105 protein-coding genes (2 of these 105 running past the window's edge) are annotated in these 113538 nt (G+C 68.8%); 52 read left to right on the forward strand and 53 right to left on the reverse strand.

All coding sequences use genetic code 11. The features are described 5' to 3' along the window. The 4 genes from ACWEOE_RS01310 to ACWEOE_RS01325 form a co-directional block, all read right to left on the reverse strand. On the reverse strand, positions 1 to 460 hold the start of the coding sequence (locus ACWEOE_RS01310) for a hypothetical protein (protein WP_452002228.1). Its footprint begins 521 nt before the window's first position; only the first 460 of its 981 coding nucleotides appear in the window; its start codon is at positions 458 to 460; its stop codon lies beyond the left edge, outside the window. Between the two features lie 777 nt (positions 461 to 1237). After that, complete coding sequence (locus ACWEOE_RS01315) at positions 1238 to 2065, reverse strand: hypothetical protein (RefSeq protein ID WP_452002231.1); 828 nt, start codon at positions 2063 to 2065, stop codon at positions 1238 to 1240. Between the two features lie 643 nt (positions 2066 to 2708). Continuing rightward, entirely contained in the window at positions 2709 to 3077 is a 369-nt protein-coding gene (locus ACWEOE_RS01320) for a hypothetical protein (RefSeq protein ID WP_452002234.1), read from the reverse strand. 386 nt (positions 3078 to 3463) lie between these two features. Next, entirely contained in the window at positions 3464 to 3706 is a 243-nt protein-coding gene (locus tag ACWEOE_RS01325) for a hypothetical protein (RefSeq protein ID WP_452002237.1), read from the reverse strand. Here ACWEOE_RS01325 and ACWEOE_RS01330 point away from each other — a divergent pair. Continuing rightward, the gene (locus ACWEOE_RS01330) at positions 3705 to 3977 is read left to right on the forward strand and encodes a hypothetical protein (RefSeq protein ID WP_452002240.1); all 273 of its coding nucleotides are present in this window, start codon (positions 3705 to 3707) and stop codon (positions 3975 to 3977) included. The genes ACWEOE_RS01325 and ACWEOE_RS01330 overlap by 2 nt on opposite strands. A 187-nt stretch (positions 3978 to 4164) precedes the next feature. Here the strand turns inward: ACWEOE_RS01330 and ACWEOE_RS01335 are convergent, their stop codons facing one another. The 3 genes from ACWEOE_RS01335 to ACWEOE_RS01345 all read right to left on the reverse strand — a co-directional run bounded on the left by ACWEOE_RS01335 (position 4165) and on the right by ACWEOE_RS01345 (position 6454). Then, entirely contained in the window at positions 4165 to 5358 is a 1194-nt protein-coding gene (locus tag ACWEOE_RS01335; RefSeq protein ID WP_452002243.1) for an RNA polymerase sigma factor, read from the reverse strand. Continuing rightward, positions 5355 to 5705: a YciI family protein gene (locus ACWEOE_RS01340; RefSeq protein WP_452002246.1), complete on the reverse strand. Its 351-nt coding sequence runs from the start codon at positions 5703 to 5705 to the stop codon at positions 5355 to 5357. Before ACWEOE_RS01340 ends, ACWEOE_RS01335 begins: the two co-directional genes overlap by 4 nt. Before the next feature lie 98 nt (positions 5706 to 5803). Next, on the reverse strand, positions 5804 to 6454 hold the full coding sequence (locus ACWEOE_RS01345; RefSeq protein ID WP_452002249.1) for a hypothetical protein: 651 nt from the start codon (positions 6452 to 6454) through the stop codon (positions 5804 to 5806). Positions 6455 to 6568: 114 nt separating this feature from the next. Here ACWEOE_RS01345 and ACWEOE_RS01350 point away from each other — a divergent pair, with 114 nt between their 5' ends. Both ACWEOE_RS01350 and ACWEOE_RS01355 read left to right on the forward strand, forming a co-directional pair. Then, complete coding sequence (locus ACWEOE_RS01350) at positions 6569 to 6946, forward strand: nitroreductase family deazaflavin-dependent oxidoreductase (protein WP_452002252.1); 378 nt, start codon at positions 6569 to 6571, stop codon at positions 6944 to 6946. Positions 6947 to 6950: 4 nt separating this feature from the next. Next, positions 6951 to 7481: a GNAT family N-acetyltransferase gene (locus ACWEOE_RS01355; protein WP_452002254.1), complete on the forward strand. Its 531-nt coding sequence runs from the start codon at positions 6951 to 6953 to the stop codon at positions 7479 to 7481. A gap of 785 nt (positions 7482 to 8266) precedes the next feature. On the opposite strand, the gene ACWEOE_RS01360 is transcribed toward ACWEOE_RS01355, so the two are convergent. Both ACWEOE_RS01360 and ACWEOE_RS01365 read right to left on the reverse strand, forming a co-directional pair. Then, positions 8267 to 8590, reverse strand: a complete 324-nt coding sequence (locus ACWEOE_RS01360) for an MmcQ/YjbR family DNA-binding protein (protein ID WP_452002257.1) — start codon at positions 8588 to 8590, stop codon at positions 8267 to 8269. Positions 8591 to 8685: 95 nt separating this feature from the next. Continuing rightward, entirely contained in the window at positions 8686 to 10377 is a 1692-nt protein-coding gene (locus ACWEOE_RS01365; RefSeq protein ID WP_452002259.1) for a bifunctional metallophosphatase/5'-nucleotidase, read from the reverse strand. A 214-nt stretch (positions 10378 to 10591) separates the two neighbouring features. Here ACWEOE_RS01365 and ACWEOE_RS01370 point away from each other — a divergent pair, with 214 nt between their 5' ends. Further along, a complete protein-coding gene (locus ACWEOE_RS01370) occupies positions 10592 to 10723 on the forward strand; it encodes a hypothetical protein (RefSeq protein WP_452002260.1) in 132 nt (43 codons plus the stop codon). A 91-nt stretch (positions 10724 to 10814) separates the two neighbouring features. Continuing rightward, complete coding sequence (locus ACWEOE_RS01375) at positions 10815 to 11456, forward strand: VanZ family protein (RefSeq protein WP_452002262.1); 642 nt, start codon at positions 10815 to 10817, stop codon at positions 11454 to 11456. Here ACWEOE_RS01375 and ACWEOE_RS01380 read toward each other — a convergent pair. Further along, positions 11397 to 11573, reverse strand: coding sequence for a hypothetical protein (locus ACWEOE_RS01380; protein ID WP_452002264.1), 177 nt, complete (start codon positions 11571 to 11573; stop codon positions 11397 to 11399). The two genes, ACWEOE_RS01375 and ACWEOE_RS01380, sit on opposite strands and share 60 nt — an antisense overlap. A gap of 45 nt (positions 11574 to 11618) precedes the next feature. Next, positions 11619 to 12278 carry a class I SAM-dependent methyltransferase gene (locus tag ACWEOE_RS01385; protein ID WP_452002267.1) on the reverse strand — a complete coding sequence of 220 codons (660 nt, stop codon included), beginning with the start codon at positions 12276 to 12278 and terminating at the stop codon, positions 11619 to 11621. Between the two features lie 354 nt (positions 12279 to 12632). Here ACWEOE_RS01385 and mug point away from each other — a divergent pair, with 354 nt between their 5' ends. From mug to ACWEOE_RS01405, 4 genes are all read left to right on the forward strand, one after another. Then, on the forward strand, positions 12633 to 13211 hold the full coding sequence (gene mug / locus ACWEOE_RS01390) for a G/U mismatch-specific DNA glycosylase (protein WP_452002270.1): 579 nt from the start codon (positions 12633 to 12635) through the stop codon (positions 13209 to 13211). Positions 13212 to 13476: 265 nt separating this feature from the next. Further along, complete coding sequence (locus tag ACWEOE_RS01395) at positions 13477 to 14292, forward strand: response regulator transcription factor (RefSeq protein WP_452002273.1); 816 nt, start codon at positions 13477 to 13479, stop codon at positions 14290 to 14292. A gap of 159 nt (positions 14293 to 14451) precedes the next feature. Then, positions 14452 to 16296 carry an acyl-CoA dehydrogenase gene (locus ACWEOE_RS01400; protein WP_452002275.1) on the forward strand — a complete coding sequence of 615 codons (1845 nt, stop codon included), beginning with the start codon at positions 14452 to 14454 and terminating at the stop codon, positions 16294 to 16296. A gap of 214 nt (positions 16297 to 16510) precedes the next feature. Then, entirely contained in the window at positions 16511 to 16786 is a 276-nt protein-coding gene (locus ACWEOE_RS01405; protein ID WP_452003309.1) for a GlsB/YeaQ/YmgE family stress response membrane protein, read from the forward strand. A gap of 61 nt (positions 16787 to 16847) precedes the next feature. Here ACWEOE_RS01405 and ACWEOE_RS01410 read toward each other — a convergent pair whose 3' ends face one another. From ACWEOE_RS01410 to ACWEOE_RS01420, 3 genes are read right to left on the reverse strand one after another with little or no spacing between them, the layout of a single operon-like run. Next, the gene (locus ACWEOE_RS01410; protein WP_452002277.1) at positions 16848 to 18680 is read right to left on the reverse strand and encodes a VanW family protein; all 1833 of its coding nucleotides are present in this window, start codon (positions 18678 to 18680) and stop codon (positions 16848 to 16850) included. 23 nt (positions 18681 to 18703) lie between these two features. Further along, positions 18704 to 18997, reverse strand: coding sequence for a GroES family chaperonin (locus ACWEOE_RS01415; RefSeq protein WP_452003312.1), 294 nt, complete (start codon positions 18995 to 18997; stop codon positions 18704 to 18706). 39 nt (positions 18998 to 19036) lie between these two features. After that, the gene (locus tag ACWEOE_RS01420) at positions 19037 to 20866 is read right to left on the reverse strand and encodes an NHL domain-containing thioredoxin family protein (RefSeq protein ID WP_452003315.1); all 1830 of its coding nucleotides are present in this window, start codon (positions 20864 to 20866) and stop codon (positions 19037 to 19039) included. A gap of 173 nt (positions 20867 to 21039) precedes the next feature. On the opposite strand from ACWEOE_RS01420, the gene ACWEOE_RS01425 reads away from it, so the two are divergent. Next, complete coding sequence (locus tag ACWEOE_RS01425; protein WP_452002280.1) at positions 21040 to 21606, forward strand: hypothetical protein; 567 nt, start codon at positions 21040 to 21042, stop codon at positions 21604 to 21606. Positions 21607 to 22054: 448 nt separating this feature from the next. Here the strand turns inward: ACWEOE_RS01425 and ACWEOE_RS01430 are convergent, their stop codons facing one another. Then, on the reverse strand, positions 22055 to 24355 hold the full coding sequence (locus tag ACWEOE_RS01430; RefSeq protein WP_452002283.1) for an oxidoreductase: 2301 nt from the start codon (positions 24353 to 24355) through the stop codon (positions 22055 to 22057). 271 nt (positions 24356 to 24626) lie between these two features. Here ACWEOE_RS01430 and ACWEOE_RS01435 point away from each other — a divergent pair, with 271 nt between their 5' ends. The 4 genes from ACWEOE_RS01435 to ACWEOE_RS01450 all read left to right on the forward strand — a co-directional run bounded on the left by ACWEOE_RS01435 (position 24627) and on the right by ACWEOE_RS01450 (position 27884). After that, positions 24627 to 25139 (forward strand): hypothetical protein, encoded by a 513-nt coding sequence (locus ACWEOE_RS01435; RefSeq protein WP_452002286.1) that lies wholly within the window; start codon positions 24627 to 24629, stop codon positions 25137 to 25139. Between the two features lie 14 nt (positions 25140 to 25153). Continuing rightward, entirely contained in the window at positions 25154 to 25741 is a 588-nt protein-coding gene (locus ACWEOE_RS01440; RefSeq protein ID WP_452002289.1) for a DUF3558 domain-containing protein, read from the forward strand. Position 25742: 1 nt separating this feature from the next. After that, a complete protein-coding gene (locus ACWEOE_RS01445; RefSeq protein WP_452002291.1) occupies positions 25743 to 26999 on the forward strand; it encodes a hypothetical protein in 1257 nt (418 codons plus the stop codon). A 138-nt stretch (positions 27000 to 27137) separates the two neighbouring features. Beyond that, on the forward strand, positions 27138 to 27884 hold the full coding sequence (locus tag ACWEOE_RS01450; protein WP_452002294.1) for an ESX secretion-associated protein EspG: 747 nt from the start codon (positions 27138 to 27140) through the stop codon (positions 27882 to 27884). A 702-nt stretch (positions 27885 to 28586) separates the two neighbouring features. Here the strand turns inward: ACWEOE_RS01450 and ACWEOE_RS01455 are convergent. From ACWEOE_RS01455 to ACWEOE_RS01470, 4 genes are all read right to left on the reverse strand, one after another. Beyond that, positions 28587 to 29360: an amino acid ABC transporter ATP-binding protein gene (locus ACWEOE_RS01455; protein ID WP_452002297.1), complete on the reverse strand. Its 774-nt coding sequence runs from the start codon at positions 29358 to 29360 to the stop codon at positions 28587 to 28589. Then, positions 29357 to 30310, reverse strand: coding sequence for an amino acid ABC transporter permease (locus ACWEOE_RS01460; protein WP_452002299.1), 954 nt, complete (start codon positions 30308 to 30310; stop codon positions 29357 to 29359). The genes ACWEOE_RS01455 and ACWEOE_RS01460 overlap by 4 nt, the downstream gene beginning before the upstream one ends. A 24-nt stretch (positions 30311 to 30334) precedes the next feature. Next, on the reverse strand, positions 30335 to 31261 hold the full coding sequence (locus ACWEOE_RS01465; protein ID WP_452002301.1) for an ABC transporter substrate-binding protein: 927 nt from the start codon (positions 31259 to 31261) through the stop codon (positions 30335 to 30337). A 297-nt stretch (positions 31262 to 31558) separates the two neighbouring features. Continuing rightward, positions 31559 to 32980 carry a M20/M25/M40 family metallo-hydrolase gene (locus ACWEOE_RS01470; protein ID WP_452003318.1) on the reverse strand — a complete coding sequence of 474 codons (1422 nt, stop codon included), beginning with the start codon at positions 32978 to 32980 and terminating at the stop codon, positions 31559 to 31561. Positions 32981 to 33340: 360 nt separating this feature from the next. Between ACWEOE_RS01470 and pdhA the strand changes: the two genes are divergently transcribed. From pdhA to ACWEOE_RS01510, 8 genes are all read left to right on the forward strand, one after another. Next, positions 33341 to 34546 (forward strand): pyruvate dehydrogenase (acetyl-transferring) E1 component subunit alpha, encoded by a 1206-nt coding sequence (gene pdhA, locus ACWEOE_RS01475; protein ID WP_452002304.1) that lies wholly within the window; start codon positions 33341 to 33343, stop codon positions 34544 to 34546. Then, complete coding sequence (locus ACWEOE_RS01480) at positions 34546 to 35538, forward strand: alpha-ketoacid dehydrogenase subunit beta (RefSeq protein ID WP_452002307.1); 993 nt, start codon at positions 34546 to 34548, stop codon at positions 35536 to 35538. The genes pdhA and ACWEOE_RS01480 overlap by 1 nt, the downstream gene beginning before the upstream one ends. Positions 35539 to 35547: 9 nt before the next feature. Further along, on the forward strand, positions 35548 to 36870 hold the full coding sequence (locus ACWEOE_RS01485; RefSeq protein WP_452002310.1) for a dihydrolipoamide acetyltransferase family protein: 1323 nt from the start codon (positions 35548 to 35550) through the stop codon (positions 36868 to 36870). A gap of 150 nt (positions 36871 to 37020) precedes the next feature. Further along, positions 37021 to 37587, forward strand: a complete 567-nt coding sequence (locus tag ACWEOE_RS01490; protein WP_452003321.1) for a TetR/AcrR family transcriptional regulator — start codon at positions 37021 to 37023, stop codon at positions 37585 to 37587. 26 nt (positions 37588 to 37613) lie between these two features. After that, positions 37614 to 39554, forward strand: coding sequence for an ABC transporter ATP-binding protein (locus ACWEOE_RS01495; RefSeq protein WP_452003324.1), 1941 nt, complete (start codon positions 37614 to 37616; stop codon positions 39552 to 39554). Between the two features lie 35 nt (positions 39555 to 39589). Continuing rightward, positions 39590 to 40768, forward strand: coding sequence for a hypothetical protein (locus ACWEOE_RS01500; RefSeq protein ID WP_452002313.1), 1179 nt, complete (start codon positions 39590 to 39592; stop codon positions 40766 to 40768). 86 nt (positions 40769 to 40854) lie between these two features. After that, entirely contained in the window at positions 40855 to 41280 is a 426-nt protein-coding gene (locus tag ACWEOE_RS01505; protein ID WP_452002316.1) for a DNA topology modulation protein FlaR, read from the forward strand. 58 nt (positions 41281 to 41338) lie between these two features. After that, complete coding sequence (locus tag ACWEOE_RS01510; RefSeq protein ID WP_452002319.1) at positions 41339 to 41803, forward strand: FxsA family protein; 465 nt, start codon at positions 41339 to 41341, stop codon at positions 41801 to 41803. Positions 41804 to 41895: 92 nt separating this feature from the next. Here ACWEOE_RS01510 and ACWEOE_RS01515 read toward each other — a convergent pair whose 3' ends face one another. Beyond that, the gene (locus ACWEOE_RS01515) at positions 41896 to 42318 is read right to left on the reverse strand and encodes a very short patch repair endonuclease (RefSeq protein WP_452002322.1); all 423 of its coding nucleotides are present in this window, start codon (positions 42316 to 42318) and stop codon (positions 41896 to 41898) included. 112 nt (positions 42319 to 42430) lie between these two features. Here ACWEOE_RS01515 and ACWEOE_RS01520 point away from each other — a divergent pair, with 112 nt between their 5' ends. Further along, entirely contained in the window at positions 42431 to 43858 is a 1428-nt protein-coding gene (locus ACWEOE_RS01520) for a DNA cytosine methyltransferase (RefSeq protein WP_452002325.1), read from the forward strand. A 1-nt stretch (position 43859) separates the two neighbouring features. Here ACWEOE_RS01520 and ACWEOE_RS01525 read toward each other — a convergent pair whose 3' ends face one another. From ACWEOE_RS01525 to ACWEOE_RS01535, 3 genes are all read right to left on the reverse strand, one after another. Next, positions 43860 to 45674 (reverse strand): DEAD/DEAH box helicase, encoded by a 1815-nt coding sequence (locus ACWEOE_RS01525; RefSeq protein WP_452002328.1) that lies wholly within the window; start codon positions 45672 to 45674, stop codon positions 43860 to 43862. Further along, entirely contained in the window at positions 45671 to 47077 is a 1407-nt protein-coding gene (locus ACWEOE_RS01530; protein ID WP_452002331.1) for a transcriptional regulator, read from the reverse strand. Before ACWEOE_RS01530 ends, ACWEOE_RS01525 begins: the two co-directional genes overlap by 4 nt. A 66-nt stretch (positions 47078 to 47143) precedes the next feature. Then, complete coding sequence (locus ACWEOE_RS01535) at positions 47144 to 47788, reverse strand: hypothetical protein (RefSeq protein ID WP_452002333.1); 645 nt, start codon at positions 47786 to 47788, stop codon at positions 47144 to 47146. 1041 nt (positions 47789 to 48829) lie between these two features. Here ACWEOE_RS01535 and ACWEOE_RS01540 point away from each other — a divergent pair. After that, complete coding sequence (locus tag ACWEOE_RS01540) at positions 48830 to 49249, forward strand: hypothetical protein (RefSeq protein ID WP_452002336.1); 420 nt, start codon at positions 48830 to 48832, stop codon at positions 49247 to 49249. A gap of 691 nt (positions 49250 to 49940) precedes the next feature. Here ACWEOE_RS01540 and ACWEOE_RS01545 read toward each other — a convergent pair. Together ACWEOE_RS01545 and ACWEOE_RS01550 are read right to left on the reverse strand one after the other, a co-directional pair. Continuing rightward, positions 49941 to 50537 (reverse strand): SCP2 sterol-binding domain-containing protein, encoded by a 597-nt coding sequence (locus tag ACWEOE_RS01545; protein WP_452002339.1) that lies wholly within the window; start codon positions 50535 to 50537, stop codon positions 49941 to 49943. Between the two features lie 19 nt (positions 50538 to 50556). Continuing rightward, positions 50557 to 51168, reverse strand: a complete 612-nt coding sequence (locus tag ACWEOE_RS01550) for an SCP2 sterol-binding domain-containing protein (protein ID WP_452002342.1) — start codon at positions 51166 to 51168, stop codon at positions 50557 to 50559. Positions 51169 to 51285: 117 nt separating this feature from the next. On the opposite strand from ACWEOE_RS01550, the gene ACWEOE_RS01555 reads away from it, so the two are divergent. After that, entirely contained in the window at positions 51286 to 51945 is a 660-nt protein-coding gene (locus tag ACWEOE_RS01555; RefSeq protein WP_452002344.1) for a TetR/AcrR family transcriptional regulator, read from the forward strand. On the opposite strand, the gene ACWEOE_RS01560 is transcribed toward ACWEOE_RS01555, so the two are convergent. Further along, a complete protein-coding gene (locus ACWEOE_RS01560; protein WP_452002347.1) occupies positions 51934 to 52770 on the reverse strand; it encodes a MaoC family dehydratase in 837 nt (278 codons plus the stop codon). The two genes, ACWEOE_RS01555 and ACWEOE_RS01560, sit on opposite strands and share 12 nt — an antisense overlap. Before the next feature lie 2 nt (positions 52771 to 52772). Continuing rightward, positions 52773 to 54107 carry a 3-oxoacyl-ACP reductase gene (locus ACWEOE_RS01565; protein ID WP_452002350.1) on the reverse strand — a complete coding sequence of 445 codons (1335 nt, stop codon included), beginning with the start codon at positions 54105 to 54107 and terminating at the stop codon, positions 52773 to 52775. Between the two features lie 95 nt (positions 54108 to 54202). On the opposite strand from ACWEOE_RS01565, the gene ACWEOE_RS01570 reads away from it, so the two are divergent. Next, positions 54203 to 55492 (forward strand): acetyl-CoA C-acetyltransferase, encoded by a 1290-nt coding sequence (locus ACWEOE_RS01570; protein ID WP_452002353.1) that lies wholly within the window; start codon positions 54203 to 54205, stop codon positions 55490 to 55492. 42 nt (positions 55493 to 55534) lie between these two features. Here ACWEOE_RS01570 and ACWEOE_RS01575 read toward each other — a convergent pair whose 3' ends face one another. Further along, positions 55535 to 56038 (reverse strand): DoxX family protein, encoded by a 504-nt coding sequence (locus ACWEOE_RS01575; RefSeq protein ID WP_452002356.1) that lies wholly within the window; start codon positions 56036 to 56038, stop codon positions 55535 to 55537. A gap of 178 nt (positions 56039 to 56216) precedes the next feature. On the opposite strand from ACWEOE_RS01575, the gene ACWEOE_RS01580 reads away from it, so the two are divergent. The 5 genes from ACWEOE_RS01580 to ACWEOE_RS01600 all read left to right on the forward strand — a co-directional run bounded on the left by ACWEOE_RS01580 (position 56217) and on the right by ACWEOE_RS01600 (position 60706). Continuing rightward, on the forward strand, positions 56217 to 56960 hold the full coding sequence (locus ACWEOE_RS01580; protein ID WP_452002359.1) for a MerR family transcriptional regulator: 744 nt from the start codon (positions 56217 to 56219) through the stop codon (positions 56958 to 56960). A 370-nt stretch (positions 56961 to 57330) separates the two neighbouring features. Further along, positions 57331 to 58521 (forward strand): AAA family ATPase, encoded by a 1191-nt coding sequence (locus ACWEOE_RS01585; protein WP_452002362.1) that lies wholly within the window; start codon positions 57331 to 57333, stop codon positions 58519 to 58521. Between the two features lie 554 nt (positions 58522 to 59075). Further along, a complete protein-coding gene (locus ACWEOE_RS01590; protein WP_162836041.1) occupies positions 59076 to 59225 on the forward strand; it encodes a hypothetical protein in 150 nt (49 codons plus the stop codon). A gap of 245 nt (positions 59226 to 59470) precedes the next feature. Continuing rightward, positions 59471 to 60418: a bifunctional helix-turn-helix transcriptional regulator/GNAT family N-acetyltransferase gene (locus ACWEOE_RS01595; protein WP_452002364.1), complete on the forward strand. Its 948-nt coding sequence runs from the start codon at positions 59471 to 59473 to the stop codon at positions 60416 to 60418. Beyond that, positions 60419 to 60706 (forward strand): hypothetical protein, encoded by a 288-nt coding sequence (locus ACWEOE_RS01600; RefSeq protein WP_452002367.1) that lies wholly within the window; start codon positions 60419 to 60421, stop codon positions 60704 to 60706. Here ACWEOE_RS01600 and ACWEOE_RS01605 read toward each other — a convergent pair. Beyond that, complete coding sequence (locus ACWEOE_RS01605) at positions 60694 to 61263, reverse strand: peroxidase-related enzyme (RefSeq protein ID WP_452002370.1); 570 nt, start codon at positions 61261 to 61263, stop codon at positions 60694 to 60696. The two genes, ACWEOE_RS01600 and ACWEOE_RS01605, sit on opposite strands and share 13 nt — an antisense overlap. Positions 61264 to 61332: 69 nt before the next feature. Here ACWEOE_RS01605 and ACWEOE_RS01610 point away from each other — a divergent pair, with 69 nt between their 5' ends. Continuing rightward, positions 61333 to 61986 carry a hypothetical protein gene (locus tag ACWEOE_RS01610; protein ID WP_452002373.1) on the forward strand — a complete coding sequence of 218 codons (654 nt, stop codon included), beginning with the start codon at positions 61333 to 61335 and terminating at the stop codon, positions 61984 to 61986. Positions 61987 to 61990: 4 nt separating this feature from the next. On the opposite strand, the gene mctP is transcribed toward ACWEOE_RS01610, so the two are convergent. Both mctP and ACWEOE_RS01620 read right to left on the reverse strand, forming a co-directional pair. Beyond that, a complete protein-coding gene (gene mctP / locus ACWEOE_RS01615; RefSeq protein WP_452002375.1) occupies positions 61991 to 63652 on the reverse strand; it encodes a monocarboxylate uptake permease MctP in 1662 nt (553 codons plus the stop codon). Beyond that, entirely contained in the window at positions 63649 to 63927 is a 279-nt protein-coding gene (locus ACWEOE_RS01620; RefSeq protein WP_452002377.1) for a DUF3311 domain-containing protein, read from the reverse strand. The genes mctP and ACWEOE_RS01620 overlap by 4 nt, the downstream gene beginning before the upstream one ends. 282 nt (positions 63928 to 64209) lie before the next feature. On the opposite strand from ACWEOE_RS01620, the gene ACWEOE_RS01625 reads away from it, so the two are divergent. Then, entirely contained in the window at positions 64210 to 64476 is a 267-nt protein-coding gene (locus tag ACWEOE_RS01625; protein WP_452002380.1) for a helix-turn-helix domain-containing protein, read from the forward strand. Between the two features lie 3 nt (positions 64477 to 64479). Here the strand turns inward: ACWEOE_RS01625 and ACWEOE_RS01630 are convergent, their stop codons facing one another. From ACWEOE_RS01630 to ACWEOE_RS01670, 9 genes are all read right to left on the reverse strand, one after another. After that, positions 64480 to 65055 carry an EndoU domain-containing protein gene (locus ACWEOE_RS01630; protein WP_452002383.1) on the reverse strand — a complete coding sequence of 192 codons (576 nt, stop codon included), beginning with the start codon at positions 65053 to 65055 and terminating at the stop codon, positions 64480 to 64482. 145 nt (positions 65056 to 65200) lie between these two features. Continuing rightward, a complete protein-coding gene (locus tag ACWEOE_RS01635) occupies positions 65201 to 66475 on the reverse strand; it encodes a DUF6297 family protein (RefSeq protein WP_452002386.1) in 1275 nt (424 codons plus the stop codon). A gap of 157 nt (positions 66476 to 66632) precedes the next feature. Further along, a complete protein-coding gene (locus ACWEOE_RS01640) occupies positions 66633 to 67238 on the reverse strand; it encodes an ABC transporter ATP-binding protein (protein WP_452003327.1) in 606 nt (201 codons plus the stop codon). A gap of 135 nt (positions 67239 to 67373) precedes the next feature. Beyond that, positions 67374 to 69194 (reverse strand): phosphoenolpyruvate carboxykinase (GTP), encoded by a 1821-nt coding sequence (locus ACWEOE_RS01645; RefSeq protein WP_452002389.1) that lies wholly within the window; start codon positions 69192 to 69194, stop codon positions 67374 to 67376. 355 nt (positions 69195 to 69549) lie between these two features. Then, positions 69550 to 70245: a hypothetical protein gene (locus ACWEOE_RS01650; protein ID WP_452002392.1), complete on the reverse strand. Its 696-nt coding sequence runs from the start codon at positions 70243 to 70245 to the stop codon at positions 69550 to 69552. Positions 70246 to 70344: 99 nt separating this feature from the next. Next, complete coding sequence (locus ACWEOE_RS01655; RefSeq protein ID WP_452002395.1) at positions 70345 to 72171, reverse strand: dynamin family protein; 1827 nt, start codon at positions 72169 to 72171, stop codon at positions 70345 to 70347. Further along, entirely contained in the window at positions 72168 to 72647 is a 480-nt protein-coding gene (locus tag ACWEOE_RS01660; protein WP_452002398.1) for a nucleotide exchange factor GrpE, read from the reverse strand. Before ACWEOE_RS01660 ends, ACWEOE_RS01655 begins: the two co-directional genes overlap by 4 nt. 97 nt (positions 72648 to 72744) lie before the next feature. Next, a complete protein-coding gene (locus tag ACWEOE_RS01665) occupies positions 72745 to 73368 on the reverse strand; it encodes a hypothetical protein (RefSeq protein ID WP_452002401.1) in 624 nt (207 codons plus the stop codon). 32 nt (positions 73369 to 73400) lie between these two features. After that, positions 73401 to 74984 carry a dynamin family protein gene (locus ACWEOE_RS01670; RefSeq protein WP_452002404.1) on the reverse strand — a complete coding sequence of 528 codons (1584 nt, stop codon included), beginning with the start codon at positions 74982 to 74984 and terminating at the stop codon, positions 73401 to 73403. A gap of 100 nt (positions 74985 to 75084) precedes the next feature. Between ACWEOE_RS01670 and ACWEOE_RS01675 the strand changes: the two genes are divergently transcribed. From ACWEOE_RS01675 to trmB, 6 genes are all read left to right on the forward strand, one after another. Next, the gene (locus ACWEOE_RS01675; RefSeq protein WP_452003330.1) at positions 75085 to 76299 is read left to right on the forward strand and encodes a sensor histidine kinase; all 1215 of its coding nucleotides are present in this window, start codon (positions 75085 to 75087) and stop codon (positions 76297 to 76299) included. Further along, complete coding sequence (locus ACWEOE_RS01680; protein WP_452002407.1) at positions 76296 to 76952, forward strand: response regulator; 657 nt, start codon at positions 76296 to 76298, stop codon at positions 76950 to 76952. The genes ACWEOE_RS01675 and ACWEOE_RS01680 overlap by 4 nt, the downstream gene beginning before the upstream one ends. 198 nt (positions 76953 to 77150) lie before the next feature. After that, positions 77151 to 78092, forward strand: a complete 942-nt coding sequence (locus tag ACWEOE_RS01685; RefSeq protein ID WP_452002410.1) for an ABC transporter ATP-binding protein — start codon at positions 77151 to 77153, stop codon at positions 78090 to 78092. Positions 78093 to 78122: 30 nt separating this feature from the next. Then, on the forward strand, positions 78123 to 78872 hold the full coding sequence (locus tag ACWEOE_RS01690) for an ABC transporter permease (RefSeq protein WP_452002413.1): 750 nt from the start codon (positions 78123 to 78125) through the stop codon (positions 78870 to 78872). A gap of 521 nt (positions 78873 to 79393) precedes the next feature. Further along, a complete protein-coding gene (locus tag ACWEOE_RS01695; protein ID WP_452002416.1) occupies positions 79394 to 79888 on the forward strand; it encodes a hypothetical protein in 495 nt (164 codons plus the stop codon). 20 nt (positions 79889 to 79908) lie between these two features. After that, complete coding sequence (gene trmB / locus ACWEOE_RS01700; RefSeq protein WP_452002418.1) at positions 79909 to 80616, forward strand: tRNA (guanosine(46)-N7)-methyltransferase TrmB; 708 nt, start codon at positions 79909 to 79911, stop codon at positions 80614 to 80616. Between the two features lie 125 nt (positions 80617 to 80741). On the opposite strand, the gene ACWEOE_RS01705 is transcribed toward trmB, so the two are convergent. Both ACWEOE_RS01705 and ACWEOE_RS01710 read right to left on the reverse strand, forming a co-directional pair. Continuing rightward, positions 80742 to 83006, reverse strand: a complete 2265-nt coding sequence (locus tag ACWEOE_RS01705; protein ID WP_452002421.1) for an FtsX-like permease family protein — start codon at positions 83004 to 83006, stop codon at positions 80742 to 80744. Then, complete coding sequence (locus ACWEOE_RS01710) at positions 83003 to 83713, reverse strand: ABC transporter ATP-binding protein (RefSeq protein WP_452002424.1); 711 nt, start codon at positions 83711 to 83713, stop codon at positions 83003 to 83005. Before ACWEOE_RS01710 ends, ACWEOE_RS01705 begins: the two co-directional genes overlap by 4 nt. 184 nt (positions 83714 to 83897) lie before the next feature. On the opposite strand from ACWEOE_RS01710, the gene ACWEOE_RS01715 reads away from it, so the two are divergent. Then, complete coding sequence (locus ACWEOE_RS01715) at positions 83898 to 85697, forward strand: sensor histidine kinase (RefSeq protein ID WP_452002426.1); 1800 nt, start codon at positions 83898 to 83900, stop codon at positions 85695 to 85697. Then, a complete protein-coding gene (locus ACWEOE_RS01720; RefSeq protein ID WP_452002428.1) occupies positions 85694 to 86347 on the forward strand; it encodes a response regulator in 654 nt (217 codons plus the stop codon). Before ACWEOE_RS01715 ends, ACWEOE_RS01720 begins: the two co-directional genes overlap by 4 nt. 57 nt (positions 86348 to 86404) lie before the next feature. Here the strand turns inward: ACWEOE_RS01720 and ACWEOE_RS01725 are convergent, their stop codons facing one another. Then, positions 86405 to 87427 carry a CHRD domain-containing protein gene (locus ACWEOE_RS01725; RefSeq protein WP_452002430.1) on the reverse strand — a complete coding sequence of 341 codons (1023 nt, stop codon included), beginning with the start codon at positions 87425 to 87427 and terminating at the stop codon, positions 86405 to 86407. A gap of 140 nt (positions 87428 to 87567) precedes the next feature. Between ACWEOE_RS01725 and ACWEOE_RS01730 the strand changes: the two genes are divergently transcribed. Further along, positions 87568 to 88041, forward strand: a complete 474-nt coding sequence (locus ACWEOE_RS01730) for a COG4315 family predicted lipoprotein (protein WP_452002432.1) — start codon at positions 87568 to 87570, stop codon at positions 88039 to 88041. A 34-nt stretch (positions 88042 to 88075) separates the two neighbouring features. After that, a complete protein-coding gene (locus tag ACWEOE_RS01735; RefSeq protein ID WP_452002435.1) occupies positions 88076 to 89383 on the forward strand; it encodes an amidohydrolase family protein in 1308 nt (435 codons plus the stop codon). Between the two features lie 114 nt (positions 89384 to 89497). Here ACWEOE_RS01735 and ACWEOE_RS01740 read toward each other — a convergent pair whose 3' ends face one another. From ACWEOE_RS01740 to ACWEOE_RS01765, 6 genes are all read right to left on the reverse strand, one after another. Next, the gene (locus ACWEOE_RS01740) at positions 89498 to 90175 is read right to left on the reverse strand and encodes an SDR family oxidoreductase (protein WP_452002438.1); all 678 of its coding nucleotides are present in this window, start codon (positions 90173 to 90175) and stop codon (positions 89498 to 89500) included. 17 nt (positions 90176 to 90192) lie between these two features. After that, complete coding sequence (locus tag ACWEOE_RS01745) at positions 90193 to 91863, reverse strand: hypothetical protein (RefSeq protein WP_452002441.1); 1671 nt, start codon at positions 91861 to 91863, stop codon at positions 90193 to 90195. 86 nt (positions 91864 to 91949) lie between these two features. Then, positions 91950 to 93419, reverse strand: coding sequence for a DUF7850 domain-containing protein (locus ACWEOE_RS01750; protein WP_452002444.1), 1470 nt, complete (start codon positions 93417 to 93419; stop codon positions 91950 to 91952). A gap of 55 nt (positions 93420 to 93474) precedes the next feature. Continuing rightward, on the reverse strand, positions 93475 to 95559 hold the full coding sequence (locus tag ACWEOE_RS01755) for a PhoX family protein (RefSeq protein ID WP_452002447.1): 2085 nt from the start codon (positions 95557 to 95559) through the stop codon (positions 93475 to 93477). A 92-nt stretch (positions 95560 to 95651) separates the two neighbouring features. After that, positions 95652 to 96872: an MFS transporter gene (locus ACWEOE_RS01760; RefSeq protein WP_452002449.1), complete on the reverse strand. Its 1221-nt coding sequence runs from the start codon at positions 96870 to 96872 to the stop codon at positions 95652 to 95654. Further along, a complete protein-coding gene (locus ACWEOE_RS01765) occupies positions 96862 to 97338 on the reverse strand; it encodes a MarR family winged helix-turn-helix transcriptional regulator (protein WP_452002452.1) in 477 nt (158 codons plus the stop codon). Before ACWEOE_RS01765 ends, ACWEOE_RS01760 begins: the two co-directional genes overlap by 11 nt. A gap of 66 nt (positions 97339 to 97404) precedes the next feature. Here ACWEOE_RS01765 and ACWEOE_RS01770 point away from each other — a divergent pair, with 66 nt between their 5' ends. Further along, positions 97405 to 98046 carry an HAD family hydrolase gene (locus tag ACWEOE_RS01770; protein WP_452002455.1) on the forward strand — a complete coding sequence of 214 codons (642 nt, stop codon included), beginning with the start codon at positions 97405 to 97407 and terminating at the stop codon, positions 98044 to 98046. A 69-nt stretch (positions 98047 to 98115) separates the two neighbouring features. On the opposite strand, the gene ACWEOE_RS01775 is transcribed toward ACWEOE_RS01770, so the two are convergent. Together ACWEOE_RS01775 and ACWEOE_RS01780 are read right to left on the reverse strand one after the other, a co-directional pair. Then, a complete protein-coding gene (locus ACWEOE_RS01775; RefSeq protein ID WP_452002462.1) occupies positions 98116 to 99204 on the reverse strand; it encodes an inositol-3-phosphate synthase in 1089 nt (362 codons plus the stop codon). Positions 99205 to 99287: 83 nt separating this feature from the next. After that, positions 99288 to 99833 (reverse strand): PadR family transcriptional regulator, encoded by a 546-nt coding sequence (locus ACWEOE_RS01780; RefSeq protein WP_366587689.1) that lies wholly within the window; start codon positions 99831 to 99833, stop codon positions 99288 to 99290. Between the two features lie 265 nt (positions 99834 to 100098). Between ACWEOE_RS01780 and ACWEOE_RS01785 the strand changes: the two genes are divergently transcribed. The 3 genes from ACWEOE_RS01785 (at position 100099) to ACWEOE_RS01795 (ending at position 106542) form a co-directional block, all read left to right on the forward strand. Continuing rightward, positions 100099 to 100500 carry a DUF5318 domain-containing protein gene (locus ACWEOE_RS01785; RefSeq protein WP_285971410.1) on the forward strand — a complete coding sequence of 134 codons (402 nt, stop codon included), beginning with the start codon at positions 100099 to 100101 and terminating at the stop codon, positions 100498 to 100500. A 496-nt stretch (positions 100501 to 100996) separates the two neighbouring features. After that, positions 100997 to 103633 (forward strand): transglycosylase domain-containing protein, encoded by a 2637-nt coding sequence (locus ACWEOE_RS01790; protein WP_452002466.1) that lies wholly within the window; start codon positions 100997 to 100999, stop codon positions 103631 to 103633. A 554-nt stretch (positions 103634 to 104187) separates the two neighbouring features. Continuing rightward, entirely contained in the window at positions 104188 to 106542 is a 2355-nt protein-coding gene (locus ACWEOE_RS01795) for a transglycosylase domain-containing protein (RefSeq protein WP_452003332.1), read from the forward strand. 131 nt (positions 106543 to 106673) lie between these two features. On the opposite strand, the gene ACWEOE_RS01800 is transcribed toward ACWEOE_RS01795, so the two are convergent. Continuing rightward, positions 106674 to 107738: a Gfo/Idh/MocA family oxidoreductase gene (locus tag ACWEOE_RS01800; protein ID WP_452002469.1), complete on the reverse strand. Its 1065-nt coding sequence runs from the start codon at positions 107736 to 107738 to the stop codon at positions 106674 to 106676. A 57-nt stretch (positions 107739 to 107795) separates the two neighbouring features. On the opposite strand from ACWEOE_RS01800, the gene ACWEOE_RS01805 reads away from it, so the two are divergent. Next, positions 107796 to 108863 (forward strand): ROK family transcriptional regulator, encoded by a 1068-nt coding sequence (locus ACWEOE_RS01805; RefSeq protein ID WP_452002474.1) that lies wholly within the window; start codon positions 107796 to 107798, stop codon positions 108861 to 108863. Between the two features lie 36 nt (positions 108864 to 108899). Beyond that, on the forward strand, positions 108900 to 110492 hold the full coding sequence (locus tag ACWEOE_RS01810) for a glycosyltransferase family 87 protein (protein WP_452002477.1): 1593 nt from the start codon (positions 108900 to 108902) through the stop codon (positions 110490 to 110492). On the opposite strand, the gene ACWEOE_RS01815 is transcribed toward ACWEOE_RS01810, so the two are convergent. Continuing rightward, the gene (locus tag ACWEOE_RS01815; protein ID WP_452002480.1) at positions 110489 to 111262 is read right to left on the reverse strand and encodes a deoxyribonuclease IV; all 774 of its coding nucleotides are present in this window, start codon (positions 111260 to 111262) and stop codon (positions 110489 to 110491) included. The genes ACWEOE_RS01810 and ACWEOE_RS01815 overlap by 4 nt on opposite strands. A 112-nt stretch (positions 111263 to 111374) precedes the next feature. On the opposite strand from ACWEOE_RS01815, the gene ACWEOE_RS01820 reads away from it, so the two are divergent. The 3 genes from ACWEOE_RS01820 to ACWEOE_RS01830 all read left to right on the forward strand — a co-directional run. Next, complete coding sequence (locus ACWEOE_RS01820) at positions 111375 to 112220, forward strand: hypothetical protein (RefSeq protein ID WP_452002482.1); 846 nt, start codon at positions 111375 to 111377, stop codon at positions 112218 to 112220. Between the two features lie 128 nt (positions 112221 to 112348). After that, positions 112349 to 113278, forward strand: coding sequence for a hypothetical protein (locus tag ACWEOE_RS01825; RefSeq protein WP_452002485.1), 930 nt, complete (start codon positions 112349 to 112351; stop codon positions 113276 to 113278). Positions 113279 to 113362: 84 nt separating this feature from the next. After that, positions 113363 to 113538: the beginning of a hypothetical protein gene (locus tag ACWEOE_RS01830; RefSeq protein WP_452002488.1), read on the forward strand. Its footprint extends 727 nt past the window's final position; only the first 176 of its 903 coding nucleotides appear in the window; it begins with the start codon at positions 113363 to 113365; its stop codon lies off the right edge, out of view.

The following is a 113538-nucleotide window of genomic DNA, read 5'->3' on the forward strand; positions in this document are numbered from 1 at the left end:
GGTCGTTTGCCTGAGCAAAACCCTTGGCCATAGCTTTAATGGACCGAGTCACGGCTTCATCAGAAGGGGAAAGTGCTTGCACGGAAGCGAAGGGGCCATTAGCATGAGTGGCCTCCAGCAGAACTCGACCGTCGTACGCCCGCCTCATGGGAGTCGAGTTTCGACGCCTACCACGGTCTTCAACTATTTCGAATACCTTTCGATACTCCCTTCGAATACTACTTCTAAGTAGTTTCTCCGTTTCCCTGTCAATTTCGATTGTAGCCATAAACTCTTCCGATGTTAAAGCGGAAGATCCCACAAATAAAGCAGACTCACTCTTCCGTAAAATATCAGAAATTCCTGCAATATGGTCGTCGTGCGCATGGGTCCCAACCACCATCTTCACGGCGGTTGCCATGTTAACGCCTATTTGCTCGAAGTATTCGATAACGGGATTCTTGTGGTTCGATTGGTCCACGCATGAGTCGACTACTATCCATTGCTCATGACCTAGGTGGACGGCGACGGACTCGCCTTTTCCGGGCCCAAATATCGATACTTCAATGACGTCTTCATCTGGTGGGCTAGTCGACATACTTGTTGAATTCACGCGACCGTCTCGCAGCTCGCTGTTTGATTCGATTCAGTTCATCTTCAGTCCACCGACCCACTCGCTTTAGTCGCAGAGCTGAAGTTCGCGTAGGTGGCCCGCCGGCTTCAGTGATGGTACGAACAGTCACATAGAACATGTCCCCAGGCTGCAATTCCTTGGGGTCGATCTCAGTCGCGAGCTGCGAGACATCGAAATCTGCATGGACGACTGGTCCAGAATGTTCTAATGGTGCAAGTTCCGCCTCGAATACCTCGCCATCAATACGGAGGACGCGACCCTCCCATTTCTGCATTCCCGTAACATTGAAATGAGTGACAGGTTCTGAGCTGGTGTCACGTGCATGAACAAGAAAATTCCGCAAGGTACGGATTCGTTCTGCTGCGGGTTCTTCTACGGTTCCGCTGTGGCTCGAATTTTCGGTTAGGACTCCACTGGGGCCGGAAGGCAAGATCCGCTGCAGTGCTTTGCGGACCGCAATGCGGCTAACTCGAACCTGGCGCGTCGCGTCCTGGGCGAGCTCATTCTTGCGCTCAAGCAGCCAGGTGTCTTCTTCTTGCTTAGCCGGGGAGTTTGAGCTAGGTGAAGTGCCGACACTTCTCAGCAACGCTGAGCTGATTGACTTAGTCGGTACCAAGGCTCCCATTACACTTCACCCATCTTCTTGGAGATCTTACTAAGCACATTCCTTGCTCGGGTCATTGCTTGACCCCACTCGGAACCGAGAATATCGATAGCTAGATCTCGCTTGGATAATGAAGGTTCAAGTGGCTGTTGGACTATTTTTTGCAACTGGGCCCGACTCTTCGGCGTATCACTGCTTCTGTTAAGACTGAAATGATCGTTGTGGGCGAAGAATACGCCATTTTCGATCAAATTGGAGGTCTCAACTGTAACCTGAATTTGTCCGGCATGTGAGTCTTGGCGCGCGCCAATCATTGTAATGCTTCTCATGCCAGACAACTCAAGAAATCCGTTCCAAAATTCCTTTGGGGTCAACGAATCGCCGAACGCGTGCCAGTGCTCGAAATCGCTAGCTACGAAATGAATATTTGTGTTGATGCCCAGTGCGGCGACAGGAGTTACGGTAAGAGTGCTCAGAATCCCCACGACCAGATCGCGCAAGCGCTCAGACTCGCCGGGGTCCGTGGTTGATGCTTGAATTCCATCGGCGGTGACCTGAAGGTTTAGCCATCCGGCCCGGAATGACGCTAGCTCCGAAGCGATAACTTGAACTTCAGCGGCGTCGAACTCCCCAGGCCCGATCAGCTGCTGCATGAGAAGCCAGCTCGGAGAAAACAGAGCAGGGCTGAATATGCCCTTCACGACGATGGTGGTGTCCTCGGCAGCCACTTTGGGAACAGCCACCTGAGATGCCTCCGTTCGCTGGCTGTGTGCAGAGCGTCGCCGCGGCGCTGGTGCCGTGATGACGTCAGTCATTGCCATCTTGCCACATTGCACGAACTTGGTCATCCCACTGTTTGCACTGGTCAGCGCGCTGATCGCCGTATGGATGCCCTCAGACTCTGCTGCCGAACTTGGCTCTAGGGGATCAAGTGGGCGCCGCCGTCGGCGGCGCGCCGGTGCGGTATGTAGCCCCTCACGTGGGCGACCGCACCCGCTCCGGCACGGCGGGCTGCCGCTCCGCTTCGCCCACCGGCCGGGCGGCGCGGTCGCCAGTGGGGCGCGTGCGTAGCGCCGCTCACCGACGGCGCGCATGCGCCACAGAGTCAGGGCCGGAGGAGCCTCCCCATCGAGAGCCATGCCGTCACGGTCGCTCTCAGAGCCGCGAGCGTTACGCACGGAGGTCGCCAGTCTCCACCCCGAAGCCGGATCGTGACAACGGCCGGCGACACCGCGTCAAGGCGGGAAAGCGTGCCTTGACCCGGCACCACCGGCCGCGTGCGGGCTTCGTATCGGGGTGAAGGGAGGGGAGTGGGTAGGCGGCGGCGTGCCATTGCCGTGCCATTCAGGCCGGTCAACCACGGTCAACGGCGGCCGACCGCAGGTAGCCCGGTCCCCAGGTCAGAGCCACTATCGGCCATGATCACCCTGGTTCCCAAGCTGAATACGCGGGTTCGATTCCCGTCATCCGCTCCAAGAATTGTTGTACTCCTCAGGGCCATTTCAGCCCAGGCAGTTGTGCGGACACCACTTCCGCCAAGTCACGCAACTTGTTGTCCTCCTGGGACTCATTCAGCGTGCGAAGCACCGACAGCATTAGCGCCCATTGCCGGGGTTCCAGCATCATGGTGACGATCTCGTCCCGTGGCGGCCATCCCAGCGAGTCCTTGCGACTGTCGTCGAACGATCTCGTCCAGGCCCAGCCCGCCTCGCGGATGCTTTGGGCCGCCTGCACGTCCCTGGCCCATGCGCCGTCGTCGATGCGGGCGTAGACCTCGGTTTCGAGGGCCCAATTGATGAGGAGCCATTGGCCCACCGTGACACGGACCGGCCCGATTCTTCGCTGCCCAATGGTTCGCATGCCGCGATCTTGGTGGGAGGTTCAGCGGCGAGTCAACGGCATGCACAGTCACCGATTCGATTTACCGTGATCACCGTCGGCCAGTCGATCAAGCGCCGACCGCAGAAACGCGTCGCGGCGGGAAGTGAGCGTGGCAGCGGTGAGGTCGGAGCGGCCCTGGTCATGGATGGCGGGGAGCCAAGGCGCCAGCTGCGGAGGTGTGCTGAGCGCCGCGACCACGTCCTAGTACGGCAGGTCCGATGCGCGGCGACCGGTGCGATGCGCCCAGCCCGAGAGAACAACAGCCGCCGCGGGGGTGCCGAACATGAGTGCGGCGTCCAGGCGAAGGGAGGCGAGGTCGAGGCTCGGGTGACCGGCGCCGGCGCAGTCCCAGTCGAGGACGGCGGTCAGGGTGGTTCCGGGACGTGGGCCGCGGTGGCCAGCCGGAGGGCAGTGGCCTCGGTGGCCAGGGCGGAGCCGGTACGGAGCACCGCCGAGGAGCCGTCGGTGAACTGCAGCAGCCACGGGGCGCCGCCTTCGCGGAGGCCGCGGTGGCGGGACACGCGCTTTCCGACAGTTGCTTCCGACCACGTGATCGCGTCGTCGAAGGCCATGTCGCAGCAGCCGGACTCCAGGGACAATGGCCCCATGCGGCTCAGCGACCTGATCACCGAGCTCCTCGAGATCCTGCGCAGCGGCGAGCAGGACGTCACCTGGAGCAGCTACGCCTCCGTCGACGACGCAATCACAGAGCTCGAGGACCTGCGGCACAGGATCAGCGAGCCGGAAGCCCGGCAACGGCTCAGGTTCCTGTGCCTGCCCACCGGCGCCCTCGAGGAGATCGCGATTTCCAGTGGCTGGGCGAAGGAATGGCTCAGGCTCGTCAACGAGGAGTACCGCTCCGAAATCTATCCACAATAGACGTTCCGGTAGGGCACATGCCCAGAAGCCGGTGGATTCCTCCTGCGAGACGTCGTGCAGGACGACCGCTCTTCCGCATGCGCGACCTGGGGCTGGAAAGCTGGGCGCCCTGGGCGCGGGCGTGCACACCGGGCCGCAGGGCGTGGCCCCATCGAACGCGCCGCGCCGCGAACGTGTCAAGGCCGCCCTATTCACCCAGGCGGCGACGCAACCGGGAGGCGTGGCCGGCGGTCAAGCCCGTCGCTTCGGCCTGGGCCAGGGCCGCGGCGGCCGCGGGGCGGTTTCCCAGGCGGTGCAACAGTTCCGCGCGCGTCGCGTGCCACCAGGGGTAGTCACCGAGCCCGTCGAGAGAATCCACGAGCGGCAGTGCGGCCGCGGCGCCGTCACGTTCGGCGATGGCCGCGGCGCGGTTCAGTGACACCACCGGGCTCGGGCGGACGGTGAACAGCACGTCGTACCAGGAGATCACGACGTCCCAGTCGGTGGCCGCGTACGTCGGCGCCAGCACGTGGCACGCGGCGATCGCGGCCTGGACAACGTAGGCGTTCGGGGCCGCGGGCGTCCGCCGCAACGCGCGGCCCACGAGCACAACGCCTTCCTGGATCAGCACCGCGTCCCACAGCGAACGGTCCTGGTCCGCCAGCAACACGGGCAAACCGTCGTCGGCAACGCGCGTGCACCGGCGCGCGTCGTGCAGCAACAGCAACGCCAGCAGCCCCAGCACGGTCGGCTCGTCCGGCATCAGCGATGCGAGCAGCCGCGCCAGCCGCACGGCCTCGTCGACAAGCGGGGCGCGGAAGCCCGCGTACCCCTCGTTGAAGATCAGGTACACCGTCGCCGCGACGGCGTCCAGGCGGGCGGGCAGCTCGTCGGCCGCCGGCACGCGGTAGGGGATCCCGGCCGTCGCGATCTTCTGCTTCGCGCGCGTGAGGCGCTTCGCCGCCGTCGCCTCGGGCAGGCGCAGGCCGCGCGCGACCTCGGCGGTCGACAAACCGCCGAGGGTCCGCAGCGACAAAGCGACCTGCGCGTCGACCGAAAGGCACGGGTGGCAGCAGGTGAACACGAGCCGCAGCAGGTCGTCGCGGATTACCGACGGGGGTGGATCGTCGTCGGGGAGCGGCATCGCGTCCGCCTCCTTCCCGACGCGTTTGGCCTCGCGGCGCACCACGTCGACGGCGCGCCGCCGCGCCGTCACCAGCAGCCAGGCCCGCGGGTTGTCCGGGACGCCGTCGCGCGGCCACGTTTCGAGCGCTCGCACGACGGCGTCCTGCACCGCGTCCTCGGCCAGGTCCACGCTGCCGGTGACGCGCACGAGCGTGGCGAGCACCCGGGTCCCCTCGTCCCGGATGAGCCGCGCCAGCGTGTCACCGGCGAGCGTCACCGGGTGAACTCGACGACCGGCCGCACCTCGACGGCGCCGTCCCACGCCCCCGGGATCTGCGCGGCGACCTTCACCGCTTCGTCGAGGTCGGCGCACTCGATGAGGTAGAAGCCGGTGAGGGCTTCCTTCGTCTCGGCGTACGGGCCGTCGCTGGTCACGATGTCGCCGCCCTTGCCGCCGGTCACGCGGACGGTGGTGGCGGTCGCCGTCGGGTAGAGGGCCCTGCCACCGCGGATGACGGCCGCGGCGGCCGCGCCGAACTCGTTGTAGTCCTTGATCATCGCAGCGGCTTCGGGCTGCGTCGGGTCCACGTCGGCGGAGTAGATGATCGCGGCATAGGTGGGCATAACTGCTCCTGAAAGTGTCCGGACCGGCGCCGTTCGCCGGCTAACACTCTAAGGACGAACGGCCCCCACCGCGCCAGGACAATCGCCGCGGAAAAACTTCAGCCTTCGACGAGCTCCCACTCGGACCCCGGCTCCGCGCGGTCGAAAACCTGGCCGGGCGCGGCCTGCAGCACGGTCACGACGTCCGGGTACAGGCTCACCACGTGCTCCAGCTCCAGGCCCTCGACCTCGAAGTCCTCGGCCTCGGGCACCTCGAAGCCCACGAAGAGCCACGTGCCGTCACCCTCGCGCACCACCTGGCGCACCGCGCGCACGGGAGCATCGGCCCCGGTCACGATCTCGGTGAGGCCGGTCGAGAGCTGCACTTCATCGAGCGGTGAGCCCGGGTGCGGCCACGCGGCGATGCGCGCTTCGCGGATCTCGCGGTCCTCGGCCTCGTCGTCGGAGTCGGCGACGGAGCTCAGCAGCCAGGCCGAGCGCTCCGGATCCCAGTCGGCCGCCATACCGGTCGGCAGCGACGCCAGGGCCGTGAGCTGCGGGATCAGCTCCACGGCCTCGCCCAGCGACAACGCCCCGAACTGCTCGCGGTTGACGTCCATGTCCTCGTCGAACTCGGCGCCGTCGCTGATGAACCAGTCGTCGTCATCGTCGAGGACCACGAACGCGAGCTGCGAGGGATCCTCCAGCAACGCCCGCGCGAAAATCACCGGCGACTCCGGGTCCTGCCGCAGCGGCCACTCGTTCGACATGCTCTTCTCCCCGCGTCGTGCCGGCGTCCGCGACCATCCCACCAGACGTCCGAGACGGGCTCGCACCGGGCTGAAAACGCGCTAATTCCACGGCCGTTGGATTATCCTGGACGGATGGTGCTGCCCGAACGTCTCGCCCACTTCAACCGCGTGGTGACGAACCGCGTCACGGGACCGTTCGCCGGACGGCTGCCGGGGTTCGGGATCCTCGTGCACCACGGCCGCCGCTCCGGCAAGGAGTTCCGCACCCCGCTGAACGTGTTCCGCACGTCCGAGGGTTTTGTCATCGCGCTCACCTACGGCCCGGACACCGACTGGCTCAAGAACGTGCTCGCCGCGGGCCACGCCGAGCTGATCACGCGCGGCCGAAAATGGCGGGTGAGTGATCCACGGCTGGTGCATGATGGGTCCCGCCGGGCGATGCCGCCGGGGGTGCGCCAGTTCCTCGGACTCGTCGGCGTGGAGGACTTCCTGCTGGTCAAACGGGGGTGAACCGTTGCTCACGGGCAAGCTGGTGCGACTGCGGGCGCTGGAGACCACGGACGCTGAGTCGCTGTACCGCTGGATCCACGACGACGAGGTGGGGCAGTGGATGGACGCCTCGTACCCGCGTTCGCTGGACCAGGTGCGCAAGCGCTGCGAGGAACGCCCGGTCAACACGCACTCCCACGTGGTGCTCGGCATCGAATCCGTGGCCTCGGGCGCGCTGATCGGCGTGACCGACCTGCGCGACGCCACGCCGGAGACCGGGCGCGCCGAGCTGGACATCTACATCGGCGAGAAGGACCACTGGAACGGCGGCTACGGCACCGAAGCGTTGCGGCTGATGTGCCGCTACGGGTTCGACATGATGCGGCTGCACCTGATCGCCCTGTGGGTGGTCGCCGAGAACGAACGCGCACGGCACGTGTACCGGAAGGTCGGGTTCCGTGAGGACGGGCGGCACCGTGAGTGTTTCCGGGGTGGGGACGGGAAGTACTACGACATGTACTTGATGAGCTTGCTGGAAGGCGAGCTCATCGACTGACGGCCGGGTTGGCAACGGGGCGGGGTCGAGTTCACCTGTCGAACGGCGGGTCGGGACGGCGCCGCGCCGGTGGTGGTCGCTCGCGGTTGCTCAGCTTGCCTGAGTGAATCGCGATCGGGAGACACGGTTCGAGCGGTCCGGGCGCGTCTCTGGGGGCTGGTCTTCACGCACACTCGCGAGCTGCGCAACAACCAGCAATCCGACGCCGGCGATCTCCGCACGCGACCCGCGACCTGACCACGGCGGCCCGGCCCACGACCTCGAAGCCGGCCAGGTATGTGGGCGCCAGTTCGGTGCCGCAGAAGCTTGCCCACCCTTGCCTAGCGTGACGATCCCACCGGACTGGCGTGATCTTTCCGCCGCGCCGGGAGAGACACACAGCCCCGGCCCTCCCAAGGGGGCGTCTCCGTCCCAGTCTAATCGGCCCCCACCGACAGATTCGGGAAAAGGACGCCGGAGTGGTCCAGTTGTCCACAACTGCGGAAAGCCTGTGGACAAGCTCGAAAATCACCCGGATGCGGTGAGAAAGTCGTTTCCCGACTGCACGCAGGAGTCGGGCGGCGGCGCGCCGTGGGAAGTCGCTCACCTGGATGCCGCTGGAGAGTCCGCGACTGGCCGTATGCCCAAAGTCAAGACGGCGCCCACCACGCATACCGCGAGACAGTCCGCGACCGGCTGCATGCCCCGAGTAACCCGGCGACCCGCCGTGAGCAAGCCGGCGACCGGAGGCACGCCGCGGGAATTGGGAGCCGGCGGCAAACGCGAGAGAACAGCGGCAACCGGAATCAGAGCAAGAGCCGACGCGGAGCCTTCCGTCGCCACGACTCAAACAGGAGTTCCTTCAGCTGCACCGGATCCACGCTCGCGAGGTCGACCAGGATCGAGCCGTGGCCGTCGTAGTGGGGCGTCGTGAAGTAGGCCGGGTCGTCCGAGGCGAGGAGGGCCTCCTTTTCCTCGAGACCGCAGAAGAGGACCACGCCACCCTCGGCTTCGGTGCGGTGGCGGGCGAAGCCCTTGCCCGCGACCTTCAGCGCGGGCGTGCGGTACCAGGTGGATTCTTCGGTTTCCGGTAGCTCGGCGGCGAGCGCGACCACATCGTCCCAGTTCATGACGACCATGGTGCGCCGCCGGGACAGAAAGTGCTTGGAAAAACGAGAGCCCCGCCCCTCGGGACGACGAAGGGGCGGGGCTTCCGAAAATGCCGCTACGGCACCATCGTGATCCGGTCCGCCGGCGGCGGGGCGATGCCCGGGTGCGCGCCGAGGTACGCGATCAGCGCGTCGAGGTCCACGGGGCCGCCCGCGAGGTCGGTGCCCTTCGTGAACTCGGTGAAGCCGTCGCCGCCCGCGGCGAGGAAGTTGTTCACCGAGACGCGGAACGTCGCGGCCGGCTCGACCGGCGTGCCGTTCACCGTGATGTTCGAGACGCGCGAGCCGATCGGCGCCGACGCCGAGTACGTGTAGTGCAGGCTGCTCGAGATCTGCAGGATCTTGGTGCCGCCCGGCTGGCCCCACTGCTGTTCCAGCACGTTCTTCAGGTTCGCGCCGGTGAGCGTGATCGTCTGCATGATGTTCGCGAACGGCTGCACGGTGAACGCCTCGCCGTAGGTCACCACGCCGTCGCCTTCACCGTTGGGCGAGGAAGCGTAGGTGAGGTCCGCGCGGATGCCGCCGGGGTTGGTGATGGCGACGACCGCGTTGTTGGACTTGGTGCCTTCGAGCTGGGCATCGGCGATCACATCGCCCAGCTTCGACTCGCCCGAGGGCGCGCCGGCCGCGGTCAGGTCGCCGGTGATGGTGCCGACCTGCTTGTTGGCGATCGGGCCCGACTTGGTCTTGGCCTCGTCCACGAGCTTGGCCACGGCCGGGTCCGGCGTCACGTCGCGGGTCACGATCTCGTTGTGCGCCTTGGTCTGCGAGCGAACGACGTCCCTCGTGCGCTTGTCGATCTCAAGGTCCACGACGGAGAGCAGCTTCCCGAACGACGCACCCTGGATCACCGGACGCGGGTTGCCCGCGGGGTCGTTGATCACGCAGTTGTACTGCTGGTGGCTGTGGCCGGTGAAGATCGCGTCGACCTTCGGGCTCACGTTCTTGGCGATCACGTCGGCGTCGCCGCCCGGCGCGACCTTGCAGTCGTTGGGACCGGAGCCCGGCAGCGTTTCGTCGCCCTGGTGCAGCAGCACGACCTGGGCCTTGATGCCGAGCAGGTCGAGCAGGTTCGCGGTGCGGTTGATGGCCTGGGTCTCGTCGCCGAACTTGAGGCCCTTGATCGCGTCGGGCGTGACGACCGACGGCAGGTCCTTCAGCGTCGCGCCGATGATGCCGATCGGCACCCCGCCGGAGAACTGCACCGAGAACGGCAGCAGCGCGGGCAGGCCGTTGGTGAAGTACACATTGGACCCGAGGATCGGGAAGTTCGCGCCCTTGTACGTGGGACGGAACTGGCAGCCGTCGGTCTTGTTGCAGCCGCCGAACTGCATGCGCAGCAGCTCCTGGTAACCCTCGTCGAGCTCGTGGTTGCCGACCACGGAGGCCTTCACGCCCAGCTCGTTGAGGAAATCGATGGTCGGCTCGTCGTGGAACAGCGCCGAGATCACCGGCGACGCGCCCACGTTGTCGCCCGCGGACAGCACCATCGAGTTGGACACCTGCGACTCGAGCTGCTTCACGTGCGTCGCCACGTACGCCGCGCCGCCCGCGTCCACACTGGTCCCGTCGGCCATGAACACCTTGCCGCCCGACCCCGACGGCGGCTCGAGGTTGCCGTGCAGGTCGTTCAGCGTGATGATCCGGACGTCCGTGGTGGTCTGAGCCGCCGACGCCGGCACGCTCGTAGCGGCCACAGTGGCCAGTGCGGCCGCGGCGGTGACCGCGAGCCGGGTGAAGAGCCTCATGTTTCCTCCGTTTTCGGCGCCCGTCGTCCCCTGGACGGGCACACGGCGGTGCAGTCTGCCCAACGGGAAGGGTCCTCACCAGAGGAAAAAGGATGGTGATGGGCAAATGTCACCCGGCGTTTCCGCCCTGGTGTCCGGTTCGGGCAACGGCACTGCCCGCCGTAACGCTCAGCCCCCGTGCCACGATCAACCGGCCGAACCCCGGGGAGCCGCCATGGAACTGCAGATCGTCCTGACCGTGATCGTGGTCGTCGCGCTGCTGGTGGGTGGCACGGTTTTCGCGGCGTGGCGCTCGGAGCGGGCCGAGGACAAGCAGCGCGACGACGAGCCTGACCGATCGGCTTAAGCGGGCCTCGGCCAGATGGCCGACCCGGCCACGATCCGTCCGGCTCTTCGACCGAAGTGGCGCGACCCCCAAGATCCATAACGTTCTCGGCATGACGAACGCACAGGTCACGGCCCTGCAGTACGGACTCATCGGATTCGTCGCGGTGTGGGGCACGCTGCTCATCCCGCAGCTCGTGGTTCAGCTCGCGCGCCACGGTCGCCCACGGCTGCGCGGCCTGGTGACCTCGGCGATGCTCGTCTTCTACGCCTGCATGACGCTCGCGGTCGTGTTCCTGCCGCTGCCGAGCGCGAACGGGCGGCGGCTCGAGCAGACGGTGCAGCTGCGTCCGTTCCAGTGGATCTCCGACATCCACACCGAGCTCGTGAAGCACGGTCTCTCGGCTTCCCACTGGTTCAGCACGCAGACGTTCCAGCAGGTCGCGCTCAACGTGCTGCTGTTCGTCCCGCTGGGCATCTTCGCGCGGATCCTGTGGCGCCGCGGCCTCGTCGGCGCGCTGGCGGTGGGTGCGACGGCCTCACTGGCCATCGAGATCACGCAGCTCACCGCGAACTTCGGGACGGCGCCGTTCGTCTACCGCATCTTCGACGTCGACGACCTCATGACCAACACCTTCGGCGCCGGGCTCGGGTGGCTCTTCGGCGCGCTGCTGCTGGCCCTGCGCGGAATCCCTTCAGCGGTCCACGCTCAGCCGGCCGGGCGCGAGCGGATCGACTTCGCCCAGGCTCGCTAGCCGCGCCTTGCGCCGCTGCGCCGCCCGCCGGGCGGCGCGCCGGTCTTCCAGGACCACGATCAGCGAGGCGGCCGCGAGAATGAGCGCCACCAGTGCGAGCACAACCCAAAGCTGCACGCGGGCTCCTCCCTACGACGTTGTGCGAGAGATCACACAGGGTACCTAGATCGGTGCCTGATCCGCTACCCCGCGTGCGGAGAACCAATCCCGGTCATCGGTCACCCAGCGGTCGAACTCGAGATCGGCCGAGGTCAACGCGTCGGCCAGCTCCGCGAGATCGAGGCGGCGGCAGGTGAATTCTTGGTGCCAGTGGTGGTTCGGAGCCGTGTATCGGACGGTGGCGGCCAGCAGAGGGCCGTCGCGCACGACGTCGTGCAGCGAGACGGCGATGTCACCCAGCCGACCACCGGGCCCGGCCGCCACGTGGTCGAACCACTCCGGCGGATGCCATTCGACGAGCAGCCGACCGCTCGGCGCGAGGTGTCGCCGGGCCGCGGCGAGCAGGTTGTGACGCTCCGTTTCGTCAGCCGTGTTGACCAGGTGGCTGCCGAGCAGGACCACGCCGAACTCGCGGCCCAGGCGCAGATCGCCGATGCGGGCGCACACGGTTTCGGCACCGCGGACGTGCTCGAGCATGTCGAGGGACTCGTCGACCGCGACCACGGCGTGTCCGAGCTCGGTCAGCGGATGCGTCACGCGGCCGCAGCCGCTGCCCAGCTCCAGGATCGACGCGCCGGCGGGCACGGCGCCGTGGATGATTTCGGGCTCGCCGACGGCGGGGAGCTGCAGGTAGAGGTCGATGGGGCAACCGTCCGGGGTCATGTCCGACAGCGTGCCCGAAGCTGGGCCGATGAGGTTGGGGCTACTCCCAGAGTTGGCTGGCCACCTGGAGTTATCCACGCTCAGCTCCGCTGAGGCTGAGTTGTCCACAGATTTTCCAATCGCCGTTTTCGGACCGCTGACCTCGGTAAACTGGAACAGGGCAGCCCCCCAGAGGAGGGCGGGGGTCGGTCCCGCACCCGCAGGGAACCTCCCGCGCCGACGCGGGTCCGTCCCGCGCCGGCGAGCACGCGCCGTGCGCGATTTTCCGCCCACCCGCGGCGGGCAGCCGCAGATCGAAGCCAGCCGGGCAACCGCCACGGGGTCAGGGCCACCAGCGTGCCCGAGACTGAGCCCATGCCCATCCGACCCACCAAGGACCAGCTCGCCGCGGCGAAGGACAAAACGATTCCCGATGTGCTCGCCCCCGGGCTGGACGTGCTGTTCTGCGGCATCAACCCCGGCCTCTACTCCGGCGCGCTCGGCCTGCACTTCGCGCGCCCCGGGAACCGCTTCTGGCCCGCCCTGCACGCCGGTGGCTTCACGCCGCGGCTGCTGGACCCGAGTGAGCAGCACGAGCTGCTCGACCTGCGCCTCGGCATCACCAACGTCGTGGCCAGGACCACCGCGCGCGCCGACGAGCTCACCGACGGCGAGCTGCGCGAAGGCGGCAAAACGCTCGTCGAAAAGGTCCTGCACAACAAACCGAAGTGGCTGGCTGTGCTCGGGATCACCGCGTACCGCACGGCGTTCGGCGAAAAGCGCGCCCAAGTCGGCCCCCAGGAGCGCCGGATCGGTGGCACCGGGGTCTGGGTCCTGCCCAACCCGAGCGGCCTCAACGCCCACTGGACACCCATCGGACTGGCCGGTGAGTTCGCCGCGCTGCGTGCACGCGTTGTCACGGAGCGGCCAACTTTTGGGCGACACCCTCAGTAGCAAACGGAGGATTGCCCGTCGCCGTACAGGGCCGAAAAGGCGCTGATCAAGGGCTTTTCTCTACGGAGAGTTTGCTGCAACCGGCCGATACGGCCATGAGGGGGAAACCGCGTCACAAGTGCCTTCAAGAGGAGTCGAATCAACGACAAGGTGTCATTCCTGTCCGGTCCCAGCAGGGGGGACCGGGTGGTGCCGCGACGGCACGCCGGGGGGCGTGCGCGGACGTCCGGCGACCCGGGAGCGACCTGGAAGACGGAGGCCCGAGATGCGCGGCATCGAGCCCCACCGAGAGCCCCACCACCGAGAGCTCCACCGAACGCCGGCGGTGCCCGGACAACCGGCCGCGAACCGCAGCCTCGGCGTGGCTGTGGTCGACCCGATCCCGATCTTCCGGGAGGGCCTCGCGTCGATGGTCCACCGGACGCCGGGGCTGCACTGGGCGGGCCAGGCGGCCAGCCACCACGCCGCGATGCAGCTGTGCGAGCAGGTGCGTCCCGATGTGGTGATCCTCGATTCGGCGCTCGACCCCCACTGCCACCTCACGAAGCTGCTCAACTCCGGCGACCCCGCCGTGGTGCTCGTGACGCTGGTGCGCGACGTCAACCGCACCCAGCAGTACCTGGCCACGGCCATCGCGGCCGGCGCGCACGCGATCGTGCCCCGGTCGGTGGACCCGCGGCGGCTGGCCGAGGCCGTGCGGCGCGCGCACAGCGACCGTCGCTACATCGACCCGGCGCTGGCCGCGCTCACTGCCCGGCCCAAGCGCCAGCCGTCCCCTCGCGCCGCGCCGGCCGAGGAGCACCTGACGCAGCCGAAGGGCGCGATGCCGCTGTCGCGCCGCGAGTACCAGGTGCTGCAGCTCGTCGCCGAGGGCCTGGAGAACTCGGCGATCGCGAAGCTGCTGTTCCTCTCCGTCGAAACCGTGCGCACCCACGTGAAGAGCATCCTGCGCAAGCTGTCCGCGCGCGATCGCACACACGCCGTGACCATTGCGTTCCGCAGCGGCATCCTCGTGACCCAGTCCGATGACGCCCACGCCGCCGTGCCCGTCGACCGAGCCGTGGCGCGCGGCACGCATTGAAGCCGGCTTCCTGGTCGATGTCGGTTTTCAGGCTGAATCCGCACCCCTGGAAGAGCGGATTCACTTGCTCCAGTTACTCGTAGGTAATATCCTGAAGTTACCGGCGAGTAAGGGAACATGTGCCCGGCCGGAAAGCCGAACACGACACGGAGTGACGACATGGGCCACTACAAGAGCAACGTCCGAGACCTGGAGTTCAACCTCTTCGAGGTACTCGGCGTGCAGGACCGCCTTGGCAAGGGCGTGCTGGCCGAGTCGGACGAGGAGACCGCGCGCGGCGTGCTCTCGGAGCTGAACAAGCTCGCCACCGGCCCGCTCGCCGAGTCCTACGCCGACGCGGACCGCAACCCGCCGGTGTACGACCCCAAGACCTTCAGCGTGAAGATCCCCGAGTCGTTCAAGAAGAGCTACAAGCAGCTCCTGGACGGCGAGTGGTGGCGCCTCGGCCTCACCAACGACCTGGGCGGCTTCGGCCTGCCCCCCACGGTTCAGTGGGCCGCCTCGGAACTCATCCTGGGCGCCAACGCGCCGCTGTTCATGTACATGGCCGGCCCGAACTTCGCCATGATCGTGAACAACAACGGCACCGAAGAGCAGAAGCGCTGGGCGCAGCTCATGATCGACCGCCAGTGGGGCGCCACGATGGTGCTGACCGAGCCCGACGCGGGCTCCGACGTCGGCGCCGGCCGCACCAAGGCCGTGAAGCAGGAGGACGGCTCCTGGCACCTCGACGGCGTGAAGCGGTTCATCACGTCCGCCGAGCACGACATGAGCGAAAACATCATGCACCTCGTGCTGGCGCGCCCGGAGGGCCCCGGCATCGAGACCAAGCCCGGTACCAAGGGCCTCTCGCTGTTCCTCGTACCGAAGTTCCACTTCGACTCGCAGACCGGTGAGCTGGGCGAGCGCAACGGCGCCTTCGTGACCAACGTCGAGCACAAGATGGGCATCAAGGCCTCCACCACGTGCGAGCTGACGTTCGGCCAGCACGGCACCCCGGCCAAGGGCTGGCTGCTCGGCGAGGTGCACGACGGCATCGCGCAGATGTTCCAGGTCATCGAGTACGCCCGGATGATGGTGGGCACCAAGGCCATCGCCACGCTCTCCACCGGTTACCTCAACGCGCGCGACTACGCCAAGGAGCGCGTGCAGGGTGCCGATCTGCCGAACATGCTCAACAAGGCCGCGCCGCGCGTCACCATCACGCACCACCCGGACGTGCGCCGGTCGCTGATGCTGCAGAAGGCGTACGCGGAGGGCCTGCGAGCCGTCTACCTGTACACGGCTTCGTTCCAGGATCAGCTGTGGACGCAGGACGGTGACGAGGCTTCGCTGAAGCTCGCGCACGGCATCAACGACCTGCTGCTGCCGATCGTGAAGGGCGTCGGCTCCGAGCGCGCCACCGAGCAGCTCGTGCAGTCGCTGCAGACGCTCGGCGGTTCCGGCTTCCTGCAGGACTACCCCATCGAGCAGTACATCCGCGACGCGAAGATCGACTCGCTCTACGAGGGCACCACGGCCATCCAGTCGCTCGACTTCTTCTTCCGGAAGATCGTGCGCGACAAGGGCAAGTCGCTCGCGTTCCTCGCCGGGGAGATCACCAAGTTCATCGAGTCCGAAGCCGGCAACGGCCGTCTCAAGAACGAGCGCGGGCTGCTCAAGCAGGCGCTCGAGGACAGCCAGGGCATGCTCGGCGCGATGATCGGCTACCTCACGGCGTCGCAGGAAGACCCGCAGAGCATCAACAAGGTCGGCCAGCACACCGTCCGCCTGCTGATGTCGATGGGCGACCTGCTCGTGGGCTGGCAGCTGCTCAAGCAGGCCGAGGTCGCCCTCACCAAGCTCGACGCGGGCGCGGCGGCCAAGGACGTGGCCTTCTACGAGGGCAAGGTGGCCGTGGCGTCGTTCTTCGCGAAGTCGGTGCTGCCCGAGCTGTCCTCGCGCCGCACGATCGTCGAAGGCGCTGACAACGCGCTGATGGAGCTGGACGAAGCGGCCTTCTGAGCCTCCTCGTTTTCCCCTGCGGGCGCCCCCGGCCGATCTCGGTCCGGGGGCGTCCGTGTTTCTTTCGGGTGACTTCACCTGCTGCGAATGGCCGTGACCGGGCATTCGGGGGGTGTAATCAACACAGCCGCAGGTTTCGGTCGCCCGCCGCAGGGGCACTCCGGGACCAAGTCCGCGGCAGGACCGCGGACCCCATCAGGCATGAGGAGTGACGATGACTATTGCAGGCATCATCAGTGCCGTCGTGATCGGTTTGGTCCTCGGCCTGCTGGGCCGACTGGTCGCGCCCGGCAAGCAATCGATCCCGCTCTGGCTCACCATTATCGTGGGCATCGTCGCGGCCTTCATCGGCACGTGGATCGCCCGCGGTATCGGTTACGCCGACACCGACGGCATCGACTGGCTCGAAATCATCACGCAGGTCGTGCTCGCCGCGATCGGTGTGACACTGGTCGCGAACCTGTACGGCCGGCGACGGGTGAACAGGTAGCCATTCACTTTCCACGGCCCGGTCCCGGTTCCGCGGGACCGGGCCGTTCCATGTGGACTCCTCAGCAGATCACGATCGGCTGCGGCGCGTAGGTGGTGTTGCGGGTTTCCTCGCGGATCTCGTTGCCCGTGGCGAGGTCGTGGAACACGCGGGTGTCGGAAACGGTGAAGCCCGGAGCGCCGACGGACGACAGGCACGCGCCGTCGGGACCGGGTCCGAACTGGACGGTCGGTGGCACCTCGTTCGACGTGCCACCGGTGCGGCCTTCGATGGTGTAGTGCTTCGTGCCCCAGATCCGCACGGTCACGGAATCCCCGCTCACGCTGGCCTGGATCGCGAAGCCCGTGTCGTCGTTGTCGGCGATCTTCAGCTCCACTGGGTTTCCGGCGTTGTCGACGGCTTCTGCGTCGCGGCCCGCCGGGTAGCGGTCGAGGAAGTGCCCGTGCGCGAGGTGGCCACCGTCGCCGAGCCCGGCGAGGTAGGCGGCGTTGTACAAAGTGGACGCCAGCTGCGAAACTCCGCCGCCCACAACGGAAGGACCGGTGCCGTCTTCGTTGGCGGGAGCGCTGACGTACCCGTCGGCGGCGGTCCGCGCGCCCGAGCGGGCGCCGAGGCTGAACGTTTCGCCAGGCTTCACGATCGCCCCCGAGATGCGCTGGGCGAGCACGCTGATGTTGGTGGCCGCGGGGCCGGAGAAGCCGCTCGTGGTGAACTCGCCGATCACTTCCTTGATGCCCAGCGCGTTGGCGGCATCGGTGGACAGGCTCGGTTTCGTGGCGTCGTAGGCCACCGGCAGGTCGCGCCCGGCCGTCTTGGCGAGCACGGCGGTGAGCGGCTTGAAAGTGTTGGCCCAGTTGATCTTCCGCGCGTCTTCGGACGGCTCGACCGTCGGCGAGCCCGAGGTGAACACGATCTCCGCGTTGCGTCCGTCGGTCTCGGTCGACGCGAGATCGGCCTGCACGGCCTGCTGCAGCTTGCCCTGGTCGATGCGCAGCTCCAGCGTGCCGCCGTCGCGCGGCGCGAACTGGAACGACGACGCGATGGCTGCCGGCTTCAGCTCGACGTCCTTGCCCTGGCCGTGCAGCACCACCGGCGCGGCGACGGCCGGGGTCACGACCTGCTCCAGCAGCGCGTGCACGCCGTCACGTGTTGCTTTCGGCGGCGTGATGGCCATTCTCAGCGTGACGCCACCGGGCGCGAGCCACTCGGCGGCCACGGTCTGCGCGGCCGCGCGCACGTCGGTGAGCTCCTGGCCCTGCCGCGGGTCGACGGGATACGGCGTGACCGCACCGTCGGCGCCGGGCTGGAACCCGATGCTGCCCTCCACCAGCGGGTGGTTGAGCTTGCTCGCCGCGAGCCCGCTGAGCGCCTGCGCCACCTGCTCCTGGTCCGAGCGCGTGACCACGCCGACGTCGCGCGTGGTGAAGAACGACAGGAACCGCGTGACCGGGCTCCACGGCTGGTGCCCGGCCTGCGCGAGCGTGCCCGGCCAGTCGAGGCCGAGGCCGGATTCGGCTGGCGGCATCGACGTCGTGACGTCACCCGCGTGCAGGGTCACCGGCTGCGTGAGCCGGGGTTGCAGCTCGGCGCGCAGCTTGGCCTCGGCGTCGGCGCGCGAGAGGCCACCGACGTCCACGCCGGCCACGGCCACTCCGCGCGGCACGTCGCCGGCGCTGGTGATGAGGTCGATGGCGTACAGCAGCACGAAAAGCCCGAGCAGGCAGCCGACGACCATGAACGTGCGCGCGAGTCCCTTGCGCCGGCGCCGCTGCGGCGTTTCCGGCAGCGGCGGCCCGTCGACGACGGCGAAGATCTCCGTCGCGAGGTCGTCTTCCTCGGGTTCGGGCAACAGGTCGTCGATGAAGAGGTCCTGCGGTGTGTCGTCTTCGCGCACGACTGCCCTCCCGTGGCCGGGAGCTACAGGTAGAGCCCCGTGCCGTGATCGGTCCGCTCGGTGGCCACGGCGTGCACGTCCCGTTCGCGCAGCACGAAGTGGCCCTCACCCTGGATCTCGACCTCGAGCTGGTCCTCCGGGTTGAAGAGCACGCGATCGCCCTGCTTGACGTTGCGCACGCTGTTGCCGACGCCCAGTACATCACCCCAGGCGAGCCTGCGGGCGACCTGAGCTGTCGCGGGGATCACGATTCCGCCGCTGCTGCGGCGTTCGCCCTCCTCCGGCGACAGGCGCACGAGCACGCGGTCCTGCAGCATCTGGATCTGGAGCTTGGGCTTGTCAGGCACGCCCCCATGCTACTGACGGGGTGCCGCCGGGTTCGGTTCACCCGCCATGACCAGGCTGAGCGCTCGCTCACCACCGGCTTCGAAGCGCACCGGCACGCCCCAGTCCTGCCGCGTGATGCGGCACGCGGGGTGCTCGCCGCCCTCGTCGCAGCTGGCGGCCTGGGCGACGACCTGCAACACGCCTTCCGTTACGCCGTCGGCGAACCGGATGCGGCGGGTGAGGTCGGTGCCGATGCCGGCGCCGTCGGCGAGCAGCGCCGGCGGCGACGCGCTGACCTCCAGCCGCGTGGACGGGCCGTAGCGGTCGTCGAGCTTCTCTCCCGGCGGCGGCGTGAAAACCACGGCGAACTCGACGTCGCCGGGTGCGAGCACCGTCGGCGGCCGGCGCACGGCGTTCTTGCTGCCCGCGACCGTGCGTGCTTCACCGCTTCCGCCGACCGGCGCGAGCCGGTTGCCGGCCGACTCGACGACCAGCAGCTCACCGTCGTGCAACAGCAGGCCCTGCGGCTCGGCCAGCCCGGTGGCGAGGGTGCTCACCTCGCGCGTGAACGGGTCGTAGCGGCGGACGGCGCCGTTGTAGGTGTCGGCGATCGCGATGCGGTCGCCGGGCAGCACGGCCAGGCCGAGCGGGTGCTGGAGCAGCGCTTCGTCCGCGTGGCCGTCGGCGTGGCCGAAGGAGAACAGGTCCGTGCCGACGGCGGTGTGCACGGTGAACGTCTCGCCCTCGGGCTCGATCCAGCGCAGCGCCGAGGTTTCGGCGTCGGCGAGCCACAGCTTGTCGCCATCGGGCGCGAGGCCGGACGTCTGCGCGAAGAACGCTTCACGCACGTCGCCGTCCTTCAGGCCTTCGACGGTGGTGCCCGCGAAGCGGCGGATGTCGCCGGAGATCGGGTCGAAGACGCTGAGCGTGTGGTTGCCCGCCATGGCGACCACGAGACCACCGGCGGGCGCCCACCACGCGACGTCCCACGGGCTCGTGAGGTCGATGTCGAGGGCCTTGCCGGTGTCGGTGCCGTTGCGCCACTGGTTGCCGGTGCCGGCGACCGTGGTGACCTCGCCGGTGTTGAGGTCGAGACCACGCAGGCGGTGACCCGCGGTGTCGGCGACGACGGCGTGGTAGCCGGCGCGCTCGGCCACGTCGTTGGGCAGCAGCGCGATGCCGGCGGGTTCGATGAAGGTGGCGATGTCGAACGGGCCGTCCTGCGCGCCGCGCTCGCCGCTGCCGAAGCGGCGGATCACGGTCTCGCCGTCGGACGCGAACTCGACCACGGAGTGGTGCCCGGTGTCCGCGACGAGGATGCGGCCTTCCGCCGTGGCGACGGCCTTGCTCGGAAAGCGCAGCTCCGTCTGCTGCTCTTCGACCGGCACGTACGGGTTGCCGCCGCGGCGCAGCGTGCCCTTCGCGGCGTGCTTCGTCACGAGGTCCGCGACGACGCGTCGCAGCGCTTCGCCGTGCCCCTCACCCGCGGCGACGTGGACGACGTAACCCTCGGGGTCGACGATCACCAGCGTGGGCCACGCGCGCACGGCGTACTGCGACCACAGCTCCATCTTCGGGTCGTTGACCACGGGGTGGTGCACCTCGTAGCGCCGCACGGCCGCTTCGATCGACGCGCGCTCGCCCTCGTGCAGGAACTTCGGCGAGTGCACCCCGACGGTCACGAGGACGTCGCCGAATTCCTCCTCGAGCGGGCGCAGCTCGTCGAGCACGTGCAGGCAGTTGACGCAGCCGCTGGTCCAGAAGTCGAGCAGCACGATCCGCCCGCGCAACTCGGCGAGGGACAGCCGCCGACCGCCGGTGTTGAGCCAGAGGTCGCCGGTCAGTTCGGGTGCGCGCACTCGCGCCTGTGCGGAACTCACGCGACGAGTGAACTACACGTGGCCGCGACGTGTTCCGTCAACCACGGTCTGGGAGAAGAAGCTCACCCCGCCGAGGGAGGCTTGTTGTCCGCCTGTCAAGGCGGCGGAAAAGGACGCGCGAGGCCGTGTGGGCGGTACGTACGCTTCTGCGTATGTCACACGTCCAGCAAGTCCTCACCGTGGAGGAGGCCCGCACGCTGCAGGAAAGCCTCGGCGAGCCCCTGCGCCCGGGCTTGTCGGAAGCCGAGCTCACCGACGTCGAAGCCCAGTTCGGGTTCCGGTTCTCCCTGGACCACCGGACGTTCCTCACCGCCGGCGTCCCGGTGGGCGACCGGTGGCCCGATTGGCTGCACGGCAACCCCGACCACCTGCGCAAACGCCTCGACTGGCCCGCCGACGGGCTGCTGTACGACGTCGAGCACAGCGACTTCTGGCACCCGTCGTGGGGCGAGCGACCCAGGGTGCTGTCCAACGCGCTGGCCTGCGCGCAGCGATGTCTCGCCACCGTGCCCCAGCTCGTGCCGGTGTGCGGGCACCGCTACCTGCCGGCGATCGCGGGTGCGTCGGGGTTTCCGGTGTTTTCCGTCTACCAGTCCGACGTGGTGGTTTACGGCTGGGACCTGCGCGATTACCTGCGGCACGAGTTCCGTGGCGCGCCGATGGCCGAGAAGCCTGCCGATGCACGTGAGGTGGCGTTCTGGTCGGGGCTGACCGAGTGAGCCTGCGGTTGTCCACAGCCGCTCGCCAGTTGTGGACAACTCGTGGTTGAACGGCCGCTTTTCGGGTTGTCGTCAGCTCTCGCCGGTAAAATGGACCTTGGGGGAGCCCCCTGAGGGAGGGTGGGCGGCCCCCGCGCACCGCGATTGCCGTCTCGTGGGTGATCGCGGTTAACAGGTGCACTCCGGCACCGCCGGTGCGGGTCAAGGGACCGCGCAGGGTTTTGCCGTCCACCGCGATCGCCCTGGGGCTTGGTCCTCTTGATCGAGGCTGGTCCGGCGTCGTGTTCGCACAGCCAGGTGGCCTCGTCGAGGAGGCCGCCGTCGATCCGGTCGGCGACCCGGTGTTCATCCGGTGGCACGTAAACGTGGGTCGTAGCGTGCGCCGAGCACCGCCAGGACCTGCTGCGGGCGTCGGCAGCAGGCAGGCGATCCCCGCGTAGCACGCAGCTCAACTGTCCCGGCGAACCATCCGTCCGAACCCGGCCGCCACCGTCGTCGCGAGCAGCCAGCCGGACACCGTGAAGCCGGCGGCCACCCAGTTGTCGGCGCCGTGCATGTACCAGCGCGACTTGTTGCCGAAGTCGACGATGGGCACCAGCAGGTCGGCCGTGTAGATCACCGGGTTCCACTGCAGGCCCGTGTCCTGCTGGTTGACCAGACACCGCGGCCCACTTACGGCGTAGCGGCCGGGGTTGCGCACACAGTCGTCGCTGCCGAGGCCGAACCACAGGCTGCCGAGGACCAGCAGCGTCAACAGCCAGCCGAGCGCGCGAACGGGCCGGTAGCCGTAGCCGACCATCGAACGTTGCAAGAAGCTCCACAGCCGAACGCCGGGACCGAAGATCTTGAACCCCTTGGCGAGCGCGTCGTAGCGGAATTGCTGCTTGCGCAGGCCCACGGTGGAGGCGTGTTCTTCGTTGCCGGCCGCGCGCAGGGTCGCGGCGAGCTGGTCGTACGGGCCGGGGCGGTAGCCGCGCATGGCCTTGCTCAGCAACGCGATGCGGTGGTCGAGACCGCGGTCGTCGTCGAGGGGGATGCCGCGTTTCAGGGCGTCGTAACGGAAGTCGTCGAGCTCGATGCCGTCCTCGGCGGCCCAGAACTCCTCCGTGTCGCCGAGCGTGCCGCAGTGCGCCCGCCGCAGCACGACGCGGCCGGCGGGCGGGGTGTGGAAGCCGAAGAGGAACTCGTCGGCCGTCACGTCGCTCGCGTCGAGCGCGACCCCGTGCGGGGGCAGGGAGCCGAGCTCCGCGCCGCCGAGTTCGAGGCGCCGCGCGATCTGCGCGCCGTCGAGGTTCACCCCGCCCTCGGCGACGAACGCGCGGTCCTTGTTCGACGTCAGCACCAGGTCCCGGCCGATGCGCGCGGTGCGCACGTCCAGCGAGAAGCTCGACGACGTGCGTTGTCCCGGCTCGGTGAGCTTGCTGCCGTAGAGGTTCACGCTGCCGCCGACCTCCACGCCCTGCAGGCGCACCGTGCCCTGCAGCGTCGCGTCGGTGAGCTGGAAGTTTCCCGCGACCTTGGCCCGGCGCGCGGAGAAGACGTCGCGGCCGGGGTGCAGGAACATCGAGTTCCAGGCGAGGAAGTTGCCGCCGACCTGCACGTCGGCCATGCGCAGCTGCCCCACGGGCACCCGCAGGCTGGTGGCCTCGACGTCGCCGCCGATGGTCGAGCCGTCGAGGTGCAGCGCGCGGTCGTAGTACGGGGTGGCGCGGCCGCGGGCCATCTTGATCTCGGCGCCCGCGAGCCGCAGGGAGCCACCGATGCGCGCGTTGACCATGCGCAGCGTGCCGAACGCCTGCAGCCCGTCGGACAGCTCCAGGTTCCCGTCCACCTTGAGGCGATCGGCGACGAGCGCCGGCCGCGGGTCGAGGTACGGGTCGTTGGACTTCCACGCGTCCACAGCCACGGGCCCGCGCTGGTCCACGTTCAGCCGCGCTTCCCGCAGCACGATGTCACTGTCCACAGTGGCGCTCGGGAAGTACATGATCCCCTTGGCGGAGAACCGCTTTCGTTCGGCCGCCGGACCGTAGTTGTCCACTTCGCACAGCAGGCTGCCGCCGATGTGGATGCCGTTGCCGTTGAACGCGAAGCCCTCGGGGTTGTCGAACGTGGCGCCGGAGAAGTTCACGTTGCCGCCCGTGCGCATGCCCGGCACGCGCACTTCGCCGCGCGCCTCCAGGCGGTACGCGAGCAGCGCGCCGTGGATCTCCAGCCGGTCGGCCTGGATCGCCTTGCCGTGGGGGTGCTTGATCGTGGTGCGCGTGAGCACGACCGACCCCTCGATCACCGCGTCGGTGAGGTTGACGGCGGCGTTGGGCATGCCGCGCTCGCGATCATCGCCGCGCATGATCGTCGTCTCGGGAATCTCGTCGGCCTCCGGCCCGACCTCCACCACGCTCCGGATCAACCGCACATCGTTGCGGCTGCGGAGGTTGCGCGCCTTCAGCCCGGGCAACCAGCACTTCCGGAAGACGAGCCCCAGCACGTTCGCCTCCCGCACATCCGGCGGAAACTCGAACCGGCAGCGCTCGAAGCGGAACAGGTACCCGAGCTCGGCGGCCCGCAGGTCCAGCGTCCCGGTGATGTACGCGTCCTCGACCTGCACGATCGGTGCGTTGGTCGCCTGCCTGCGCCACCTGAGGATTCCGCCGGTGCCGGGCCTCAGCAGGTCCGCGGCTTTCACCTCGTAGCGCTTGTCGGGCACCCCCGCGAACGGATCCAACGGCGGCAACGTCGTGTCGGTCGGCACGGGTCCCCTCGCTCGCTGGTGGTGAGTACCAGCGAATCGGAAGGGAGGGGGAATGGCAAGCGTCCCAATGGAGTAGCGGCGCTTTGTTGGCGGATTGCCAAGTTCGTGCTGGTTTTCAACGCTTGACGAGCTGTTTCGGGCCGCCGGGTGATCTTGTGGAACCGGTCATGGAGGCTCGTCGTCCCTGTTAAGGTCACTTGCTGGAGCTGAAGCTGAACACAGGGTAGGCCGTCCCCTCCGACGTGGGCCGGCCCGTGCGGGGAGGCACGACATGCCAGACGGACAACCCGGCCAACTGTCGGGTTTGCAAAACGAGCTGGTCACACCGGGGCAGGTCACGCCACCACCGGCGGGTGCGCCGACGGTGCCGTTGGCGGGTGGCCAGACGGTGACGTCGGGGCCGCCTCCGGACTACAGCGCACTCGGCGCGAGTCAAGCAAAGGCAGACTTCGCGGCCGCGTCGGGCGGCGGGAGCTGGGAGTTCGACGCTCCGTCGATGGACAAAGTCATCCAGCAGCTGGAAGACAGCCTCAACGACGACTACTCACAAGCGCGGACCGTCGCCGCACAGTTCGCCCAGCTCGGTTATCCCGGCTCGGACCAGGTGAGCAAGGACTACATGGGCGCCACCGGTCGTGCCACCATCGCGTACAACCAATTCCTCAGGGGAACGGTCGACTTCCTTTCGTCTTACGTCGACACCCTGAAGCAGATCCGCACTGCATACGTGAACCAAGATCACGCCGCGATTGACGCAATTCGCAGCGCCGGGAAGGTCGATTGATGCGAATCCGTAACGTGTACCAGCTCGCCCTCGTGGGTTTTGCAGCATTGGTCGTGGCTGGATGCGGGAGTTCGACAGCAGGTCAACCGACGCCCGCCGCGCCGAGTTCGCCCGCCGGCGACCCGATGCTGGCGCCCAAGGTCGACCATCCGTTGACGGTTACCAAAGCCTTCGAGGACGACCCTTGCTCCGCGTTGCCCACCAGCGAGGTCGAAAAGGCTGCAGGCAAGGTCAAGGGTACCGCGATCGCGCAGTCGGTCGTCGGTAAGTCGTGCCAGTGGAACTTCGCCGACAACACCGGGAACGTCAGCGGTGGATTCTTCTCGGGCAACAAACGTGGCCTCAACAGCCTCTACCTCGAAAACCAGGCCGGGCGCCTCTCGACCTTCGCACCACACTCGCCGGTTGAGGGATACCCGGCTGTCGTTTACAGCGCTGGAGACGAGGGCCCTGGTTCATGCATCTTGGCGGTCGGCGTTCGCGATGAACTCACGTACACGGTGAACACGCAGCTGCGGACAGGAAACCCCTACCTGACGGACCCGTGCAAGATGGCCGAGCAGGTCGCCGCCGCCGAGATCACCCGACTGAAGGCCAACTGAGATGCCGCAAACCGGATTCGACATCTACCAACAACTGCACAACCCCGGTGACACGAGCGGCCTGGACGCCATGGGAGGAGGGTGCGGGCAGCTCAGGAACATACACAACGATGTCGCCGAGAAGCTGACCACCAGCCAGACCACGCTGAACACTTTCTGGAAGGGCCAGGCTGCCGACACCGGCAGCGCGGGGCTGAGTCCCCTGATCAACACCTCTCGAACAGCCGCGCAAAAAATGGACACAATGCGGCAATCGATCGAGGAGCAGTCTTCAGCGTTTACGTACGTGAGAAACAATGTCGTCCAGGTCGACCAAAATCGACCGGACGACGACACCATCGAAGACTGGCTTTCGATCGGCGCCAGCGACGACGAGATCAAAGCCGCGCAATTCGACAACGACACCCACAAGAACGTCGAGCTCTACGACGGTTATCACCAGAGCAGTCAGCCGCGAACGGACACCATGCCGGCCGACTACCCGGCGGCGCACGACCCCAATGTGTCAGCCGGCGGGGTCACACCCAATCCCATCGACACCGGCGCATCCGGTGGAACGCACGCCGCCGACAGTGGCACTCACTCGGCCGGCAGTCACATCGGCGGGCCGAGCAACTACAACGCTCCACCTGGAGCCGCGGGATATCAGGCGCCCCCTCCACCGGGGCATTCGTCGACCGGTGCGCAGACTCCACCCGTCGTGCCCGCGGCGAATGCCAGCACGACCGCCGCGTTCGCGGGGCCGACGCAGACGCCGGGTGGGCCCGGATCGTCGTCCTGGCAGGGACCGGGCGGGACCGGCGTCAACGCGCCCGGCGGCGGGGGCGCGAGTGCGTCCTCGCTGGGCTTCGGACCTGTCGGAGGGTTCGGGCCCGGCAGTGGCGGATTCGGCCCAGACGGTGGTGGCAGCGGAAGCAGCCGTGGTTTCGGTCCTGGCGGCAGCAGCGGCTTCGGCCCCGGCGGCTCGGCGAGCGGCGGTGCAGCCGGAGTCGGCCGTGGTGTCGGAGCAGGGGCGGGCACCGGAGCCGGCGCGATGGGCGAGGGCGCAGGCACCGCGCGGCCCGGCGGCATGGGCGCAGCCGGTGCCAAGGGCCAGCCCGGCATGAGCGGTGGCATGGGTGCCGCCGGTGGGAAGGGTGGCAAGGGGCCCGAGGACGAGGAGCACCAGCGCAAGATCCTCCTCTCCGAAGAGGACCCGGACTCCATCTTCGGCGGCTACGACGGCAACCGCCCGACGCCGCCGGTGATCGGGGCGTAGGGGCGCACCGGGCTGGGTGATCTTAGGAAAAGTGCCGTTCGGGGAACGGCGCGCCCTGATAGTTTCACGTAACGAAATGGGTATGGGACGGAGAGTAGCGGCTCCGTTTGCGGCAGGTCTGCCAAGGGGGAGTGGGAAGTGCTGCGCAAGCCGGTGGAGCTGAGCCTGCAGACGTACGAGGTGTTGCTCGAGCGGCTCAACCTCGGAGACATCCACCCGACGCTGGTGCGCGGGGCTCTGTGGTACTCGCCGGACGAGCGAAAGCAGCTCGCGGCCGACACCGACGCCGAGCTGAACCGCCGCGGCCTCATGCGCGGCGGCCGGCTGGACGACGACTTCGTCGAGGCCCTGCAGCTGCTGCAGCGCCCCGGGGTCGAGTACTACTCGTGGGTCAAGTCCGACGGTGGCGAGCGGACCGTACGCGCCGCGGCGAGTGGGCGGGATGCGGTGACCGTGGTGGCGGTCAACCAGGTGCTCTACATCGCGCCGTGTTCGGCGGAGGCGTTGGCGCGGGAGTTCGCGTTGCTGCTGCCGGAGGCGCCGCCGGCGCGGATCGCCTCGCTGAACTGCTCCGATGCGGACTTCAACGCGATCAAGAGTGGCGTGATCCCGAGCAAGACGAGCCCGAGCATTCGCGACGCCAAGCTGGTGGTGCAGTGGCTGCGCGCCCCGAAGACCTACTTCGGACGGCTGTACGTCGCCGTGCGGGACAGCCGGGGAAAGCGCTTGCGCAACGACAACCCGCCCGGCTGGATCGACACCGAGCAGGGCCGCATTCTGTTCGGGGTGGACAAGTCGGGGTGGATCAGCCTGGCGGGGGCGGGGCCGCAGGATGTGGTGAAGAAGGTGCAGCAGCTCGAGAACGAGTTGCGCGGCGGACGCTGAACCAAGCGCAACAGCGGCGCTACAACTTCGCAAGGAAAGGTAGGTCAAGTGAAACACGATGCTTCGTGTCAAGCCTCTTGATCGGCGTCGCGGAATCACTCGTCTCCGCATGCGCTGGGTCAACTAGCGGCCACGCACTTGCGGCGGCGGCGACGGCCGGCGAAGCCATGCTGGCGCCCAAGGTCGCAAAGCCGCTGACGAACACGGACCGCTTCGAAAACGATCCCTGTGCAGCGGCGACTGTGGAAGAAGTCGCTCGACTCGGCAGACCGGTCAAGGGAACCAGCGTCTACGAGGCAACGCCCGGAAAACCTGTCAATGGACCTTCGGCAATGGCACCGGAAACATCGCGGGTTCGTTCGTCACCGCCAGCAAAGCGGGCCTGAACAGCCTGTACCTCCAGGACCGAGACGGCGCTTTGACGACTTTCAAGGTCGTCTCTCCCGTTGAAGGGTATCCAGCAGTCGTGTATAGCCAGGGGGACGGGGGCCAGGCAACTGCGCACTGGCGGTTGGTGTCCGCGACGACCTGACCTACACGGTCATCACCCACCTCCGCAACGGCGATCCCCAACTGTCCGACCCCTGCAAAATAGCCACTGAGTTGAGCGCTGTTGCCCTCAACCGGTTGAAGGCCGACTGATCACGCCTTTACCGAACAGCAGTGTGGCCACCTCCCTCAAACGGGAAGCGGCCACACCGTTCACGCGTTCGGGCTCAGCACCCGCGCCAGGAACGACTTCGTGCGTTCGTGGCGCGGGTCGCCGATGACCTGGTCCGGGGGGCCGGACTCCACGACGACGCCGCCGTCCATGAAGAGGACCTTGTCGGCCACCTCGCGGGCGAACTGCATTTCGTGGGTGACCACGACCATGGTCATACCGTCTTTGGCGAGTTGGCGCATGACGCCCAGGACGTCGCCGACGAGTTCCGGGTCCAGGGCGGACGTGGGTTCGTCGAAGAGCATCAGTTTGGGTTGCATGGCCAGGGCGCGGGCGATGGCGACGCGCTGCTGCTGGCCGCCGGAGAGCTGGGCCGGGTAGGACGATGCTTTGTCACCCAGGCCGACGCGGTCGAGGAGTTCCAGGGCACGCGCGCGAACGTCGGATTTGCGTTCTCCGCGGACCTGGACGGGGGCTTCCATGATGTTCTCGAGCGCGGTCATGTGGGGGAAGAGGTTGAAGCGCTGGAACACCATGCCGATGTCCTTGCGCTGCAACGCGACCTCTCGCTCCCTCAGTTCGTGCAGCTTGTCACCGCGCTGCTTGTAGCCCACGAGGACGCCGTCGACGTACAGCCGGCCGGCGTCGATCTTCTCGAGGTGGTTGATACAACGCAGCAGCGTCGACTTGCCGGAGCCGGACGGGCCGATCAGGCAGAGCACCTCGCGTTCGTGGACCTCGAGGTCGATTCCTTTGAGGACGTCCAGCGATCCGAAGCTCTTGCAGATCTTCTGCGCGGAAACGACTGGCGTCATCCGATACCTCCGCTGCCTGGGCGCCCGGCCCGGAATCCGAACATCCGGGTGGCCCACTTGTTCTTTTCAGCGGTACTCCGTGACGTACCACGAGAAAAGTACCGCTCGATCCACATCTGGACGACGGTGAGGATCGACGTCATGAACAGGTACCAGATCACCGCCACCAGCAGCAGCGGAATGGTCTTGAAGTTCTGCGCGTAGATGGTCTGCACCGCGACCATCAGCTCGAAGTACCCGATCACCACGACCAGCGATGTCGTCTTGAGCATGGAGATCGTCTCGTTGCCCGTCGGCGGGATGATCACCCGCATGGCCTGCGGGAGAATGATGCGCCGCAGGGTCGTCGTGCGCTTCATGCCCAACGCCGATGCCGCTTCGAGCTGGCCCGTGTCGATGGACGAGATACCGCCACGCACGATCTCCGCCATGTACGCCGCTTCGTTCAGGCCGAGGCCCAGCAGCGAAGCGGTGAACTGGTTGATCAGGGTGTTGGTGTCCCACGAAACGAACTCCGGCCCGAACGGAATACCGAGTCCGAGCCGCGGGTAGGCGAACGCCAGGAAGTTCCAGAACACCAGCTGGGTGATCAGCGGGGTGCCCCGGAACAACCACACGTAGATCCCCGCCGCGCCTTTCATGAGCGGGTTCGGGGACAGGCGCATCACCGCGAGCAGCACACCCCCGACGATCCCGATGAGCATCGAGATCACGGTGAGGATCAAGGTGTTGGTCAGGCCGCGTAGCACCCGGTCGTTGAACAGGTAGTCCCACACCACCGGCCACTGCAGGTTGTCGTTGGTGACGACGCTGCGCACGACGATGAACGCCAGGAAAAGGATGATCACCCCGGCCACCCAGCGCCCGTAGTGGCGCACTGGGACGGCCTTGATGGGCGTGGTGTCGACCGGCGCCTCCACGGTCGGAGGCGCGTCGAAGTTACTGGACACGAGAACTACGTCCTATCTGCGACCTCAGGACGCCGGGTTGATCTCCGACGTGGTCACCGCGCCCGCACCGGACAGGCCCCACTTGTCGAGGATCTTCTTGTACGTGCCGTCGTCGATCAGTGCCTGCACGGCCTGCTGCACGGCCTTGGTGTAGTCACCGCTGTCCTTCTTGAGCACGATGCCGTACGGCGCCGTGTCGTAGGGGGCGCCGAGGACTTCGAGCTGGCCGCCGGTCTGCTTCACCGCGTAGTCGATCACGGGGGAGTCGGCGAGCTCACCCTGCACGCGCTTCGCCGTCAGCGCGAGGTTCACGTCGGTCTGGGCCTGAAGCTGCGTGACCTCGATGGCGGGCTTGCCGGCCTTGGTGCAAGCGTCCGACCGCTCCTGCAGGTCGTCGACCTGCGTGGTGCCCTTCTGCACGCCCATCTTCTTGCCGCAGAGGTCGTCGAGGTTCAGCCCGTCCGGGTTGCCCTTCAGCACGGCCAGCGAGGTGCCCGCCTTGTAGTAGCTGACCATGTCGACGGTCTGCAGGCGCTCGGGGTTGATGCTGAACGACGACATCGCGAGCTCGTACTTGCCGGCCTGGATGCCGGGGATGATGCCGTCGAAAGCGGAGTTCTGGAACTCCATCTTGAGGCCGAGCTTCTGGCCGATCGCGGTTCCGAGGTCGACGTCGAAACCGGTGATCTTGTCGTTCTCGTCGATGAACTCGTTCGGCGGGTAGCTCTGGTCCTGGCCGACCAGGATCTTGCCGTCGCTCGTGACCGACGCGGGGACCATCGCCGCGAGCTTGTCGTCCTTGGCGACCGCCGGGATGTCCGACGCGCCCCCGGGCGCCGCGGCCGACGAGCTGCCGCTGTTCCCCGCGTCTGGAGCCCCGCTGCCGCCCGCGCCGCAGGCCATGGTCAGGCCGACCAGCGCGAAAGCCGGGAGAAGGGCGAGTGCCTTCATCTGGTGTCCTCGGGCCACTTCGTCACTCCTCGTAGTTCTCAACTGTCGAGAGCACGCATATTGCCACTCGTAAGCGGGTAAGCACAGCACCTGTACGTTACGGGGCAGCATCACCCTGCGCAGCCGTGACGGCCCGTATCAGGGGAGATGCGAAAAGTGTGTGGTTCATACCACAACACGTCTACTGTGGAGCTCCGAGCGCGGGAAACAACCAACAGCCCCATCAGGTAGCGACCAGCTGCCCTCGACGAACAGCAACGGCCCCGGCGCCGAAACACCGGGGCCGCCCGTGAAAAATCAGCTGCGCGCGTGGGCGTCCAGGATGTGTGCGACGGCCTCGCTGACCTGCTGTGCGTAGTCGAGGTTCAGCCATTCGTCGGGCACGTGCACGTTCGAATCGGGGCCGAGCGCACCCGTGGCCAGGAACTGAGCGTTCGGGTACTTCTCCCCCAACAGGCCCATGAACGGGATCGACCCGCCCATCCCGGTGGCCCGGTGAGGCCGGCCGAACACCTCGTCGCTGATGCGGCGCAGCGCGGCCGTGAACCAGGGCGCCTCCTCGGGCGCGTTCCAGCCGTTCTCGCCCGTGGCGCCTTCGTGGATGGTCACCGAAGCGCCGTACGGCACGTCCGTGGTCAGCACGCGCTTCACGGCCTCCAGCGCCGGAGCGGCGTCGGCCGTGGGCGGCAGGCGGAAGCTGAGCGTGAGGGTGGTGCTCTCGCGCAGCACGTTGCCGGCGTCGGCCGGGAGCGGGAAGCCGTCGGCGCCGATGATCGACAGCGTGGGCCGCCAGGTGTTGTTCAGCAGCAGCTCCACGGCGTCGTCCGACATCGCGCGACCGCCGCTGACCAGCGGGATCGACGTGCGCAGAGAGTCACCCGCGACGTCGGCGACCGCCTCGATCTGGGTCAGCCGGGTCGCCGGCACCTCGACGTTGAGCTCGGCCAGCTTGATCTCGCCCGTCTCGGCGTTCTCGATGCGCTCGAGCAGCTGCCGCAGCACGCGGAACGACGAGGCGACCACGCCGCTGGCCAATCCGGAGTGCTGCGCGGTCGCGAGGAGCTGCACGGTGACGGTGAGGCGCAGCATGCCGCGCAGGCTCGTGGTCAGCCAGAGCCGCTCGTAGTCCATGCCGCCCGAGTCGAGGCAGACGATCAGGCCGACGTCGCCCAGCCGCTCGGACAGGTGCTCGACGTACGCGGGCAGGTCGGGGCTGCCCGACTCCTCACCCGTCTCCAGCAGCACCACGGCCCGCGCGTGCTCCCCGCCGGCCGCGCGCACGGCTTCCAGCGCGGACACGGCCGCGTAGCCGGAGTAGCCGTCGTCGACGGAGCCGCGGCCGTAGAGGCGCCCGTCGCGGATCACCGGGGTCCAGGGGTCGAGACCCTCGGACCAGCCGCCGACCGGGGGCTGCTTGTCGAGGTGGCCGTACATCAGCACGGTCGGCTTGTCCGTGGCGCCCGCGGTGGCGGGCACGTCCACGTACAGCAGCGGGGACCGGCCCTCGAGCTGCACGACCTCGATCGACACGCCCGCCAGGTCGCGCCCGGCGATGAACGTCTTCACGTGTTCGACGGCCGCGGCGAGGTGACCGCTCGCGGCCCAGTCCGCGTCGAACGCCGGGGACAACGCCGGGATCGCGACGAGCCCCGAAAGGCTCGGCACGATGTCGTTGATCCACGTCGACACGACGGTTTCACGTACGGATTTCTGTTCCACGCCAGTCATCCTGCCACGGTGACCGACGTCACGACCCCTGCCGAGACGGTGAAACCCGCCACCCGAACGCGACCGGTGCCCGCTCGGTGACGCCTGGTGGGCGGCGGTGCGGATTCCCGATCATCGTCCGTCCCATACTCGGATCTCCCAGCGTTTTGCCTGCTCAGACGCCCGAGTCTCAGCAACAAATCAGCATCCGCGGCTCACCATCGCGTGAAGCTTCGTGCCAGGATGGCGGCGAGAACCGTCAACGCCGACGATGGCCAGGCGCCCCGGACCCGGGGCGTGGGTCCCCGCCGGTGCAGTCGCTGTGGCCGCCACAAGCGGCCACCACGGCGCCGACACCGAGGAGAACAACGCATGCCGTCCGAACAGTGGACGCACCCCGAACCTGGGGACGGGCCCGCCGCCGTAGCGGCCAAGCCCTCGCCCGAACAGGTGATCGCGGGTCTGCGAGCAACGAGCGAAGGTGGCGCTGAGCTGACTCAGCTGCTCACCCCCGAAGGCCAGCGAATCCCGTCGCCGCAGTTCGACAAGTACGTCGAGGACGTCGACGACGAGGTGCTGCGGAACCTCTACCGCGACATGGTGCTGGTGCGCCGCGCCGACCGCGAGGCCAACGCGATGCAGCGCCAGGGGCAGTTGGGGATCTGGGTCCCGCTGCTGGGCCAGGAGGCCGCGCAGATCGGCTCCGGCCGCGCGCTCAAGCCCACCGACATGGCGTTCCCGAGCTACCGCGAGCACGGCGTCGCGTACACGCGTGGCGTTGACCTGCGCGAACTGCTCGGCATCTTCCGGTGCACGGACCACAGCGGCTGGGACTACAAGGCCCACGGCTTCCACCCTTACACGATCGTGATCGGCAACCAGGTGCTCAACGCCGCCGGGTACGCCATGGGTCAGAAGTTCGAGGGCAAGGTTGGGGACGACGAGGGCGAAGCCACCATCTGCTACTTCGGCGACGGCGCCACTTCGCAGGGCGACGTGCACGAAGGCTTCGTCTGGGCCGCCGTCTACGACGCGCCGCTCGTGTTCTTCTGCCAGAACAACCAGTGGGCCATCTCCGAGCCGACCGAACGCCAGTCGCGCCTGCCGCTGTACCAGCGCGCCCGCGGCTACGGCTTCCCCGGCATCCGGGTGGACGGCAACGACGTGCTCGCCTGCCTCGCCGTCACCCGCTGGGCGCTCGAGGAGTGCCGGCACGGCAACGGCCCGGTGCTGATCGAGGCCTTCACCTACCGGATGGACGCCCACACCACCACCGACGACCCCACCCGTTACCGGCTCTCCGACGAGCTGGAGGAGTGGAAGCTCAAGGACCCGATCGAGCGCGTGCGCGCCTACCTCGCGCGCGGCGGCGGTGCGGACCACGGCTTCTTCGACGCCGTGCAGGCCGAGGCCGATGAGTTCGCGGCGCAGCTTCGCGACTACACGTTCAACATGCCGGAGCCGCCGCCCGAGCGGATCTTCGCCAACGTCTACGCCGAGCCCTCACCGGCGCTCGAGGCGCAGCAGAAGGAATTCCTGTCCTACTTGGACGGTTTCGCGACGGCGGGTGAGCACTGATGGCCGAACCGCAGAAGCTCACCATCGGCAAGGCCATCAACCTCGGCCTGCGCCGCGCGATGGAAGAGGACCCGAAGGTCCTGATCATGGGTGAGGACGTCGGCAAGCTCGGCGGCGTCTTCCGCATCACCGACGGCCTGCAGAAGGACTTCGGCGAGCAGCGCGTGCTCGACACGCCGCTGGCCGAGTCGGGCATCATCGGCACCGCCGTGGGCCTGGCCGTGCGCGGCTTCCGGCCGGTGTGCGAGATCCAGTTCGAGGGGTTCATCTTCCCCGGGTTCGACCAGATCTCCTCGCAGCTGGCGAAACTGCACTACCGCACACAGGGCAAGATCAAGATGCCCGTGGTGATCCGCGTGCCGTTCGGCGGCGGGATCGGCGCGGTGGAGCACCACTCGGAGTCGCCCGAGTCGCTGTTCTCGCACATCGCCGGCCTGAAGGTCGTCTCGGTGTCCAACGCGGTCGACGCCTACTGGGGCATCCAGGAGGCCATCCGCTCCGACGACCCGATCCTCTTCTTCGAGCCCAAGAAGCTCTACCACTCGGGCGCGCTGAGGATGGAGGTCGACACCGACGCGTCGCCGGGGCGGGTGTTCGGCTCGCGCGTGGTGCGTGAGGGGACCACCGCGACCGTCGTCGCCTACGGTCCGTCGGTGAAGGTGGCGCTCGACGCCGCCGCGGCCGCCGAGGACGAGGGCAAGTCGCTCGAGGTCATCGACCTGCGCACGCTCTCGCCGCTCGACCTGGGTCCGGTGTTCGAGTCGGTGCGCAAGACCGGCCGGCTGATCGCCGTGAGCGAGGCGCCGTCGGAGTCTTCGCTGACGTCGGAGATCGCGGCGCGCGTGCAGCAGGAGTGCTTCTACTCGCTGGAATCCCCCGTGCTGCGCGTCGCCGGTTTCGACACGCCGTACCCGCCGGCCAAGCTCGAGGAGCACTACCTCCCCGACCTGGACCGGGTGCTGCACGCCGTCGACCGTTCGCTGAGTTGGTGAGAGGGGAACATGCCCGAGTACAAACAGTTCCCCTTGTCCGACACGGCGGAGGGGCTGACCGAGGCCGACATCCTCGCGTGGCACGTGAAGCCGGGCGATGCGGTCTCGGTCAACCAGATCGTGATCGAGGTCGAGACGGCCAAGGCCGCTGTCGAGCTGCCGATTCCGTGGGCCGGGGTGGTCACGGAGCTGCACGTCGAGGTGGGCCAGACCGTTGAGGTCGGGGCTCCGCTGCTGACGTTGGACGTGGATCCGGGTGGGCAGGCAGCTCCGGCTCCTGCTGCCGCTCCGGCTGCTGCCGAGGAAGAGATGAAGCCGCTGGTCGGTTACGGCTCGAAGGCGGTGGAGACGAAGCGGCGGGCGCGTAAGGGTGCTGCTGCTCCGGTGCCGGCCTCTTCGGTTGCCGTCGCTCCGCCTGCGCCCGTGGCTCCCGTCGCGCCGGCTCCCGTGGCTCCGGCCGGCGGTTACGTGCCCCTGGCCAAGCCGCCGGTGCGCAAGCTCGCCAAGGACCTCGGCATCGACCTCCACGCGCTCACCGGCACGGCCGACGGTGGTGTCATCACGCGTGAGGACGTCGAACGCGCGGCCCACGGTTCCGCACCGTCCACTGCAGATGCAGCGTACGACTCCGCCACCCGTGAGCGGCGGATCCCGATCAAGGGCGTCCGCAAGGCCACCGCGGCCGCGATGGTCCAGAGCGCCTACACGGCGCCGCACGTCACGGAGTTCCTGACCGTCGACGTCACGCCGATGATGGAGCTGCGCGAGAAACTCAAGACATCCCGTGAGTTCAGCGGCGTGAAGCTGACGCCGCTCGCGTTCGCCGCCAAGGCCGTGTGCCTCGCGGCGAAGCGCACGCCCGACGTCAACGCGGTGTGGGACGAAGCGGCGCAGGAGATCGTCTACAAGGACTACGTGCACCTGGGCATCGCCGCGGCGACCCCGCGCGGGCTCGTGGTGCCGAAGATCTTCGACGCCGACGCGATGTCGCTCAAGCAGCTGGCCGTCGCGCTGACCGAGCTCACGGACGTCGCGCGCGAGGGCAAGACCACGCCCGCGGCGATGCTGGGTGGCACGTTCACGATCACCAACGTCGGCGTCTTCGGCGTCGACACCGGCACGCCCATCATCAACCCGGGCGAGTCGGCGATCCTGGCGGTCGGCGCCATCCGCGACACCCCCTGGGTCGTGGACGGCGAGATCAAGGTCCGCAAGGTGATGCAGCTGTCGCTGAGCTTCGACCACCGCGTGGTCGACGGCCAGCAGGGCTCGGAATTCCTCGCCGACGTCGGCGCACTGCTCGCCGACCCGGCGGTGGCGATCACGTACTGACGAGAACCGGTTGCGGCCCGGTGCTTTCCGGGCCGCAACCGGCTCACCGGTTCCCCCTTGAGTCGACGGCCCGATGCGTTGTCCAGTTGACGGAGTGAGCACTCACTCCGTACGGTGGTTTCCATGGACACGAGGAAACGCGCGCCGGGAATGGCGCCCGACGACCGCCGCCGGATGATCGTGCGCGCGGTGTTGCCGCTGGTCGTGGAGCACGGCCGCGGTGTCACCACGGCGCAGATCGCCCGGGCGGCCGGCATCGGCGAGGGCACCATTTTCCGGGTGTTCGAGGACAAGGACCAGCTGTTCGACGCGTGCGTGGAAGCCGCGCTCGACCCGGGGGAGGCGGTGGAGATGATCGGGGAGATCCCGGGTGAGCTGCCGTTGGAGAGACGGCTCGCGGAAGCCGTCGAGGCGTTGACCGCGCACTTGCAGCGGGTCGGTGCCGTGATGGCCCGGGCGGCGGTGGGCCGGCCGCGGCCGGAGGAGGCACGCAACCGCAAGTCCGTGACCGGCGACAGCCGGCGGGAGTCGATGGAGGCGATGCAACGCGCGGTGCGTGAGCTGTTCGTGCCCGACGCCGATCGCTTGCGGCTGCCCGTGGACAAGGCCGCTTCGCTGTTCCTGTCCATGTTGTTCGCGCACGGCCGGGCCATACCCGGTTCACCGGACACCGCCGAGCTGATCGACGTTTTCCTGCACGGCGCGGTGTCGGCGTGATCCCAGGCGGACGCGAGGCCGCCACGATGCGGGGCTTCGGCCGGCGCGGCCGGCGGCCGGCACAGACCGTGCCCGACAGCGGCCTCACCGGTCCCGTCGACATCCCGGAACCGAAGCAGCCCGAGCAGCCCAAGGACTTGAAGTCGCGGTTCGGGCGGATGAAGACCTCGGTGTCCGGCACCGTGCGCGGTCTGCCCAAGGTAGCCCGGCTCACGTGGCAGGCCAGCCCGACGTTGACGATCCTGCTGGCCCTGGTCACGCTGCTGTCCGGCCTCCTGCCGACGGCCACCGCGTACATCGCGAAACTCCTGCTCGACTCCGTGGTCGCGGCCATCCAGCACCAGGGCACAGTGGGCGACATCGTGCGGATCACGCTGTTCCAGTTCGGCGTGCTGGCGGCGACCGCGATCAGCAGCGCGATCACGTCGATCGCGCAGTCGCTGCTGCAGGAACGCATGACACTGACCATCCGCCACCAGGTGATGGACCACGCCAGCAAGCTGCAACTGGCGTACTTCGAGGGCTCGGCGTCGTACGACATGCTGCGCCAGGCCGCGCAGGAAGCGCCGACGCGGCCGTTGTCGATGATGACGTCGGCGCTGGGTCTGGTGCGCACGGCGATCACGTTCGGCAGCATGATCGCGCTGCTGGTGTCGATCAGCCCCCTGCTGGCGCTGGTGGCGCTGCTCGCGCCGATCCCGGCGTTCATCTCGCAGTCGAAGTACGGGTCGCGCGCGTTCTGGCTGACGTTCATGATGTCGCCGATCAAGCGGCGGATGGATTACCTGTCCTCGCTGGTCACCACGGACACGTACGCCAAGGAGACCAAGCTCTTCGGCCTCGGGCCGTACTTCGTGGAGCGCTTCCGGGCGCTCGGCGTGGTGTCCTACGACCGGCAGCGAAAGCTTACGGTGCGGCGCAACGTGAGCTCGACGTCCTGGGGACTGCTGTCCACTTTGGCGGGTTCGGCCATCGCGCTGTACATCGCTCTGGAGGCCGTCGGCGGCCGGCTGACCTTGGGCGACCTGGCCCTGTACACGGCCGCGGCGACCTCGGTGCAGGCGTCGGTTTCGGGTCTGTTCACGGCGTTTTCGGGGATGTACGAGAACAACCTGTACCTGGACACGTTGTACCGGTTCCTGGACACCTCGCCGGAGATCGTGGCGCCCGCGTCGCCGCGGCCTCTGCCGTCCACTGTGGATGGTCACATCCGGTTCGAGTCGGTGAGCTTCAGTTATCCCGGCGCCGAGGAACCCGCGCTGGACGGCGTGACGTTCGAGATCCGGCCTGGCGAGACGGTGGCCGTGGTCGGCCGCAACGGTGCCGGCAAGTCGACGTTGTTCAAGCTCCTGTGCCGGCTCTACGACCCCACGGCGGGCCGCATCCTGCTCGACGGCGTGGACATCCGTTCGTACGACCCGGACGAGCTGCGCACCCAGATCAGTGCCATGTTCCAGGACTACGTGACCTACCAGGGCACCGCCGCCGAGAACATCGGCCTCGGCGACCTCGCGCGGTTGGAGGACCGTCCGCACATCGTCGACTCCGCCCGCCGCGCCGGCGCCGACGAGCGCATCGAACGCCTGCCCTCCGGGTACGACTCGCCGTTGGGCCGGTGGTTCGACCAGGGCGTGTCGCTCTCGGGTGGTGAGTGGCAGAAGATCGCGCTGGCCCGGGCTTTCCAGCGGGAGGGGCCCATCCTGATCCTGGACGAACCGACGTCGGCTCTTGACGCCCAGGCTGAGCACGACCTGTTCGCGCGCCTGCGGTCGCTGGCCGCGGGGCGCACGACGTTGTACATCTCGCACCGGTTCTCGACGGTTCGGCAGGCTGAGCGGATTCTGCTGCTGGAACACGGGAAGGTGGCGGAGTACGGCACCCACGAGGAGCTGATGGCGGCTCGGGGTGGGTACGCGGAGCTGTTCACGCTGCAGGCGCGGGCGTATCTGGACGAGCTTCCCGACTGAGTTGGCGTCGCTCGATGTGGAGGGGAGCTCGGACCGTGAAGCGCCCTGACCTGGTGCTCTGCTGGTTCATCGTGGCGGGCGTGGTCCTGTCGCCGCTGTACAACACGGCGCTGGTGCGGTCACAGCTGCTCGGCGACGCGCCGGTGGGGCCGTCCGGCAGCGTGGCTGTGCTGTGCGCCGGGCTGGCACTCGCTTGGCGCGCGACGCTGCGGCGCGGCCACCTGCGCGCCGACCCGGCCACACTGACCTGGGCGGACTTCGACGGCCGCCGCCCACGGGTGCTCACGCGGCGCCTGCTGGGCGGCTGGGCCGTGCGGTTCGCCGTGGTGGGGTACTTCTTCGTGGTCGCCGGGGTGCTCATCGGGTTTCCGTCGGGTCAGGCGGTTTTTCTGTACGTCGCCGTCGCGGCCCTGGCGCTCGTGATGGCCCGGCGGCCCGCGCTTCGCGGTGAGGCGGTGCTCCCGCTCGTGCCGGCGGTGCTCGGCGCGTTCCCGGTTGGTCCACTGTGGATTTTCGCGGTGGTGGCTCTTGGTGCCGCAGTGGTGTTGGCGTGGACCCCACCTGCCGCTTCGACGGTGTCACGCTCGGAGCTGGTGTGGGCGTTTGGCTCTCGGCTGGCTGCACGTACTGCCACGGCGTTCCTCGACGTCTGGGCGCTGCTGCCCGCCGGCCGCCCGGTGCCGTGGATGGCGTTGGGCCGTCCCGCTGCGTTGCGTTACGTCGTGGCGGGGGCGCTCGCACGCCGTCACGCGCTGGGGTTGCCGGTGTTCCTCGCGCTCGCCGTGACCGCGGTGCACACGACGTTCCCCGCGCTGTCCTCCGTCTGGCTGCTCGGTCTCGGCGGATACCTGGCCCTGCTGCCCTTCGCGGCGCCTCTCGCGCAGCTGCACCGCGTGCCGGCGCTGCGCCGCTGGCTCACCACGTCCGAACCCCGGCTACGGCTGGCGACGGCGTCGGTGCTGGTCGTTTTGGCCGCCGTCTGGACTTTCGCGGTGATCCTGCTGGGCGTGCCGGTGTCGCTCGGGTCGCTGGTCGCGGTGCTGGTGGCCGCGTACGCCGTGGTCCGCTCCGTCACCCGCGGCCCGGTTGATTTCGGCGCGATGAACCTCGTGCTGTACGAGGGCGTCCTCATCCCGACGGGCCTCGTGCGACAGCTCGCGCGCGGCCCGGACCTGCTGATAATCGGGCTGCTTCTCTGCGGGCTGCTGCCCTAGGGTCGTCGCTTGTGAACCGGCGTGTTGTTGTGTTGGGCCCTTCCGGCAGCGGCAAATCCACCTTGGCCCGACGGCTCGGTGGTCGGTTGGGAGTCCCCGTCACCCACCTGGACTGCCTGTACTGGCGCCCCGGCTGGGTGCCGGCGCCCGCCCCGGAATTCCGCGCCGCGGTTTCGGCTGCGGTGGCTACTGACGGCTGGGTCATCGACGGCAACTACAGCTCGACGCTCGACCTCCGCCTGCCCCTGGCCGACACGGTGGTCTACCTCGACGTGCCCCGCACCACCAGCCTGCGCCGGGTCGTGCTGCGCCACCTGCGCGAACGCGGCCGCGGCACGCAGGCGCCGGGGTGCGTGTCGAAGCTCGATCGGGATTTTGTGAGGTGGATCTGGAACTGGCCGCGGACACACCGGGACGGCCTGCTGGCTGCGGTGCGTTTCGGCTCGCCGCAGGCTCGGCAGTACATGCTCGGGAGTCGCGCTGAGGTGGCGGCTTTTCTGGTCGGGGGGTGAGGGGCGGGGTCGGGGTCGGGGTCGGGAGAAAATCGGACAGCTCGTGCGTTGAGAGGGTATGGCTGTCGCGTTCCTGCTCTACGTCATCGCCGAGATCGCCGCGATCTGGGCCGTGGGCTCCCTGGTGGGCGTCCTCGGCACGATCGGGCTCCTCATCGCGGGCGCCTTCGTCGGCTCCTGGCTCGCCCGCCGCGAGGGCGCCAAAGCCATGCGCGCCTTCGTCGCCAAGGCCCAATCCGGCCGCCCCGCCGACAAGGAACTCACCGACGGCATGCTCGTCGCTTTCGGTGGCATCCTGATCATGGTGCCAGGGTTCGTGAGTGACCTACTGGGGCTGTTCGTGCTGCTCCCGCCGTCGCGTGCACTGGTGCGGCGGTGGTGGCTGCGTCGGGCTGAGAAGCGGGCTATCCGGTTCGCCAACACCCGACGCGGTCCGGTGATGGTGGTGGATAGTGAGGTTGTGGCGGAGGATCCGCAGCCGAAGCAGCATCCGGTGATAGAGGGGCGGATCGTCGAGGGTTAGGCAGAACGAGCTGAACGTGGGGTGAACAACACACCTCTCCACGTTCCTGGCAAGAACGTGTTGCACAGCCTAAGCTCGAACGCGTGTTCGCCCTAGGAGATCACGCTCTCAACAGCCGAGACCGCCTCGGCCAGCGTGACATGCTCCCAAACGCGAACGACCTGCCAGCCTGCCGCGCGGAGCGCATCAGTCACCAAACGATCTCGCTCCATGTTCCGCCGCAGCTTCGGCGTCCAGTACCACTCGTTGCTCGTAGGCTGACGGCCGTGCTCCGGGCAGACATGCCAGAAGCACCCATCGACGAATACCGCGACCTTCCGAGCCGTGAAAACGATGTCGGGCCTCACACGGACCTCGTCGAGCACGATAGGCAAGTCCTTGCGATACCGGTAACCGAGCCGATGCAGCTCTTTGCGCAGCGTGACCTCGGGCTTGGTGTCGGTTCGCCGGTTCGCCCGCATGTTGCGGGATCGCCCTTCGCTGGACGCCGCCGGGTAGCGCAGCTGGCGGGCCATCTCACTTGGACCTTTGCCTTGTTCAGTCATGCAGCGGGGACCTCGAAGGTGCACTCATGAGGCCAGATAGTCTCAAGCAACGCTCCGCGCCGCCACCCTTGAAGGGACGACCATGACCAGCACCCCCGAAGATCAGGCCTTCGAGGTTGTTGAGATCTGCGCCGGTGCGGGCGGGCAAGCACTGGGCTTGGAGAAGGCTGGATTCGAGCACCGGCTAGCTGTTGAGCTGGACCCAAACGCGTTCAAAACCCTGAAGACAAATCTGGAGAAAATCAGAGCGTGCAAGGATGCAGTTCGACGAAAGAACAGTGGTCAAGAGGCAGAACTTCAGAAAAATAAGCACCAGCTGGCGCTTGACTTCAACGACGAGGGCACACCCGAAAAGGTTACACAGGATTTTGTACGCCTCGGCGATGTCGCAGACCCCGCCGTCTTCAATCCAGCAAAGTACGAAGGCATCGCTCTCTTCGCGGGCGGCGTCCCATGTCCTCCTTTTACCATCGCCGGTAAGCAGCTCGGCGCCAGTGACGAACGCGATCTCTTCGCATGGGCAATCGAACAAGTTGGAAAAATTAAACCACGAGCACTTCTCCTCGAGAACGTTCGCGGATTGAGCCTCCCGCGATTCGCTGGGTATCGGCAACATGTTCTGGATCACCTTATTGATCTTGGCTACGCAGCCGAATGGCGACTGCTCAACGCGTCAGACTTCGGTGTTCCTCAACTTCGCCCTCGATTCGTTCTCGTCGCGATGAAGCCTGAAGATATGGCGTACTTTTCATGGCCTGAGCCAACAAACAAGGCCGCAACAGTTGGCGATACAATCTTCAAGCTGATGAAGGCTGGAGGCTGGCCTCAGGCCAAGGATTGGAAAAAGTACGCCGACAAGATTGCACCCACCATCGTCGGAGGCTCAAAAAAGCATGGCGGAGCCGACCTGGGACCAACTCGCGCCAAACGTGCGTGGCGCGAGTTATGCGTCGACGCAATGGGTTTGGCCAATACGCCACCCGGACCAGACGACGAATACGCGCTCGAGAACGGCGAAGGCCCGAAACTAACCAACGAAATGGTAGCTCAAATTCAGGGATGGCTACCTGGTTACGTTTCGGGTTGGCTTGAGGGTTTCAAATGGGAATTCACCGGCCTCAAGACTTCCAGGTACCGCCAGATTGGAAATGCGTTCCCGCCGCCCGTTGCGGAAGCGATCGGGCGTTCCATTCTGAGCGCGTTGAAACATGAGACGAAGAACCCCGCGAACCGGGAAATGACTCCCCACGATCCCGTGTACCGAATTCTGCGCGACCGTACGGGCGAGTTCATTTCAACTGAAGAGCTGATCGAAAAGGCTGGGCTAGATGTCGGCGTTGCCGACCTGGAACGACGCATAACGCTCCTCAAGCGGGATTTCGTGGTTGAGGAGGAATCTGATGTCAGCGGAGCTCTGAGGTACTGCCTGGGCGAGTTCAAAGCGTTCGTAGGCCAGGAGGACCACGAACGTCACGTCAAGTTCGAACAGAACCGCGCCAAGATCAGCTGACTCACTTCATGAGGTGCTTCAGCAGAGCGTCGATGTCTGCTGAGTCCATGCCGGCGACAGCCGACGGCTCGTCGTCGGGATCACCCAGCTTTTGAACTCCGGAATCGTCGAGGATCCGGCCCATGAACTCCAGCTTCTCGTTGAGGCGCATGGCGACGACCTCGTCGATCGTGCCCTGGGTGGCGAGGACGGTGACGTTGGTTTCCGTCCCGGGTGCGAGGCCGAGGCGGTGGATCCGGTCGAGGCTCTGCAGAAAGCGCCCCGCCTGGAAATCACGGTCGACGTAGACCGCGTCGTGGCACACCTGGTGCAGGCTGATGCCTTCTCCCAGCGTCGCCGGGTTCGAGATCAGGACCTGGCATGCGGGATCTTCTCGGAAACGATCGATCTCCTCCTGACGATCAGGGGTGCCTCCGTGTACGACCGCCGGCTCGAACCCCTCGAGAAGCCGTTGCAAAGTGCTGATGCTCCGTACGAAGCTGGCCCAGATCAAGGTCTTCCGTCCGCGCGAAGCGTTCTCCGCGACGATCGCGAGAGCTTCCTGGTACTTCGGCGGGATCTCATACTCGCCGAGTGAGCCGAGGAGGTCGTACAGCGGATCTCCCTGCGGCACTTCCAGCGGTGGCACCTGCAGGGACATCGGCTCGTAACGGGATGCACCGGCCGCGAGCAACGCCGGGCTGGTCGCGGCCATGATCAGCCTGAGAACGGTCCGGCCGAGAGCGTCGAAATCAGACCTGCTCCGCTCCGCACGAGGCGTGAACTGACCAACGATCGCGTCGTAGATTTCTCGGTGCAGCCTCGGCATCTCGACCGTGCGGACCCGCAGGCTGACGGGAGGTAGCCCCAGTTCTTGTTTCGTCGTGCGGGTATACAACGGCTTGAGCACTCGGCTCGCATGGCTGAGGTCACCGCCCTCCACTGCTTGGTTGACCACTCGCCGGCCGCGGCCCGGCCACACGAACGAAAGCAGGCTCTCCAGATCACGTGCACCGTTGGGCGCCGGCGTTCCGGTGAGGATCATCCGCGCCTCACTGAGGGGCGCGAGGGACATGCACGCCATGCCGTAAACACCGGCCGTACCGAGCTTCATGCGATGCGCCTCGTCAAGAACCATGAGGGCTGGCCCGGCGCTGAGCCATCCAGCAAGCAGCTCGAGCGAACGACCCAGCCGCTCGTAGTTGACGATCACGAGGTCGGCCGTTTTGAAGCCACGGCTACCGACGAACTTGACCGTGAGGTCCTCGCCGAAGCACTCATAGCTTTCGTCGATCCACGCTTCATACGCAGACTTCGGACTGACAACGAGGATGCGTTCGACCACGGCCTTCTTCCGTAGTGCAGAGAAGACCGCAAGTGCCACACGGGTCTTACCCGCGCCCGGAACGCTGAAATTCGCACCGTGCCTGAGTGTCAGGAGTTTCGCGATATCACGGCGCTGGAACTCGGTCAGGTTCGCAGTCCACCCGTCGTCGAGCAGGTCAGAGACATCATCTGCCGCCACGACCGAGTCGTCCGCAGCCCCGTCGAGAATCCGCTGTGTGCGTTCCGCATCCTGGAGCATCTCCGTGACCCTGATGCGGAAGCTGTCTTCCCAGACAACCGACGCGGGGTCAGGCCAGGTAGCGAGCTCTTCGAGCCCCCCGAGGAACTCGTCGATCGGAACGGCCGCGGCCAACCGATCGACCAGCCGTCCGTTGGGGAAGCGCGCCATCAGGCTGGACAGGGACTCCCTGTACTGCTCGGCCGCGCGCAGCTCAGCTCGCGTCCTGGTCTGGTCAAATCCGAGGTGCAGACTGGTCGGGGACGCGCTCAACCTTCCACACCCGACCTCTGCACCACATCGCGAAGCCAGTCAACGCCGGCACCGGGAGCTTTGACCGTGCGCGAGCTCTCTGATGCGAGTCTCCGAAGCACCTTCTTCAGTTTCAACAACGCGTCGTCGAAGGCCTCCTCGTCTAGTGAACTCGAGGCCCGTGACATGACCAGTTCGGTAGCGCACTGATCGAGTTGGTCCACCGCCGAGAATACTCTGTCCGGCGCAGCCTGCTTCTTCTTCTGGAGCTTCGTTTCCTTGCCAGCCAAGTCGAGTGCCACCGCCATCGATTCATGAACCTGCTTAAGCACTACGGACTCCTGGTTGGGCACAAGCTGACTTTCAGCCTTCGCCTTGAGCACCTTGTCCGTGATCGCACGCGCACGGGCGGCGTCGTCCGACCCTGACTTAACCGCCATACCCAGCCCCGGGATCTGGACATCCGGGGTCGGGTCATCGGGAATGAATCCGGCCGGCAGTTTGGGGATCAAGTACCGGCTCAGGAACTCGGGCGAGTCGATCCAGCGCACGTCGGTCTTGGAGAACCCGAGCGCGATCGCGGCGAGACGGGCCTCCTTAACTGCTTCAGCGCCATCTGGCCGCGTTGCCATGTCCTTCTGGTACCGCCGAGCAAGCTCCCGAAGCTTCTCCTGGTCTTCTTCGAAGTCGATGAGCCGGACGCGGTGCCCGTTGACATCGCTCCGCTCAATCATCGACTTGATCGCCGAGTACACCCAGTAGTCCTGTTCACATGCCGGCACCGTGCTCCGGAAAGTCTGGGCGACGACCGACATGGGAGTGCCTTGGCTGACGAGCTCGTCGATGGCGAGCAGCCGGTTGATGTACGAGTAAGCCCGCCGGTGCTCCTTCCTGAGCTGCAAGGACAGCTCAATGTCCCGCACGTCAGTCCAGTCGGAGGTCGCCGGCAACACCGCGACGCGCATCGTCGCCTCAGGTCCTTCGAGCTGGAGCAAGGCGGCACGGCGCGTGTTGCCGTTGACGAGCACACCATCGACTGTGGTCAGCCCGGGTTCGGTTTGCCCGTAGTCCTTGAGGCTCCCCATCAACTCGTCGAAGGCTGGATCCGTCTCGTGCGGGTTGGCAGGCTTCACCTTCAACAGCCTGTCGAGGTACTGCTGGCTTTCGAACGACCACGGATCTTCGTCCACGAGGCGGTCGAGCCGCGGATCATGGCTGCGCTGAGCCCGGATCCGGTGTGTCGCCGGGTTGTAGTAGAGATCGCCGACGCGGACTTCGATCACGTCGAGATGGACTTGGTTACGCCGCAGTTCAACGGTCTGCGTCTCTTTTACGCCAGCAACAGACGCAACCTCGCCCAGCCGCCGCTCGATGAAGGCGCGGTTCTGCTCAGCCCGCGGCGGTCGCCCGTAATCCTTGATCATCACCACTCCTGCGTGAACGACAGCTGCTTCGCCCAGGAACGATATCCCCGGAGCCGGTCAGACACTTCAGCTCAACCCGATCGCGTCGCGCACGGCGGCGCGCGCGTCGGCCGGCAGCGCCTTGTACTCAGCCCAGACACGCTCAACGTCGCGGAAATTCCGCTCGCCAAGCTCCACCCACTTCGCGAGGACGCTTTGGTCAGCTGTGCTCAGTCGCCCTGCGCGCTCCGCCACCTGGTCTGCCCCGGCGACGAGATCCCGCGCTCCCAATCGGCACCGTCGGCACTCAGCCACGGGCAGCACGGGAACGGTCCCGTCCGGAAGCCGGACCTTGCGCCGAGCGATGTCGAGCTGTACAGGTTCTTCCGTGTCTTCGTAGACATCGCCGGGGGCTAGACCACACGACCGGCACATTCCGCCGTCCCGCGTGATGATCTCGCGCCGCTCCCCAGCTCCGATCGCAGGTGCGTGCGCCGGCCTGGAGCTCACACCCTTCTCCCACACCGGCTGACCACGCTCGACGAAGCGGTGCTCTGCGGAGCTCAGGCTGAGATCTTCCCGGTTGGTGTCGATCTTCCACCCGAACGCCCGGAGATCACGCATCCGCCGGTCGATCTGGGAGACACCAGGAAACGCCTGACGCAGAGCTTCCTTGGTGAACTGGTTCCCCTCGCCGACTTCGGAAACCAGCCACAGGGCAACCCTCCGCATGGTCCCCAGGTTGCCGTCTCGCCATGAAGGCAGCATGTCGTCCCCCTCTAACTCTCGGTTGTCTTCTGATCGGCCATCTTCGGATGGACCACTGAACTTGCTCGACCGAAATCAGTTCTACCACGCAAGGCAGCCTCACGCCTTAAATTTACCGAGGAATTCCCGCAATAACCCAGAACTGCAATAACCAATTGTCTCAATAATCAACTATTATTGCGACAGACTCAGAGCTAAAATCAGGAGTTTGCTTTTGCCAACGTTCGATAACCGAACTCATGCGCGCATTGCGAACGTCGCAAAACGGTCAGAACATGACAGAACCAGCAAGTAGGCGTTGCCGGTTCCGCACCCGACAAGTTCCTCACTGCGGCCCCCTACTGCCTCCACCTCGGACAACACCGCAAACCTCATACCGCACGCCGCGAAGCAGCTTCTCCTCGCGTACGCAGTTGCGGTACGATGCCAAGATCAATTCACAAGATGGCGACGAGACGCGCAATGAGGAGGCATTGACAACTCCAAGATCCCCGCACCCTAATTGCGTTGATGCTTCTAATTAACGACGCGTCAACAATCTGCCCAACCATCCATGGCCGATCTTCATCAGATGGTCCGGCCACTTCTTTGCGCCCAAAACTAGCCTAACAGCCTGTCGAGAAACTCTTGCTGCACAACAACTTGCGACACTGCAACTCGCAGTGCAACAGGATCAGCCAGCGCGAGGGCCAGCTAACGCGGTCGCTTCACGAAGGCACATTGGGAGGATCTATGCCAGCACTAGGGCAGGTCGGAAGATGTCGTAGGCGGACCGCCTCGCCGGAAGCAGCGAAGCTGGCCGCCACCCTCAATGAGCTGTACCACTACCTACCGGGTCAGAGCATGGTCCGTAACGCAGCCGACTTGCACGTTTCCCAGCCAACCCTTTCGCAATACCTCAATGCGCGGAGAGTGCCGGGTGACACCTTCCTCGTCGCGATGCACAAGAGGGCATCGGAAGAAGCGCGCAGGTCTGGGCGGCGGGTTCCGTGTTCCGTTGATGACGTGCTGATGCAGCGTGCATCAGTACGTGCGCGCTCACGGCGCACGAGCAGCCTGCAGGGTGCGCAACACCATACTCTGAAAGTCGCCGAGGAGCATCGGAAAGGAAAATCCGCAGGAGTTTCTGACCGGCGCAACAGCGAGACCGATGGCAACAGGGACCGGCGCAACGGAAACCGTGGCGACAGGCGGCCGGAGGCCGTCCTCTCGCAAGCGCAGGATCAGCTAACAGGGGACGCCAACAAAGACGTGGACGTCGCCGGGGTACTCGCCGCAGCGGCTGCGCAGCTGCACAAAGGTGATCACGCCGCCGTGCAGGGTCTGATCGACAGTCTCGCGGCGTTGCTCGCCGACGCTCCACCCTACGCGCCAGCTGCCATTTGCGCTGGTGACCGGTCCAGAGTTGCGGATACCTGCGTGTAGCCCCGCGAGTGCGTCACGCAACTGATCAGCTGCCGCCTACCGACGACAGTTACAGCGAGTGAGATTGCCCACCAGCGACATGCCACCAAGGAGCCACGCCCGTAACGTGAGTCACTTTTCAAACCGTGCTGCTCAAACCCGTGCTGCTCAAACCGCGATGTCCAGGCCGCGCTGCTCCAAAGTGCGCGGCTGGCGTTGCGATCACAGCCGACGGAGCTCGCCAAGAGGAGCGTTCGCGTAGTTCTTTGCCAGGGAGTGTTCAGGAGGACGTTCGAGAAGGGGCCGATCCGGACCAGCCGGCAGGCTAGTACCAGGTCGGCCCTTTCTCTTCAGTCCATCGCCCGAATCATCCGAACGGCGACGACTTTATGGTCAAGTGTGGGCGCGTCCTGGCGCGGCAGCGGGAATCGTCGGCGCGGCTGTGCCCTACTACCCACAGTTACGCCTTCAGCCGGCGAACCGCCGACTGGATCCTTTTTGGCTCGACAGAGCACAGACGGTCGCGGCGGATCCGTGGTTTCAGGTGCTGATCGGCATGGTCAAGGTGACCGTCCAGTTTTGGCCCACGATCGACGCTGTTCTCCGCCTGCGCGGCTAGGGAATGGCGCATCGCACCTGCGACCGCGCACGGTCAACACGTGCAGTGCGCCAGCCAGCGGTGCAGCCGGCTGCAACTTGCCAATCGCGCTGGCTACTCGCCAGCTGACGGCTTCGGGATGTCGAAGTAGCTCGAAAACCGCACCGCCGGCGCGTACTCGCCCTTCACCTTCACCCGGCCCGTCACGAACATCGCCGCGGGGGCCGAGGCGCCGGTGGCCATGCGGATGAAGTCGTCGACCGAGAGGGTGAGGGTGGTGTCCGGGGCGCGGGAGAGGTCGGTGCTCGAGACGCACGCGCCGGATTCGATGACGGTTTGGAAGCGGTCGTAGCCGTCCTCTCCGTCGCCTCCGGTGAAGCGCCAGGAGACGACGAAGTCGACGTGGCGGGCGCGGTCGGGGCGGAAGTGTTCGGACATGCGGCGGAAGATCTCGTCGAGGAACACCGCGCGGAGGTCGGGGTGGTCGGCGAGGGCCTTGAGCTGGTCGCGGGACGCGCGGTTGACGACGTCGACCAGGGACTGCGTGGTCAGGGAGCTGAGCTCGATGCCGGCGCCCGCGGTGCCGAGCATGTGCAGGGTTTCCAGGACCTGCACGAACTGCGCGGGCGTGAGCTTGCCGACCTCGAGTTGGCGGGCGAAACCGTTGACCGCGTGCCCCTCGGTGGACTGCGGACGCGGAAATCGGGACACGGCAAGGGAGTCTAACTGCTCAGACGGGCTTCGGGAGGTCGAAGAAACCGATCAAGCCGGCCGCGAAGGCGAGGTCACCTTTCACCTTGATCTTGCCCGTCACGAACAGCACCGCGGGGGTTGCCTGGTGGGTGATGAGGCGGAAGAAGTCGACCGGGGCGAGGGTGACCGTCACGCGTGGGCGGCCCTGCGTCGTCCGCGAGACGGTGCAGGCGCCGCCGGAGATGGTGGTGGCGTAGCGGTCGTAGCCGCCGGGGCCGGTGCCGCCGGAGAGGCGCCAGTGGATGACTGCCTCCAGCGGGCGGTCGACGCGGAGGTGGGCGCCCATGCGGGCGAAGATCTCGTCGAGCAGGCGGTCACGCAAGTCCGGGGAGGCGACCACGGCCTCGAGCTGTGCCCGTGACGCGCGGGAGACCAGCGTCGCGAAGCGGGTGGGGTCGGCCCTGGCCAGGGAGAACGCCGGGGCGTCTTCGGAGAGGCGGATCAACGACTCGAGGAGGCGGCGGAAGTCGTCGCGGCCGAGGTCGCGGGGGTCGATGGCGTCGGCGACGGCGTTGACGTCGATGCCGTCGGGGGCGGTGCCGCCGAGGGCGTCGAGCAGCGCTGTGCCGCGCAAGCCGGCCAGGTCCATCGCGAAGCCCCTTCCGTGATCTTCCGGCAAAGGCTACTCACGAGTAGGTAAGCGGGCAAGCACGGGCAGGCCGCGGCGGCAGGTACCGTTTCCTGCTGGCGAGAGGGAGGTCGGAGAGTGCCGGACGAAGAACAACGCCCGCCGGAGCGGGCCCGGCGGCTGCCGCGCGCGGTGCGTGAGCGGCAGATCCTGGACGCGGCCGTGCGCGTGTTCTCCCGCCACGGCTACCACGCGGCCTCGATGGACGAGATCTCCGACGTCGCCGGCGTCTCCAAGCCGATGATCTACACCTACTTGGGTTCGAAGGAAGACCTCTTCGGCAAGAGCATCCAGCGCGAGGCGACCCGCCTGCTCGAGGCCATCCAGGCCGGCGTGCAGCCGGATCTGCCGCCGGACATGCAGCTTTGGCACGGGCTGCGGTCGTTCTACCGGTTCGTCGCGGAGTACCGCGAGTCCTGGACGGTGCTGCACCGCCAGGCGCTGACGGTCGGCGGCGCGTTCGCGGCCGAGATCACCGCGATGCGCGGCCGGGCGATCGAGCTGGTCGCCGCGCTCGTCGTGTCCGCGGGCACGCGCAAGGGCCTCGGGGACAAGGCGGAGTTCTCGGGCGCCGGGCTGGCCGCGGCGCTGGTCGGCGCGGCGGAATCGCTGGCCGATTGGGCGCTTGACCACCCGGAGATCTCGGACAGCGTGCTGGCGTCGTGGCTGATGAACCTGGTGTGGCTGGGGTTCAACGACCTCATCGAAGGTCAGGTCTGGAAGCCCTCAGAGAGCTGAGATCACGCCGTCCAGATGCGGCTTCGCCTTCCGCGCCTGCCACAGCTCGAACGCCCACCCCTCCTCCGTCGACCACGCGGTGAAGGCCGCGCGCGCCGGGAGGAGCACGGGTTGCTTGAAGCGCACCGCCACGGTGAACGCGGCGGGCAGCCGGCCCTCGAAGGAGGCCAGGGCGTGGGCCTTCGTCCACATGCCGTGGGCGATGGCGCGGGGGAAGCCGAACAGGCGGGCCGTGAGCGGGTGCAGGTGGATGGGGTTGCGGTCGCCCGAGACCTCGGCGTAGCGGCGGCCGATGTCGGCCGGCACGGACCACTCGGCGGTGGGCGTCGGGGGCACGAGGGTCGCGCGCGGGCGCGAAGGAGACGAACTTCCGCCGCGGCGCAGGTAGGTCGAGACCTCCGACCACGCGAGTTCCGTGCCCGCCCACAGTTCGCTCACCATGTCGAACTGGCGGCCCTTTTCGTGCGGCCGCAGGTTTTCCGCGCGCACCCGCACCGAAAACGTCTCGCTCAGGGACAATGGGCGACGCACAGTGATCGAGTTCGCGACGTGCACCAGACCGAGCAGCGGGAACGGGAAGCCGCGCTCCGTCATCAGCGCCATCTGCAGCCCGAACGCCAACATGTGCGGGTACGTCGCGGGCAGCTCGTCCGAGAACCGGAAGCCGCAGACCTGCGTGTATGCGGCGACGTGCGCGGCGGAGATCTCCACCGACGGACGCACGAGCTCCGTCGAAGGCAACGTCGAGCCGCCACCCCGACGCAAGAGCGCCTTCGGGTACAGGGTGGCCAGGTTGGGGGCGGCCGAAATCTCCCGGACGGACATCGTCACGCTCCCAGCAGGGCCTGGCCGCACACGCGGACCACGTTGCCGTTGACCGCGGCCGACGCGGGGTTGGCGTACCAGGCGATGGTCTCGGCGACGTCGACCGGCAGCCCGCCCTGGCCGAGGCTCGACAGGCGCCGTCCGGCTTCACGGATGAACAGGGGCACGGCGGCGGTCATCTTGGTCTCGATGAAGCCCGGGGCGACGGCGTTGATGGTGCCGCCGTATTCCGCGAGCTGCGGGGCGCCGACGTTGACCATGCCGATCACGCCGGCCTTCGACGTGGCGTAGTTCGTCTGGCCGACGTTGCCGGCGATGCCCGCGATCGACGAAACGCCGATGATACGGCCGTTTTCCCGCAACACCTTGTCGGCGAGCAGCTTGTCGTTCACCGCGAGCTGGGCGGCGAGGTTCACCGTGAGCACGGCGTCCCAGCCGCTCTCGGTCATGTTGCCCAGCGTCTTGTCGCGCGTGATGCCGGCGTTGTGCACGACGATGTCGACGCCGCCGTGGCGCGTGGTCAGGTACTCGGCCAGCTTGGCCGGCGCCTCGGCCGACGTGATGTCCAGCTGCAGCGCCGATCCACCGACGCGATTGGCCACTGTGGACAGATCCGCGCCCTGCGCCGGGATGTCCAACGCCACGACGTGGGCACCGTCGCGGGCGAGGGTCTCCGCGATGGCCTCGCCGATGCCCCGGGACGCGCCGGTGACCAGCGCAACCTTGCCGGCCAACGGCTTTTCCCAGCTGGCCGGCGCTTCGGCCGAAGTGCCGTGCGTGCCGACGCGGATCACCTGCGCGTCGACGAACGCGGATTTCGCCGACAGCAGGAACCGCACCGTCGACTCGGCGGCGGCTTCGGCGCCCTCGGCCACGTACACGAGCTGCGCCGTCGCGCCGCGCTTCAGCTCCTTGCCGACGGAGCGGACGAAGCCCTCCAGCGCCCGTTGCGCAATCCGCTCGCGGCCCTCGACCAGCTCCGGCGGCGTGCCGAACACGACCACGCGCCCCGACGGGCCGACCTTGCGGATCACGGGGTGGAAGAAGCGGTAGACCTCGCGCAGGTCGGCGGGGTCCTTGACGCCGGTGGCGTCGAAAACGAGGGCGGCGTGGCGTTCGGCCGGCTCCCTCAGCACCTCGACGCCCGCACCGGCGAGCTGACTCGTCAGGGTCTTTTCGAGCCGTCCACCCGGCGCCGCGCCGAGGAGTGCGGGACCCTCGAGAGCGGGCTGGCCAGGGCGGTAACGGCGCAGCGTGGCAGGGCTGGGCAGGCCGAGCTTCGGCACCACGAACTTCCCCAGCGGGGTCTTCGTGAACTGCTGGTACCTGTCCGCCATCGCGCGCCTCCCGTGCCGTCCGCGTCACGTCGCAGTCTAACCTACTCGCTAGTAGGTTACAGTGTGGAAGGGACGACTCAGAAAGGGTGACCGCAATGGCGACCAGGAAAACCGCGGCGGTGCGCAAGGTCGCGATCCTCGGCGGCAACCGCATCCCCTTCGCGCGGTCCAACGGGCCGTACACGAAGGCGTCGAACCAGGACATGTTCACCGCCGCGCTCGACGGGCTCGTCAGCCGCTTCTCGCTGCAGGACGAGGTGATCGGCGAGGTCGCCGCAGGCGCGGTGCTCAAGCACTCCAAGGATTTCAACCTCGCTCGCGAGAGCGTGCTCGGCAGTCGCCTCTCGGCCGCGACGCCCGCTTCGGACGTGCAGATGGCGTGTGGCACGGGGTTGCAGGCCGTGATCAACGTGGCGCACAAGATCTCGTTGGGGGAGATCGATTCCGCCATCGCGGGCGGCGTGGACACGACGAGCGACGCCCCGCTGGCCGTGAACGCCGGCCTGCGGCAAATCCTCGTGCAGCTCAACGCGGCGAAGACGCTGGGTGACCGGCTCAAGCTCCTGACGAAGCTGCGGCCGGGCCAGATCGTGCCGGAGATCCCGCGCAACGCCGAGCCGCGTACCGGCCTGTCGATGGGTGAGCACGCGGCGCTGACCGCGAAGGTCTGGGACGTCACGCGTGAGGCGCAGGACGAGCTCGCCGCGGCCAGCCACCAGCACCTCGCCGCGGCGTACGAGCGCGGGTTCTTCGACGACCTCGTGACGCCGTTTCTCAAGCTGGCCAAGGACCAGAACCTGCGGCCGGATTCGAGCGTCGAGAAGCTGGCCAAGCTCAAGCCCGTGTACGGCGGCCCGGACGGCACCATGACGGCCGGCAACTCGACGCCGCTCACCGACGGCGCGTCGACCGTGCTCCTCGCGACGGACGAGTGGGCGAAGGCGCACAACCTGCCCGTGCAGGCGTATCTGACGTTCTCGCAGACGGCGGCGGTCGACTACGTGCACGGCGACGAAGGCCTGCTGATGGCCCCGGCCTACGCGGTGCCGCGGATGCTCGAGCGCGCCGGGCTTTCCTTGCAGGACTTCGACTTCTACGAGATCCACGAGGCGTTCGCGTCGCAGGTGCTGGCAACGCTCAAGGCGTGGGAGGACCCGGCGTTCGCCAAGGAGAAGCTCGGCCTCGACGCGCCGCTGGGCTCGATCGACCGCGCGAAGCTGAACGTGAACGGCTCCTCGCTCGCCGCCGGGCACCCGTTCGCCGCGACGGGCGGACGGATCGTGGCGACGCTGGCGAAGCTGTTGCACGAGAAGGGATCCGGCCGTGGGCTGATCTCGATCTGCGCGGCGGGCGGCCAGGGCGTGACGGCGATCCTGGAGAAGTGAAGACGCGTAGGGCCCCGGGTTTCCAGGGCCCTACGCGCCTGTTCAGCTGAGCTGCTTCTCGGCCTTCTTGCTGAGCTTTTCGGCTTTCTTGCCGGCCTTGTCCGCGGCTCGGCGCGCGCGCCAGCCCAGCGACGGCTTGCCCGCGGTGTCGCTCGCGGCCAGCAGCAGACCGCCGGCGAGGCTGGCGTTCTTGAGGAAGTTGACCTGCTGGTTCTGCCGCTCGACGGGGTCCTTGCTCTCCCAGAACCGGTGCGAGGCGGCCGTCGTCGGCACGAGCGTGCCAAGCAGCGCGAGCGCCGCCAGCCGCGGCGCCTTGCCCGACGCGAGCGCGAGACCGGCGCCGATCTTCACGGCGGCGTCGATGCGCACGAGCGTCGCGGGGTCGCGCGGCACCTGCTCGGGGACGATGCCCTCGAGCTTGTCGAACGTGCCGGTGATGAACGGCTCGACCGCCTTCGCGTGCCCCTGGGTGTCGCGGAGCATGCCGATGCCGCCGTAGATGAAGATCGACGAGAGCAGTGGACGGGCCACCCGGCGCAGTATCACGGTCGTCGCCTTTCCTGCGGGTTCTTGCGTGCTGGTCGAACTTACAACCGGGATTCCCCGCTCGGTGGGCGCCGAACCGCGCTAGTTCTCGATAGGTGAGTATTGGCTTTTTCTTAGATTGCCGTAGAAGGCTTTAGCGCTTGACCTTGACGCTGCGTCAACTTTTATCGTTCCTGGCATGTGGTCGATCCAGGACATCGCCCGGACGGCGGGCACGACCAGCCGGACACTGCGCCACTACGACGCGATCGGCCTGCTCACGCCCAGCCACGTCGGCGCCAACGGCTACCGCTACTACGACGCGGCCGCCCTGGTGCGGTTGCAGCGGATCCTGCTGCTGCGCTCGCTGGGCCTGGGGCTGCCCGCCATCGCGTCGGCCCTCGATGACGAGCGCGACAGTGTTGTCGCTTTGTCGACGCATCTTGGGCAGCTGGAACACGAGCAGCGGCGGATCGGGCGGCAGATCGCGTCCGTGCGGACCACGTTGAGGAAGTTGAAGGGAGGCGAACCGCTCGTGGCGGAGGAAGTTTTCGACGGTTTTGACCACACGGCGTTCCAGGCCGAGGTGACGTCGAGGTGGGGTGCCGCGGCTTATCAGGCCGGGGATCGGTGGTGGCGGTCGTTGTCGGCTGCGGAGAAGAAGGCGCATCAGCAGGAGCAGGCGGATATCGCGGCTGCTTTGGGGGAGGCGTGGTCGGGCGGGTTGTCTGCGGATGGTGGTGAGGTGCAGGCCGTGGTGGGTCGTCTGCACGCTTGGCTGCGGCCGGCGGTGAAGACGGTCTCGCGGGGGTATTTCGTGGGGCTGGGGCAGCTGTATGTGGATGACCCGCGGTACGGGTTTCACGACATCGGGGGTGCTGGTGCCGCGGAGTTCGTGCGGGATGCGATGCGGATCTACGGGGAGCGGAACCTGGCGGAGTAGGGGCGCGTCGGAGTGATCGCTGGGGGTGGGGATGGTCGGGGCTGCAGACCCGCCCATCCCTTGCCGGTCGGGTGCTTGCCGTGCGCTGCGCAGCGTGAAGAGTCCCAGTCACACAGTGCACCTGGCGTGAGAAGTCCGCTCGCGCACCTCAAGCTGCGCGAAGGGTCTCTCCGCGCGCAATGGGCAGCGCAAAGCACCCAATCGCGGCCAACCGGGCACGGCAAAACAAGTCGTGATCCTTTGTGCGAAGCAGCGCCGCCGGCGCCGGTGGGCCGCGGGACCGAGCGCGGGTCGGAGTGATCGGCGACACGCGCTAGGGGGATATGGCGGAATATCGGGCTCACGCTAGACACGCCGATACGGTGTGAGAGTGGACCCCATCCGGAACCCCTTCGCGCCCGGGGCTGGGCAGCGGCCGCCGGAGTTGGCGGGGCGGGAGCGTGAGCTGAAGGCGTTCGAGGTGGTGCTGGAGCGCGTCGCGCGGGGGAGGCCGGAGCGGAGTCTGGTGTTGACCGGGCTGCGAGGCGTGGGGAAGACCGTGTTGCTGGGCGAGCTGCGGTCGATGGCCGTCCGGCACAAGTGGGGCGCCGGGAAGATCGAGGCGCGGCCGGACGCGGAGCTGCGGAGGCCGTTGTCGGCGGCGTTGCACCGGGCGATCCGGGATCTGGCGGTGCGGCACCGGGCGCCGGATCGGGTGGAGGAGGTGCTGGGGGTCCTCAAGGCGTTCGCGCTCAAGGCCAACCAGGCCGACGCCAAGCTCAGGGACCGCTGGCAGCCCGGCATCGACGTGCCGGCTGCGCAAGGCCGCGCCGACTCCGGGGACATCGAGATCGACCTCGTCGAGCTGTTCACGGATGTGGCGGAACTGGCGGCCGACGTCGGCACCGGGGTGGCGCTGCTGATCGACGAGATCCAGGACCTGCAGCCCGACGACGTGTCGGCGTTGTGTGCGGCCTGCCACGAGTTGTCGCAGTCGGGAGCGCCGCTGGTGGTCGTGGGGGCGGGGTTGCCGCACGTTCCGGCGGTGCTCTCGGCGTCGAAGTCTTACTCGGAACGGTTGTTCCGCTACGCGCGCATCGACCGGCTCAGCCGCGAGGACGCCGACTTCGCCGTGATGGCCCCGATCGAGCGCGAGGAGGCCGGCATCGAGCCCGAGGCGCTCGACGCGCTGTTCGACGCGTCCGGCGGCTACCCCTACTTCATCCAGGCCTACGGCAAGGCAGCGTGGGATGCCGCGCCCGCGGACCCGATCACGGTCAAGGACGTGCAGGTCGCGGCCCCCGAGGCGGAGTCCGAGCTGGCGGTGGGCTTCTTCGGCTCCCGCTACGAACGCGCGACACCCGCCGAGCGCGAGTACCTCCTCGCGATGGCCGAGCTGACCCAGGGCCGCGACGAGGCCGCGGGGACGGCTGACGTGGCCGTCTACCTGGGTCGCAAGCCGTCGTCGTTGTCGCCTGCGCGGGACAGCTTGATGAAGAAGGGGCTGGTCTACTCCGCTGAACGCGGACAGATCGCTTTCACGGTTCCGCATTTCGGGCACTACCTGCTCGGCCGCGACTGACACTCCACCGTGGCCCGATGCGATCGAGCCGCCGGTCGCGACACTGACCCGAGCCTGACACGCGGCCGTGGGCCGTCCAGCACGACAACCGGGGGTCGCGGCGACTGGCCGGCACACGCCGGGCACACACGCGGGCCGGCGCCGGCCCAGCCGGTCGAAGCAACTGGGCTGCCGGGCAGTTGGTGGCCGCCTGCCGTGAGCGAACCCGCTGACGACGGTCGACCTGGTCGAGGCGGCCCACTCGGCACGCGGCAGCTACTGCGACCTCGCCGCGCGGGCATTGGCCGGCTACCGCTGAGGTACGCCGCGCGTTCGCTACCGCTCTATGACGCCGAATAGCCCTATCTACTGATAACTCTAGAGAACCCAATAGCTCCCTAGCCTGTTACCCGTTAGTGACTGCCGACACGAAATCTGTCCGGATATGACCCGCACTCTCCCGATGATTCATCGGCAAGTAAGCCACATCACCGCTGATTCGTTGGCATCTCTCTGCGGAAAAGCGCATACTAGAAGCACAGCCACCAAACACCTCTAAGGGGATGCAGAAACCCATGAGCAACATCGCCGCCAAGCTCCGTGCCCGTCGCGCCGAGGCTCGTACTCGCCGGGCGCTGAACCGCGCGATCGACACCGCGGCCACCTCCACGGTGCGCCAGGAGCTCATTGCCCTCGCCCAGGCGCGTCAGCCGTTCATGCGCTGACCGAGCCGTAACTGGTTGGTGGGTCACCCACATGAGTGACCTAGACCACATAGTGCTGTGGGTGTAACGCCGCGCTTCGTGGCATCGATACCCACTACGACCCCGTGATGCTGGCGGACCCCCGACCTGGCAGCATCACGGGGTTTCCATATGTCTGGACGACTTGTCCGATTACGCGGAACCCTTGCGCGCAGCGGCTTGCGGAGTGATGCTTGACTTCGTCAACGAGTTTGTTGAGGTGGTCAATGAACGACGTGAGCCTGGCGGAGCGCGTGGCCACCGTGCGCGCGTTCAACCGCCTCTACACCGGGGTGATCGGCGTCCTGGACGAAGGGCCCGCCGACGCGGAGTACTCGCTGAGTGAAGCGCGGGTGCTGTTCGAGGTCGCCCAACAAAGCGAGCTCCACGTGAGTGACCTGCGCAAACGGCTGGATCTCGACGCCGGCTACGCGTCCCGGCTGCTCAGCCGGCTGGAGGGCCGCGGGCTCCTGGTCAAGGAACGCAGCGGGCAGGACGCCCGCCGCCAGATCGTGCGGCTCACCGACGCCGGGCGGGAGGCGTTCGCCGATCTCGACGGGCGCTCGGCGCGGCGGATCGGCGGGCTCCTCGAGCGCTTCCCCGACGAGGACCAGCGCCGGCTGCTCGGCGCGATGGGGACCATCACCTCGTTGGTCGGCGACAAAACCGCAGACCCCACGCTCGTGTTACGCACCCCCCGACCGGGCGATCTCGGCTGGGTGGTCCACCGCCACGGCACCCTCTACGCCCGCGAGTACGGCCTCGACGAGCGCTTCGAAGCCCTCGTCGCCCGCGTGGTCGCCGATTTCGCCGACCACCGCGACGACCCGCGCCAGGCGGCGTGGATCGCGGAGCTCGCCGGCGAACGGGTGGGCAGCGTCTTCTGCATGCCCGCCGCCGACAAATCCGACAGAACCGACAAGACCACCGCCAAGCTGCGGCTCCTGCTGCTCGAACCGGCGGCCCGCGGCCACGGCGTCGGCAAGCGGCTCGTGCACGAGTGCGTGGAGTTCGCGCGCGCCCACGGCTACCGGACGATGGAGCTCTGGACCCTCAGCGCCCTCGACGCCGCGCGGGGGATCTACAAAGCCGCCGGGTTCGAGCTCGAAAAATCAACCCCCACCAGTGCCTTCGGCCCACCGATGACCGGCGAGACCTGGCGGAAGGAGCTGTAGGTGTTCGTCGTCTACTGCGCCGTCTGCGATCGCCGTACGCTGCTGGGCGTCGACGAGGTCGAGTGGGTCGAGAACCTCACTCGCGGCATGATCTCCGTGGCCGGCCGCTGCCCGCGCGGCCACGACGTGGCGATCCTGACCGGCGACGCGTTCACCCCGCACGAAGACCCGCGCTGCTTCGGCCCGGCGCCCCGCGTGTGGACGAAGCCGCTGAACAAGCTGCGCGCGTGGTGGCACGGCCGCTTCGAGGTGAGCCGCGACCTGCCCGGCCCGTTCTACCGCTTCTGACGGCCCATCAGGTAGAACTCCGGGTTCGGCTTCAACGCGGTGAGGTGCGCCAGCCGGTTGGACATGGCAAACAGTGCCGTGATCGCGCCGACGTCCCAGATCTCGTCCTCGGTCAGGCCCGCGTCGCGCGCCGCTTCGAGGTCGGCTTCGCCGAACAGGGCCGAGTCCTGCGCCAGCGCCAGCGCGAGGTCGACGATCGCCCGGCCGCGCTCGTCCAGCTCCACCTGCCACGGGTTCGCGGCGACGCGGTCGGACAGCTCGGGGTCCTTCGCCCGGATCCGCAGGATCGCCCCGTGCGCGACGATGCAGTACGTGCAGTGGTTCGCCCCCGACGTCGCCACCACGACCAGCTCGCGCTCGGCCTTCGTCAGGCCGTCTTCGCGCTCCATCAACGCATCGTGGTAGTCCATGAACGCCCGCAGCTCCGCCGGCCGGTGGCCCAGCGCGCGGAAGATGTTCGGCGTGAAGCCGGATTTCTCGGCGATCGCGCCCACGCGCGTGCGGAGGTCTTCGGGCAGGTCTTCGAGTTCTGTTACGGGGAACCGGCTGTCGCTCATGCCCCAAGCTAACGCCAAACCCGCCACCCGCGGCACCACGTGTTCACTCGCGTGGAGTTTGCTTACACCGTGAACTGGACCGCATACGTGGACGGTTACTGCGAACGCGTCGCGCCCGGCCTCTGGGGCGAGCCCTTGAACGACGTCACCAACCTGGCGTTTCTCGTCTCGGCCGCCGCGGTCTGGTGGCGCGCGCACGGCCGCCGCACCGGGCGGACGCTGGCGGCGCTCATCGGACTCGTGTTCCTGGCCAGCACGGTGTTCCACCTGATCGCCACGCGCTGGGGCGGCGCCGCCGACTCCGGGTTCATCCTCGTGTTCGCGCTCTACTACGCCGCGAAGTTCCCGCACGTGTTCTTCGGCGTGCGGATGCGCACCTCGTGGCTGGCGGCGCCCGCGTTCGTGGTGCTGACGGCCGCGATGGCTGCGCTCGGCGGCGGTCTCTACGTGCCGGCGCTCGTGGGCCTGGCCGTGTTCGCGGGCGTGCTCGCCTACGCACGCGACCCGTATTGGCCGCACTTCGCCGTGGCCGGTGCGGTGTTCGCGCTCTCGCTGGCGTTGCGCGGTATCGACGGGGTCGTCTGCGGGGATTTCCCGACCGGCACGCACTTCCTGTGGCACCTGTTGAACGCGGTGGTGCTCTACGTGGTGGCGAACGCGATGATCGGGAAAGAGAAGACCCCCGCACCCCAAGAGGTGCGGGGGTCGTCCACAGTGGACTAGGCCGTCAGTGCACGCCGATGGGGCGCAGGTCCTTGTCGTGCTCGTCGGCGTGGTAGTCCTCGGGTTCGGTCTCGTCCGTACCCGAGTTCCACTTGGCCGCGTGCGCGATGGCCGAGACGATCACGGCCACCAGGATGTTCGCGATCAAGGCCACGAACCCCGGGTAGATCTGCACCGTGGCGAGGCCGGTGCCCGAGAACGGGTGCCAGCCGAAGATCGACAGGTTGCCCATCGCGAGCGCCGAACCACCGAAGTGCGCCTTTCCGGTGGCCGGGTTGGGGATCCCGTACAGCATGATCAGGCCCCAGCCCATGCCCACGACCCAGCCGGCGATGAGGCCGGCCTTGTGGAGCCACCGCGTGTACAGCGCGAGCGCCACGGCGGGCAGCGTCTGCAGGATCAGCACACCGCCGATGAGCTGCAGGTCGATGGAGAACTGCGGGTCGATCAGGATGATCACCAGCACCGCGCCGAGCTTCACGATCAGCGACGCCAGCTTGGCCTGCTTGGCTTCCTGCTTCGGCGTCGCGTTCTTGCGGATGTACTCCTTGTAGATGTTGCGCGTCCACAGGTTCGCCGCGGCGATCGACATGATCGCGGCGGGCACCAGCGCGCCGATGCCGATCGCGGCGAACGCGATGCCGGCGAACCAGTGCGAGAACTGCGAGTCGAACAGCAGCGGGACGATGGTGTTGCCGTCGGCCTTGCCGGTGGCGTTGTTGGTCAGCGGCTTCACGCCGGCGCTGATCGCCACGTACCCGAGCAGCGCGAGCAGGCCGAGCACCAGCGAATACGCCGGCAGCGCGACCATGTTGCGCTTGATCACGTTGCGCCCGCGCGAGGCGAGCACGCTCGTGAGCGAGTGCGGGTAGAGGAACAGCGCGAGCGCCGAACCCAGGGCCAGCGTGGCGTACTGCAGTTGGTTGCTCGACGTCAGCAGGATCGAGCCGGCCGGTTTGCCGGTGGCCGGGCTCGGCGTGGCCAGCTTCGTCGCCGCCTGGTTGAAGATGTGGTCCCAACCGCCGAGCTTCGAGGGCAGGTACACGATCGCCACGATGATCACGATGTAGATCAGGATGTCCTTGACGAACGCGATCAGCGCGGGCGCGCGCAGGCCCGACTGGTACGTGTAGAGCGCCAGGATCAGGAACGCGACCAGCAGCGGCAGGTGCCCGACGATGCCGGAGCCGTTGATGCCCATCGTGCGCAGCACGGCCTCGAGGCCCACGAGCTGCAGCGCGATGTAGGGCATGGTGGCGACGATGCCGGTGATGGCGATCAGGAAAGCCAGTGTCGGCGAACCGAAGCGGCCGCGCACGAAGTCGGCCGGGGTCACGTAGCCGCGTGACCGGCTGACCGACCACATGCGCAGCGCCGGCAACAGCACGATCGGGTAGACGACGATCGTGTAAGGCAGCGCGTACATGCCCAGCGCGCCGGCGCTGAACACCAGCGCGGGCACGGCGACGAACGTGTACGCCGTGTAGAGGTCACCGCCGAGCAGGAACCACGTGATCCACGCGCCGAACTTGCGGCCGCCGAGGCCCCATTCGTCGAGGTGGTCGAGGTTCGCGCCGGCCTTCCAGCGCGACGCCACGAACCCGAGCACCGTGACGAGCGCGAAGAGGATGATGAAAATCGTCAGCTGCACCCACTGGATGGTCATCGGCGCTCGCCCTCGTCGAGATCGTCCACGCTCAGCTTGTCCGGCTCTTCGCTGGTCGGCTCCTTGCGCGTCGCCCAGTAGACGATGCCGGTGCACAGCACGCCGGCGGCGACGAACACGAGCTGGAACCAGTAGAAGAACGGCATTCCGAAGAGTCTGGGGCCGTCGGAGTTGAACAACGGCGTCACCAGGATCAGCAACGGGACGATCAGCAACAGGTTCCAGGCACTGAACTGGAACCCGCGCACCCGCCCGTCCTGTTTGGATGTCGACATGGGACCTCACTTAACACTCACGCAACACGCGACGGGCCTGACCCTAAAACCTCGACCCCGTGGACGTCACACAAACCGGGCAACGATTTGGCCATTCCCGGTCCGGCTGTGGACAACCTCGTGGACAGGCGCCTGGGACCGGTTCCGGTGGTGACCCAGGAGCGGTGGCCTCCGTCACGACGGGGCCCCAGGTGTTGTGGTTGCCTGGCCGGAGCGAGTTTCCACACCTTGTGCACAGAGTTGTCCACAGGCAGTGGACAACTTTCGACTAGACTGTGGACCATGGTTCGGGTGCCGTTGACGGACGAAGAGCGCTCCCGCGGCGAGCGCCTCGGGGTTGCGCTGCGCGCCGCGCGCGCGGGCCGCAGCATGGTCGACGTCGCGGCCGAGGCCGGGATCTCGGTGGAGACGCTGCGGAAGATCGAAACCGGCCGCATCCCCACGCCCGCGTTCTTCACGGTCGCGGCGATCGCCGACGCGGTGGGGGTGCCGCTCGACATGTTGCGCACGGCGTGCGAAAGCCCGGAAGCCCTGTCCCAGGCCAGCTGAGGGTCAGCCGCGCAGCTTCGTCAGGATGTGGTCCCGGTCGTTGATGAACGCGCACGCGCGCACCGGGAGGTCGAAGGAGTTCAGGAGCTTCTCGAAGTCGGAGAGCTCGTCGGGGTTGAGCGGCACGTCGGCGATGGCGATGTGGGCGGCGAGGGTGTCGGTGAGCTCCTCCCATTCGCCGGACCACTGCAACGTGCGGTAGTGGGCCAGGTCTTCGGCCGGGAGCCGGTCGGACAACAGGTCGAGCAGGCTGTCGGCGAAGTAGCTGATGCGGTTCTCGGCGCGGTCGGCCACCGTGGGGTTCGCGGGGTCGCGCGCGGTGTCCGGGTTGCGCACCACGCCCGCGCCGGCGACGGGGTATCCCGTGTGGACGAAGCCTTCCGGATCGACGAGCACCACGACCTGCACGCCGTAACGCTCGCCGACGCAGCGCCAGCGGCCGTTGTACTGCTGGGTGCGGGGCTCGCTCGGGTCGTTGGCGACGTCCTTGATCACCGCGATGATCTGCTCGTCGCTCCAGCCGGCAGGAAACTCGCTGGTGGCCCGGCGGCCGGTGCCCGGAGCGTGTCCACCGCCCACGTGAACTCCCTTCGTCCGGTGGGAGCCTACTGCGCTGTTGATTGCCAATCCGGCCACAGCCACGGCGGGGCAAGTCACCAACCAGGGTAACTTGCAGTTGCGTTCCCGCCTACTTTTGGCCGGATTGGCACCGGCGCTGGGCCGTTCAGCTGAGCAGCGAGAGGGCCAAAATGCCGACCACCAGGACATCGGGGCCGCGGAAGAGCTGGCGGGCGAGGTTGGCCGGCAGCGGACCCGCTGGTGTGTCGACGAATCCGGCGCTGCTGTAGTCCACAGGCTTGCGCGTGACCGTGCGCAACACCGAAAGCACAGCGAGTGCCACCGTCGCCCACGACAGCGCGGAAACCGACGTGCCGAGCGCCGAGAGCGCGCCCGCGAGCAGCGCCGACCACACCACGGCGACGACGGTCAGCACCACCCCGTGGGCGAGGACGAGCTCGGCATCCGTGGAGCCCAGCCACCGCCGTCGGCCCGGATTGCGCCACAACACTCCGAGCCCGGCACCGAACGGCGTCAGCGCCACGTACCCACCCAGGCCCACGAGCACCGACCCCGGCAGCGTCGGCACCGCGACGTGCCCCACCGCGACGGCGAGCGCGACGAGCAACAGCATCCCCGCGTACCGCGACCGCCCGGCGACCCCCGCCACCGCGAGCCTGAACGGCGTCGGCGGGCGCAACGACCACCGGCCCGACTCCGTGGCCTCGGGCAGCATCATCATCGGGTCGAGGAACGTGACGGCGACCGACCGCAGGACCCGCGCGTTCCAGCCCTCCAGGAGCTTCGCGCGGCCCGCCCGCGTGACCGGCTCACCCCCGAACGACAGCGCGACGGCCACCAGCAGGATGCCGGCGCCCGCGTACTGCACCGCCGCCGCGCTCGCGTGCGCCGCGGCGATCACGACCCCGAGCACGGCCAGCAGCACCGGCCCGGCGACGTCGACGCGCAACGCCGTGCGCCGCGCCGTCGCGAACACCAGCACGGCGCTGCTGATCACGAGCGCCAGCGCCGCGCGCCACAGCTCGATGCCGCTGCCACCCACCGCCAGCATCAGCCCGGCCAGGTACGCCACGACGACCACGAACCCGGTCAGCCCGCCCGCGAGGCGCGCCGCCACCACCCGTCGCCGATCGACCTGGGCGAAGTCCATCCAGGTGAGCTCGGCGGGTTCCGTCCAGACGAAGCCGCGCCGCAACAGGCTGCGCCACCCGACGGCGCAGCAGAGGGTGACCAGTCCGAGCACCGCGGGGTAGTCCACAGGGGACGGTCCGAAAAGGACCCGGTGCCAGGCGTCGGTGCGGAAGAAGGCGGTGAAGAGGAAACCGACGCCGAAGATGAGGACGAAGGTGGCGGTGTCGCCGCTGAAAATGCCTCCGAAGCGCTTCCGGCCGGGAACACGGAGGCGGGTACTGAGGGTCACCACGGGGCGGCTGCGCTTTCGGTGTGGAGGATGGGCGGCAGAGGCGCGCTACCGGCGGTAGGGCCACGACGGGGAGCAGCCGGTTCGCAGCCGAGCTCGGAGAGACGCAGGAGCCGCAACGACCGGGCGCAAGCCGGCGGCCGGCGCGCGGCCGCGGTCACCACAGTTCGAGGACGCTGTCGGCCGCGTCGAGGAGGGGTTGGTGGTGGGTGGCGACCACGACGGCGGCGCCGGCGGTGGTGGAGCGTTTGATGAGGTCCACCAGCCAGTCCTTGCCCGCGGTGTCGAGGGCGCGTTCGGGTTCGTCGAGGAGGAGGACCTTGTGGGGGCGGGCGGTGACGCCCAGCAGGAGCAAGCGGCGGCGCTGGCCCGCGGAGAAGTGGCCGGCCGTGACGCGGGCTCGGTCGGCGAGGCCGGCGTCCGCGAGCAGGGCGTCGAAGTCGCCCAGGTCGGTGCCGAAGGAGCCGGCCAGGAGTTCCAGGTGTTGGCGGGGCGTGAGTTCCGCGAAGAAGTCGGAGTCGTCGAACAGCACGGAGACCTTGCGGCGGAAGGCGACGCTGCGCTCGTCGGGCTTGTCACCGTCGATGAGGACGCGGCCGCGTTGGGGTTCCTGCATTCCGTAGAGGCACCGGAGCAGCGTGGACTTGCCGACGCCGTTGGGGCCGACCAGCACGGCGCACTCGCCGGGGTCGACGGAGAAGTCCAGGTCGTCGAGCAGCCACAGGTCGCCGGCCTTCACGCCGAGGCCGCGGGCGTCGATGATCATCGGCTGGCCGGCCGCGAAACGAGCTCCATGCGGGTCACGCTACCGGGCGCCCGCCGCCGGCCGACCGGCCGCCGCAAGCACGAAAGGGACGTTCGCACCACAACGGCGCGAACGTCCCCTTCGGACAGACGATCAGCTCAGGCGCTGGGCCAGCGCGTCGAGCTCGTCACGCAGCGAGGTGGGCACCTCGCCGATCTTCGCGAACCACTCCTCGATCAGCGGCAGCTCCTCGCGCCACTCCGCGGCGTCGACGGCAAGGGCGGCCTCGATGTCGGAAGCCGGCTCGGTGAGGCCCTCGGTGTCGAGGTCCTCGGCGCGCGGCACGAAACCGATCGGCGTCTCCACGGCGTTCCCGCGGCCCTCGACGCGCTCGATGACCCACTTGAGCACGCGCGAGTTCTCGCCGAAGCCCGGCCACAGGAAACGGCCGTCGTCGCCGCGGCGGAACCAGTTGACGTAGAAGATCTTCGGCAGCTTGTTCGCGTCGGCGTTCTTGCCCAGCGTGAGCCAGTGCTTGAAGTAGTCACCGGCGTGGTAGCCGAGGAACGGCAGCATCGCCATCGGGTCGCGGCGCACGTTGCCGACCGCGCCGGCCGCGGCCGCCGTGGTCTCCGACGACATGGTGGCGCCCATGAACACGCCGTGCTGCCAGTCGCGGGCCTCGTTGACCAGCGGAACCGTGGTCTTGCGGCGGCCGCCGAACAGGATGGCCGAGATCGGCACGCCCTTCGGGTCGTCCCACTCCGGCGCGAGGATCGGGCACTGCGACATCGGCGTGCAGTAGCGCGAGTTCGGGTGCGCAGCCTTCTCGGACGACTCGGGCGTCCAGTCCTGGTGCTTCCACGAGATGGCGTGCTCGGGCGTGTTCTCCATGCCCTCCCACCAGATGTCACCGTCGTCGGTCAGGGCGACGTTGGTGAAGACCGTGTTGCCCTGCTCGATGGTGCGCATGGCGTTGGGGTTGGTGTGGTAGTCGGTGCCCGGCGCGACGCCGAAGAAGCCGAACTCCGGGTTCACCGCGTAGAGCCGGCCGTCTTCACCGAAGCGCATCCACGCGATGTCGTCACCGAGGGTCTCGGCGCGCCAGCCCGGGATGGTCGGCTGCAGCATCGCGAGGTTGGTCTTGCCGCAGGCGCTCGGGAACGCCGCCGCGACGTAGTGCACCTTCTCCTCGGGCGAGATCAGCTTGAGGATCAGCATGTGCTCGGCGAGCCAGCCCTCGTCGCGCGCCATGATCGACGCGATGCGCAGCGAGTAGCACTTCTTGCCCAGAAGCGAGTTGCCGCCGTAACCCGAGCCGTAGCTCCAGATCGCACGCTCCTCGGGGAAGTGCGAGATGTACTTGGTGTCGTTGCAGGGCCACGACACGTCCTTCTGGCCCGGCTCGAGCGGCGCACCCACGGAGTGCAGCGCCGGTACGAACTCACGCTCGGTGCCGTCGGGGTTGATGAACTTGTCCAGCGCGGCCTGGCCGGCGCGGGTCATCACGCGCATCGACGCCACGACGTAGGCGAAGTCGGTGATTTCCAGACCCAGCTTGGGGTTTGGGTCGGAGAGCGGCCCCATGCAAAACGGGATCACGTACATCGTGCGACCGCGCATGCACCCGCGGTACAGCTCGGTCATCGTGGCCTTCATCTCGGCCGGCGCGACCCAGTTGTTCGTGGGGCCGGCGTCCTCCGGGCGCTCGGAGCAGATGAAGGTCCGGTCCTCGACGCGAGCGACATCGCCCGGGTCGGAAGTGGCCCAGTAGGAGTTCGGCTTGGCCTTCAGCTTCACGAAGGTGCCGGCCTCGACCAGTTCCTCGTTGATCTTCGCGGCCTCTTCGTCGGACCCGTCGACCCACACCACGCGGTCCGGGGTGGTCAGCTCGGCGACCTCCCGGACCCAGGACAGCACGCCACTGTGCGTCGTCGGCGCATTGTCCAGTCCGGGGATGGCGACTGCGGTCATCTCTACTCCTGACTTCCGAACTTCCGACGACAAATAAGCCCACACGCCGGACCGCGGTGTCCGGGTGCGGGCCTCGTTGCCGGCGACCGAATGGCTTCGCACACCGGCGGCGAACCGGTGTGCGGGTTTTTGGGATTCCCCGACTGTAGCCGGATGACCGGCAGGTAACCGAGAGCTGACCTGTCGGTTCTCTCACAAGAACGATAAGGGAATCGATTCAGTTGTCACTGGATTGGTCCAGCGCAGGAAATCCTTTCGACGCGGGATGCTCAATTCGGGCGAGGATCACCGCGGTCGGGAAACGACAACGGGCCCGGCGAGTACCGGGCCCGTTGTGACGTGAGTTACAAATGCGTCAGTTGGGACTGATCCATTGTCCGGTCCCCGAATCGATCTTCGCGACGCCGGACAACAGCTGGGTGCCGTCGCCGCCCCAGGCCGCGTCGCCCGCCGGGTCGGCCGCGCGCACGCCGGCCGCCTCGGCCTCGGTCCACTGGCCGGTGCCGGTGTGCTCGTAGGTGTGGGTGCTGCCGTCGGCGCCGATCTCCACCGCGACGTCGGCCTCGCCGTCGCCGTCGGTGTCGGTGAACGCCAGCGTGCCGCCGTCCTTGGTCTCGACGACGGCGGTGTCGTTGTGCCCGTCGTGGTCGGTGTCGATCGTCGCGGCCCCGGCGTCGACCTCGCCGTCGGGCAGGTCGGCGTGGATGTGGCCGCCGGTCGAGTCGTCCTGGGAGTGCGTGTCGGTGCCGCCCTGGTGCTCGCCGCCGCCCGACTCGACCCACGAGCCGCTCGACTCGTCGTAAACCGCCTGGTCCACGACGTGGCCGGAGCTGTCGAGCACGGCGTACTCGTCGGCCACACCGTCGTGGTCCGAGTCGATGAAGGCCTGCGCCGAGCCGTCGTCGTGCTCCACGATCGCGGTGTCGTTCACGCCGTCGGAATCGACGTCGTAGTTGACCTCCGCCTGGTAGTCCTGGCCCTCGACGTGGACCGTCATGGCCTCGGGTCCGCCTGTGCCGGTCTCGGTGCCGCCACTCTCGTCGACCCACATGGGAAAAGCCCCCTTTTAGGACCGGGTCTCGCCGGCTGCGTTCAGCTGTCGATCGGTATGACTCACGTTAGGCCGGTTCGGTTCCCGTCCACAAGCTGATCACCCGCGGTCGCGCAAGGTTCGGATGCGCCCGAGCAGCGATTCCGCCCTCGCGTGGCCCTCGGTGGCCTCCTTCAGGTGCTTGGCGGTGATCGCGATGTTCTTCGCCCGCTCCTGCGCACCCATCTTGATCGTCCGGTCCACGTCCTTCAGCTCGGCCTCGATCGCCTCGATGCGCCGGCTCAACGCGTCGTCCAGCGCCATCGACAGCTGCTGCTCGGCCTCGATGAGCTGCTCGGCCACGAGCTGGTCGAGCGTGGAGCGCGCGTCGGCGATGGCCTCGACCAGCCACTGCTTCATGTGCTGCTTGTCGGCCGCGTGCTTGCGCGTGCGCGCCATCCACCAGCCCGCGCCGAGGCCGATGATGATCGTGGCCGGCAGCACCACCGGGTTCAGGATCGCGACGCCGGCCAGCGGCAACGCGGCGATCTTGCCGGCGCCGACGCCGCCCGAGATGCCCATGAACACCAGCAGCTTGTCCTCGGCCGTCGGCGGCTTCTTGTCCGGCGGCCGCAGCACGACGGGCGGCCCGCCGGCCCGCGCGAACTGCGCGCGGATCACGGCGAGCTCCTCGGGGGAGAACAGTTCGGACAGCGCCACGTTGGTCACGTGGTTCAGCCGTTGCGAAAGCAGCATCGAGACCCGCTGCGAGGTCGTCTGCAGCGCGAGGTCCACTTGCTGCGGCAGCGCGGCGAGCTCGTCGCGCTTGGCCGAGTCGATGCGCTGGCGGAAGTGGGTCTGGGCGTCGCGCATCTCGCGGCTGCTCTCGTGGCCCACCTCCACGCGGGTGCGCTGGATCTCGCCGCGCAGCTTGAGCTGCCAGCCTCGCGTGGACGTGCGGCGCTCGGCCTGCAGCTGGTCACGGCGTTCACGCAGCTGCTCGGCCTCGGCCTCACCCGCCGACAGCGCGCGGCTCTGCGCCTGCAGCTTCGCCTTGATCCCGGCCAGCGCGCTCGACAGCGCGCGCAGCGTGTTGGCCTCACTCAGCATCATCGACCGGCCGACGAGCAGCTCCTGCAGCGCGACCTGCACGGCCGCGATGCCCGACTTCTCGCGCAACATGGCCGCGACCTGCTCGTTGGGCGCCTTCGCCGCCGTCTCGAACACCCGCGCCGACACCGGGTGGAAGACCGCGTCGGCGAAGCGCGGCGCGTGCTGGGCGAGCAGCTGCCGGTCGGCCTCGAGGATCTCGCGCCAGCCGCGGAACGCGTCGGTCTTGGCCAGCACGAACAGCACCGTCTCCACGCGGTCGGCGACATCGCGCAGGAACTGCAGCTCGGTCGAGGTGAACGGCGCCGACGCGTCGAGCACGAACACCAGGGCCGTCGCGCTCGCCGCCGCCTCGCGCGCGAGCTCGCCGTGCAGCGAGTCGAGGCCGCCGACGCCCGGGGTGTCGACCACCGTCACGCGCTCCAGCAGCGGCACGGGACCGGAGACCTCGACGTAGCGCGGCGGGATCTGCCCGGGCGGCAGCTCGTGGGCGGCCGAGACCCAGTTGACCAGCTCCGGCAGCGGGATCGGCACCGGCGCGAGCTGCCCGGGGTAACACGCCTGCGCGCCCCACTGCTCGGCGTGCTCGAACACGAGGTACGTGGCCGTGGCGACGTCGGCGTCCACGGGGGACAGTCCCGGGGTCGCGAGCAGGGCGTTGACCAGCGTGCTCTTGCCCCGGTTGGTCTCGCCGACGACCACCACCGAGGGTTTTACGGCCCGCGCGCGCCGCACGTCCTCCACCCACTTCGCGGCCTGCGGGTCGTTCTCGCGGACCACGGTGAGCAGCTGCTCGCGCGCGGCCTGGACCTGGGCGGGAAGGCTCGGTGACGTCATGGGGTCCGTTTCGCGTAGACGGTGACGATCGGCGCGCGCAACAGCCGGCCGCCCTCGGCGAACCCGATCACCTCGGTCTCGGCGACCACGCCGTCGAGCGCCGGATCGTCGGTCGGGACCGCGCCGCCGGCCTCGTGGCACGAGGGGTCGAAGCGCTCGCCGTCGGGGCGCAGCGCCGTGACGCCGATGTCGGCGAGGCCGTGTTCGAGCCGCTGGACCACGCCGCCGCTGCGCGCGCGGTCGAGGGCGTAGAGGCAGAGCTGGATGAGCGCCTGGCGGTCGGCCAGCGCGCGTTCGAGATCACCGGGTGCAGCTACGACGTCCACATCCGTGTTCGACGCCGGGGTCTCGGCGGCGGTTCCGGCGGCCTCCGCGTCGGCTTCCGCGATGAGGGCGTCGAGGCTCGCCGCGGCGATCTCGCCGGTGTCCTCGTCCGTCGCGTCCTCGTCGGTTCCGCGGTGCCGGAACCACGCCATACGCCTCACCCCCTGCTCGTCGGCACCAGTGTGGAGCAGAACGCAGCCGGAGAGCAGCGGAACGCGTGCGCAAACGCTTGCGGCTGCGTCTGTGAAATCAGGCGAGCTCGCGGATCACCGTGCGCATCGCGTGCTCCAGCGAAGGCACGTCTTCGGCGAAGCGCGACGACACCAGGATCTGGTCCTCCGCCGTGCGGAGCCAGACGCGGCCCGCGACGGAGATCTCGATGACCGACAGCCGAAAGGGCCGAGCGCGCCGGCCGAGGTCGACCTCGGTCTCGCGCACGAGCTGGCCCAGCCGGTCGCCCGCCACGATCTGGCGGCGGTAGAAGCCCGCGGCGCCCAGCGCGGCGTGCAGCGCCGGCCGGCGGGCCTCCGTGAAGTGGCGCGCGGCGGCCGGGGTGAAGTGCTGGATGGCGAGGTCGATGGCCGACCCGTCGCCGGGGGCGGGGCGGCCGAAGCGGCTTCGGGGCTTCCGCGCGCCTTCACCACGCACGCGCACGAACTCGAGCAGATCCGTCCACCAGTCGGCCCACTGCGCCTGAACGGCGGCGCGGTTGATCGCCGGCGGCACGCGCACGGGCACCGCGGGCTCGACCGGGGGCAGCAGCTGGCCGTCGGCGACGGACAACGCGAGGACGTCCCGGAGGTAAAGAGCGATGTCGATCTCCTGCTCGCTCCCCCAGGACGCCCGCCACGAGGTGGTGTTCTCCAGCCGCACGAAATCCACCCTACGCGTGCGCGCCGACAAACCTAGGGCATGCGGATCTGTTGCCAGATCAGGAAATAGGCCCGGTGCACGACGTGTGCGACGCGGCTTTGCGCGGGCGTTGCGCCGAATGACGCAAAGGACCGCCACCAGCCCGCGCGTTCGAGGGCGTGCGCGGCGAGCTCGGGCCGGGCGGCGCCGGGCAGACCGAGCTGCGCGCCGAGGTCCGCGTTGCTGCCGACGCGCAGCACCTCTTCGGCCAGGTCCTCCGGCATGTCGACGGCGCCGGAGGCCACGAGCGTCAACGCTTCCAGCAACCGCAGCTGGTGTGCTTCCGGTTTGGCGAGCAGCACCTCGATGGCGTCGTGCACGCGCTGGCGCTCGCCCGCGTCGCCTGAGGCGTGGGCCAGCGCGGTCACCGACGCGAGCGCCGCGGCGGCCTTGATCCCGTCGGCGCGCGCGGCGAAGACCACGGCCAGGCGGCGGCGCACGGCGTCGAGGCCCGACGCGTCGAGCAGCACGCGCCGCAGCGCGCCCGCGGTGATGGCCGGCTCGGCGCGGATCGCATCGACCGCGCGGCGCACGCCGTAGAGGTCGAGCTTCTCCAGCAGCCGCAGCCGCACGCCGGCGGGGACGTCGCACTCCCAGCTGGTGAAGATGTCGGCCGAGATGAGCATGGTCTCGAGCACGTCGTCGTCGAGGCCGGCGAGCTGGTGCAACGCGTCGGCGTCGGCCGAGGTGAACCCGCCCGACTCGGCCGACTCGGCGATCAGCCCGATCACCGGCAGCACGTCGGCCACGCGCGGCTTGAGCGTGCTCGCCTGCTTCTCCGCCAGCAGCTTCGCCGCCAGCCAGATGTCACCACCCGAGCCGGCCACGGTCTCGGCGACGATCGTGTCCGCCTTGTTCAGCACCGCGATCGCGTTCACCGGACCGGCCTCGCGGCTCGCGGTGGCGGCGGTGAACGCGGCGAGCGCCTGCTGGTCGTCGGCGCGCACGCCCTGGGTCACCACGTAGAGCACGGCTTCCGCGCCGGCGACGGCGTTGCGCGAGGTGTCGTCGAGGTTGTCCGAACCGGTGTCCTCCTGCGCCGCGCCCAGCAGCTGCTCGGTGCGCGAGACGGACGCGGCGTCGAGCGAGCCCAGGCCCGGGGTGTCGATCACGGTCATGCCCTGCAGCACCGCGTTGGTCAGGTAAGCCTCGAGGTGTGACACCCTCGTGATGTCCACGCCCAGCTCGGCCGGGATCGACCCGTCGGCGGCGAACGGCAGCACCTGCTTCGTGCCGTCGGTGAACACGACCTCGACGCGGTCGACGGTGCCGTACTGGAAGCGGGTGACCAGCCGGGTGCACTCACCGACGTCGGTGGGCGCGACCCGGCGCCCGATCAACGCGTTGACCAGCGTGGACTTGCCTGACTTGATCCGCCCGGCCACGGCCACCTGCAGTGGTGCGGCGAGCCGGCGCTGCACCTCGGCGAACCCGGCGGCGGTGCGCGGCGAGACCTGCGTGGCGAGCCGCCGGCACAGCTGCGCAACCGACATCGACAGTGGGCCCGCGAGGCGACCCGGCTCCGTCACGGCCTCGATCCCCTCTCGTCGGCTGATCGCGCACCGAAATCGTGCCATGCCGAGCCACGGAGAGTGCGACCGACAGTGCTACTGGAGGATGACGCGGCGTGCCCGGCCGCGGACCTAATCTTGACGGGTGCGACGGCTGAGCCTCTGGATGCGTGCCCACCCCATGGCGGGGGACACGCTGCTCGCCGCGCTCCTGCTGTTCCTCGACCTGGTGCTCTACGCCGGCGGCAGCGTCGGGCCCGAGAGCCACCCACCGGCGTGGTTCATCGCTCTGCCGGTCGACGTCGCCATGGTCGCGCCGCTCGTGTTCCGGCGGAAGAACCCGCTGACCTCGGCCTACGTCGTGTACTTCGTCGCCATCGCGCACGCGTCGCTGTCGCTCGGTTTCTCCTCCGTGGCGGCGCTCGCGATGAGCCTGTACTCGATCCTCGTCTACATCGGCCGCAAGCAGGGGCTGGTCTACGTCGGCGCACTCGTGCTGATGACCGCGGTCGAGATCGTCCTCGACACCACGACTCCGTGGCTGGGCAACGCGCTGTTCACCGCCTTCGGCATCGCGCTGTGCTGGACGCTCGGCGAGTTCGTCGGCGCGCGCCGCGCGTACCAGCTGGAGGTGGAAGCCCGCCTGCACCTGCTGGAAACCGAACGTGACCAGGCCACGCGCATCGCCGTGGCCGAGGAACGCGGCCGCATCGCGCGCGAGCTGCACGACGTGGTCGCCCACTCCGTGAGCGTGATGGTGGTGCAGGCCGACGGCGCGGCGCTCGCGCTGCCGACCAACCCCGAGCTGGCCGGGCGGGCCCTGCAGACGATCTCCGAAACCGGCCGCGGCGCCCTCGGCGAGCTGCGCCGGCTGCTCGAAGTGCTGCGCGGCGACAACGGCGACGGCGAGCCCCGCGTGCCCCAGCCCGACGCCAATGCGCTGGGTGAGCTTGCGGAGCGCATGCGCGGCGCCGGCGTTCCCGTGGACCTGCGGGTGGACGACGGCCTCACCGACCTGCCCGCGGGTGTCTCCCTCGGGATCTACCGGATCGTGCAGGAGTCGCTCACCAACACGCTCAAGCACGCCGGCTCGGGCGCGCGCGCCGAGGTGCAGGTGCGGCGCACGACCGAAGGCAAGAACGACACCGTGGAAGTGCTCGTGCGCGACGACGGCGCCGGGCGCGCGCGGCAGCTCGAACAGGTGACGGTGGGTGCCGGAGCGCCGTCGAAGAAGGCCCCGCGACTGCAGGTCGCGGGCGGGAACGGGCTGATCGGAATGCGGGAGCGCGCGAACGTGTACGGCGGGACGCTGGAGGTGGGCCCCGCGCCCGCCGGTGGGTGGCAGGTGCGGGCCGTGCTGCCCGTTAGGTTGGCGCCGTGATCCGAGTGGTGGTCGTGGACGACCAGGAACTGATGCGCGTCGGCTTCCGGATGGTGCTGGGCGCGCAGGCCGACATCGACGTGGTGGGCGAGGCCGGCGACGGCGCGCAGGCGATCAAGCTCGCCGATGAGCTGCGCCCCGACGTCGTGCTCATGGATGTGCGGATGCCCGTGCTCGACGGGGTGGAGGCCACGAAGCAGATCGTCGCCGCCGGTACCGCGCGCGTGCTCGTGATGACGACGTTCGACCTCGACGAGTACGTGTACGCGGCCCTGCAGGGCGGCGCGTCGGGCTTCCTGCTCAAGGACACCCCGCCCGACCACCTCGTGTCGGCGCTGCGGTCCGTCGCTTCGGGCGACGCGGTGGTTTCACCCTCGGTGACGAAGCGGTTGCTCGACCGGTTCGTCGGCGCCGGAGGTTCACCGGTGCGCGACGCGAGCGAGCTCGACGTGCTGACCGACCGCGAACGCGAGGTCCTCGTGCTCATCGCGAAGGGCATGTCGAACCTCGAGATCGCCGAGACACTGTTCCTCTCCGAGGCCACGGTGAAGACGCACGTGGGCCGCATCCTGGCGAAGCTCGATCTGCGCGACCGCGTGCAGGCGGTCGTCCTCGCGTATGAGACCGGACTGGCCCGTCCCGGCCTCGGCTGATCGTTTTCGAGCACCTACGAACACCGAAGTTCAGGGTCGTCTCAGGGGTTTCACCGATCGCACATCCACCGCGGAACCGGTTGGGTACTACTCAGGTCGGGTGAACAGTTCGACCCTCAGGATGACGCCAAGACCGGTCCGGCTCGGTCACGATGTTGCCGGTACACGGCACACAGGCCGTAACAGAGGGAGCAGGGGATGATCGAGGCATCAGGTCTCACCAAGCGCTACGGGCAGACGCTGGCGGTGAACAACCTGTCGTTCAGCGTGGCCGCGGGGAAGGTCACGGGCTTCCTGGGCCCGAACGGCGCCGGCAAGTCCACCACCATGCGCATGATCCTGGGGCTCGACAACCCCACGTCCGGTGAGGTCCGCATCGGGGGCAAGCGGTACCACGACCTGAAGGACCCGCTGCGCACGGTCGGCGCGCTGCTCGACGCGAAGTGGGTGCACCCCAACCGCTCGGCGCGCGCGCACCTGACGTGGATGGCGAAGTCCAACCGCATCCCGGCGTCGCGGGTGGACGAAGTGCTCGACGTCGTGGGTCTCACGACCGTCGCGAACAAGCGGGCCGGCGGGTTCTCGCTCGGCATGTCGCAGCGGCTGGGGATCGCGGGCGCGCTGCTGGGCGACCCGGAGGTGCTGCTGTTCGACGAGCCGGTGAACGGCCTGGACCCCGAGGGCATCCTCTGGATCCGCAAGTTCATGCACCGCCTGGCCGACGACGGTCGCACGGTGTTCGTGTCGAGCCACCTGCTCTCGGAGATGGCGCTGACCGCGAGCGAGCTCGTGGTGATCGGCAAGGGGGAGCTGATCTCGCAGTCGTCCACGGAGGAGTTCGTGGCGCGGGCCGCGGAGAACACCGTGAAGGTGCGCTCGCCGCAGCTGCCCGCCCTGCGCGAGGCCCTGGTGCGTGCGAGCGCCCAGGTGACCGACTCGGGCGAAGCGCTGATCGTTTCCGGAATGGACAGTGCCAAGATCGGCGAGCTCGCGGCATCGGCGAGCATCGTGCTCCACGAGCTGAGCCCGCAGACCGGTTCGCTCGAGCAGGCCTTCATGCAGATCACCGGCGACTCCGTCGAGTACCACACCGGGCTCGAGGCCGAGGCGCAGCAAGCCCTCCAGCCCACCGCCCGCTGACCACTCGTACTTCCCAGGGGAAACAAAGCCATGACTCTGCTCGCGGTTGAACGCATCAAGCTCTTCACCACCCGCTCACCGTGGTGGTGCGCCCTCATCGCCATCGTCCTCACCGCCGGCTTCTCCGCGCTCGTGGCGAGCGCGGCGCCGAGCCAGGCGACCATCGACGTCGCCACGACCCAGTTCGGCTACCAGTTCGGCGTCGCCGTGATCATGGTGCTGGCCGCGCTCTCGGTCACCACCGAATACCGCTTCGGCACGATCCGCACCACGTTCCAGGCCGTGCCGGGCCGCACCTCCGTGCTCGTCGCCAAGGCCACCGTCGTCGCGCTGCTCTCGCTCGTGATCGGGGAGATCGGTGCGTTCGGCGCCTGGGCCCTGGGTTACGCGATCCGGCCGTCGGATGCGCTGGCGCTCGACACCTCGGCCGAGTGGATCAACGTCGCCGGTGTCGGCGTGCTCTTCGCCCTCGCCGCGGTGATCGCGGTGGCGATCGGCATCCTGATCCGCCACAGCGCCGGCGCGATCGCGCTGCTGCTGATCTACGTGCTGGCGGTGGAGAGCCTCGTGCAGCTCATCCCGACCGTCGGCCCGAAGATCCACGAGTGGCTGCCGTTCAACGTCGCCGAGAAGTTCCTCCGCGGCGCCGGCGGGGCGACGCAGGGCCCGCCTCCTTCGGACGCGGTGCTCTCGCAGGGCTGGTCGCTGGCCTACTTCGCGGGCATCGCGGTCGTGCTGCTGGCCATCGCGATCGGCGTCGCGAAGAAGCGCGACGCCTGACGAAAGACCCACCACAGGGACGTTCGGACGGATGCGGCGGGGGCCGAACCGGCTGAACGGGGGAAAGGGGATAGAAGAAAGATCCGGGTCGCCATTCGGGGGGCGACCCGGATCTTTTCGTTCCGGGCCGGGGCGGGGCCGGTTCCGCGCTGCGGTTCCGGTCCGCCGCGATCACATTCCCGTTAATCTGCACGTGCAGATCGGGTGTACACGAGGCAAACGGATTAAGTCGGCGTTAAGACCTTGTGGCTTCTCTCACAGGCAGCGGACATACTGGTTGAGTCACCAGGATATTCCTGGTTGAGTCACCAGGATATTCGAGATCAAGAGCGTGCTCGTCCGTCTCAGCCTCCCGGAGGTGAACCTTGACGGTGGACGCTGGTCGGGGACTCCTGAGTCCCATTCCCTCAGCCCGCAGCGAAGCGGCACTACCGAATCACAGCGAAGCGGCACTACAAGAACGCAGCCGAGAACACAAAGCTGCGCCGAAAATTGCCGCGCCCCAACCGCGGCTCGAGCCGATGCTGGACCTCGAATGGTCGCAGGCGATCGAGCTGCCCCGGTTCGCGCAGCCCGCGATGCGGCCCGGTGATCTCCGTCAGGCGTGGGTGCACCGCGCGGCCGAGGACCTCGTGCTCGCCTTGTACCGCCGGGCCAGCGGCATGCAGGGCCCGGTGCCCGCGCCGTGGTGGCTGCGGGCCGTCGCGGCCGGCTGGCTGGAGTCGCGCGAGCTCGGCTTCCGCATCGAGGACCGGATCCAGCAGCTGCTTTCCCGGCGTCCCGGCTGGGAGTTCGTGCCCTGGGCCGCGGACGGTGAATCGGGCTACTGGGAGTTCATGCCGTCCGAGCGCGGCAAGTCCGGCCACTCGATCCCGACCACGGTCTTGAACACCGACCGCCACCCCGGCTGGATCGACGTGCTGCCCGCCCACACGGGCCCGACGCCGCAGCCGATCGCCGTGTCCGGGCTCGCCGGACTGCGGGCCCGGCTCGGGGAGTTCGAAGCGGTCCGCTGACCCGCCCGTATCTTGTCCGGGTGGAGAACGAGGACCAGCCACGGCTGCGCAGCGTGGTCAGTTATGTCAATCGCGGCGGCCGGATGACCGTCGGCCAGCAGCGGGCCTGGGAGCAACACTGGCCGCGGCTGGGCCGCACGGTCGCCGACCTGCCTGCCGGACCCGTCGACTTCACCGCGTGGTTCGGCCGCGAAGCACCGGTACTGCTGGAGATCGGGTCCGGCATGGGCGAGACGACGTCGCAGCTCGCGGCGGCCGCTCCCGAGCTCAACTACGTGGCCGCCGAGGTCTACGACCCGGGCCTGGGGCAGCTGATGCTGCGCGCGGAGAAGCTCGGCGTCGAGAACCTGCGGCTCATGCACGGCGACGCGGTGATCCTGCTGACCGAGCACGTCGAGCCCGGCGCGCTCGCCGGCGTGCGGCTGTTCTTCCCCGACCCGTGGCCGAAGAAGCGCCACCACAAACGCCGCATCGTGCAGCCCGATTTCGTCGCGCTCGTCGCGTCGCGGCTGGCGTCCGGCGGCACGTTCCACCTGGCGACGGACTGGGAGAACTACGCCGAGCAGATGCTCGAGGTGTGTTCGGCCGAGCCCGCGTTGCGCAACCGCTACGAGGACGAACCGGGCGGCTGGGCGCCGCGGCCCGAATGGCGGCCGCGCACGAAGTTCGAACAGCGTGCCGACGTCGAAGGACGCGAGTCCCACGACCTCATTTTCGAAAAACGCTGAACCGCGAACTGAAAACTCGTAAGAAAAAGGGCCACTGCCGGGTTCCCATCCCCGGCAGTGGCCCTTTTTCTCCCCTTTTTCACCCCCTGCGTCCGCCCGACCCCCGCGAAGGGCGGACCGGCCCGCTACTCGTCGGCCAGTGGTTCCGACTGCACGCGCCGCAGGGCGGGCGTGCAGATCGAGGCTCCGAGCAGCGCCACCCCGACGCCGAGCACGACCGGGGCGAAGATCCACGGGCTGAACACGACGCCGCCTTCGCCGGCCGTGCTGAACAACCCGATCCCGACGAGGATGCCGACCACGCCGGCGCCGATCGTCGCGACGAGCGCGGGCAGCGCCGTCTCCATCCGCAGCGCCCTCGACAGCACCTTCACCGGCGTACCGGCGGCCATCAGGGCACCGAACGTGCGGCGGCGGTCCATGATCGAGCCCGCCGTGGCGACGGCCGCGCTGCAGCCCGCGAGGACACCGGCGGCGACGAGACCGATCACGGTCACCCGGCGCAGGTCCGAAAGCTGCGTCTGCTGGTCGTAGAGGTACTGGTCACGGCTGCCGATCTCCGCGCCGGACGCGGCCGAGACCAGCGCCGTGCGGACGATCTCGCGGTCCGCCGGCGTTGTCGGAGCGATCACGGTCGCCGCCCCCAGCTTCACGCCCGCCGGCACCGCCGCCGGGTCGAGCAGGTACGAGCTGCTCACGTTCTGCGCCATCTTGAACGTGCCTGCGGGCACCTGGCCGAGCGGCCGGCCCGGGTCGGTCGGTTCCGGATCGCCGACCACGCGGTAGTCGGCGGAGTTCAGCTCCTCCGGCGCGTACAGCCCGACCCCGGGCTTGCAGTCGGCCGCGGTGATCCCGAGCCGGGTGAGCCGGGCCGCATCGGTGCACGACATGACCAGCGCCCGCTGGTACGACCGCTGGTCGCCGGTGCCCTGCACGAGGTAGACCTGGCCCACGGAGATCGCGCGTTCCTGCTGGCCGTAGCGCGCCAGCGTGGTGTTGGCGTTCGCCACGACGGCCGCAGTCTTTTCGGGACTGCTGTCGGCGTAGAGCACCGAATCCGCATACGTCCGCCCGCCGCCGGCGAGTGATTCGAACGAGGGCAGCAACGTGAGCGCCATCGAGCCGGTGAAGACCGCGAGCACGATGCCCGCCGTGGCGCGGTAGGCGCCCTTCGGGTCGTCTCGCAGCCGACGTCCGGCCAGCAGCCCCGACGGCCCCCGCCAGCCCCGCACGAACGTGCCGCCGACCGCCGAGGTCACCCACGGCCCGACCACCACCGCCGACGCGACCAGCAGGAACAAGCCCACCAGCACCATGTCGGCCGAGCCGCCGTCGCGGGAGCCGACCACGGCGTAGAGGAAGAACAGGCCCGCCACCGGCAGCACGAGCAGCCGCCACCAGCGCAGGGGTTTCACCGTGTGGCCGCCGGTCGCGAAGAGCGGGTTGCGCAGCACGCGCCGCAGGCCGAGCACACCGGCCAGGACCACGAGAGCCGGGATCGCGACCAGGATGAAGACCGCGAGCGGCACCGGCAGCGAAAAGTCCGAAGCCAGCCACGTGCCGCCACCCCACGGGACGAACGTCGCCAGGCCGCGCAGCGCCGGACTGATCCCGAGGCCGAGCAGGGCCCCGACGCCCGCGGACAGGATCGTTTCCCCGGCGACCATCGACGTGACCTGCCCCGGCGTGGCGCCGGCCAGGCGGATCGCCGCGAGGCGGCGTTCGCGCCGGGCCGCGGTGAGCCGCGCCGACGACGCGACGAGCACCAGGCTCGGCACCAGCAGCACGATGATCCCGACCCACGCCAGCAGCGTGAGCAGCGCATCCGCCTTCGCCTCTCCGCTCGGGAAGGCGCTCACCGGCTGCGCGACAGCCTCCGTCGCCCGTTCCTGCTGCGTGGCCGTGAGCTCCTGCTCACTGTGGCCGACGAGCGCGACGAGCTGCTCCGGGTACTTCAGCGCTTCGTCGCCAAGCGCGGCGATTGGCTTGCCGAAGCGGTCGCCGAGCTGGTTGGCCGGCGTGTTGTTCAGGAGCCGGCCCAGCGCGGGCGACACGAGCGTCTCGCCCGGCCCCGGCAGCTTCGAGATCCCGGCCGGCAGCTTCAGCCCGGCCGTGGAGCCGGTGGCCGCGACGTCGACGCGGGTGATCTCCTGGCCGTTGAAGTAGTCCTTCGAGCCCGTGACGAGCATGACGGGCGTGCCGCTGGTGTCGAAGTTGTAGTACGACTGCCAGATGCCACGCTGTTCGCGCGCCTGCGTCGCGAAGGGCAGCGACGCGAGCAGCAGCACCAGCCCGGTCGCGACCGCGACGCCGACCGCGGTCAGGATCGCCGAGGTGCGCGTCCGCCGGTCGACGCGGAGCACCCGCAGGGCGAGCTTGAGCGAGTTCATACCGCCAGCCTCTTCTGCTCGGTCGCCGCCGCGATCAGGCCGTCGCGGATGGCCACGGTCTTCGGCATCGACTCGGCGAGCTCGCGGTCGTGGGTCACCACGATCACCGCGGCGCCGGACTCGTGCGCGGCACCGAGCAGCGCCTGCATGGTCTCGCGGCCGGTGCGCGTGTCGAGGGCACCGGTGGGCTCGTCGGCGAAGATCACCTTCGGCCGGTGGGTGAGCGCCCGGGCGATGGCCACGCGCTGGGCCTCACCACCGGAGAGCTCGCCCGGCCGGCGGGTTTCCTTGCCGCCCAAGCCGAGGCGCGCCAGCCATTCGCGGCCCGCGGCGACCGACTCGCGCCGGCCCTTGCCCGCGAGCAGCGACGGCAGCGCCACGTTCTCCTCGGCCGTGAGCTCGGAGACGAGCATGCCGGACTGGAAGACGAACCCGAACTCCGTGCGCCGCAGCTCGCTGCGCTTCTTCTCGTTCAGGTTGTCGATCCGCCGGCCCAGGAGGTGGATCTCGCCGCCGTCGGCCCGCAGGATGCCGGCCAGCACGTGCAGCAGCGAGGTCTTGCCGGATCCGGACGGGCCCACGATGGCCACCGCGTCCCGCGGCTGGATGTCGATGTCGATCCCGGCCAGGGCGTACTGCCCGCCGTACCGCTTCACCAGCCCCCGTCCCGACAGCACCGGGCCGGAAGTCCACTGTGGATTGCTCATCCGGAGGTCTCTCCCCTGGTCGTTGATGGTCTTGCTGTGTTGGCACCTACCTTCGCCCGGCGGGCCGGGTGTCCACTTCGGGCAGACGGCCAGTCCGGTGATCACCGGCATCGGCCGATCGGCCGATGCGGCTCGAACCACCTGGCCAAGGTGCGCGCGGCCCGAGATCCTCTACCGTTCGGTTGTGTCCCAAGCTCCGCCGTCTCCGTCCTTCTCCTCGCGCGTGACCGAGGTCGTGCGCCGCCTCGGCATGCCCGTGGTGGTGCTGCTCGCGGCGCTGCTGTTCGACCTCGTGTTCGTGACCGACGCGGCGCTGGACAACCGCGGCCCCCGGTTCGTGGACTTCGCCTTGTTCCCCGGCATCTTCGCGATGGCCGGGTGCGCGATCTGGGCGCGCCGGCGCGCGGCGGTGGCGGCGATGGTCGCGGCTTTCGCACTCGCGTTCTTCACGATCTTCCAGCGCTACCTGCACACGCCGGCGTATTCGAGCGTGCTCGCGAACCTCTCGATCACCGATGTGGTGGCGGGCACCGAGATGGTCTACTACCTCGCCCGCCGGGCTCGTCCGGGTGTCGCGTTCGCGGGCATCTCGTCGCTCGTGGTCGGGGCGCTGATCGCGGTGTTCGGCCGCGACAGCTACGGCGACGTCTCGTCGTCCACGATCTTTTCGGCGATGCTGTTCGGCGCCACCCTGCTCACCGCGGCCGTCGTGATCGGGGTGGCGGGCCGCACGCAGGGCGACGGCAGGCGCGAAGTGCGCGAGCAGCGGCTGCGCAAACTGCGCCGTGTCAACGCGCTGGCCATGGGGCAGTGGCCGCTGATCGTCGCGCTCGCGATCACGCTGCTGTTCGAGTTCGGCTTCACCTACGACGGCGGCGCGTCGGGCTTCCCGATCCTGTTCTGCTCGATCGGGGCGGCGGTGGTGGCGGTGCTTTCGCCACGGCGGCCGGGCGACGCGATGCTCGGCGTGGCCGGGCTGATGCTGCTGTCCTCGCTGGTGATGCCGTTCCTGGGGCTGGGTTACGACTACCAGCTGGCGGGTGGGATCCCGCCGGCGCAGATGGTCGCCGGGATCGGCGTGGTGGTGAACCTGGTCCGCGCCGTGCCGCTGGTGAAGGCGTGGCCGCGCATCGTCGTGCTGTCGGCCGTGGTGGCGGTCGGGACGATCCTGAACACGCGCCGGTCGAGCTTCCACCCGCTCACCGATCCGCAGGAAATCGGCTCGTTCGCGGTGGGCGCGGCGCTGGTGCTCGGCATCGCCATCGCGGTCGGCATGTTCCTGCGGTCGCGCGATTCCGAGCGCACGCAGGTGATGAAGGCCGCGGTCACCGACGCCCAGACCACCGAGCGGATGGCGCTCGCACGCGAGCTGCACGACGTGGTGGCCCACCACGTCACCGGCATCGTGGTGCAGGCCCAGGCCGCGCGGATGATGGGGGAGAAGAACCCGCAGCTCGCACTCGAAGCCATGGGCCGCATCGAGGACGCCGGCACCGAAGCACTCGCGGCAATGCGTCGGCTCGTGCGCAGCATGCGGGGCGACGCCCCCGCCGGTGCGAGTGACCTGAGCGAGCAAGCGACCACCGATCTCGACGCCGACCTGCGCAAACTCGTCGACGGCGCCAACCACGGCGTGAGGACGACGCTGGTGCTCGACCTGCCGGCGAACCTGCCGCACGAGGTCGGCCGCTCGGCGCTGCGGCTGGTGCAGGAGTCGCTCACCAACGTCGGCAAGCACGCGTCCGGCGCCACCGAAGCGCTGGTGCACGCCGAGGTCACCGGCCGCGAGCTGCACCTGCAGGTGCGCGACGACGGCCGCGAACAGGCTCACCGACCGGCCGGTGGATCAGGCGGCTACGGTCTGGTCGGCATGCGCGAGCGCGTCGCCCTGCTGCACGGCCGGCTCACGGCCGGGCGCGGGCCCGACGGCGGCTGGCGCGTGGAAGCTTGGCTGCCACTCGAGGCGAACGGGGATGACGGGTGATCCGGGTACTGATCGCGGACGACCAGGAGATGGTGCGGATGGGTTTCCGCATGATCCTGGACGCGCAGGACGACATCGAGGTGGTGGCCGACGTCGCCGACGGCGTCTCGGCCGTCACCAAGGCGCGCGAGCTGCGCCCCGACGTCTGCCTGCTCGACATCCGCATGCCGGGCCTCGACGGCCTGGAGGTCACGCGGCAGCTCGCCGGCCCGGACGTGACCGACCCGCTGAAGGTCGTGGTCGTGACCACGTTCGACCTCGACGAGTACGTGCACACCGCGCTGCGCAACGGCGCCAGCGGCTTCCTGCTCAAGGACGCCGGCCCGGCGCTGCTCATCGAGGCCATCCGCGCCGCCGAACGCGGCGACGCACTGGTGTCGCCGCAGATCACCGTGCGCCTGCTCAAGCACTTCGACGGCGGCAACGGGCACAAGCGTGACGTGCGCCCGCCGACCGAACCGCTCACCGCGCGTGAGCTCGACGTGGTGAAGGCCGCCGCTCGCGGCCTCACGAACACTGAGATCGGCGCTGAGCTGTACCTGTCGCTGTCCACGGTGAAGACGCACCTCGCGTCGGTGCAGGGCAAGGTCGGGGCGCGCAACCGCGTGGAGATCGCCGCGTGGGCGTGGCGCAGCGGAGTCGTGGACTGAGGCTCGACGAAAGCAGGGGGCGGCTGGTGTGCCGGCCCCCTGCTTTGTGCTGTCGGCTCAGAACAGCTGGCCGCGCGCGGCGCCACCGGGGAACTTGGCGTCGTGCAGGTTCGCGTAGTAGGACAGCGGGTGCTGCTTGATGTCCTTCACCAGCGCGGAGTCGAGGCCGGTCACGGTGCCGGACAAGGCGAACACGCCCGCGGGCACGGTCGTGCCGACCAGCGGTACTACCACGGCGCCGTTCTTGCCGAAGTTGCCCTTGTGGATGTGGGCGAGCGTCGGCTGGAAACCGAACCAGGCGAAGGAGTACTGCACGCTCGTGCCGGTGGGGCGGATGAAGGCGACGGCGTTGGCCTCGGGGTCACCGGCCTTCGGCTCACCCGGGGCGGCCTTGACCTCCTGGCTGCCGGACATGAACGCGTGCAGGCCACCGCCCTGCAGCAGCTTCAGCATGTCCGGGGTGGACTTGAGCGGGCTGAGCTGACCACGCACGGCACCGCCGGGGAACTTCTCGGTGTGCAGGTTGAGGTAGAAGTTCGCCGGGTTCTTGCGCAGGCCGTCGGCCGTGGCCTGGTCGGTGATCGTGGCGGTACCGGCGGCCGCGGTCGCGGTGGCGGGCATCGCGGTGCCGAACAGGGGCACCTTCACGTCGCCGTTCACGCCGGCGGCGCCTTCGTGGATGTGGCCGAGGGTGGGGGCGGTGATGCCCTTCCAGGAGAACGCGTAGGTGACTTTGTTGCCCTGCACCTCGATGATGCCGGTGGCGCTGCCGTTCGGGTCGCCGACGGCGGGCTTGCCGGCCACGGGCACCTCGTTGGCGCCGGTGAGCTTGGCCTGCAGGAAGATCGGCTTCTGCTGCGAGCGCTGGATGGCCGCGGACAGGCTGGCCGGCTTCTGCGCCGGAGCGGCCATGCCCTGGCCGGACATGTCCATCCCGGGCATGTCCATGGTCATGCCGCTCATCCCGGGCATGTCCGGGGTGGTCGGGGTGCCGGGCATCGGGCTGGCCGTGGCGGTGACGGCGCCGAGCAGGCCGAGGCCGGCGGTCAGTGCGGCCAGTGCCGCGATTCGTGCACGCATGGGTTCGTCCCTTTCACATCGGATTCGCAAACCGACACGGAACCCGGGGCCGGGCGGTTCAGGAAAAAATCGCACTGAACCGTTTTGGCGCGAGCGCCGTGTCTCGTCCGAATTCGCTGTCCTCGCCCACTGGAGTTCTCATGCGCGTCTCGATCGTCCTGGCCGGTGCCGTCCTGCTCGGCACCCTCGCTGCCTGCGGAAGTACCTCCACCAACGGTTCCGCGTCCCAAGGTTCGGCTCCCGCCACCACGGCCTCGTCGGGGGACGTGAAGATCGGCCAGTCGAGCATCGGCCCCATTCTCACGGATTCTTCAGGACGGACCCTTTATGCCTTCGCCGATGACGTTTCGGGCACCAGCACGTGCCAAGACGATTGTCTCGCCTCGTGGCCCGCGCTGACCGGCGACAAGGATTTCCACGCCGGTGCGGGCGCTGACCAGAAACTGCTCACGGCGACCGAACGCTCGCCGGGCGTTGAGCAGGCGAAGTACGGGAAGTGGCCGCTGTACTTCTACGTCGGTGACCAGGGCCCGGGTGACATCGACGGCCAGGGCGTGGACAACGTCTGGTTCGCCGTGGGCGCCGACGGCAAGCTGATCAAGAAGACACCCTGACCACGGCTGTCTGGCACGCCCGTACTATCTCGGCATGTCGCACCGCTTCCACGCGCCCGTCGTTCTGCCCGCCGACCCTGCCTGCTCGCTGCTGCGCGACGCCGTCGTGGACGTCGACGACAGCGGCCGGATCACGTTCGTGGGGCCGGTGGCCGAGGCGCCCGAGTTCGCCGGTGAGGTGACGCGCCTCGGCGGGATCCTGCTGCCCGGCCTGGTCAACACCCACGCGCACAGCCCCATGACGCTCCTGCGCGGCATGGGTGGTGACCTCCCGCTGCTGCGGTGGCTGCGCGAGATCATCTGGCCGACCGAGGCGAAGCTGCGCCCGGAGGACGTGCGCACCGGCATGCTGCTGGGCTCGGTCGAGATGCTGCGCCACGGCGTCACGACCAGCGCCGAGATGTACTTCGAGGGCGAGCAGGTCGTGGACGCCGTGCTCGCGACCGGCGGGCGCGTGCTCGTGGCGCCGCCGGTGATCGAGCTGCCGGGGCTGGACTGGCGCACGTCGCTGGCGGCCATCGACCGCTGGATCGACACCGACGGCCTGCGCTTCGGCCCCGGCGACCGCATCGAGCTCGGCTACGGCCCGCACTCGGCCTACATGCTCAACCCCGAGGGCCTGCGCGCCACCGCGGAATCGGCGGCCGCGCGCGGCGCCCTGGTGCAGATCCACGTCGCCGAGGCCGCGAACGAGGACCTCGACCAGCGCGCGGCGTACGGCTCGGTGCCGGCGCTGCTCGAGTCGCTCGGCGTGTTCGCCGGGCGCACCCTCGCCGCGCACGCCATCCACCTCTCCGACGAGGACATCGCCCTCTTCGCCGCCCGCGGCGTCGGCATGGCCCACTGCCCGGGCTCGAACGCGAAGCTCGCGTCGGGCATCGCGCGCATCCGCGACCTGCGCGCGGCCGGCGTCGCCGTGGGCCTCGGCACCGACGGCCCCGCGTCCAACGACGACATCGACCTGTGGGAAGAGCTCCAGCTCACGGCCATGCTCGCCCGCCTGGCCACCAACGACTCCACCGTGCTCACCGCCGCCGACGTCTTCGTGATGGCCACCCGCGGCGGCGCCGAGGCACTGGGCCGCCCCGACATCGGCGCCCTCGAACCCGGCCGCTGGGCCGACCTCGTCCACGTCGACCTCGACGACCCGGCCTTCGCCGCGGGCCTCGACGTGCCCGACGAGCAGCTCCTGTCGAACCTCGTGTGGGCCGCGGGCTCCCGCCGCGTGCGCGACGTGTGGGTGGCGGGCGAGCAGGTCGTCGCGGACGCGGAGCCGACGCGGGTGGACCGGGCGAAGATCCAGGCGTCGGTCGCGGACACGGCGGCTCGGTTGCGCGCCTGACGCAGGACCGGCCGGGGGTCGGCGCGCGAGCCACAAGCCGGCAGTGCTCGGCTGTGCGGCCAACGCCCTGGTCGAACCGGTCGGCGCGCGCTGCGGCGGCGCGCCCGAGGAGGGTCAGCGGGGCCGGAGGATCACTTCCGTCAGGTGCGCCTCCGGGCTCGCGCTCACCGCGGTGACCACGGCGGTCGCCACGGAGTCCGGACGGAGGAAGCGCGCCGGGTCGTACGTGCCGCCCTCGCGGGCGACGACGGCGCGCTGCATGTCGGTGTCGGTGCGGCCCGGGTAGACGGTGGTGACGCGGAGGTCGGGTTCCTCGTCGCGCAGGGCGTCGGCGAGGGCGCGGGCGGCGAACTTCGAGGCGGCGTACGGGCCCCAGCCCGCGCGGGACGTGCGGCCCGAGCCGGAGTTGATCACGACGACGTGGCCGCGGGCGGCGCGCAGAGCGGGCAGCAGCAGGCGCGTCAGCTCGGCGACGGCGACCACGTTGACCTCGAAACTCTCTCGCCAATCCGAAGCGGTGGCCTCGGCGATCGTGCCGAGGCGGGCCGCGCCGGCGGAGTGGACGAGGACGTCGAGACGCTCGATCTGCGCGGCCGCGGCCGCCAGCGCGGCGCCGTCGGTCAGGTCGACCCGCCACGGCGAAGCACCCGGCAGGTCGGCGGCCACCTTTTCGAGCGCGGCCTCGTCGCGGCCGCCGAGCAGGAGGCGGTGCGTGGGGGCGAGCTGGTGGGCGACGGCGGCGCCGATGCCACGCGAGGCACCGGTGACCAGGGCGAGCGGAAGATCGGTCATGCGATCCACCGTAAGCGTCAGCAGGACGCCGCCGCGCGGGGGTCGCGGTCGAACCGGATGCCCGTGCGGCTGAAGGACCCGGCGAAGTTGTCGACAAAGCGACCGAACGTCAGCGGGCTGCGCGTGGACGTCAGCACGTCCTGCGCGCCCGGGCAGCGCAGGGCCTGCCGCGCGGCCTCGATCTCGGCCGGGGTGAACACGTGCATCCGGCCGTCGGTGGCGACGTCTCCGCGGCCCGCGTCGGCGATCTCCCACGCGGCGGTGAGCCACTTCGAGTGGCCGGGCCGGCCGCCGGGGATCGACGTGGAGTGCGAACCGAGGTCACTGGCCAGGCCGTAGCCGTCGTGCACGCGGACGTCGAGCGACACCAGGTTGCTGATCGCACCCATGCTGTCGGCCGCGAGCGTGACGTAGGGCCGGTCCGTGGGGAAGTGGTACCAGCGCCGTTCCCCGTAGCTGTAGACCAGCACGGCCGGCGCCCGCGTCGCATCGGTGACCTCGACGGCCGCGCGCATCACCGGCTCGTGCAGGAAATCCGACGCCAGCACGGGGTGCTCGTGCCCCGTCACCCACGACCAGTACGCGCGCTCGTCGGTCACGCCGACCGCCGCGTGCTGGTTCGCGTACGGCACCCGCAGCCACCCCGCCGCGGCCACCGACCACACGGCGACGCCCGCCAGCAGCGCGAACGTCCGGCGCGTGAGCGGCAGCGCCATCACCGGCAGGAGCAGCGCGAACAACGCGGGCAGCAGCATCCGCCCGTGCATGAAGTCCCCGCCGACGCGCACCACGTACGCCGCCAGCAGCACCGCGCCGGCCACCGGCGCGAGCGTGAGCACGCGCCCCCTGCGGCTCAGGAACGCCGCGACCGCGAGCACCGGGAGCACCAGCCAGAGGTAGTACGGGTCGATGAGGTCGAGCAGGTAGTCGAACCCGCGCGCCCAATTGCTCGTGCCCGCCTCCTTGGCCAGCGCGGTGTTCGGCACGAGCAAGCCGTAGTACCCCATCCGGAACACCTGGTACGCCACCGGCAGCGCCACGCCGACCCCGAGCCAGCCCAGGCCCGCGAGCACCTTCGGCCGCCGCAGCAGCACGAGTGCCGCGAACGCGACGATGCTGAACAGCGCCAGGTCCGGCCGCACCAGCACCCCGAGCCCGATCACGAACGCCGTGGTCCTGGGCGCCTTGCCGCGCACCAGAAGCCACCACGTCAGGCCGATCCACAGCAGCGCCAGGCCGGTCTCGAGCCCGGACGTCGCGAAATCCCGGAACGGCGGCAGCGCACACACGATCAGCGCACCGGCCGGCACGACCGGACTGTCGTACAGGCGACGCGCCCCGTCCATCGCGAAGAACAGCCCGCCGACAGCGCAGACCAGGCCGGTGCCGACCGAAAGCCATTCGAGCGCCGGGCCTGGAATCGTGCCGAGGCCGGCCAGCAGCCAGGTCCACAACGGGCTGGTGCTGGCTTCCACGCGCTCGCCGACGTTGAACACGGGCCCGTGACCGGCGAGGATCTGCCTGACCGTGCGCAGCACGAGCAACCCGTCGTCGGACATCCAGCGGCGGCGCCACGAGAGGTACGCGTAGAGCGCCAGCGTCGCGAAGGTCAGCCAGGTGGTGGGGGACCTCAGCCACGGCGTGGACGCCGCCACGGATTTCGTGGTGGCGGTGGTGGCTGTGGTCATGGCCCCTCTCCCCGGCTGGCTTCACCCAGTCTCGCATCCGGGGGAACGCCCGGCTCGCGCGCTGGTCGCGGCGATGCCGTGCGGGTTCAGCCGGCTGGAGTCGGAGGTGCTGAGGTAGCCGGGGTTTCCGGAGGCGTCGGCGTTGAAGAAGACGAAGGCGGTTCCGGCGGGGCCGGAGGAGCACTGGGCGACGGCGAGGGTGCCGGGGGCGGCGGAGGAGGCGGCGGTGCCAGCCCCAGGTCCGCGTTCACGTTGTCGTGCGTGGAGCCGCCCAGCGTGAACGCCGAGGTGCAGCCCGACGCCGGGTCGACATCGGAGTCCTTCGCCGCGTCACCGGCCGCCCGCTTGGTCACCGTGAGCCCGTCCGGCAGCTTCGTCACGTCGAAGCAGACCTGGTACGTGCCGTCCTTGCGCTTGTCGAACAGGTACGAGCCGTCCGCCGCGGTTTTCGTGGTGCCCAGCGTGCCGCCGGCGCCGTCCTTGAGCGTCACGGGGATGTCGGCGACGCCGGGCTCACCGTCGTCCTGCAGGCCGTTGCGGTCGGTGTCGCGCCACACGCGGTCGCCGATCCTGTCGATCAGCGGCAGCGGCGTGACCGTGATCGACGCGGTGGCCGACTGGTCGGCCAGCGTGCCGCTCGGCGAGGTGACGCCGGTGATCCGCACCTTGTTCACGTGGCCGGTGTCGTTCTCCGCCAGGTTCGGGTGGTCGCACGTGACCGCGTTGGACTTGCCGGGCGCCAGGTCGAACGCGCCCGGCAGCGACGAGCACCACGAGTCCTTCAGCAGCACACCCGTGAGTGCCAGCGAACCCGAGTTCGTGACGGTCGTGCGATAGTGCGCGGTCTCGCCCGCCGGGATGGTCGCCGACGGACCCCACGCGCCGGTCTGCGGGTTCTGCACCTCTTCCTTCACCGTGTACGCGGCGAGTTGCAGGTTCACGCAGTCCCACATCACCCAGTTGCGGTTGGTGGTCGCGAAGAACACCACCGACGTGGTCCTGTCCGGCGCCGTCACCGCCGGCAGGTCCTGGCGCGCGAGCCTGCCGTCGGACCCGACGTCGTGGGTCACGTTCTGCGATTTCTCCAGCAGGGTGCGACCGGTGGAATCCGTGAAGCGAAGGCCGGTCGACTGCGCGTTGGCGCGGTCGGACAGCGCCGAGCCGACGGAACCGGTCGAGGCCGAGAGCGTGTAGATGCTCCCCGGCGCCGCGGGCAGGGTCTGGGTGGCGGAGCTGACGCGGCCGTCGGGGGTCTGGATCTGGGCGTTGACCCGGCCGTCTGAGGCGTGCGCCGTGTCGGTGACGAGCTTCGGCAGCTTGTCCGGCGGCGTGCTGCGCGGCACGGGCGCGGCTGGCGAGAACACGTACCCGGTCGGCTGGCCGCCCGGCGTCGAAGCCTGCTCCACACTCGGGTTCGGCGCCACCCCGCCGCACGCGGGGGTGTCCGCAGCGGGGGCGGATCCGGGTAGGACGACGACGAGCGCGCCCGCCAGCACCAAGGTGCAGGCCGACGCGCCCGCCGTCCGTCCGATCGCGACTCTTCCCACCCGCCTCACGCCTCGAAGCTATTACTCCGCACGGGTTCGGCGCAGCGAAAGCCACTCCAAAGAGTTACCGCACGCCGATCCGGCCGGCGAGCCCGAAGCGCCCCTTCCGCCACACCGAAACGATCGCCGGCCGCGGCTGCGTCGTGCCGCCGTCGGGCCAGTGCGACGACGGGTTCGCCGAGCCGGCCGCGTTCTCGCCGGGGTGCTGCACGGCGACGAGCACCAGGTGGTCGGTCACGACCGGGCCGCACGTCTCCGCGCCCACCGGCACGGACAGGAACTGCTTCACATGCCCGCGTTCGGGCCCTGACACGGGGACGGAGAACAGGCCGTCGTTGGCGCCGAGCGTGTTGCCGTCGGTCGAGATCCACAGGTTGCCGTGCGGGTCGAAGGCGACGTTGTCCGGGCACGAGATCGGGCTGACCTGGTTCTTCGGGAAGCCGCCGAAGTACGTGTCGGCCGTGGCCGGGTCGCCGCAGACCAGCAGCAGGCGCCACGCGAACCGCGTCGACGCCGAATCGCCGCGTGCTTCTTCCCACTCCAGCACGTGGCCGTTCTTGTTGGCGACGCGCGGGTTCGCCTCGTCGACGCCCGCCTTGCCGGCCGCACCGCGGTCGGTGTTGTTGGTCAGAGCCGCGTAGATCCGGCCGTTCACGGGATTGGGCTCGATGTCCTCGGGCCGGTCCATCTTCGTGGCGCCAGCCCTGTCGGCGGCCTGGCGCGTGAAGACGTACACCTCTTCGGCGGTGAATCCGTCCACATAGGACTTGTTGCCGCTCGCCAGGGGAATCCACTCGCCGGCGCCGTCGAACTCGCCGTCGGCCGGGAGTTTGCCGGTACCGTCGATCTCCGCGGCCGGGCTGTCACCGGTGAACTTCGCGACGTAGAGCGTGCCGTCGTCGAGCAGCGCCGAGTTGTGGCGGCGGGCCAGAGCCGACGTGCCCTTCTTGTACTTGCCCTTCGACACGAACTTGTAGATGTACTCGAACCGCTCGTCGTCACCGGAATACACGGCGACGCGACCGTCGGCGGTGATCTTCACGTTCGCTGCCTCGTGCTTGAACCGCCCGAGCGCGGTGTGCTTGATCGGCGTGGAGTGCGGGTCGTTCGGGTCGATCTCCACGACCCAGCCGAAGCGGTTGGGCTCGTTGGGCTCGCGCGCGACGTCCCAGCGCTTGTCGAACCGCTCCCACTTGCGCGTGCTCTCACCGGTGCCGATCACGTACCGCTTGAGCCGCGCGGCCTGCACCGGATCGGTCACCTTGTCCGCGTTGGCGAAGTACTGGTGGAAGTTCTCTTCACCCGAAAGCACGGTGCCCCACGGCGTGACGCCGCCGGCGCAGTTGTTCTGCGTGCCGCGCACACGCTTGCCCGACGGATCGGTCGAGGTCTTCAGGTACTTCGAGCCGGCCGCCGGGCCGCGGACCTCGAAGATCGTGTCGAGCGTGATCCGGCGGTTGAGCGGGCTCGGGATCGTGCGCAGCGCGCCGCCGATCGGGTCGCGCAGGGTCTGCACCACGGACAGGCCGTGGGCGGCCCACGCGATCTTCACCTGCTCTTCGGTCGGGTTGGCCGGGTCGTACTGGTCGGCCGGGAACAGGTGCACCTCGGTGGTGTACTCGTGGTTGACCACGAGCAAGTTGCGCAGTCCCAGGGGATCCTGCGGGATCAGGCCGACGAAGTCGTTGTTGTAGCCGAACTGCTTCGCCTGCGCGGCCGCGGTCTGCTTGCGGAAGTCGAACTTCGGCGCACCCGGCACCACGGCGTCGCCCCAGCGGATCACCACGTGCTGGTCGTAGCCCTCGGGGATGCTCACGCGGTCGAGCTTGTCGGGCGCCACGGCGTCGAAGTCGGTGCCGGGCACCGGCCGCGGGTGAGCGCCGCCGGAGAAGCCACGGCTCGCGGGGGCCGCGGCCGCCGTGCCCGACAGGGCTGCGAAGCCACCGGCCGCGGCGGCCATCACGGCGCCGGCCTTGAACACACCGCGCCGCGAGACGCTCTTCGCGACATCGCCGAAGTACTCGTTGCCCGAGGGGTTCGGCGCTTCGTGCGAGCACGCGTTTCCGCAGCGGTATTCGCAGGTCAGGGGAGAACGGCCGCCGGGGTGAGTGGCGAACAACGGCAGCAGCCGCCCGCGTTCCGTGGACACAGGGCCTCCAGGTCGCTTCAGGAAGGGAACAAAGCGACCATATGCGGCCAAAACGGATCAGAAGGTGAACACCAGATGTATTCGCCCTGGGTTCAGAGCTCCTCTTCGCCCACCAACGCGGCTTCCTTCGGCACCACGTGCGGGTCGGCCTGCTTCTCCCGCAACGACAGCAGCACCGCGGCGACGACGCACAGCGCGGCCGCGATCACGAACGGCCCCTGCTCCCAGCCGAGCCAGTCGGCGACGTGCCCCACGAGCGTGGCCGCGACGGCCCCACCGAGCCACCGGCAGAAGTTGTAACCCGCGCTCGCGACCGGGCGCGGCGCGTCGCTGATCGACATCGCGGTGCCGGTGAACAGCGTGTTCAGCAGACCCGAAACCAAGCCGGACAACACGATGCCGACGACCACGACGGGCTTGCTGGGCACCGCCAGCACCAGCATCAGCACCGTGTAGCCGACCACGGCGAGCGCCGCCGCGTGCCGTTCGCCGAAGCGCGCGGCGAGTTTCGGCGCCAGTGCCACACCGGCCACGGCCACGCACAGGCCCCAGCCGCAGAAGATCAGCCCGACGGCGATCGCGTTCCAGCCCAGCACGAACGGCGACCAGGCCAGCACGGCGAAGAACGCCGCCGTGTACAGCGCCGAAGCGACCGAAGTCCGCAGCAGACCGGGGTGCCGCAGCGCGCGGATCGGGTCGAGCAGCTTGACCGGGTCGCGCTTTTCGTGCGAGTCGCTCTTCAGGAACACCGAGCACAGCACGAGCGCACCCGCCATCAGCACTGCCGTGCCCAGAAACGGGCCGCGCCACGAGATCGTGCCGAGCAGCGCGCCCAGCAGCGGGCCCACCGACAGACCGACACCCAACGCCGCCTCGTACAACAGGATCGCGCCCGACTGCCCGCCCGTGGCGGCGCCGACGATCACCGAAAGCGCGGTGGCGATGAAAAACGCGTTGCCGAGCCCCCACAACGCGCGCAGGCCCACGAGCTGCTCGATCGACCCGGCCGCGGCGCACAGCGCGGTCGCGGCGACGATCAACGTCAGCCCCACGATCACGGTGCGCTTGGCACCGAAGCGCGCGGACATCGAGCCGGTGAACAGCATCGCGATCACCTGCACGCCGAGGTACGACGTGAACAGCAGCGTGACCTGCGACGGCGACGCGTTCAGGCCCTTGGCGATCGACAGCAGGATCGGGTCGACCAGGCCGATGCCCATGAACGCGATGACCGCGGCGAACGCCGTGATCCACACTTGCTTGGGCTGGCCCTTGATCGCGTCCAGCAGACTCGAGTGGTGCTCAGCGCTCATCGCGAATCAGTTCCTCCTCGCTCTTTTTCCCCGGTACGACGTGGAAATCGCTGATCAGCTTGCCGAGCGCGGGCAGGGCGGCGTCGATCGCCGCGCGCTCCTCGTCCGTCAGCTGCAGCAGCCGTTCCCGCATCTGCGCTTCGCGGCCGGCGACGAGCTCGGCGTAGAAGCGCTCGCCCTCCCGCGTGGCTTCGACCAGCACGGCCCGCCCGTCGTCCGGGTCGGGACGGCGGACCACGAGCCCGAGCCGCTCCAGCCGCCCGACGACATCGGTCATCGACGGCATGCGCACGCCTTCCAGCTGGGCCAGCCGGCTCATGCGGCCGGGTCCGACCCGCACCAGCTCGGACAGCACCGAGCCTTGCGTGGGCGTCAACGTCTGCGAAGTCTCGCGGCGCACCAGGTAGTAGAGCCGGAACACGACCGGCCACAGGCGGTGCGCGAGATCCACGATTCCGGAGGTCACTTAGCCAGGCTAACAAATTTAGTTAGGGTGGCGAAGTAATTCGCCTCACAGACTAGGCTCTACCCCATGGACGCGGTGATCTTCGACCTCGACGGCGTACTGGTGGACTCCGAGAAGACGTGGGACGAGGTGCGCCGCAAGGTCGTCGCCGACCACGGTGGCACCTGGCTCCCCGAAGCAACCCGGGCGCAGCAGGGCATGAGCACCCCCGAGTGGGCGCAGTACCTGGTGGAATCCCTGGGCGCACAGCTGACCCCGGATGGGATCGCGCGCCTCGTGATCACCCGGATGGCCGAGCGCTACGCCTCGGGCCCACCCGTGATCGACGGCGCGCCCGAGGTGGTGCGTGCCGTCGCCCGCCGTTATCCGGTGGCGATCGCGAGCTCGTCGCCGCCGGTGCTGATCCAGGCGTTCCTGCAGGCGTGCGACCTCACGTCGCTGGTGCCCGTGGCGGTGTCGAGCGAGGAGGTCGGCGGCGGCAAACCCGCACCCGACGTCTACCTGCGCGCAGCGAAGCTGCTGAACGTGCCGGCCGCGTCGTGCGCCGCCGTGGAGGACTCGACCAACGGGCTGAAGGCGGCGCTGGCGGCGGAAATGGCCGTGTACGCGGTACCGAACCCGCACTTCCCGCCGGACCCGGCGGTGCTGGCGCAGACCACCGCCGTGGTGCGTGACATCAACGAACTGCCGGCGGCGCTGGGCCTTTAGCAGTCTCCCAGCAGACGGCGCAGGGCTCCCCGGCGAACCGAGGAGCCCTGCCACCGGCGGGAAAGAGCGTCAGCGCTCCAGCTCGCCGCGGATGAACTTGTCGACCGCGTCGCGCGCGGTGGAGTCGTCGTACTGCTCCGGCGGCGACTTCATGAAGTAGGACGACGCCGACAGGATCGGGCCGCCGATGCCGCGGTCCTTCGCGATCTTCGCGGCACGCACGGCGTCGATGATGATGCCGGCGGAGTTGGGGGAGTCCCACACCTCGAGCTTGTACTCGAGGTTCAGCGGCACGTCGCCGAACGCGCGGCCCTCCAGGCGCACGTAGGCCCACTTGCGGTCGTCGAGCCACTGCACGTAGTCCGACGGTCCGATGTGGACGTTGCCCTTGCCGAGCTCGCGGTCGACCTGCGAGGTCACCGACTGGGTCTTCGAGATCTTCTTCGACTCGAGCCGCTCGAGCTCCTTCATGTTCAGGAAGTCCATGTTCCCGCCCACGTTGAGCTGCATCGTGCGGTCGAGCTGCACACCGCGGTCTTCGAAGAGCTTCGCCAGCACGCGGTGCGTGATCGTGGCACCGACCTGCGACTTGATGTCGTCACCGACGATCGGCACCCCCGCGTCCTCGAACTTCTTGGCCCACACCGGGTCCGAAGCGATGAACACGGGCAGCGCGTTCACGAACGCGACGTTCGCGTCGATCGCGGCCTGCGCGTAGAACTTGTCGGCCTCTTCCGAGCCCACGGGCAGGTAGGAGACGAGCACGTCGACCTTCGCGTCGCGCAGCGCGCCGACGATGTCGACGGGCGCCTCGTCCGACTCCGAGATGGTCTCGCGGTAGAACCGCCCGAGCCCGTCGTAGGTGTGCCCGCGCTGCACCGGCACGCCCAGCGGCGGCACGTCGGCGATCTTGATCGTGTTGTTCTCGCTCGCGAAGATCGCCTCGGACAGGTCGTGGCCGACCTTCTTGGCGTCGACGTCGAACGCGGCGACGAAGTCGATGTCGCTGACGTGGTACTCGCCGAACCGGACGTGCATCAAACCGGGCACGCGCGTGCCGGGATCCGCGTCGCGGTAGTACTGCACACCCTGGACCAGCGAGGAGGCGCAGTTGCCGACGCCCACGATGGCCACCCGAACGCGGCGGTTCTCGCCCATGCCGGTTTCTCCTTCAATCCGTTACTTCATCTGCAGGTCTGGCCGTGACGTTTTCCGGACGCCGCGGCCCGAGCGGCGCGCCCTCACTCCTGCGGGTCACGCTGCTCGGCTTGTTCGTGCGCGATCAGCTCGTTGAGCCAGCGCACCTCCCGCTCGCTCGACTCGAGCCCCAGCCGGTGCAGCTCGCGGGTGTAGCGGTCGATCCTCTCCTCGGCCCTGGCCAGCGCCTCGCGCAAACCCTCGCGACGCTCTTCCACGCGACGCCGCCGGCCCTCCAGGATCCGCATCCTGACGTCGGCCGGTGTCCGCGAGAAAAATGCCAGGTGGACGCCGAACCCCTCGTCGTCCCAGGTCTGCGGACCCGCGTCACCGAGCAGTTCGGCGAACCGCTCCTTGCCCTCGGCGGTGAGCTTGTAGACGCGGCGGCCGCGCCGGGACCAGGCCCGGTCGTCCGCCTCGTCGAGCTCCTCGACGAGAAAACCCGCCCGCAGCAACCGACGCAGGGTCGGGTACAGCGAGCCGTACGAGAACGCCCGGAACATCCCGAGCGTCTCGTGCAAACGCTTGCGCAGCACGTACCCGTGCATGGGTGCCTCGTGCAGCAACCCGAGGATCGCGAGTTCGAGCACACCGCACCCCCTCACGGGAACAAACCGCAGCGGCCGCCGTTGCCTCAGTGACATTGCCTCAGTGACTGGGGCCGCCTCCGCCAACCTACTCGGCAACTATATCGCGCCGATACATCGAAGTGGCGGAAGTAACCCCCGGAAGCGGTCAGACCAGGGCGAACGTCACCAGAGAGTTATCGAATTTCCGGCGTGTCCGGATGGTCGCCCTGGGTGCCCGCCCGCAGGGGGCACTGCGCACACAGGAAGAGCCCGTACTCTGTTCCTCGTGCTTACCCAGCGGCAGGTCGTGGACTACGCCTTGCAGCGCCGTGCGCTGCTGGCCGGCGTCCGCTCCGGACGCGTCGGCGACCATGAGGTCTGCGACGCGAGCCCCTACCTGCTCCGGGCGGCGAAGTTCCACGGCAGGCCCGACGACCGAGCCTGTCCGATGTGCCGCCGGACGCCGTTGACCCTCGTGTCGTGGGTGTACGGCGACGAGCTGAAGCACGTCTCGGGATCGGCGCGGACACCCGACGAACTGGCCCGCATGGCGGGGCTGTTCGGCGAGTTCACCGTCTACGACGTAGAGGTGTGCCGGACGTGCCACTGGAATCACCTGGTCCTGTCCTACGTCCTCGGCACGGGCGAGCCCCAGCCCACCCGGCCGCGGAGGACAGCCGGCCAGTGACGAGTACCACGACCGCTGCAGAGCACAGGGTGGCGCGCGCCGGTTCTTCCCGAACGCCGGTGCAGGCAGTGCCGCTCTCGGAGGCCCATTCGTGAACGACGACCGCAACCGCTCCTGGCCCGGCCAGGAGCCAGATGCACCTCGCCGTGCCCAGTGGCCGGAGGAAGAACCGGGTCCCGCGTGGCCGGGTGAGGACGCGCCCCGCCGTCCGCAGCGGCAGACACCGCCCGCCGCCCGGCGCGCCCCTCGCAACGGGGGGCCGCGGCCTCCTCGCGCGGCGGCCGGTGGCGGCGCGCCCGAGTGGCCCAGTGGTGACGAGCCGCGTGGTGCAGACCGCCGTGGTCCAGACCCGCGTGGTTCGAACCCCCGCTCCTCGGATCCCCGCGCTTCCGAACCACGCTCTTCCGAACCACGCTCTTCCGAACCACAGTGGCCGGCTGACGAACCCCCTCGCCGTCCGCAACGGCCTCCGCAGCGCCCCCAGCAGTCCCAGCGCGTGTCCAACGCCAACGGCCAGGGCGGCATGCCCGCGCGCCGCCAGGCTCCGCCGCCGCCCCCGGGACGACAGGGCCCGCCGGGGCCGAACGGTCTCGCCGCGAGCCCGCCGCAGGGCTTCCGCCAGCCGGGTCCCGGTGGTCCGGGCCGCACCGGCTCGGGCCCGGCCCGCCGCCCGCCGCAGGGCCGCACCGCGCCGCCTCCGCCGGCTTCCGCGTACCCCGAACGCGAGCCGGAGCTGATGACGCACCAGGTGCACAACGGCACGGAGTTCGGGTACGACCCGTACGACGACCGTTACGACGACCAGTACGACAGCGCCGAACACCCCCAGTACTCGGACGAGGACGACTTCGAGGACGAGGGCCCCGAGCTCGACGAGAACGGCAAGCCGATCAAGCCGCCGCTCACGCCGAAGCAGCGCAAGAAGCGGCGCTGGAAGATCATCCGGCGCATCGCGTATGCGTGCGTGGGGCTGTTCATCGTGGTGCCGGCCGTCGCTTTCGTGATCACGTACTTCCTGGTGAAGGTTCCTTCCCCGCAGGACGTGAAAGCGTTGCAGAGCCAGCCCATCACGTTCTTCTACGCCAACAACCAGGTGATGGGCCGCAGCGTGCCGCCGGGCGGCGACCGCGAGCTGCTGCAGCCGAACCAGATCCCCGACGTGGTCAAGCACGCCGTGTACTCGGCCGAGGACAAGACGTTCGAGACCAACTCGGGCTTCGACATCAAGGGCATCCTCGGCGCGGTCTACAACCAGGTCACCGGTGGTACCGGTGGTGGTTCGACCATCTCGCAGCAGTACATCAAGAAGGCCACCGAGAACGAAGCGCCCACCCTGACCCGCAAGTGGACCGAGCTCGCGAAGTCGTTCAAGCTCAACAACGAAGAGTCCAAATCGGACATCATCACGGGCTACCTGAACATCGTGTACTTCGGCCGCGGCGCCAACGGCATCGCGGCGGCCGCGAAGGCCTACTACGGCAAGGACGTCAGCCAGCTCTCCCCGTCGGAGTCGGCGCTGCTCGCCGGTCTGATCCAGCTGCCGAGCAAGTCCGAAGACCCGGCGTACACCCAACGGCGCTGGTCCTACGTGCTGGACCAGATGGTGGCCAACGGCTGGCTCTCGCCGGCCGACCGCGCCGCCGCGAAGTTCCCGACGCTCGTGCCCAAGGGCGCACAGGCGAAGGAGAACGCGGGCACGCTGGACTACTTCATCCAGCAGCGCATCATGGACGAGCTCGAAGCGAAGGGCTACGACCAGGACAAGCTGTACTCGTCCGGCGCGAAGATCTACACCACGATCGACCCGGCCGCGCAGCAGGCCGCGGTGCAGTCCGTGCAGGACAACATGAAGGGCCAAACCGACCCCGACATCCTGGGAGCTCTGGTCGCCGTCGATCCGAGGACGGGCGGGGTCGTCGCCTACTACGGCGGCCCGAACACCGTGAAGGACGAAAACGGCAAGGACAAGCTGGCCAACGACTGGGCCAACACGCCGCAGAACCCGGGCTCGTCGATGAAGCCGTACGACCTCACCGCGTTCCTCAAGATGGGCAAGGGCCTCGGCGAGACCTTCGACGGCACCAACAACCGCGAGCTCGGCGGTCGCATCGTCCGCAACGCGGGTGAAAGTGCCAGCTGTGGCCCGCAGTGCACGGTCAAGAAGGCCATGGAGGTCTCGGCCAACACCGTGTTCTACGACATGGTGCTGAACGTGACCAAGCCCGCGCCGGTCGCCGAAGCCGCGAAGGAGGCCGGTGTGCAGCCGGCGCCGAAGGGCAAGGCCAGGCTCGGCACCAACGACGCCAACATCGCGCTCGGCGGTGGTGAGACGTCGTTGACCCCGGAGGACCAGGCCGCGGGTTACGCGACCTTCGCCTCGGGTGGCATCTACCGCCCGCAGCACTTCGTCTCGAAGCTCACCAACTCCCAGGACGAGGTGGAGTTCGACGAGGCGACGCAGCAGGGCAAGCCGGCGTTCGACCCCGACGAGCAGAAGAGCCAGCAGATCGCGGGCAACGTGACCGACGCGCTCGAGCCGGTCATCAAGGAGTCCCACCTGAAGTGCCCGACCGGCCACGACTGCGCCGGCAAGACCGGTACGCAGCAGTTCGACCCGGGCAAGCAGAAGAACCTGCCGAAGGGTTACGCGGACCGCAACGCCCAGACGTGGATGGTGGGCTACACGCCGTCGATCTCCGCGGCGGTGTGGATCGGCGGCGACGGCAACAAGCCGTTGCACGACAAGAACAACAAGCCGATCTTCGGTGCCACCATCGCCGGCCCGGCGTGGCAGGACTTCATGGACACCTACCTCAAGGGCAAGCCGTCGGAGAAGTTCCCGAAGGTCGACCCGATCGGCAAGGACGCCGACACGGTCGTCACGACCCCGAGCCGGGCCAGCAGCACGACCACCACCCCCTCGTCGACGACGACCACGCCGTCCTCGACGACCACCACGCCGAGTACGGAATCGAGCGAAACCACCACGTCGGAGTCCACGACGACCAGCCGACCGGGCGGGATCTTCGGCGGCGGCCCCGGCAACGGCGGTGGTCCCATCCGCAACGGCGGGGGCGGCGGAGACGGTGGCGGGGTCGAGGTGACCCCACCACCGAAACAGCCCGGCGGGTGACACGCGCCGAAGGGCTCCTCTCCGACTCGGGTGGGGAGCCCTTCTTCGTGTTCCAGCCACCCGAGGTGACCCAGGCGACATCGCTCAGCCACCGCCCTGGGCGTACTTTTGTCCGGTTCCACCCCCGCCGGGGCCGTTACGCAGAGATACGCCGCGCCGGTCGAGTGAACCGACCCCACTCGCGGTGCGTCCCCTTCCAGTGAGGGGATCTGCGCCCGCAGCTTGCCCGCGTCCGAGAAGAGGATCCGCACGTGAACGACGACCGCTCCTGGCCCGAACAGGACCCCGATCCGCGGCGTCAACCACCTCCTGCCGACCGGCAGGCGCCGCCGCCGTGGGCTCGCAACCAGCCGCAGGGCGGCGCGCCCCGCACGCCGCCACCGGGCAACCCCGCGCAGCGCGGCCCTCGCACACCCCCGCCGGGCAACCCGGCGCAGCCCGGACCCCGCGTGCCCCCGAACCGGCCCGGCACGCCGCCGCCCGGCTTCCGGCAGGCTCCTCCCGGCGCACGCCGGCCGGGTCCGCCGCCCGGACCGCGGCGTGAGCCGGAGCTGATGACGCACCACGTGCACAACGGCACCGCCGACGACCGCTACGACGCGAGCTACGACGCCGGCGGCCCGCTCGACCCCGACGACGTCTACCCGGACGAGCCGGAGCTCGACAAGAAGGGCCGGCCGGTCCTCACGGCCGCCCAGAAGAAGAAGCGACGCTGGAAGATCATTCGACGCTGCGCTTACGCGTTCGTCGGCGTGTTCATCGTGATCCCCGCGATCGCGTTCGTGATCACGTACTTCAGCGTCGACGTGCCTTCACCGCAGAGCGTGGCGTCGAGCCAGAACCAGGCCGTGACGTACCTCTACGCCGACGGTTCCCCGATGGGCAAGGACGTGCCGGCGGGCGGCAACCGGCAGATGCTCACCTCGGACCAGATCCCCGACATCATGAAGCACGCCGCCATCGCGACCGAGGACTCGACGTTCGAGACCAACTCGGGCTTCGACGTCACGGGCATCCTGCGCGCGGTCTACAACCAGGTCACCGGCGGCACCGGTGGTGGCTCGACGATTTCCCAGCAGTACATCAAAAAGGCCACCGACAACGACGCGCCCACGCTCACCCGCAAGTGGACCGAGCTGGCGAAGTCGTTCAAGATGAACCAGACGTACTCGAAGCAGGACATCATCACCGCGTACCTGAACATCATCTACCTGGGACGCGGTGCGTACGGCGTCGGCGCGGCGTCGCAGGCCTACTTCCACAAGGACGTCAAGGACCTCAGCTTCTCCGAGGCCGCCTTGCTCGCCGGGCTCATCCAGCAACCGGGCCGCTCGGAGAATCCGAAGGTGGCACACGACCGATGGAACACCGCGCTCGACCGCATGGTGGAGAACCACTACATCACCGCGGCCGACCGCAAGGCTGCGCAGTTCCCGACGCCGGTCCCGCTGTCGGAGGACAAGGACGATTCGAGCGCGCCGTACAAGTTCATCTCCGACCAGGTGAAGGACGAACTCGAGGCCCACGGCATCACGGACGACCAGTACCACTCCGGCGGCTACACCATCCAGACGACCATCGACAAGAAGGCCCAGGACCTCGCCCAGAAGGCGGGCGCCGATGCGCTGGCGAACCAGTCGGACAAGCGGCTGCTCGACGCGCTCGTGGCCGTCGACCCGAAAACCGGCGGTGTGCTCGCGTACTACGGCGGGCCCGCGACGATCGACGTCAACGGCCAGACGCAGAAGGCCCGCGACTGGGCCGACACGCCGCAGAACCCCGGTTCGTCGATGAAGCCGTACGACCTCACGGCGTTCCTCAAGATGGGCAAGGGGATCAACTCGACCTTCGACGGTCGCAACAACCGGGAGTTCGACGGCCGCATCGTCCGCAACGCCGGTGACAGCGACAGCTGCTCCGAGCAGTGCACCGTCGCCGAGGCCATGAAGATCTCGGCCAACACGGTGTTCTACGACATGGTCCTCAACGTCACCAAGCAAGGCCCGGTCGAGCAGGCCGCCGAGGAAGCGGGCGTGAAGACCAAGAACAACGGCGGCGGCAACTCCCAGATCGACATCTCCAACAACAACATCTCCCTCGGCGGTGGCGACACCAAGATCACGCCGGCCGACCAGGCCTCGGCGTACGCCACCTTCGCGGACGACGGCCAGCAGCGCGACCGCCACTTCGTGCTGAAGGTGACCAACTCGCAGAACGAGGTCGCCTACGAAGCTCAGGCGCAGCCAGCCAAGTCGGCGTTCGCCGAAGGTGACGCGGACCTGAGCAAGCAGATCGCCGGCAACGTGACCGAGGCGCTGAAGCCCGTGATCGGCTTCTCGAAGCTGAAGTGCCCGAGCGGCCACGAATGCGCCGGCAAGACGGGGACGCAGCAGCACACCAAGCGCGCCGGTGAGCCGGCTTCGGCGGCGAACGCCAACGCGCAGACGTGGATGGTCGGCTACACGCCTTCGGTTTCCGTGGCGGTGTGGGTCGGCGGCGACGGCGACCTCGACCTGCACGGCAAGGGCAGCACGCCGATCTTCGGGTCCACCATCGCCGGCCCGTTGTGGCAGAAGTTCATGACCACCTACCTCGCGGGCAAGCCCGCCGAGCGCTTCTCGCAGGTGGACCTGATCGGTGACGCCGCGCCGCCGTCCGACACCGGAAACCCGCAGGGCGACATCACGCCGACCAACGGGCCCGACGACCAGAATCCCGGCAACGGCGACGGCAACAACGGGAACGGCCCCGGTGACGGCAACGGCCGTGGCCACGGCGGGCGCCACTCCGTGTCGCCCGGCGACCCGAGCGACACGGGGACACCGCCCGACGGTCCGGGCGGGCCGGCGGACAGCCCCGGCTCGGACGAGCCGTCGACACCGCTGGATCCAGGAGATCCCAACGAGTGACCTGGGAGTCGCAAGGGGAAAAGGCTCCCCCCATCCGGAAATCCGGGCGGGGGGAGCCTTTTTTCGCGCCCGCAAGGAAAAGCCGGGGAGGCCGCGAGCTCGGCACTGGGGGTTGCCGAGGTCGCGGCGAGCTACTCGAGCGTGATCACGCGGCCTTCGGCGCCGGCGCGGTGGGCGGCCTCGATCACGCGCAGCGCGGCCACGGAGCCCGCCGGGTCGACCGGGAACGCCGCTTCGCCGCGGAGGGCGTCGCGCACCTGCGCGTAGAAGTCTTCGTAGCGGCCGACCTCGGTGGGCACGGTTTCGGTGTGGTCCGTGCCGTCGTCGACGCCGAGGGTGCCCGCGTCGGCTTCGGGCTCGACACCCCAGCCTTCGTCGCCGGGGCGCAGGCCGTCCTTGATCTGGGGTTCCTGCACGTCGAGGCCGTACTTGGTGAAGGCGGCGCGGTCGCCGAGCACGCGGAAGCGCGGGTTGCGCGTGGCGGCCAGGGCCGAGGACCACAGGTGCGAGCGGACCCCGTTGGCGTGGTGCAGCGCGACGAACACGTCGTCGTCCACCTGCACGCCGGCGCGGCGGCGGTCGACCTCCGCGTAGACCTGCGTGACGGGGCCGAACAGCTGCAGCGCCTGGTCGACGATGTGCGCGCCGAGGTCGTAGAGCAGGCCGCCGGCCTCGGCGGGGTCGCCGAGCTCACGCCAGTTGTCCTTGATCGTCGGCACCCAGCGGTCGTAGCGGGACTCGAAGCGGAAGACGTCGCCGAGCCGGCCGGACTCGATCACCTTGCGCACGGTCAGGAAGTCGGAGTCCCAGCGGCGGTTCTGGAACACGGTGAGGCCGACGCCCTTGGCCTTCGCCGCGGCCACGACCTGCTCGGCTTCGGCCGCGGTCGGCGCGAACGGCTTGTCGACGACCACGGGCAGGCCGAGCTCGATGGCGCGCAGCGCGAGCGGCACGTGGGTGCGGTTCGGAGTGCTCACGACCACGAGGTCGAGGTCACCCGCCTGAGCGAACAACGCGTCGGCGTCCGGCACGATGTCCGTACCGGGGTACTCGGCGCGCGCTTGGCCGGCGCGTTCCGGGTTCGCGGTCACGATCGCGGCGGGCACCAGGCCCGGCGTCGCCGCCACGAGCGGCGCGTGGAAAACGCGGCCGCCGATGCCGTACCCGAGGATGCCGACCCGCAAGTCATCAGCCATACCACCCATTAAACAACACTGTTGCGTAACTAGCCAGTTCTTCGAGAGGATCTCCGGATGCCGGACACCGGGGTCAACCTGCGCGGGTTGCGCCGCTTCAACAGAGCGCTGCTGCTCGGTCACATCCTGCGCACGGGCGGGCTCAGCCGAGTCGAGCTGGCCGAGCGCAGCGGGCTGACGCAGCAGGCCGTGTCGAAGATCGTCGCCGAGCTGCTCGAGACGCAGCTGCTCGACGTCGAGCGGCAGGCCTCGGCCGGCGTCGGCAAGCCGCGCACGCTGCTGCGGATCCGGCCCTCGGCCAAGTGCGCCCTCGGCGCCCAGCTCGACCGCGACGGCTTTCTCGTGCTGCGCACCGGCCTGTCCGGGGAGGTCGAGGCCACCGTGGAGGGCCCGCTGCCCGTCGGCTTCACGCCGGAGCAGGCCGTGACCGCCGTGGTCGACGCGACGCGCGAGCTGCTGATCGACGTCGACCCGGCGCGGGTGCTGGGCCTGGGCGTGGGCGCGGTGGGACCGCTCGACCGCCGCGAAGGCCGCGTGCGCGACGCCACGAACATGCCGGGCTGGCACGACGTGCCCCTTCGCGACCTCATCGCCGAACGCACCGGCCTGCCCGTCACGCTCGACAAGAACACCAACTCCGCCGCGGTCGCGCACACGTGGCCCGACACGCCGGAGACCGCGACGGCCGTGGTGCTCGTGGGCACCGGCATCGGCGTCGGGCTGCTGGTCGACGGCAACGTGTACCGCGGGCCGCGCACCAACGCCGGTGAGTTCGGCCACACGACGATCGCCTACGACGGCCCGCGCTGCGCGTGCGGCCGACGCGGCTGCGTCGAGATCATGCACCGCACCGCGGCCACGCCCGCCGAGGCCGCACGGCTGCTGGGGATCGGGCTCGCGGACCTCGTGCAGGTCCTGGACCTGGAACGCATCGTGCTGTTCGGCCGGATGGTGTGCGCGGCGCCGGAGGTCTACCGCGACACGGTGTCGGCGCAGCTGCGCGAACTCCTGCCGGTGCCGACCTGGCAGCGCATCGACGTCGAACTGAGCGGCCTCGGCGAGGAAGCCGTGGCTCTCGGTGGGGCATTCGAGGTGCTTGCCGGGTTCTACTCCGACCCTAAATGACAGGCGCCTGACCTGCGGCCAGATAGCATCCGCGACGTGCCCGACCAAGCCACCGCCGAAGAGCCGGAAGCGGCTCCCCGCACGCTGACGCCAGCGGAGCGGATCGTGCCGAGCTGGAACGACCCGCTGGTCGCCGCGGCGACCAGACCGATCGGCGGTCCGCTGGGCGAGCACGCCGCCATGGGCCGGCACTGGTTCTGGTCACCGCAGCGCGTGGGACTGGGTCTCGCGATCCTCGCGCTGGTGCTGTGCTGGTTCGGCAAGGCGTCCTGCATCCAGCAGTACCAGGACTCCAGCGGCGCCACGCAGCTCGACTGGCGCGCGGGCCGCCCGTTCGTCGCGATGTGCTACTCCGACATCGTGCCGCTCTACAGCTCCGAGCGGCTCAACGACCCGAAGACCTTCCCGTACGTCACGTCCTGGAAAGAAGACACGCAAACGGCGGAGAACCAGACCCGGTACATGGAGTACCCGGCCTTGACCGGCCTGTTCCAGTGGGTCAACGCGAAGCTCGCGGCGGGGTGGCTCTCGATCGCGAACTCCGGCTGGTTGCCGGGCGCGCTGCCGGTGGCGATCTACTTCGACATCTCGGCGTTCTGGCTCGCCCTCGCGTGGCTGGTCACGGTGTGGGCGACCGGGCGCACGCTGAAACGCCGGCCGTGGGACGCGGTGCTGGTGGCGATCTCGCCGCTGGTGCTGGTGCAGGCGTTCACGAACTTCGACGCCATCGCCACGGCGTTCACCGCCGCCGGGATCCTCGCGTGGTCGCGAAAACGGCCGGCGCTGGCGGGCGTGCTGCTCGGGCTCGGCGCAGCGGCGAAGCTGTACCCGTTGCTGTTGCTCGGGGTGCTGTTCGTGCTGTGCCTGCGCGCGGGGAAGCTGCGGGCGTGGGGCAGCACGGCGGGCCTGGCCGTGCTCACGTGGCTCGTGGTGAACGTGCCGTTCATCCTCATCGCGACGCGCGGCTGGTGGGAGTTCTTCCGGCTCAACACCCTGCGGCCGATGGACCCGGATTCGATCTACAACGCCATTTCGTACGCCACGGGCTGGACCGGCTTCGACGGTGTGCTCCAAAAAGGACAGACTCCGGCGATTCTCAACACCGTGATCGCCGTGCTGTTCCTGCTCTGCTGCGCCGGCATCGCGTACGTCGCGCTCACCGCACCGCGGCGGCCGCGCTTCGGCCAGCTCGCGTTCCTCGTGGTGGCCGCGTTCCTGCTGACCAACAAGGTGTGGAGCCCGCAGTACTCGCTGTGGCTCGTGCCGCTGGCCGTGCTCGCGATCCCGCGCTGGCGGCTGCTGCTGGGCTGGATGGTGATCGACGCGCTCGTGTGGGCGCCGCGGATGTTCTACTACCTCGGCATCGACCACAAGGGGCTGCCAGAGGGCTGGTTCCTCGGCACGGTCGCGGTGCGCGACCTCGCCGTGGTGGGCCTGTGCGTGCTGGTGATCCGCGAGATCTACCGGCCGCGCACGGACCTCGTCCGGCTCGCCGGCGACGACGACCCGGCGGGCGGTGTGCTGGAGCGGACGCGTGACCGCCTGAAGTTCGCGGGTTTCGGGAGGCTGGGGAGGCTCGGGAGGCACCGCCCCGCTGTGCCGGCGGCGCCTCCTGTGCCCGAGTCCTAAGCCGTCTGCTTGCGCACGTAGGCGATGTCGGCGGCCTGACCCTCGCTCGGCGTCTCGACGACCACGGGCGCGCCGGCCGCGCGGACGACCTCGACCAGCAGCTCGGGGTCGATCGTGCCGTCGCCGCCCACCACGTTGGCGTGGCGGTCGCGGTTCGAGCCGAACTCGTCGCGCGAGTTGTTGAGGTGCACCAGGTCGATGCGGCCGGTGATGGCCTTGACCTTCTCGACGGCTTCGGCCAGGTCCCAACCCGCGGCGTAGGCGTGGCAGGTGTCGAGGCAGAAGCCGGCGCCGAACTCGCCGACCTCGTCCCACAGCCGGGCGATCACGTCGAGCTCGCGGGTGATGGCGTTGTCGCCGCCGGCGGTGTTCTCGATGAGCACCGGCACGGCGAAGCCGCCCTTTTCGGCCTCGCGCTCGAAGAGCTTGCGCCAGTTGGCCAGTCCCTCGGCCACGTCGTCACCGGCGCCGACGTGGCCGCCGTGCACGATGAGCCCCTTCGCGCCGATCGCGGCGGCGCCGTCGGCGTGCTGCGTCACGTTCTTGCGCGACGGGATGCGGATGCGGTTGTTCAGCGACGCGACGTTGATCAGGTACGGCGCGTGGATGAACACCTCGACCGGTGACTCCTTGATCGCTTCCCCGAACGGGTGCGGTTTCGGAGCCTTCCACCCCTGCGGGTCGGACAGGAAGAACTGGACGACGTCGGCTTCTCGCTCGGCAACCGCGGCCAGCGGATCGTCGTCGCGGACATGGGCGCCAATCTGCATGCAAGCACGCTACCCCCGGGTGAATCCGCACCTGACGCCCCAGTTGGTGACGCTCGTGGAGTACCGTGAGCGCGTTCCGTGATCCAATTTCGGGCCGACGGAGGGTTTTTGCATGGGGAAGCACGCCGCCCGGATCACCACGCTGGGGATCGCCGCCGCGCTGCCGGTTCTCTCGGCCGCGCTCGCGCTCCCCGCAACGGCTTCCGCGGACCCGAGCCCCACGCTCGACGGCGACTGCGCGGCCACGCTGCAGAACGGCAAGTCCGGCAACGGCTTGTCGCTCGACGCGGGCGCGCCGCTCAACGCACCGAACCGGCTCACCGTCGGCCTCGACTCGAAGGCGAAGCAGTCCGACGGGCAGAGCCCGCTGCTCAACCTTCCGGTCGGTGACGTGGTGCGCGGGCTCGGCGTCGGCGAGGTGCCGGTGGTGGGCGACGCGGCGACCAACGCCGTGTGCCCGCTCACGCAGGACACCGCCAACGCCGCTGGTCACGCGACGCAGAGCTTGATCGGCGGGGTGACGAACGCGCCGCCCGACCAGACTCCGCCGGGCGGGGGCAACCCGCCGCCCGACAACCCGCCGCAGACGCCTCCCGGTACTCCGCCGGGTGGACCGGGCGGACCCGGCTCACCGGGCTCGCCGGGCAGCAGCCTCGACCCGGTGGTCATCGGCACCGGCAGCGACCTGCTGGGCGCCGACTCGATCGCGGGCATCTTCACCAACGCGGCCATGCTGCCGTCCGGGCTCGTTCAGGCGCCGCCGGTGATCACTCAGGTCATCCCCGGTCAGCTGCCGGCCGACCAGGTGCCGACCGTCGACGCGAAGAAGTCGGGCACGGCCGAAGCGCTGCCCGCCGTCACGCCGCCGGCGAAGCTGCCGATGCTCATCGCGGTGCTCGCGCTGGCCATCGTCGCGGCGGCGCTCGTGCGCGCTTGGCTGCGGCGCAAGACGGCCTGATCGACACGGGCGGTGCCCCGCCCTTCCACCCGAATGCCTGACATCGGTGGCCGCGCGGGCGTCACCCGTTCCCGTTACCGTCGTTGTCCAGGGCAGACAGGTTCGGACCGGACGCGGCGGAGGGCTCGATGGCCAGGCAGCACCGCACACGCAGGGCCACCGCGGTGGGCGCCGCCGCCTTCGTGCTGGCCGGCTCGGCCGCGCTCGCCGCGCCTTCTCCGGCGTCCGCATCCGAAACCATCGTGGCCAAGTGCGGCGACACGATCACCGCTCACCCGGGAGACAAGGTCCAGGTCAAGACGCTGCTGGGGCTTCCGGTCGACCTCGGTGTGGTCGGGCAGGTGTCCGGTGTCCTGACGGGGACGCTGGACAAGGTCCTCGGCACCCTGTGCAAGGTCACGGTGAACGTCGTCGACACGGTAGTCGCGCCGGTGCCCGTGGTGGGCGCCCCGGCCGCGGGGGCGTTGAACAACACCGTCGCGGGAACCACGAACACCCTGCAGCAGGGCGTCGACTCCACACAGCGCGCGCTCACGGGCGGCTCCCCGGCGCAGCAGAACCCCGGCAGCCCGCAGCAGCCGCCGGCGACCGGACCGGGCGCGCCGCAGGGCGGCACTCCCGCCGGTCAGACCCCGATCCCGCCGGTGAACAGCCCGCTCCTGCCGCTCTCGGGCGGCGGTGGCGGTGGTCTCGGCTCGCTGTTCCCGGGCTTCGCGAACTTCTCGAACCTACCGTTCAGCACGGGTTACGCGCCGATGCGCGACTACAGCGACATCCCGATGGCGATGGCCGGGCTGTTCTCGCCGTCGCCGGCCCTGCGCTACGGCAGCCAGATCCCCGGGTACGCGCCGCAGTACGGCCTCTCGAACCCGGGCGGGCCGGCGGCCGTGAACGCGAGCGTGCAGAACGCGGGCGAGGCGCAGGCGTTACCGCTTACCGGGGACGACCACACGAACGGGTTGGACTGGCCCGTGCTGGTGGCAGTTCTTGCACTCTCCGGAGTCAGCGCGGGCCTGGTTCGGACCTGGGTGCTCCGCCGAATGGCCGCTGCGAGTTAGACCGACTCACCAGTATCTTTTCGGAGTCCCGCTCGTTTATCTGTCGCGATGGTCGACGCCCACGGACTCCGGAGGACAACGCTCGTGCCGAAGAACCCCACCTGGCTGAGAACCCGGCGTGCACTGAGCGTCACCGCGCTGGCCGCCTTGGTGACCGGCGGCGCGTTCCTCGCTTCGGGCACGGCTTCAGCCGCGACAACCTTGGCGGGCCAGTGCACGGGCTCGGTCAGCGGCAGCATGGGCGACACGGTCGCCTTGCC

Source organism: Amycolatopsis sp. NPDC004368, from assembly GCF_053602515.1.

What these genes read in the sequence shown, in the direction of transcription:
- ACWEOE_RS01660 (WP_452002398.1), bottom strand. Translation starts at nt 72,647, where the DNA reads ATGGCGTGGTTCCGGCACCGCGGAACCGACGAGGACGCGACGGACGAG.
- ACWEOE_RS01565 (WP_452002350.1), bottom strand. Translation starts at nt 54,107, where the DNA reads ATGGCGGACAGGTACCAGCAGTTCACGAAGACCCCGCTGGGGAAGTTC.
- ACWEOE_RS01605 (WP_452002370.1), bottom strand. Translation starts at nt 61,263, where the DNA reads ATGAGCGACAGCCGGTTCCCCGTAACAGAACTCGAAGACCTGCCCGAA.
- ACWEOE_RS01455 (WP_452002297.1), bottom strand. Translation starts at nt 29,360, where the DNA reads ATGACGCCAGTCGTTTCCGCGCAGAAGATCTGCAAGAGCTTCGGATCG.
- ACWEOE_RS01495 (WP_452003324.1), top strand. Translation starts at nt 37,614, where the DNA reads ATGCGGGGCTTCGGCCGGCGCGGCCGGCGGCCGGCACAGACCGTGCCC.
- ACWEOE_RS01360 (WP_452002257.1), bottom strand. Translation starts at nt 8,590, where the DNA reads ATGAACTGGGACGATGTGGTCGCGCTCGCCGCCGAGCTACCGGAAACC.
- ACWEOE_RS01405 (WP_452003309.1), top strand. Translation starts at nt 16,511, where the DNA reads ATGACTATTGCAGGCATCATCAGTGCCGTCGTGATCGGTTTGGTCCTC.
- ACWEOE_RS01805 (WP_452002474.1), top strand. Translation starts at nt 107,796, where the DNA reads ATGCCGGACACCGGGGTCAACCTGCGCGGGTTGCGCCGCTTCAACAGA.
- ACWEOE_RS01825 (WP_452002485.1), top strand. Translation starts at nt 112,349, where the DNA reads ATGGCCAGGCAGCACCGCACACGCAGGGCCACCGCGGTGGGCGCCGCC.
- ACWEOE_RS01690 (WP_452002413.1), top strand. Translation starts at nt 78,123, where the DNA reads ATGACTCTGCTCGCGGTTGAACGCATCAAGCTCTTCACCACCCGCTCA.
- ACWEOE_RS01345 (WP_452002249.1), bottom strand. Translation starts at nt 6,454, where the DNA reads ATGTCGAACGAGTGGCCGCTGCGGCAGGACCCGGAGTCGCCGGTGATT.
- ACWEOE_RS01530 (WP_452002331.1), bottom strand. Translation starts at nt 47,077, where the DNA reads ATGATCAAGGATTACGGGCGACCGCCGCGGGCTGAGCAGAACCGCGCC.
- ACWEOE_RS01650 (WP_452002392.1), bottom strand. Translation starts at nt 70,245, where the DNA reads ATGTGGGTCGACGAGAGTGGCGGCACCGAGACCGGCACAGGCGGACCC.
- ACWEOE_RS01670 (WP_452002404.1), bottom strand. Translation starts at nt 74,984, where the DNA reads ATGGCACGATTTCGGTGCGCGATCAGCCGACGAGAGGGGATCGAGGCC.
- ACWEOE_RS01695 (WP_452002416.1), top strand. Translation starts at nt 79,394, where the DNA reads ATGCTGGACCTCGAATGGTCGCAGGCGATCGAGCTGCCCCGGTTCGCG.
- ACWEOE_RS01580 (WP_452002359.1), top strand. Translation starts at nt 56,217, where the DNA reads ATGTGGTCGATCCAGGACATCGCCCGGACGGCGGGCACGACCAGCCGG.
- ACWEOE_RS01655 (WP_452002395.1), bottom strand. Translation starts at nt 72,171, where the DNA reads ATGACGTCACCGAGCCTTCCCGCCCAGGTCCAGGCCGCGCGCGAGCAG.
- mctP (WP_452002375.1), bottom strand. Translation starts at nt 63,652, where the DNA reads ATGACCATCCAGTGGGTGCAGCTGACGATTTTCATCATCCTCTTCGCG.
- ACWEOE_RS01570 (WP_452002353.1), top strand. Translation starts at nt 54,203, where the DNA reads ATGGCGACCAGGAAAACCGCGGCGGTGCGCAAGGTCGCGATCCTCGGC.
- ACWEOE_RS01595 (WP_452002364.1), top strand. Translation starts at nt 59,471, where the DNA reads ATGAACGACGTGAGCCTGGCGGAGCGCGTGGCCACCGTGCGCGCGTTC.
- ACWEOE_RS01815 (WP_452002480.1), bottom strand. Translation starts at nt 111,262, where the DNA reads ATGCAGATTGGCGCCCATGTCCGCGACGACGATCCGCTGGCCGCGGTT.
- ACWEOE_RS01705 (WP_452002421.1), bottom strand. Translation starts at nt 83,006, where the DNA reads ATGAACTCGCTCAAGCTCGCCCTGCGGGTGCTCCGCGTCGACCGGCGG.
- ACWEOE_RS01465 (WP_452002301.1), bottom strand. Translation starts at nt 31,261, where the DNA reads ATGAAGGCACTCGCCCTTCTCCCGGCTTTCGCGCTGGTCGGCCTGACC.
- ACWEOE_RS01370 (WP_452002260.1), top strand. Translation starts at nt 10,592, where the DNA reads ATGGAACTGCAGATCGTCCTGACCGTGATCGTGGTCGTCGCGCTGCTG.
- ACWEOE_RS01675 (WP_452003330.1), top strand. Translation starts at nt 75,085, where the DNA reads ATGCGTGCCCACCCCATGGCGGGGGACACGCTGCTCGCCGCGCTCCTG.
- ACWEOE_RS01645 (WP_452002389.1), bottom strand. Translation starts at nt 69,194, where the DNA reads ATGACCGCAGTCGCCATCCCCGGACTGGACAATGCGCCGACGACGCAC.
- ACWEOE_RS01315 (WP_452002231.1), bottom strand. Translation starts at nt 2,065, where the DNA reads ATGACCAAGTTCGTGCAATGTGGCAAGATGGCAATGACTGACGTCATC.
- ACWEOE_RS01725 (WP_452002430.1), bottom strand. Translation starts at nt 87,427, where the DNA reads ATGCGTGCACGAATCGCGGCACTGGCCGCACTGACCGCCGGCCTCGGC.
- ACWEOE_RS01515 (WP_452002322.1), bottom strand. Translation starts at nt 42,318, where the DNA reads ATGGCCCGCCAGCTGCGCTACCCGGCGGCGTCCAGCGAAGGGCGATCC.
- ACWEOE_RS01775 (WP_452002462.1), bottom strand. Translation starts at nt 99,204, where the DNA reads ATGGGCGAGAACCGCCGCGTTCGGGTGGCCATCGTGGGCGTCGGCAAC.
- ACWEOE_RS01560 (WP_452002347.1), bottom strand. Translation starts at nt 52,770, where the DNA reads ATGTCCGTCCGGGAGATTTCGGCCGCCCCCAACCTGGCCACCCTGTAC.
- ACWEOE_RS01365 (WP_452002259.1), bottom strand. Translation starts at nt 10,377, where the DNA reads ATGAGGCTCTTCACCCGGCTCGCGGTCACCGCCGCGGCCGCACTGGCC.
- ACWEOE_RS01340 (WP_452002246.1), bottom strand. Translation starts at nt 5,705, where the DNA reads ATGCCCACCTATGCCGCGATCATCTACTCCGCCGACGTGGACCCGACG.
- ACWEOE_RS01385 (WP_452002267.1), bottom strand. Translation starts at nt 12,278, where the DNA reads ATGACCCCGGACGGTTGCCCCATCGACCTCTACCTGCAGCTCCCCGCC.
- ACWEOE_RS01520 (WP_452002325.1), top strand. Translation starts at nt 42,431, where the DNA reads ATGACCAGCACCCCCGAAGATCAGGCCTTCGAGGTTGTTGAGATCTGC.
- ACWEOE_RS01400 (WP_452002275.1), top strand. Translation starts at nt 14,452, where the DNA reads ATGGGCCACTACAAGAGCAACGTCCGAGACCTGGAGTTCAACCTCTTC.
- ACWEOE_RS01590 (WP_162836041.1), top strand. Translation starts at nt 59,076, where the DNA reads ATGAGCAACATCGCCGCCAAGCTCCGTGCCCGTCGCGCCGAGGCTCGT.
- ACWEOE_RS01320 (WP_452002234.1), bottom strand. Translation starts at nt 3,077, where the DNA reads ATGCGAACCATTGGGCAGCGAAGAATCGGGCCGGTCCGTGTCACGGTG.
- ACWEOE_RS01330 (WP_452002240.1), top strand. Translation starts at nt 3,705, where the DNA reads ATGCGGCTCAGCGACCTGATCACCGAGCTCCTCGAGATCCTGCGCAGC.
- ACWEOE_RS01550 (WP_452002342.1), bottom strand. Translation starts at nt 51,168, where the DNA reads ATGGACCTGGCCGGCTTGCGCGGCACAGCGCTGCTCGACGCCCTCGGC.
- ACWEOE_RS01625 (WP_452002380.1), top strand. Translation starts at nt 64,210, where the DNA reads ATGGTTCGGGTGCCGTTGACGGACGAAGAGCGCTCCCGCGGCGAGCGC.
- ACWEOE_RS01620 (WP_452002377.1), bottom strand. Translation starts at nt 63,927, where the DNA reads ATGTCGACATCCAAACAGGACGGGCGGGTGCGCGGGTTCCAGTTCAGT.
- ACWEOE_RS01710 (WP_452002424.1), bottom strand. Translation starts at nt 83,713, where the DNA reads ATGAGCAATCCACAGTGGACTTCCGGCCCGGTGCTGTCGGGACGGGGG.
- ACWEOE_RS01760 (WP_452002449.1), bottom strand. Translation starts at nt 96,872, where the DNA reads ATGAGCGCTGAGCACCACTCGAGTCTGCTGGACGCGATCAAGGGCCAG.
- ACWEOE_RS01485 (WP_452002310.1), top strand. Translation starts at nt 35,548, where the DNA reads ATGCCCGAGTACAAACAGTTCCCCTTGTCCGACACGGCGGAGGGGCTG.
- ACWEOE_RS01375 (WP_452002262.1), top strand. Translation starts at nt 10,815, where the DNA reads ATGACGAACGCACAGGTCACGGCCCTGCAGTACGGACTCATCGGATTC.
- pdhA (WP_452002304.1), top strand. Translation starts at nt 33,341, where the DNA reads ATGCCGTCCGAACAGTGGACGCACCCCGAACCTGGGGACGGGCCCGCC.
- ACWEOE_RS01730 (WP_452002432.1), top strand. Translation starts at nt 87,568, where the DNA reads ATGCGCGTCTCGATCGTCCTGGCCGGTGCCGTCCTGCTCGGCACCCTC.
- ACWEOE_RS01535 (WP_452002333.1), bottom strand. Translation starts at nt 47,788, where the DNA reads ATGCGGAGGGTTGCCCTGTGGCTGGTTTCCGAAGTCGGCGAGGGGAAC.
- ACWEOE_RS01795 (WP_452003332.1), top strand. Translation starts at nt 104,188, where the DNA reads ATGACGCACCACGTGCACAACGGCACCGCCGACGACCGCTACGACGCG.
- ACWEOE_RS01745 (WP_452002441.1), bottom strand. Translation starts at nt 91,863, where the DNA reads ATGACCACAGCCACCACCGCCACCACGAAATCCGTGGCGGCGTCCACG.
- ACWEOE_RS01770 (WP_452002455.1), top strand. Translation starts at nt 97,405, where the DNA reads ATGGACGCGGTGATCTTCGACCTCGACGGCGTACTGGTGGACTCCGAG.
- mug (WP_452002270.1), top strand. Translation starts at nt 12,633, where the DNA reads ATGCCCATCCGACCCACCAAGGACCAGCTCGCCGCGGCGAAGGACAAA.
- ACWEOE_RS01435 (WP_452002286.1), top strand. Translation starts at nt 24,627, where the DNA reads ATGCCAGACGGACAACCCGGCCAACTGTCGGGTTTGCAAAACGAGCTG.
- ACWEOE_RS01445 (WP_452002291.1), top strand. Translation starts at nt 25,743, where the DNA reads ATGCCGCAAACCGGATTCGACATCTACCAACAACTGCACAACCCCGGT.
- ACWEOE_RS01800 (WP_452002469.1), bottom strand. Translation starts at nt 107,738, where the DNA reads ATGGCTGATGACTTGCGGGTCGGCATCCTCGGGTACGGCATCGGCGGC.
- ACWEOE_RS01425 (WP_452002280.1), top strand. Translation starts at nt 21,040, where the DNA reads ATGTCACACGTCCAGCAAGTCCTCACCGTGGAGGAGGCCCGCACGCTG.
- ACWEOE_RS01350 (WP_452002252.1), top strand. Translation starts at nt 6,569, where the DNA reads ATGGTGCTGCCCGAACGTCTCGCCCACTTCAACCGCGTGGTGACGAAC.
- ACWEOE_RS01685 (WP_452002410.1), top strand. Translation starts at nt 77,151, where the DNA reads ATGATCGAGGCATCAGGTCTCACCAAGCGCTACGGGCAGACGCTGGCG.
- ACWEOE_RS01490 (WP_452003321.1), top strand. Translation starts at nt 37,021, where the DNA reads ATGGCGCCCGACGACCGCCGCCGGATGATCGTGCGCGCGGTGTTGCCG.
- ACWEOE_RS01820 (WP_452002482.1), top strand. Translation starts at nt 111,375, where the DNA reads ATGGGGAAGCACGCCGCCCGGATCACCACGCTGGGGATCGCCGCCGCG.
- ACWEOE_RS01480 (WP_452002307.1), top strand. Translation starts at nt 34,546, where the DNA reads ATGGCCGAACCGCAGAAGCTCACCATCGGCAAGGCCATCAACCTCGGC.
- ACWEOE_RS01395 (WP_452002273.1), top strand. Translation starts at nt 13,477, where the DNA reads ATGCGCGGCATCGAGCCCCACCGAGAGCCCCACCACCGAGAGCTCCAC.
- ACWEOE_RS01735 (WP_452002435.1), top strand. Translation starts at nt 88,076, where the DNA reads ATGTCGCACCGCTTCCACGCGCCCGTCGTTCTGCCCGCCGACCCTGCC.
- ACWEOE_RS01740 (WP_452002438.1), bottom strand. Translation starts at nt 90,175, where the DNA reads ATGACCGATCTTCCGCTCGCCCTGGTCACCGGTGCCTCGCGTGGCATC.
- ACWEOE_RS01325 (WP_452002237.1), bottom strand. Translation starts at nt 3,706, where the DNA reads ATGGGGCCATTGTCCCTGGAGTCCGGCTGCTGCGACATGGCCTTCGAC.
- ACWEOE_RS01510 (WP_452002319.1), top strand. Translation starts at nt 41,339, where the DNA reads ATGGCTGTCGCGTTCCTGCTCTACGTCATCGCCGAGATCGCCGCGATC.
- ACWEOE_RS01415 (WP_452003312.1), bottom strand. Translation starts at nt 18,997, where the DNA reads ATGCTGCAGGACCGCGTGCTCGTGCGCCTGTCGCCGGAGGAGGGCGAA.